87 protein-coding genes, 1 pseudogene and 1 other annotated feature (2 of these 89 running past the window's edge) are annotated in these 115343 nt (G+C 48.8%); of the genes and pseudogenes, 77 read left to right on the top strand and 11 right to left on the bottom strand.

Annotated features, from left to right (window positions below):
• On the top strand, positions 1-1335 hold the 3' portion of the coding sequence (locus ACFQI7_RS00885; RefSeq protein WP_218096524.1) for an aminotransferase-like domain-containing protein. Its footprint begins 114 nt before the window's first position; 1335 of the gene's 1449 nt are visible here — the last part of the coding sequence; the start codon falls outside the window, past its left edge; it ends in the stop codon at positions 1333-1335.
• Positions 1336-1375: 40 nt separating this feature from the next.
• Here the strand turns inward: ACFQI7_RS00885 and ACFQI7_RS00880 are convergent, their stop codons facing one another.
• Positions 1376-2566, bottom strand: coding sequence for an MFS transporter (locus ACFQI7_RS00880; RefSeq protein ID WP_218096523.1), 1191 nt, complete (start codon positions 2564-2566; stop codon positions 1376-1378).
• 100 nt (positions 2567-2666) lie between these two features.
• Here ACFQI7_RS00880 and ACFQI7_RS00875 point away from each other — a divergent pair, with 100 nt between their 5' ends.
• Entirely contained in the window at positions 2667-3614 is a 948-nt protein-coding gene (locus ACFQI7_RS00875; protein WP_218096522.1) for a helix-turn-helix transcriptional regulator, read from the top strand.
• 51 nt (positions 3615-3665) lie between these two features.
• Here the strand turns inward: ACFQI7_RS00875 and ACFQI7_RS00870 are convergent, their stop codons facing one another.
• Positions 3666-4547 (bottom strand): LysR family transcriptional regulator, encoded by an 882-nt coding sequence (locus tag ACFQI7_RS00870; RefSeq protein WP_218096521.1) that lies wholly within the window; start codon positions 4545-4547, stop codon positions 3666-3668.
• A 114-nt stretch (positions 4548-4661) separates the two neighbouring features.
• Between ACFQI7_RS00870 and ACFQI7_RS00865 the strand changes: the two genes are divergently transcribed.
• From ACFQI7_RS00865 to ACFQI7_RS00850, 4 genes are all read left to right on the top strand, one after another.
• A complete protein-coding gene (locus ACFQI7_RS00865; protein ID WP_230414571.1) occupies positions 4662-5924 on the top strand; it encodes a YbfB/YjiJ family MFS transporter in 1263 nt (420 codons plus the stop codon).
• 157 nt (positions 5925-6081) lie between these two features.
• On the top strand, positions 6082-6459 hold the full coding sequence (locus ACFQI7_RS00860; RefSeq protein WP_218096520.1) for a hypothetical protein: 378 nt from the start codon (positions 6082-6084) through the stop codon (positions 6457-6459).
• 200 nt (positions 6460-6659) lie between these two features.
• Positions 6660-8399, top strand: a complete 1740-nt coding sequence (locus ACFQI7_RS00855; RefSeq protein ID WP_218096519.1) for an RNA polymerase sigma factor — start codon at positions 6660-6662, stop codon at positions 8397-8399.
• A 215-nt stretch (positions 8400-8614) separates the two neighbouring features.
• Entirely contained in the window at positions 8615-10312 is a 1698-nt protein-coding gene (locus ACFQI7_RS00850) for an ATP-binding protein (protein WP_218096518.1), read from the top strand.
• Here the strand turns inward: ACFQI7_RS00850 and ACFQI7_RS00845 are convergent.
• The gene (locus ACFQI7_RS00845) at positions 10298-10867 is read right to left on the bottom strand and encodes a hypothetical protein (RefSeq protein WP_218096517.1); all 570 of its coding nucleotides are present in this window, start codon (positions 10865-10867) and stop codon (positions 10298-10300) included. The genes ACFQI7_RS00850 and ACFQI7_RS00845 overlap by 15 nt on opposite strands.
• Before the next feature lie 229 nt (positions 10868-11096).
• Between ACFQI7_RS00845 and ACFQI7_RS00840 the strand changes: the two genes are divergently transcribed.
• The 5 genes from ACFQI7_RS00840 to ACFQI7_RS00820 all read left to right on the top strand — a co-directional run bounded on the left by ACFQI7_RS00840 (position 11097) and on the right by ACFQI7_RS00820 (position 18283).
• Positions 11097-13268, top strand: coding sequence for a GAF domain-containing sensor histidine kinase (locus tag ACFQI7_RS00840; protein WP_218096516.1), 2172 nt, complete (start codon positions 11097-11099; stop codon positions 13266-13268).
• A 19-nt stretch (positions 13269-13287) separates the two neighbouring features.
• Positions 13288-13926, top strand: coding sequence for a response regulator transcription factor (locus ACFQI7_RS00835; protein WP_230414570.1), 639 nt, complete (start codon positions 13288-13290; stop codon positions 13924-13926).
• Positions 13927-14144: 218 nt separating this feature from the next.
• Positions 14145-14312, top strand: a complete 168-nt coding sequence (locus ACFQI7_RS00830; RefSeq protein WP_218096514.1) for a hypothetical protein — start codon at positions 14145-14147, stop codon at positions 14310-14312.
• A 42-nt stretch (positions 14313-14354) separates the two neighbouring features.
• Positions 14355-16133, top strand: a complete 1779-nt coding sequence (locus ACFQI7_RS00825) for a stalk domain-containing protein (RefSeq protein WP_230414569.1) — start codon at positions 14355-14357, stop codon at positions 16131-16133.
• A gap of 194 nt (positions 16134-16327) precedes the next feature.
• Positions 16328-18283 carry a sensor histidine kinase gene (locus ACFQI7_RS00820; protein ID WP_218096513.1) on the top strand — a complete coding sequence of 652 codons (1956 nt, stop codon included), beginning with the start codon at positions 16328-16330 and terminating at the stop codon, positions 18281-18283.
• 16 nt (positions 18284-18299) lie between these two features.
• On the opposite strand, the gene ACFQI7_RS00815 is transcribed toward ACFQI7_RS00820, so the two are convergent.
• Positions 18300-18953: a response regulator transcription factor gene (locus ACFQI7_RS00815; RefSeq protein ID WP_218096512.1), complete on the bottom strand. Its 654-nt coding sequence runs from the start codon at positions 18951-18953 to the stop codon at positions 18300-18302.
• Between the two features lie 212 nt (positions 18954-19165).
• Here ACFQI7_RS00815 and ACFQI7_RS00810 point away from each other — a divergent pair, with 212 nt between their 5' ends.
• The 7 genes and pseudogenes from ACFQI7_RS00810 to ACFQI7_RS00780 all read left to right on the top strand — a co-directional run bounded on the left by ACFQI7_RS00810 (position 19166) and on the right by ACFQI7_RS00780 (position 26621).
• A complete protein-coding gene (locus tag ACFQI7_RS00810; protein WP_218096511.1) occupies positions 19166-20290 on the top strand; it encodes an acyltransferase family protein in 1125 nt (374 codons plus the stop codon).
• Between the two features lie 141 nt (positions 20291-20431).
• Entirely contained in the window at positions 20432-21040 is a 609-nt protein-coding gene (locus tag ACFQI7_RS00805; RefSeq protein ID WP_218096974.1) for a transglutaminase-like domain-containing protein, read from the top strand.
• Between the two features lie 279 nt (positions 21041-21319).
• Positions 21320-21925 (top strand): annotated as a pseudogene (locus ACFQI7_RS00800) (Vgb family protein); the annotation flags it as partial.
• A gap of 139 nt (positions 21926-22064) precedes the next feature.
• Positions 22065-23279: an enolase C-terminal domain-like protein gene (locus ACFQI7_RS00795; RefSeq protein WP_230414568.1), complete on the top strand. Its 1215-nt coding sequence runs from the start codon at positions 22065-22067 to the stop codon at positions 23277-23279.
• A 73-nt stretch (positions 23280-23352) separates the two neighbouring features.
• Complete coding sequence (locus ACFQI7_RS00790; protein ID WP_218096509.1) at positions 23353-24042, top strand: GntR family transcriptional regulator; 690 nt, start codon at positions 23353-23355, stop codon at positions 24040-24042.
• A gap of 52 nt (positions 24043-24094) precedes the next feature.
• The gene (locus ACFQI7_RS00785) at positions 24095-24862 is read left to right on the top strand and encodes an SDR family NAD(P)-dependent oxidoreductase (protein ID WP_218096508.1); all 768 of its coding nucleotides are present in this window, start codon (positions 24095-24097) and stop codon (positions 24860-24862) included.
• 280 nt (positions 24863-25142) lie between these two features.
• Positions 25143-26621: an Lsa family ABC-F type ribosomal protection protein gene (locus ACFQI7_RS00780; protein WP_218096507.1), complete on the top strand. Its 1479-nt coding sequence runs from the start codon at positions 25143-25145 to the stop codon at positions 26619-26621.
• A 54-nt stretch (positions 26622-26675) separates the two neighbouring features.
• Here the strand turns inward: ACFQI7_RS00780 and ACFQI7_RS00775 are convergent, their stop codons facing one another.
• Entirely contained in the window at positions 26676-27572 is an 897-nt protein-coding gene (locus ACFQI7_RS00775; protein WP_218096506.1) for an AraC family transcriptional regulator, read from the bottom strand.
• 206 nt (positions 27573-27778) lie between these two features.
• Between ACFQI7_RS00775 and ACFQI7_RS00770 the strand changes: the two genes are divergently transcribed.
• Both ACFQI7_RS00770 and ACFQI7_RS00765 read left to right on the top strand, forming a co-directional pair.
• Positions 27779-29983, top strand: a complete 2205-nt coding sequence (locus tag ACFQI7_RS00770) for a family 78 glycoside hydrolase catalytic domain (RefSeq protein ID WP_218096505.1) — start codon at positions 27779-27781, stop codon at positions 29981-29983.
• 120 nt (positions 29984-30103) lie between these two features.
• Positions 30104-31426, top strand: coding sequence for an ABC transporter substrate-binding protein (locus ACFQI7_RS00765; protein WP_218096504.1), 1323 nt, complete (start codon positions 30104-30106; stop codon positions 31424-31426).
• A 126-nt stretch (positions 31427-31552) separates the two neighbouring features.
• Here ACFQI7_RS00765 and blaOXA read toward each other — a convergent pair whose 3' ends face one another.
• Entirely contained in the window at positions 31553-32314 is a 762-nt protein-coding gene (blaOXA, locus tag ACFQI7_RS00760; protein WP_218096972.1) for a class D beta-lactamase, read from the bottom strand.
• A 250-nt stretch (positions 32315-32564) separates the two neighbouring features.
• Here blaOXA and ACFQI7_RS00755 point away from each other — a divergent pair, with 250 nt between their 5' ends.
• The 14 genes from ACFQI7_RS00755 (at position 32565) to ACFQI7_RS00690 (ending at position 53298) form a co-directional block, all read left to right on the top strand.
• Entirely contained in the window at positions 32565-33935 is a 1371-nt protein-coding gene (locus tag ACFQI7_RS00755; RefSeq protein WP_218096503.1) for an aminotransferase-like domain-containing protein, read from the top strand.
• A gap of 195 nt (positions 33936-34130) precedes the next feature.
• Positions 34131-34751 carry a hypothetical protein gene (locus ACFQI7_RS00750; RefSeq protein WP_218096502.1) on the top strand — a complete coding sequence of 207 codons (621 nt, stop codon included), beginning with the start codon at positions 34131-34133 and terminating at the stop codon, positions 34749-34751.
• Positions 34752-35079: 328 nt separating this feature from the next.
• Entirely contained in the window at positions 35080-35844 is a 765-nt protein-coding gene (locus tag ACFQI7_RS00745) for a DeoR/GlpR family DNA-binding transcription regulator (protein ID WP_218096501.1), read from the top strand.
• Positions 35845-35914: 70 nt separating this feature from the next.
• On the top strand, positions 35915-37237 hold the full coding sequence (locus ACFQI7_RS00740; RefSeq protein ID WP_218096500.1) for an ABC transporter substrate-binding protein: 1323 nt from the start codon (positions 35915-35917) through the stop codon (positions 37235-37237).
• Between the two features lie 364 nt (positions 37238-37601).
• Positions 37602-39008 carry a vWA domain-containing protein gene (locus ACFQI7_RS00735; RefSeq protein WP_218096499.1) on the top strand — a complete coding sequence of 469 codons (1407 nt, stop codon included), beginning with the start codon at positions 37602-37604 and terminating at the stop codon, positions 39006-39008.
• A gap of 549 nt (positions 39009-39557) precedes the next feature.
• A complete protein-coding gene (locus ACFQI7_RS00730) occupies positions 39558-41312 on the top strand; it encodes a sensor histidine kinase (RefSeq protein ID WP_218096498.1) in 1755 nt (584 codons plus the stop codon).
• Positions 41309-42403, top strand: a complete 1095-nt coding sequence (locus ACFQI7_RS00725; protein ID WP_218096497.1) for a response regulator transcription factor — start codon at positions 41309-41311, stop codon at positions 42401-42403. The genes ACFQI7_RS00730 and ACFQI7_RS00725 overlap by 4 nt, the downstream gene beginning before the upstream one ends.
• 23 nt (positions 42404-42426) lie before the next feature.
• Positions 42427-44127, top strand: coding sequence for a type 2 periplasmic-binding domain-containing protein (locus tag ACFQI7_RS00720; RefSeq protein ID WP_218096496.1), 1701 nt, complete (start codon positions 42427-42429; stop codon positions 44125-44127).
• A 307-nt stretch (positions 44128-44434) separates the two neighbouring features.
• Positions 44435-45718, top strand: coding sequence for an ABC transporter substrate-binding protein (locus ACFQI7_RS00715; RefSeq protein ID WP_218096495.1), 1284 nt, complete (start codon positions 44435-44437; stop codon positions 45716-45718).
• Positions 45719-45769: 51 nt separating this feature from the next.
• Positions 45770-47554, top strand: coding sequence for a NosD domain-containing protein (locus ACFQI7_RS00710; RefSeq protein WP_218096494.1), 1785 nt, complete (start codon positions 45770-45772; stop codon positions 47552-47554).
• A gap of 34 nt (positions 47555-47588) precedes the next feature.
• The gene (locus ACFQI7_RS00705; protein ID WP_218096493.1) at positions 47589-48464 is read left to right on the top strand and encodes an endonuclease/exonuclease/phosphatase family protein; all 876 of its coding nucleotides are present in this window, start codon (positions 47589-47591) and stop codon (positions 48462-48464) included.
• A gap of 261 nt (positions 48465-48725) precedes the next feature.
• Positions 48726-50159: a sulfatase family protein gene (locus ACFQI7_RS00700; protein ID WP_218096492.1), complete on the top strand. Its 1434-nt coding sequence runs from the start codon at positions 48726-48728 to the stop codon at positions 50157-50159.
• 139 nt (positions 50160-50298) lie between these two features.
• Positions 50299-51792, top strand: coding sequence for a sulfatase-like hydrolase/transferase (locus ACFQI7_RS00695; protein ID WP_218096491.1), 1494 nt, complete (start codon positions 50299-50301; stop codon positions 51790-51792).
• A gap of 18 nt (positions 51793-51810) precedes the next feature.
• Positions 51811-53298, top strand: coding sequence for a sulfatase family protein (locus ACFQI7_RS00690; protein WP_218096490.1), 1488 nt, complete (start codon positions 51811-51813; stop codon positions 53296-53298).
• Between the two features lie 11 nt (positions 53299-53309).
• On the opposite strand, the gene ACFQI7_RS00685 is transcribed toward ACFQI7_RS00690, so the two are convergent.
• Entirely contained in the window at positions 53310-54215 is a 906-nt protein-coding gene (locus tag ACFQI7_RS00685; RefSeq protein WP_218096489.1) for an AraC family transcriptional regulator, read from the bottom strand.
• Positions 54216-54385: 170 nt separating this feature from the next.
• On the opposite strand from ACFQI7_RS00685, the gene ACFQI7_RS00680 reads away from it, so the two are divergent.
• The 18 genes from ACFQI7_RS00680 to ACFQI7_RS00595 all read left to right on the top strand — a co-directional run bounded on the left by ACFQI7_RS00680 (position 54386) and on the right by ACFQI7_RS00595 (position 82448).
• The gene (locus ACFQI7_RS00680; RefSeq protein ID WP_218096488.1) at positions 54386-55717 is read left to right on the top strand and encodes an ABC transporter substrate-binding protein; all 1332 of its coding nucleotides are present in this window, start codon (positions 54386-54388) and stop codon (positions 55715-55717) included.
• 25 nt (positions 55718-55742) lie between these two features.
• Entirely contained in the window at positions 55743-57281 is a 1539-nt protein-coding gene (locus tag ACFQI7_RS00675; protein ID WP_218096487.1) for a sulfatase family protein, read from the top strand.
• Between the two features lie 102 nt (positions 57282-57383).
• Entirely contained in the window at positions 57384-58880 is a 1497-nt protein-coding gene (locus tag ACFQI7_RS00670; protein ID WP_218096486.1) for a sulfatase-like hydrolase/transferase, read from the top strand.
• Positions 58881-59031: 151 nt separating this feature from the next.
• Entirely contained in the window at positions 59032-60462 is a 1431-nt protein-coding gene (locus tag ACFQI7_RS00665) for a sulfatase family protein (protein WP_218096485.1), read from the top strand.
• An 85-nt stretch (positions 60463-60547) separates the two neighbouring features.
• The gene (locus ACFQI7_RS00660; protein WP_230414567.1) at positions 60548-61702 is read left to right on the top strand and encodes an enolase C-terminal domain-like protein; all 1155 of its coding nucleotides are present in this window, start codon (positions 60548-60550) and stop codon (positions 61700-61702) included.
• A gap of 31 nt (positions 61703-61733) precedes the next feature.
• The gene (locus ACFQI7_RS00655; protein WP_218096484.1) at positions 61734-63512 is read left to right on the top strand and encodes a glycoside hydrolase family 2 protein; all 1779 of its coding nucleotides are present in this window, start codon (positions 61734-61736) and stop codon (positions 63510-63512) included.
• A gap of 236 nt (positions 63513-63748) precedes the next feature.
• The gene (locus ACFQI7_RS00650; protein ID WP_218096483.1) at positions 63749-64696 is read left to right on the top strand and encodes an ABC transporter permease; all 948 of its coding nucleotides are present in this window, start codon (positions 63749-63751) and stop codon (positions 64694-64696) included.
• Between the two features lie 22 nt (positions 64697-64718).
• Positions 64719-65609 carry a carbohydrate ABC transporter permease gene (locus ACFQI7_RS00645; RefSeq protein WP_218096482.1) on the top strand — a complete coding sequence of 297 codons (891 nt, stop codon included), beginning with the start codon at positions 64719-64721 and terminating at the stop codon, positions 65607-65609.
• Positions 65610-65669: 60 nt separating this feature from the next.
• Positions 65670-67271: an extracellular solute-binding protein gene (locus ACFQI7_RS00640; RefSeq protein WP_218096481.1), complete on the top strand. Its 1602-nt coding sequence runs from the start codon at positions 65670-65672 to the stop codon at positions 67269-67271.
• 64 nt (positions 67272-67335) lie between these two features.
• Positions 67336-69591, top strand: coding sequence for a helix-turn-helix domain-containing protein (locus ACFQI7_RS00635; RefSeq protein WP_218096480.1), 2256 nt, complete (start codon positions 67336-67338; stop codon positions 69589-69591).
• Positions 69592-69626: 35 nt separating this feature from the next.
• Positions 69627-70097, top strand: coding sequence for a sulfatase-like hydrolase/transferase (locus ACFQI7_RS00630; protein ID WP_268966789.1), 471 nt, complete (start codon positions 69627-69629; stop codon positions 70095-70097).
• Positions 70098-70143: 46 nt separating this feature from the next.
• Complete coding sequence (locus ACFQI7_RS00625) at positions 70144-71208, top strand: sulfatase-like hydrolase/transferase (protein WP_268966797.1); 1065 nt, start codon at positions 70144-70146, stop codon at positions 71206-71208.
• Positions 71209-71676: 468 nt separating this feature from the next.
• Positions 71677-73941: a glycosyl hydrolase family 28-related protein gene (locus tag ACFQI7_RS00620; protein WP_218096479.1), complete on the top strand. Its 2265-nt coding sequence runs from the start codon at positions 71677-71679 to the stop codon at positions 73939-73941.
• Positions 73942-74113: 172 nt separating this feature from the next.
• Positions 74114-74346 (top strand) — a binding site (T-box leader).
• Positions 74347-74398: 52 nt separating this feature from the next.
• A complete protein-coding gene (gltX, locus tag ACFQI7_RS00615; RefSeq protein ID WP_218096478.1) occupies positions 74399-76072 on the top strand; it encodes a glutamate--tRNA ligase in 1674 nt (557 codons plus the stop codon).
• Positions 76073-76496: 424 nt separating this feature from the next.
• On the top strand, positions 76497-78104 hold the full coding sequence (locus tag ACFQI7_RS00610) for an extracellular solute-binding protein (RefSeq protein WP_218096477.1): 1608 nt from the start codon (positions 76497-76499) through the stop codon (positions 78102-78104).
• 167 nt (positions 78105-78271) lie between these two features.
• A complete protein-coding gene (locus tag ACFQI7_RS00605; RefSeq protein WP_230414608.1) occupies positions 78272-79165 on the top strand; it encodes an ABC transporter permease in 894 nt (297 codons plus the stop codon).
• Between the two features lie 18 nt (positions 79166-79183).
• On the top strand, positions 79184-80062 hold the full coding sequence (locus ACFQI7_RS00600) for a carbohydrate ABC transporter permease (RefSeq protein WP_218096476.1): 879 nt from the start codon (positions 79184-79186) through the stop codon (positions 80060-80062).
• A gap of 73 nt (positions 80063-80135) precedes the next feature.
• Complete coding sequence (locus ACFQI7_RS00595; RefSeq protein ID WP_218096475.1) at positions 80136-82448, top strand: helix-turn-helix domain-containing protein; 2313 nt, start codon at positions 80136-80138, stop codon at positions 82446-82448.
• 121 nt (positions 82449-82569) lie between these two features.
• On the opposite strand, the gene ACFQI7_RS00590 is transcribed toward ACFQI7_RS00595, so the two are convergent.
• A complete protein-coding gene (locus tag ACFQI7_RS00590) occupies positions 82570-83238 on the bottom strand; it encodes a phytanoyl-CoA dioxygenase family protein (protein WP_218096474.1) in 669 nt (222 codons plus the stop codon).
• Between the two features lie 337 nt (positions 83239-83575).
• On the opposite strand from ACFQI7_RS00590, the gene ACFQI7_RS00585 reads away from it, so the two are divergent.
• The 18 genes from ACFQI7_RS00585 to ACFQI7_RS00500 all read left to right on the top strand — a co-directional run bounded on the left by ACFQI7_RS00585 (position 83576) and on the right by ACFQI7_RS00500 (position 103119).
• The gene (locus ACFQI7_RS00585) at positions 83576-84487 is read left to right on the top strand and encodes a helix-turn-helix domain-containing protein (protein ID WP_218096473.1); all 912 of its coding nucleotides are present in this window, start codon (positions 83576-83578) and stop codon (positions 84485-84487) included.
• A gap of 158 nt (positions 84488-84645) precedes the next feature.
• The gene (locus ACFQI7_RS00580; RefSeq protein WP_377516536.1) at positions 84646-84801 is read left to right on the top strand and encodes a hypothetical protein; all 156 of its coding nucleotides are present in this window, start codon (positions 84646-84648) and stop codon (positions 84799-84801) included.
• A complete protein-coding gene (locus tag ACFQI7_RS00575) occupies positions 84798-85154 on the top strand; it encodes a type 2 periplasmic-binding domain-containing protein (RefSeq protein ID WP_218096471.1) in 357 nt (118 codons plus the stop codon). The genes ACFQI7_RS00580 and ACFQI7_RS00575 overlap by 4 nt, the downstream gene beginning before the upstream one ends.
• Positions 85155-85302: 148 nt before the next feature.
• Entirely contained in the window at positions 85303-86838 is a 1536-nt protein-coding gene (locus ACFQI7_RS00570; RefSeq protein ID WP_218096470.1) for a spore germination protein, read from the top strand.
• Complete coding sequence (locus tag ACFQI7_RS00565) at positions 86838-87932, top strand: GerAB/ArcD/ProY family transporter (protein ID WP_218096469.1); 1095 nt, start codon at positions 86838-86840, stop codon at positions 87930-87932. Before ACFQI7_RS00570 ends, ACFQI7_RS00565 begins: the two co-directional genes overlap by 1 nt.
• 1 nt (position 87933) lies before the next feature.
• Positions 87934-89052 (top strand): Ger(x)C family spore germination protein, encoded by a 1119-nt coding sequence (locus ACFQI7_RS00560; protein ID WP_218096468.1) that lies wholly within the window; start codon positions 87934-87936, stop codon positions 89050-89052.
• Between the two features lie 133 nt (positions 89053-89185).
• On the top strand, positions 89186-90706 hold the full coding sequence (locus ACFQI7_RS00555; protein ID WP_218096467.1) for a spore germination protein: 1521 nt from the start codon (positions 89186-89188) through the stop codon (positions 90704-90706).
• A gap of 46 nt (positions 90707-90752) precedes the next feature.
• Positions 90753-91892, top strand: a complete 1140-nt coding sequence (locus ACFQI7_RS00550; protein ID WP_218096466.1) for a Ger(x)C family spore germination protein — start codon at positions 90753-90755, stop codon at positions 91890-91892.
• Positions 91893-91916: 24 nt separating this feature from the next.
• Positions 91917-93023, top strand: coding sequence for a GerAB/ArcD/ProY family transporter (locus tag ACFQI7_RS00545; protein ID WP_218096465.1), 1107 nt, complete (start codon positions 91917-91919; stop codon positions 93021-93023).
• A gap of 309 nt (positions 93024-93332) precedes the next feature.
• Positions 93333-94094: a DeoR/GlpR family DNA-binding transcription regulator gene (locus tag ACFQI7_RS00540; protein WP_218096464.1), complete on the top strand. Its 762-nt coding sequence runs from the start codon at positions 93333-93335 to the stop codon at positions 94092-94094.
• Positions 94095-94521: 427 nt separating this feature from the next.
• The gene (gene rpe, locus ACFQI7_RS00535) at positions 94522-95214 is read left to right on the top strand and encodes a ribulose-phosphate 3-epimerase (RefSeq protein ID WP_218096463.1); all 693 of its coding nucleotides are present in this window, start codon (positions 94522-94524) and stop codon (positions 95212-95214) included.
• Between the two features lie 83 nt (positions 95215-95297).
• Entirely contained in the window at positions 95298-96062 is a 765-nt protein-coding gene (locus ACFQI7_RS00530) for a glycerophosphodiester phosphodiesterase family protein (RefSeq protein ID WP_218096462.1), read from the top strand.
• 5 nt (positions 96063-96067) lie between these two features.
• A complete protein-coding gene (locus ACFQI7_RS00525) occupies positions 96068-97114 on the top strand; it encodes a galactitol-1-phosphate 5-dehydrogenase (RefSeq protein WP_218096461.1) in 1047 nt (348 codons plus the stop codon).
• Positions 97115-97485: 371 nt separating this feature from the next.
• Entirely contained in the window at positions 97486-98067 is a 582-nt protein-coding gene (locus ACFQI7_RS00520; protein ID WP_218096460.1) for a TetR/AcrR family transcriptional regulator, read from the top strand.
• 212 nt (positions 98068-98279) lie between these two features.
• Positions 98280-99320: an NADH:flavin oxidoreductase gene (locus ACFQI7_RS00515; protein ID WP_218096459.1), complete on the top strand. Its 1041-nt coding sequence runs from the start codon at positions 98280-98282 to the stop codon at positions 99318-99320.
• A 276-nt stretch (positions 99321-99596) separates the two neighbouring features.
• Complete coding sequence (locus tag ACFQI7_RS00510) at positions 99597-101633, top strand: peptidoglycan D,D-transpeptidase FtsI family protein (RefSeq protein WP_218096458.1); 2037 nt, start codon at positions 99597-99599, stop codon at positions 101631-101633.
• A 300-nt stretch (positions 101634-101933) separates the two neighbouring features.
• The gene (locus ACFQI7_RS00505) at positions 101934-102203 is read left to right on the top strand and encodes a CD3324 family protein (protein WP_218096457.1); all 270 of its coding nucleotides are present in this window, start codon (positions 101934-101936) and stop codon (positions 102201-102203) included.
• A 184-nt stretch (positions 102204-102387) separates the two neighbouring features.
• Positions 102388-103119 (top strand): Stf0 family sulfotransferase, encoded by a 732-nt coding sequence (locus tag ACFQI7_RS00500; RefSeq protein WP_218096456.1) that lies wholly within the window; start codon positions 102388-102390, stop codon positions 103117-103119.
• 72 nt (positions 103120-103191) lie between these two features.
• On the opposite strand, the gene ACFQI7_RS00495 is transcribed toward ACFQI7_RS00500, so the two are convergent.
• Together ACFQI7_RS00495 and ACFQI7_RS00490 are read right to left on the bottom strand one after the other, a co-directional pair.
• Positions 103192-104028 (bottom strand): metallophosphoesterase, encoded by an 837-nt coding sequence (locus ACFQI7_RS00495; protein WP_218096455.1) that lies wholly within the window; start codon positions 104026-104028, stop codon positions 103192-103194.
• A 316-nt stretch (positions 104029-104344) separates the two neighbouring features.
• Positions 104345-105973: an ATP-binding protein gene (locus tag ACFQI7_RS00490; protein ID WP_218096454.1), complete on the bottom strand. Its 1629-nt coding sequence runs from the start codon at positions 105971-105973 to the stop codon at positions 104345-104347.
• 433 nt (positions 105974-106406) lie between these two features.
• Between ACFQI7_RS00490 and ACFQI7_RS00485 the strand changes: the two genes are divergently transcribed.
• Entirely contained in the window at positions 106407-107723 is a 1317-nt protein-coding gene (locus ACFQI7_RS00485; protein ID WP_218096453.1) for an ABC transporter substrate-binding protein, read from the top strand.
• A 308-nt stretch (positions 107724-108031) separates the two neighbouring features.
• Positions 108032-108859, top strand: coding sequence for a helix-turn-helix domain-containing protein (locus ACFQI7_RS00480; protein WP_218096452.1), 828 nt, complete (start codon positions 108032-108034; stop codon positions 108857-108859).
• Positions 108860-109505: 646 nt separating this feature from the next.
• On the opposite strand, the gene ACFQI7_RS00475 is transcribed toward ACFQI7_RS00480, so the two are convergent.
• Positions 109506-110711, bottom strand: a complete 1206-nt coding sequence (locus tag ACFQI7_RS00475; protein ID WP_268966796.1) for an endonuclease/exonuclease/phosphatase family protein — start codon at positions 110709-110711, stop codon at positions 109506-109508.
• A gap of 500 nt (positions 110712-111211) precedes the next feature.
• Between ACFQI7_RS00475 and ACFQI7_RS00470 the strand changes: the two genes are divergently transcribed.
• From ACFQI7_RS00470 to ACFQI7_RS00450, 5 genes are all read left to right on the top strand, one after another.
• Positions 111212-112297: a winged helix DNA-binding domain-containing protein gene (locus ACFQI7_RS00470; protein WP_218096449.1), complete on the top strand. Its 1086-nt coding sequence runs from the start codon at positions 111212-111214 to the stop codon at positions 112295-112297.
• 287 nt (positions 112298-112584) lie between these two features.
• Entirely contained in the window at positions 112585-113127 is a 543-nt protein-coding gene (locus ACFQI7_RS00465) for a DinB family protein (RefSeq protein WP_218096448.1), read from the top strand.
• Between the two features lie 116 nt (positions 113128-113243).
• Complete coding sequence (locus ACFQI7_RS00460; protein ID WP_218096447.1) at positions 113244-114158, top strand: hypothetical protein; 915 nt, start codon at positions 113244-113246, stop codon at positions 114156-114158.
• Positions 114159-114240: 82 nt separating this feature from the next.
• A complete protein-coding gene (locus ACFQI7_RS00455; protein WP_218096446.1) occupies positions 114241-114978 on the top strand; it encodes an ABC transporter ATP-binding protein in 738 nt (245 codons plus the stop codon).
• Positions 114971-115343 carry the 5' portion of an ABC transporter permease subunit gene (locus tag ACFQI7_RS00450; protein WP_218096445.1) on the top strand. Its footprint extends 371 nt past the window's final position, so only the first 373 of its 744 coding nucleotides appear in the window; it begins with the start codon at positions 114971-114973; the stop codon falls past the right edge of the window. The genes ACFQI7_RS00455 and ACFQI7_RS00450 overlap by 8 nt, the downstream gene beginning before the upstream one ends.

Genomic DNA, 115343 nt, shown 5'->3' with positions numbered 1-115343 from the left:
CCGTCCGTACGGGCGATGGCCGAACGGCTGAAGGTGCATCGCTTGACGGTTATGAAGGCGTATCAGAAGCTCGTGGACGACGGGATTGTCGAAGTAAAATACAAATCCGGGTGTTTCGTTCGCGGAGCGGCGGCCGGCGTGACACAGGTTGATTCTGGTGTTGACCAACCTTGGGATTATCAGGCCAGGAAAGTATATACGAACCGCAGCAGATTGGCGGATATTCATCGCCTGCCGGTTGATTACCAAATGTCGGAAGCGCTCATTGATCCCAACTTGCTTCCGAATATGTATATGTCGAATTACGTCAAACAAATATTTGACCTATATCCGAAGCTGCTCAGCACGTATTCTACCGTCATGGGCGATCTGGAATTAAGGGAGTCGATGGCCGTTTTTTTTATGCAAAAGCAGGGGATTACAGCTCACGCTGATGAGTTAATGATTACAACCGGCTCCCAGCAAGCGATCGACCTGGTGTCCAGGTCACTCGTCAAGCCAGGCGATAAAGTATTGATAGAGCGGCCGACCTACAGCCCGGCGATCGATGTGTTCGTGCAGCAAAACATTCGTCTTATCCCTATTTCGATTACGCCGGAAGGGTACGATCTTGAGCACTTGGAACAAGTGATGAAGCGCGAGAAGCCGCGGCTGTTTTATATGAATCCGACGTTTCACAACCCCACCGGCTTTACCGTACCGGCCGGTCAACGCAAGATGCTGGTTGAACTCGCGGAAAGGTATCAATGTATTTTGGTGGAGGATGACGTGTATCATGACATCTATTTCGGTGACCCGCCGCCACCCCCGCTATTTTATTATGATACCGAGGGATACGTCATTTATATCCGCAGCTTCAGCAAATACGTCGCTCCAGGACTGCGGATTTCGGTGCTGGCGGCACGGCCGTCGCTGATGAACGGCATCGCGCCGGTAAAAGCGCTCGCAGACAACGGAACGCCCTTGCTTAATCAAAAAATTTTCCAGCATTATTTCTTTTCCAGCCGGCTTCAAGAGCATGTAGCGAAGCTGAGAATCGCGCTTCAGCTCCGTAAAGAGAAGATGGAACAGCTTCTGGCTGGAACCGGCTGGCGGTGGACGAGTCCGAGCGGAGGGCTCAATTTATGGGTACAACTGCCGGACGGCTTTCCCGTAGAGAAATTGCTGGCCCGCTGCTTGGAGCTGTCGGTTGCTTTCGTTCCCGGCAGCATTTGCGATCCGCTCGGACAAATCGAACCATGGATCAGGCTCAGTTATTCCTATATCAACGAATTGCAAATGGAAGAAGGGATACGGAGGTTAATTGCTGCTGCAGGTGAATTGAGAAGTTGTTAACGTTAAAGATATTGAGAAAGCCGAAGCCGTGCGGGAAAACTTAGGTTGCAGATTCCGCTCGCGAGTCGGCTTTTTCCCTTTGTGTCGACAGAACGCCGCTCGAGATAAATACAAGCAGCGAGCATGCCAGGCAGATCCCCGTAAACAGGCCTACAGCGGAATAGCCGTGAAACAACGAGTAAAGCATGCCGGCCATCCAAGCTCCGAACGTCGTCGCTGCATTCATGGTCGATGTCGCCAGACTGGAAATCGTACCGCGGATGGTCGGATTCAAACTGTTCAGCAGACCAACCATGAGCGGGAACAATATTCCTAGAATAGCAAAAATGAGAAAGAACAACGCTTTGACTACATGAACCGACGACACATAAGGCAGTGCAATATAAGCTGCGATAACGACAAACATCCCAACCGTCATCGTCTGCAATTGACTTAACGCTTTGAACACATAAGGACCGCATAAGCTGCCGAGGAAGTTGCCGAGCCCTAAGAAGATGATGACATACCCGGTTTCGTCAACTGAAAGATGGAAGCTGTCAGTCATCCATTTCCCGAGAAAAGCAAAAGCAGCGCTGCTTCCCAGATGTACGAAGAAGTAGGCGAGGAAGGTGCCTCTTGCTGTGCCGCTTGTCAGCAGGGGAACGTATCTTTTGAAGATCGACGGCTTCGCTCCTTGCAGCCCTTGCGGTTTCATGCCAGGCACGGCATAATAGGCTGCAGCCGCAAGCAGCAGTGAGAAGATGCCGATGGTCCAGAAAGGTAGTGACCAATTACCGGACGCCAATAGGCTTCCGATGGGTACGCCGAGTGCTTGAGATACGGCAAGCCCTGCGTAGGCGACGCCCAGCACTTTGCTGATCTTGGCCGGAGGAAACAGCGTCGGGATCGATGCCCATACTTGCGGCGCTGTAAACGCTGCACTGACTCCTGCCAAAAAACGGAATAAGCACATCGTCCAAAAATCCGTGGCAAAACCGCACAAGAATGTTGAAACGGCGAAGCAGCTAAGGCCGGTCAGCAGCACTTTTTTCCGGTCCCATCCATCGGATAACGGACCGGCGATCAGGGCGAACGCCGCCGAACCGAGCGTATAAGCTCCCATCATCCAACCCGCTACCTCGGTTCGAACGCCAAACATCGTTTGCAGCGTCGGAATTAGGGGAGATATCAGAAACGTATCCGTACCGATCACGAACATGATAAGAAAAAACAACACGACAATTTTATTCATTCTGTTCACCATTTCCTTTTCGATTTGACCTCGAATCTTATTGTAGGGCATAATAGTGACAATAATTGTCACGAAATCAAAAATAATTGGAGCCGGGTTCATGCCAAAATCGAAACGTTTGCTGGAACTGATGATGACGGTTAACCGAAAACGAAAATTTACGGTGAAAGAGCTGGCCCAGGAGTTCGGCGTCTCGACAAGAACGATGCTAAGGGACTTGCAGGAATTGAGCGAGCTCGGTGTGCCGCTTTATTCGGAGGTCGGGCCGCACGGCGGTTACCAGGTGTTGAAGGAACGGATTTTGCCTCCCATCGCCTTTTCCGAAGAAGAGGCTGTCGCCATGTTTTTTGCTGTGTATGCGCTTCGTCATTATTCTTCGCTGCCCTTTGAGACGGAATCTGCTTCCGCATTGGACAAGTTTTACTTGCACATGTCCGGGGACGTTCGCGACCGCATCGATCAAATGAAAAATAGGGTGGACTTCGTGACACCGACGAGACAGCAGGAATCTCCTTTTTTATCGATCCTGCTCGAAGCGGCCGTTCAGCAAAAGGTGCTGCTCATCGAATACGAGTCGCGGGGCGACGAAGCATGCCGTCACATACAGCCAATCGGCATTTATGCCAATAACGGCTTGTGGTTTTGTCCAGCGTATTGCTTTCTTCGCAAAGATTTTCGAATCTTTCGCTGCGATCGGATTCATTCGGCGTCATTCGATACGGAAGGTACGGAACCAATGGATCTGCGGCATGTCCACCTTGGAAACAGAGAATCGTTTTTCCGTACGGAGAAGGCGATAACCGGGTTATATGCGGATTTGAGCCAAAAAGGCGTTCAAATGTGCGAGGCTGTGTTATGGCTCGGATCGCATCTGCATGTACGGGAAGACGGCACGGGATGGTTGGAAGGACCGATTCCTCAGAACGACCTCGCTTTTTATGCGAGATTTTTCATCGGACTTGGCAATGAGGCTACCGTAAAGCAGCCTGCGGAGCTGATCAGTTACATGAAGCGGCTGTTCGCCGAGATTATGTCCAAATATGATTAGCGCGAAAGGGATTCACCGGTTGAATAAGTGAATCCCTTTTGGTATTGGTGCTTATAATTTGCATGCGCTCTGGATGGCGTTCATGAGCATTAATGTTGCTTTGCCCAGACTGCTCTTATCTTTGTAGATCATCCCTATGGCTACGGTTGGATCAATATCGGAGAAGGGCTTGATCACGAGGGAGCTTCGCCATTCCAAACCGCTATACGTCGGAACGATCCCGACGCCAAGTCCGGATTGAACCATTTGCCCGATGGCTTGAAAACTCCCCACCTCGATCCCCGAATGAAAATGCATTCCTTTTTGAAATATCGTTTTCTCGGATAGCTCCCGATAGATGCAGGACTGTTCTTTTAGCAGGATGGTAAGTCCGGCAAGATCATGCGTTGCAATGCTGCTCCGACTGGCTAGAACATGGTCAGCCTTGAGCAGTACCCCGAGCGTTTCCTCGAATAGCGGCTCAAACGTCAGCATGAAGTTTGCCGGTGGCGCCGCGCATATGCCGAAATCCACATGCCCGGACCGAACCCGCTCCGCGATGGATCTGCTGCCGCTCACCTCCATCGTAAACTGCACTTGCGGCCGATCCTTACAAAAATTCGCTACGATCGACGCCAGCCTTTGACTGGCAGCCGGTTCAATAGCAGCCATGCGGATGGTTCCTGCATCCCCGACGCCAATGTCCGACACGGTTTGCCGCAAAGATGAGATTGATTGAAGCAGCACGGAAGCTTCCTGCGAAAGCCATCGGCCTGCTTCAGTAAGAATGACGCGCTTGCCTTCGCGTACGAACAAGGATACCCCAAGATCCGCCTCAAGACGCTGAATTTGAAGTGTAACCGTGGACGGAGCGAATTGCAGTTCTTCCGCAGCTTTTTGAAAATTACCAAGTCGGGCAATCGTTTCAAACGTTTTTAATATTCTTAGATCCATTCTCATCACCTGATTTAAGAAATTTGAATCAAACCTTCAAATAATTCAATTTTACAAACATTATATGGTGTCTTACACTGATGTCAATACTTATTTCCGGAAGGTGGCGAGATCTTGAGCGTCGTCGTACACAGTAATTATAAATCCGCGTTCAGTTGGATTACCCTATGGGCATCGCTTTTGTTTGCCGTCATCCTTGGTTTCTCGCGGCTTTCCTATGGCATGTTTTTACCGGGGATTCAAAGGGAAATGGGAGGGAGCTACGGTGAATTGGGTGTTTTGGGCACCGTGAATTTCATCGGTTATTTGGCAGGAACTTTATGTTTGCCGCTCATGCTCGCCCGGGCTCCATACGGAAAGCATTTCCTTAATAAACTCTCGTGCATCCTTTTGGGAATGACTATGATCGGTTCGGCTTTCAGTCATGACTTCCTCCAACTGGGGCTGTGGCGCTTCGTCATCGGTTTGTTATCGGCTTTCTCCACGGTGCTGGTATTATCTATTGCCTTGGATGCCGTTCATCCGATTCAGCGCGGCATTGCATCGGGAATCATATGGTTAGGCGGGTCGGCCGGAATCATGGTAACCGGTTTGCTGGCTCCTTATACGATTGATCCCTCGCATTTAAGCGGATGGCGGTTTGCTTGGGTAGCTATGGGGATTTTTGGCATCCTTTCATCGATCGGCTTTGAGGCGGTGATTCGAAGGAAGTTAGCCGCATCAGCAGAGTGGCACAAGGAATCTGGTCCGCAATTCAAGAAACGTGCGAATGTATACCAACTTTTATTTAACCCGAAGACATTATTGTTTTTAATTGTTTCCTATTTTTTCTTTGGCTGGGGATACATTATTTATTTCACCTATTTCATTCCTTATCTCGTCGCTCTAGGGATTCCGTCGCTATATGCCGGGTTGATCTGGTCCGGAATCGGATTCGCCGGTTTATTCAACGGCTGGCTAGGCGGCCGGGCGATTGACCGATGGCCGAGCGGCTATACGCTTGCAGCGGGATTAACGCTAGGGAGCATAGGAGTACTTGGCGTCATTACAGATAGTGTAGTGTTTACTGCACTAGGCGGCGTGCTCATTGGGCTCGTATCGTTTATTACTCCGCCGCTTATGACGACTGCGCTGCTTCGCCGTAACGTGCCTAATGACGCATACGCCGCTTGTCTAAGTATTGCTACCGCATTTTTTGCTTCCGGGCAAATTATCGGCCCCTTGTTCGGAGGCTGGATTGTTGATGGGTACGGTTTGCAAATCGGCGTGACGTCAAGCGCCGCTTTTATTGGAATCTCCGCCGCGTTGGCATGTATATACGGAGGCATCCAACAAAAGCTTGCTAAACGCCAACGGCTCGCTAATGAGAAAGTGTAAAGATTATTGTTACTTTGCATCATTTTTATTACACTAAGGAATAGATGACTGAAGATAGGGCTGCCACACGGCAGTCCTTTGGCTTTTAACGCGCAGTATCTCTCAGATTTCGGTCCTGAACTTGTAAAAATATGATTCCTGAATAGAGGTGAGATCAATGATAGAAGAGTCGCTAGCACAGATGAAGCACAAACATTCCAGAATGATCGACGGTAAAAGACATGTATGGGACGTAGAAAAACTATGGAAGATGTCCGAAAACTTGCCTGTTACAAAGGTCAACATCGATTCAATAAAAGAACTCGATCAGGATTGTTGGTTCGGTTTTGGGAGTACATCCGTTCCAACCATTCGAAATGTCGCGAGCCATTGCAAGCGAATTATTGAGGCGAAAATGGAGTATCCGATTTTATTCACGGCGGACGGGTGTTTAATCGACGGGGGACATCGAATCGCAAAAGCATTAATGAACGGACAACAAGAAATAGACGCCGTCTTCATCGAAACTTTGCCGCCTGCGGATCTCGTTTTATAACATCTTGACATTTCATGCTTGAATACCGAGAAGTGATTTGATGGTCGGAAGAACGATTCCAATGCAGCAATATGCGCTAGAATATTTTCATCCGTTTTGTCAGAAATCTCTTTTCTATTGCGTCAGTATATCGGTCGATAAATGGCGAGGTGTTTTTTATCCGGGACGAAGTAATGGGGACAAATTATACGGAGGTAACAATGGAGGATCCGGAGTTAGCATTAGTCGAGCAGGAAGACAGCGTGCTGGTGCAGCGATCGCAGGCTGGCGACAGGGAAGCGTTCGGGGAGTTGATTCGGCGGCACCGGCGGCAAGTTTATGGATATGCGCAGGCGATCACGCAGGAGTCTTTCTTGGCGGAAGATATCGTACAGGACGCGTTGTGCCGCGCTTTTTTGCATCTGGGAACGCTTGTTGACGTTGGCCGTTTCCTCCCTTGGCTTTACCGGATTGTCCGCAATCAAGCGTATTCTCAGCTGAGAAGCAAACAGGCGGTGAGAGAGCAGCCGTTCTCCGCTCTGCAGCGTTTCGAGAACGACAACGACAAGGCAGGTGGCGATTGGTCGAACTTGGACCGGATTCTTCACCGCCTTTCAAGATCGTTCGCCGAAAGCGGAAGATGCACCGCCAATCCGGAAGAGCATCTTATGCGCACGCAGCTGCATGAAATGCTCTCAAGCATGCTCAGCTGCTTAAACAAGCGAGAACGGCAAATATTCGAGTGGCATTTCTTCGATTATTTGTCACCGCAGGAAATCGCCAAGTTGTTCAGCTTATCTGCAGCCAACGTGTATCAAATCTTGTCCCGCTCCCGGAAAAAAGTCGCACAACAACGAATCCGCGTCGTCATCGACCAATACATGATGGATCGAAAGGATTTGGGATCATTGAAAACGAAATTGTTACCGAAATTAGCAGCTTCCCACGCCTCCGGCACTTGGACGTCGGTTGGCTGGGCGCTTCACCGCGTGCTGAGCTATACCGATCATAATTTGTCGTTACCCATGGTGATGGGACTTACCGGTCATGCATTTCGCATCACAATTTGCCACGACGATGTCCATATCGCGGGCCCCACAATGTACCCGTTCCGGGACATTTTGCCACGTGGCTTGCAAAACCTCGGATGGAGCTGCCGCATGGTGGAAACGCAAAACAAGCGTGACGTGTCCGGTGAGAATGCCAACTTGATCGACCCGACGATGCTTACAGCAGCTGCAAAAGATAAGAGAATGCTCCAGGAAGAATTGCCCGCCGCTCTGGATCTGATTCACCGTTCCATCGACAAAGGGTTTCCGGTCATGGCATGGGATTTGTTTATTCCCGAATTCGGAGTCATCTATGGATACGATGATGAGCAGCAGCAATTGACTGCAGCGGAGTGTATGAAGGAGGGCAAGCTCCCCTATGATCATCTCGGACGAGGAACGCTGGAGGATCTGTTCATACTGGCACTGGAGGAGCGGACGGAGAAAGACCTGCGATCGATGCTTCGAGATGCGCTCGCAACGATACTTGATCATTACAATGGCACTGAGGCTCCGACGGATCGCGGCGTACGAGGTTTGCGCGCCTATGACGTGTGGATCGAAGCTTTCCATGGTGGCGGCATCGAGCCTAACGGAAATGCTTACAACGTCGCCGTCGTACAGGATGCGCGCCGACTTGCAGCAGATTTCCTTCACGAGATCGGCACGGAATGGCAAGGTAACGATGAAACGACTGGACGAATCCGTGCGCTCAGTTCAGAAGCAGCACTGCTGTATCGCCACATAGCGGAACAATTGCACGAGCTGGCCGCGTTGTTTCCTTTCCCGTCAGGCGGGAATCCAAACACTAATGAAAACCGCGAACGTGCAATCAAAGTGCTGCGATCAATTAAGTCACTGGAAGAACAAGCCGTATCATTGCTTGAGCGGATGCACGCCGCAGTAATATAACGGAGAACGAAGGGAAGACAACAAAAAAACATCGCGCCAATGCGATGGTTTTTTTTATGCGGTCGGTAGCAAACCGGCTGTGATGCCGTGCGATGTACAGAAAAAATTTTGCTCCATTTATTGGATAACTACAGTTTTCTTTAAAGTTTAATGATACTATTAAACGGAGACAACTCGCTAATATATCATAGTCAGCGCTAATGAGGAGAATAGGCATGCAAGAGATACAACCTATCACGAAAATAACGAATCACACCAAACAAGATACCGGTGCTCATATTCTCTACATTTTTAATGAAATCAATAAATATATAGGCAATGCCGTTAGCTTTATCATGGAAGGGCTTGTAAAGAATGAAGTCGTCTTATTCGTCGATTCGGAACGATCGATCGCTAAAGTTAAGGATGAATTGAACTCCAAAGGCTTTCAGACGCATCATTTCCAACATCTGATCTTTGCAGATAGCTCGCAAACTTATCTTGTGGAAGATCAATTCGATGTCAATCGAGCCGGGATGTTAATTGAGATGCTTCAACCTTACTTTGATGAAAATTATAAAATACGTACGTGGGGACAAGTTCTAGTGCCGCAGCATGAATATATTTTAGAAAGGCTTCGAACGTTTGAATGTCATAGTGATCATTTCATTGGCCAAACCGGCTTGATTTCCGTCTGCGCTTATAATGGCTTGACCACACCTGCCTATATTCAGAACGAGCTAATGAAGACTCACAATTACTTCATGACGGATAGCGAATATAGTTTATCGCCTCTGTATAATAGGGACCATATCAAATTTCCATCCGGTGAGGAGTTGGAAAGATTACGGAGGCTGGAAAAGCAAAATAAAGAGCTGCAGGATCAAAACGATCATTTAACCTTAGAAAATAAGCTGATTGCGCAAAACGAGCAAAAGGTACGAACCATTATTGATCATATGCCTATTCCGGTCATCATCAGGAGGGATGCGGATATTCTTTTCCTGAATGGCGTAGCACAAAAAAAATTTTCCATTGGTAATCGGAATATCGCAGAAGAGAACCATTTGCATCAATTTTTTGAAAAGTATGATAGTGAATCTGCCGTCTCCGATGACAAGAAGGTGCATCAACATCAATTAAGCTTTAAGAATGGAAAGAAAACATACTACTTGGTAAAATCGATTGATATGATCTATGAAGGGGAGGCAGCCATTCTCCATTCCTTTGTAGATATTACGCATGAGAAAGAAACGGAAAAACGGTTCATCCGATCGGAGAAGTTGAATATTGCCGGCGAACTTGCCGCAGGCATTGCCCACGAATTACGAAATCCGCTTACTGCGATTAAAGGTTTCTTCAGTATGCTAAAGACAACGAATGAAAGAAAAGAAATGTATTATACCATTATTGAAGATGAGCTTTCCCGAATCGAGCAAATTTCAAGCGAGCTATTGACACTAGCCAAGCCTCATTCCGATAACCGTAAAATTCATAATATCGTTCAGCTCATCCATGAAGTTGTAATATTACTTACACCTCAAGCAAACATGGACAATATTGAAATCATATTACAATCGAATAGCAAGGAACTGTACATAAACTGTGAAGACACGAAAATAAAACAAGTTTTTATCAATTTGATTAAAAACGCAATGGACGCGATGAACGATGGTGGAAACATCACCCTTAAAATTAATGAAATGAAAGAACACATTCAGGTTCTGGTCATAGATCAAGGAAGTGGAATTCCGCAGGAGATATTGAACAAGATTGGCGAACCTTTTTATACGACGAAAGAAAAAGGGACAGGTATCGGCCTCATGGTTTGCTTTCAAATTATTGAAAGTCACGACGGTACGATCCAAGTGGATAGCACAGTCGACGTTGGCACTACGTTCACCATTACATTGCCTGCATTAAGGGAGGCGTGACTTGTGAGAAGTCGCGTATTGAGTGTAATTGCCCTTCCAAATGACATAGCCCATACTCACATAGGCTAATCCCCAGAAGAAAGCAAAATATTTGTTGTCTTCCACCGGCAGCACCATGGACACAAGCATCACAACCAGCAGTACGGTGATCCAGCGAGGAAAAACGTTCGCCCGGTACGTTAAAATCGCAAAAACGAGCGTACCGCCCGTGAATCCGATAAGCGTAAATGTGCGCATAATGAGGAATGGCAGACTGTCCGGATTCACGGCCGGCTTGATTGGCTCAAAAGATGACCACAGCATGCAGGTCGTCGCGATATTGCCAAGAATGATCGCAAGCACCGTAATAAATCCGATCACTCCCGTTTGCCTCGATTGCACCATATACGTGGACAGGGTCCCAATGGTCATCAAAATACTTGCGATGAATCCGAAGGTAAGCTCCGGTGCGCTATCTGTTCCCCAGATCAGCGAGCTTGGCGTCATCCCCATGCGGGCAATGCCTGCCAGTAAACAAATCATGCCCAACCATCGAATCACTTGCTTTTCGTTCATTGTTGTTGCCGCCTCCTGTTTACATGGATCAAATCGTTGATGAGCTCCATTATAGGTAGCGGAACATCACGCGGTACAGAGTATGCCGGTCACAATGTTTGGGGAAGCGGGGCTGGGACATTTTCGGGAAAACAGGAAGACGGCCGGGAAATTGCGGACTCTCCATATTCAAACATCGGGTGGATCGTTATAATAAATGTAGATTTTACTAGTAAAGCGAGGGGGATACATGCCGCAAATGCAAGATCGGATCGCGGATCAAACCGCAGCACCTGCAAACCGGTTACACAGGAAGGGGATCCAACGCGGCTTGCAGCTTCTAGCGGCCGCATTCTGCCTGTTTACCGTAGTGTTATACACGACAGGGATTCCTGAGTACTATCACGAGCTGGTCTCCACGTGCATTATTAACGGCTGCGGTACCTGGGTGCCGGCCATGCCCCTTGACAACGGAGGAGCGGTCCGTCTGTCACTGGAGACGTATGCCGTTATCTTCGTGTGCATCGACGTCGTTTTTACGTTTGTTTATTATGTTGCGGCACTGCTCATTTTCTGGAAAGGGTTTCGCGAACCGATGGCCATACTGGCCGCTTTGGCAATGGTTTCGTTCGGTACTTCGTTCCCATCGCTGACCTCGGTCGCTTTTCAAGGGACCGTCCTGCAGGAGTGGTGGTTTACGCTGGTCGCTACTCTCGGCTGGATCGGATTATCGTTGTTGTTTTTCCTCTTTCCGAACGGCTCGTTTGTGCCGAGATGGACTTTTGCTGCCTTTCTCTTTATAACCGCAGTCGATGTCAGCAGCTTTTTCAACCATGGAAGTATATGGAACGAATTTAACATTTCGGCATACCTTCAGCTTATGTGGTACACTTCCTCGACACTGATTCTTATTTATTCGCAAATATACCGGTTTCGGAAGGTGTCTTCGCCGGCGCAGCGCCAGCAAACCAAATGGGTTGTATATGGGCTTGCCATCGGCATGACAGGGTTCGTCGGAATGAGCATTTTGTTCGATCCGCATATGAATGACGGAAGTGCCTTAACCTATGTGTACCTCAATGCGCTTCTTCATTTAAGTTTACTCGCGATTCCGTTCACGCTGACGATGGCTGTACTGCGGCATCGGTTGTGGGACATCGACCCGATCGTCAACAGAACGCTCGTATACGGCGCTTTGTCCCTTAGTGTAGCTGCGATATATATTTTCTCGGTCTATTACTTAAGCCGATTGTTCATGACGAAGGATAATCTTGTGATTTCACTGGTGGCTACAGCCGTCGTGGCGGTGGCTTTCGCTCCTCTCAAAGAAAAGCAGCAGATGCTTGTTAACCGGATGATGAAAGGCCGTCATGACGATCCGTATGCGGTTTTGCTGAAGCTCGGGAGCCGGCTCGTTCAGCCGTTGGCGCCGGAAGCGATGCTCGAGGCTCTGGCATCTACCGTGAAGGAATCGCTTCGCTTACCTTATGCCGGCATTACGATTGGGGTGGGGGGACAGGATACGCTCATCGCTTCTGCAGGAGAGCCGCTCCATGAGCTGCTGCCTTTTCCTATCATTCACCGCGGAGAACAGTTCGGCATACTCATCCTCTCCTGCCGATCGCCGGGCGAAGCGTTCTCGTCCGATGACAAGAAGTTTCTGGATGTACTGCTGCACCAAGCAGGGCCGATCGTCGAAAATGTGAACATGACGCTTGGCATGAAGCTGCTTGCGAAGGATTTGCAGGAATCGCGGGAAAAGCTGGTGCTCGCTCGTGAGGAAGAACGCCGGCAAATTCGCAAAAACTTGCACGACGACTTGGCTCCCCGGCTTGCGGCTCTGGCGCTCAACGCGGCTACGGCCGAGAAATATGTCGTCAAGCAGCCCGAAATCGCAATCGAGATGCTGGCAAGCCTGCGGCAGGTTATTCGCGCGACGGTCGATGAAATTCGCACGCTGGTCCATGATTTACGGCCGCCAACCCTGGATGAGCTCGGATTGATCAGTGCGATCCGGGAGAGAATCAGCGAGCTCAATAAGCCGGCCCGGCTGCTCGCGGACGAGCAAGGAACCGTGCCGATCCACATCCGCCTGCTCGAACCGCCGCTGCTTCCGGATTTACCTGCAGCGGTGGAGGTGGCTGCTTACCGCATTGTCACCGAGTCGCTGGTTAATGTGATCAAACACAGCCAGGCGACGGTTTGTACCGTCAAGCTTCACGTATCATCATCGAAGCAGTTGGTGGTTGAAGTGACGGATAACGGTACGGGTCTGCATCCTTCCTACGCGCGAAGGCTTTCCGGCACGGGCGGCATCGGACTCGTCTCTATACGGGAGAGGGCTGCGGAATTGGGAGGGCAATGTTCGATCGAACGGCTGGAGCATGGGGGCACCATGGTGCTGGCTGTACTGCCGATTTGAAAAAAGGAGGAGAAAACCGATGAGAATCGTTATTGCAGAGGACCATCCGCTATTTCGCAGCGGTGTACGCAATTTGCTGCGGACCACGGATGATCTTGAAGTCGTAGGCGAGGCGGCTTCCGGGGAAGAGGCGTTGGAACTTGTGAAGCAGCTGCAGCCCGATCTCGTGCTTATGGACATCCGAATGCCCGGCATTAACGGCATTGAGGCTACACGTTTGATCAAGGAGAAGCATCCGGCGATCGAAGTTTTGATTTTGACGATGTTCAGAGACGATCAGTCGGTATTTACCGCTATGCGTGTCGGCGCGAAAGGGTACGTGCTGAAAGATTCGGACGAGGACGAGCTGCTTCAATCCATACGGGTGGTGGGCAGCGGCGGAGCGGTGTTCAGCTCCGATATCGCGGGGCGGATGATGCATTACTTTTCCCAGGGACCAACGGTTCCGGCGGAGGATCCCGCGTTCGCGGAGCTGACCAAGCGCGAGCTGGAAATTTTGGAGAGGATCGCGGAAGGAGACAGCAACGCCCAGATCGCCGCACACCTGCATATCAGCAATAAAACGGTGGCGAACTATGTGTCGAACATTTTAAACAAACTGCAGGTTACGGACCGGAACGCGGCCAAACGGCTGGTTCAGAAGTCACGCGAGGATTAGCTGATCCAATCGGCCGCTTTACATTAAACACCTACCAGATCGTTTCTAACGAATCGGGAGGTGTTTTTTTGTTCGAGCAACAGCGGCCTTTCCCGGATTGTTCCCGATCGCATCCTGCAATCTTCCCTCCTTAATTCCCGGTGATGTCTCATGAAACCGGAACGCTCCCGCTGTAAGATCAATAAAGTAAGCAAATTCATTTTATGGAGGTTTGAACGATGAATAAAACGAACAAAGGTTTGAAATGGCTGTTGGCGGCTGCATTGATTGCAGCAATCGCGGTTCCAACAACAGTGAGCGCAAAGCCGGAAGCGAAGCCGGAGGTGGCTTTCACGGGGAAAGCGATGTTTGCTGGCAAGCCGGAGGCAAAACCGGAAGCGGCTTAATCGGCACGAAGCATTATACAGAAGAGGAGAACGGAGAGAATCATGTTACCATTCAGCAAACGAAAGCAATCTTCGGTACTGTCCATTCTGCTGGCGGGCTGCCTGACGTTTGGCAGTATCGCGAGCGCCTTTGGGGAAACGCCGCCCGCAGGCGTACAGATCAAAGAGTTCAGTCTGCTTGATACGGCGTCCGACGTCGTAGGTTCGGCGGAATTCACGCCGGAAGGCAAGAAGGACGGCCACTTCAAGCTGCTGCTTAGCCTTGCGCAGAAGACGGTCATCCAATCCGTCGTACTGCGTTCGACGGATGAATACGGCAAAGATAATTATCAGGGGGTGTGGCGAACAAACCGCGTGACTACCGGGTGGCTGCTCGGCATAGTGCAGGACAAAACCGTGACAACGGCAGACGGCGCAAACAAGCATGAAAGTATCATTATTAATCCGGGTTTTCGAAAGGATGTCAAAGAACCGGTTGGTGAATTCGAAGGGGAGCTTACGTTCGACTTGTATGCAAGCGATAACGGAACGATCAAGGAAACGCAGCATTATGTGCTCGAAATGGGGACGCCGCAAGGTACGGTTGTGTCCAAACCGATTAAATATAAGAAGCCGATGACATCGGGCGGGACTTCAACCACGCCGGCACCGACACCAACGCCTTCGCCAACACCGAATCCGACACCGACACCAACGCCAGCGCCAACACCGACACCGACACCAACACCAACGCCGTCGGATGGCCCTGCGATCCATGTGTTATTCAAAGGGAAAGAGCTTCAGTTTGAAGGCGCCAGGCCGATTTTGAAGGATGGTTCGACGCTCGTCCCGTTCCGTAAACTATTTGAAACCCTCGGGTTTACGGTAAAATGGGTCGAGACCGGAGCGGTACAACAGGCACTTGGAACGAAGGACGGCCTCACCATAGAATTAACGATCAATAGTACCACCGCCAAAGCAAACGGCAAACAAGTGAGCCTCGATATACCTGCTCAGATTATTAATGGAAATACGTTAGTTCCGCTGCGCTTTGTGGCGGAGAACAGCGGTTACCAAGTGTCGTTCGTCAGTGAAGGCGGTGTCGCGACGGTTCGGATCGAAGAGGGCGGTTCGACTACGGAGCCTGAACCTGCTCCGACGCCAACCCCCGAACCTTCCAAGGAGGAGGCGGAGCCGTATGTTGTAAAAGGATACGTGCGCGACGCAAAAGGTCATCCGCTGCCTGGAGTTACCGTTTTTGCGGATAATACGTTGCTCTACGACAGCAACATTCTTGGAGTTACCGACGATTCCGGTCATTACCGGATCGAATTGCCCCAAATTACCACATCGTGGCGGATGGGTGCAGACCTAAGCAAGTCGTTTAACGGCAAAAAATTCACTTTCCATTTAAGCGCTGACGCAGATCTTCCGCTAGCGGGAAGCGCAGGGGCGGTTCGTGACTTCACATGGACCAAATTCGATGGACAAATTTATATATATCCGAACTTTTCATCATTTGACAGCAACCTGCCGGAGTTTCAAATGAGCGATCTGGAAGTAACTCTGACGCCGATCGGCCCGCTGCTTGACGGCAATGCAGGCCAAACGCTTACGAAACGCGCAGGCCCCATCCAGGGCGGCGCCGGTGTTGATGAAATACCAATCGGCAGGTACAAGGCTACGGCCAGATGGGTGCCGGAAGGGCACGCGCCTATGCCCATGCAGGTCAGGGTCAGCTATATAGGCCAATATGCTGAGTCTACCGAATTCGATTTTGCACCGCCGCGAGGAGTATCTACCAGCAACTACCTCAGTGAGCTGGAAGTCAAGCTGCCTTAGCGCATGATATGAACCCGATCCCGTTGCTCCAGAAGGACCTATGCCGGTTGAATCAGCCGGTGTAGGTCCTTTTTGAGGTGGTAGGATGACCGGGAAATTTATATAATGAGCTTCAGAATCAAATTATTATAGCCATTGTTATTGCGCGTCGAAAAAGGCAGGCAGTACTAGGCTACCAAAGGATGAAGAGACAAATGACCATGTTGAAGACGTTAGCGAAAGTATTCATCGCTTCATTCATTGTTTTCGCGATCAACGGTTCGATCAATTTTGCTTTGATGAAGCCGCTCAACGACGGTGCGCACGCATTCAACCTATTCCGCCGCCATTTGGATGATGGTCTGTTCATATTGCTATTTGCTTTTGTAGCGGTCGTCTTCTGGGCGATGTTTGCCGTTCTCCCCCAGGAGCGCGGGTATTTTTATCTTGGCGTAATTTCGTTGTTGACGTCGCTCCAACTGTTGTGGGACTGGGACGACAAAGTGCTGCTGTTCGGACCTTTTCCGGACAATCCATACGGGTCGTTGGCTATCAAATATGGAATCGTTGTCCTCATCTTCTCGTTTATCGCTTACCTGCTGAAAACCGGCAAAAGAACGGTAACCCGCGTGTCCCTTTGGGCAGGCATCGCACTTTGGGCTGCGACTGCGGTAGCATTGCTGCTGTCGGCTGGCGAATCATCGTTTATTGTCCTCAACAGGCTGTTCCTGGTTTTCGTTTTCTTCAATATGGCACTGTGCATATTGCAATTTTTAACGCTGCTGCGTCATAAAGAACATCATGCCGAACTGCGATGGATTGCAGCCGGATTCGTCTTGTTTGCTCTCATTCTATTGCCCGATCCCGCGAAAGATATGTTGGAAGAAATCCGGGGGCGCAGACTCGGCTACCGTATGGTGTACTGGGAGCAATGTCTGGAAGATACGTTCCCTTGGGCGTTGCTCACGCTGCTGACAATGTTCGGCGTGCTGTTCTTCCGCCGGTTCGTCCAGACGCTTAAGGAGAACAGGGACGCGGCCGAAGAGATCCGGACGAAGAACGCTGCACTCGAACAGGAAGTAAATACCCGGCAGCGGCTGGATCAATTGCTGTCCGCGATGCTGCGGACTTATCGGGTCGCCGATTGGGAGCAATGCGTCGTCCGGGAAGGGCGGCGACTTTTCCATCCGCACCCGTTTGTTCTGGTGAAGCATCATGAAGCAGACGGTTCAGTCGCTTATGAAGGTACCGATGGCCCTTCGGCTCTTGAGCGAGGCATTGGCGAGACGCTGCGGTCCAGCCGGAATCCGCTGGCACCAGGGGTAATAACGATTACCCCTTCTGCGGTACTGGGATCGGCAGGGGGGACAGGGGAGTTAAGGCTTTTTTTGGCGGTATATTCCGAAGATGGCAGTCCGATGAAAGTGGAAGAACGGGATAAGTTCGCATTATCGCTCATGTCCAAATATGTATCCATCTTTTATGAATATTTTCAACTGCTTGAGAGCCGATTAAAGGAATTGGAGCAAAGGCAAATTGACCGGGCGCCCTGGTTGTCCAAGCTGTTCATGCAGATGGCGGAAAAAGAGCGGAAACGGTTGGCCTCCGATCTTCACGACGAGGTGCTGCAAGAATTGCTCCATATTCGCCGCGTGTTGGATCGAACGCCACCCGGCCAATGGGAGCGTGAAGACAAGGAACAGGTACGGCTTGGGCTCGATAACGCCGAGTTTATGATCCGGGAGACATGCCGGGAACTGATGCCGTCTTTTTTATCCGATCAAGGCGTATTGAATGCGGTTTCCAAGCTGGTGGAGAAAACTCGACTGCGCGCGGACTTTCAGTTGGATTTTCTCGCCATGCCCCTCACTGCTTCTCTCAGCGATGAGCAAACAACGACAATCTACAGGGTCGCACAAGAGCTTATCAACAACGCGATGAAGCATTCGGAAGCAAGTACCGTGACACTTGAGATCGGGCAGCAGCAAAGAATATTGCATATCCGGTATGAGGATGACGGTAAAGGGATGGAAACCGGTATCGATTTTTCAACTACAAACCGCTTCGGTTTAAGCGGCATTACGGAACGGATTCGCATGGTCGGAGGAGAAATATCGCTGCAATCTTCGCCCGGTCATGGGGTCAAGATTTACTGCTCACTGCCGGTGTAACGTGACGCATCACAGGCTACGCGTCTACATTGAGCCACTTCAACTCGATCCCCTTCATGACCGCTTGCTGCCGGGAGGACACACCCAATTTCTCGAACAAATGAGAGATCAAATATTCGACATTGCGCTGGCTCATGAAAAGCCGGTCGGCAATGTCTTTATTTTTGTGCCCTTGAGCGATCAGCTTCAAGACGGCCACTTCTTTGTCGGTTAGCATCCGGTTTATGCTGCCGCCGCTATCTGCATTCGGGGCATAGGGTAGGTTTTCTTTCGTTCTGAGCCGCTTCGCAAGATGAAGAGGGAGAACCGTTAATTGCTGCAAAGCTAAGCGAAGGCAGTAAATCAATTCCAGTTCGCCGAGAGATTTCTCCATAATGCCGGTTACCCCCATATCGATCAGGCGGTCGTAATGCTCCGATATGTCCTCCCCGGTCAAAATGACGATCGTTGCCTCCGGACGGCGCTGCAAAGTTGCTTCCGTCAATTCGAAGCCGTTCATCCGGGGCAGCTTCAGATCAAATACGAACAAATCGAAATCCGATTGTTCCATCCGTTCCAGCGCTTCCGCTCCGCTTGACGCGGTCGTCACGCGGAAGCCGTGTTTTTCAAGGATGATGGCGCTTCCGGCCAAAAACGTCCGGTGATCGTCAACCAATAGAATATGTTTCATAACGGATTCCTCCACTCACGATGCTGCGTTGAGAATGATTTTAGTATATCATGCTGATTGCTCCAAGACACCGCAATGGTTGCCAAAGACACCGAAAGGAACACCCTTCGGTACCGAAATGCAATTTGCGCGGTTTGTCTTCTTTTTTTCGGTGAGTCCCCTGCGAACGCGTGTTACCGTAGAGGTATGAAAAGCGAAAAGGGGATGCGAATATGGAAAAAAGGTTAATGTATCTGGATCGGTTGAAAGTATTCATGACAGTGCTGGTGGTTCTTCACCATACGGCGATCGTTTATGGAGGCTCGGGAAGCTGGCCTTATTACGAGCATCAGGACAGCACCTTGGCGAACGTGCTGCTCACGATGTTTACGGCTGTCAACCAATCGTTTTTTATGGGCTTGTTTTTTTTCATTTCCGGTTATGTGACGCCTGCTTCTTATGATCGCCAAGGAGGAGGCAATTTCCTGAAAGCGCGGTTGTTTCGGTATGGAATTCCGCTGTTGTTCTACATGCTGGCCATCGTCCCGCTCCTGCGGTATGCCGTCTCCGGATATATTGGATCTTTGGGAGCCTTTCTGCGAGAAGAGTTATTTCTTCATCCGCTTCGCGGCGTGATTGAATTTGAAGTCGGGCCGTTGTGGTATTTGGAGGCGCTGCTGCTGTTCTTCGCTTGGTATGCTGTCTTTCGTCAGGTGACTGCAGGCAAACCGTGCAGCAAGCCTATTGCCTTAACTGGGCGCTTGATCGCCGGTTATGTCATCGTCGTCGCGGCAGCGAACGTATTGGTACGGTTGGTTTACCCCGTCGGAACTGAAGTGTTGAATTTGCAGTTGGCCTATTTTCCTGCCTATATCGGCCTGTTTATGGGGGGCGTCGCAGCGTATCGCGGGCAATGGCTGCAAATGCTCACCAAAGAAGCGGGAAGGAGGTGGGCGGGGGCGGCCATATTGCTGATCGTCTGCATGGCAGCGGGAATGGCGCTCGGAGGAGCAGTGGAAGGCGATGTCTCCGCGTTCATAGGAGGTTTAAACTGGCAAGCGGCTTTCTATGCAACGATCGATCCGCTGATGGGCTTAGGAATTTCCTACGTACTGTTAGTATGGTTCCGCGAGCGCTGGAATGGCACGGCAACCAAATGTACCGGATGGCTGACGGCCAACGCATTTTTTGTTTATATTGTTCATGCGCTGTCCGTTACCTACGTTGCCATAGCATTTCGTTCTCTGTCTTGGCATCCGATCCTGAAATTCGTTGTTGTCGGTTGTATCGCGGTTATTCTCTCTTATACGGCCGCAACGATCATCCGGCGGATCCCCGGGGTCAAAAAGGTGATTTGATGGATTTGTATTGCCGTACCGCATTCTTTAAGTTTATAACTTGTATATTCATGCGATATAATGCATAATTATGCCAATAAACAGGTATGGATTTCACATGCGTCGCGAGTATGCAAATTAGATGTTTGGAGGAAGAGACCTATGCACTTACAATGTGAATCACATTCATTAGAAGATTATTTGACAGAAACCGAAGAAGTGGACTTTAGTCATCTTTCCATTATCGAAAAAGCAAACGAACTATTCGCAGCATCGTCAACCGAAGTGGAATTCGTAAAGAAAGCGTACGAGTTTGTTCGCGATGAAATATCGCACTCGTGGGATCTTCAAAGCTCCAGAATCACATGCAGAGCTTCGGAAGTTCTCTACTTTAAAGAAGGCATCTGCTACGCCAAATCTAATTTATTGTGCGCATTATTAAGGAGCAAAGCAATTCCTGCCGGCTTTTGTTATCAGCGGCTGACAATAGGCGATACGCCGGATACCGGATACTGCCTCCATGCGCTTAACGCCGTCTTTTTATCCGATTTTAAGCGGTGGATTCGTTTGGACGCTCGGGGAAATAACGCCAACGTCAAAGCCGAATTTTCTTTGGACCATGAAAAACTCGCTTTTCCGATAAGGGAAGCGTACGACGAAGTGGATTTTGATACCATATTCAAGGCGCCTAACGCAAAGACCATTCATGCCTTAAAGCATAATGATAATTGTATAAATATGTATCTTCAAGGTTTGCCGAGCGAATTGTAGTTTAGCCGACTGATTGAATCGATGCACGGAATATGATCATGTTACCCGTATCTACTGTGAAAGGGTGACCCAGAGCCAATGATCTACTAAGCCTATCCACCAAACAAAATCTAATATTAGGTTTTCGGATAGGATTAGTGCGGGCTTTTTATATATGCATGAAGTGCGGCTGCTTCTCTGTATGCAGTACGTCTTTTTGTTCGTATGCACGCCTCCTGTCCGTTTCCGGATATGGAGGTTTTTTTGCGTGGATCAGTCGGGAAATTGAAACGGAAACGGTATACGGAAATGAATAGCAGCCGGATCGGCATAATTTCAAGAACAGGGGAAATCACGGAGTTTGCGCTGCCGGATCGTAAAGCATTTCCTTCCTTTATCACTTTGGGATCGGATGGAGCGTTATGGTTTAGCGAGAATCAGAGCAATAAGATCGGACGAATGACGAAGAGTGGAGAAGTTACGGAGTATTCGATTCCCACTCCCAATGCGAGCCCTGTCGGTATTACGAGTGGTCCCGATGACGCACTGTGGTACTTTCAGATCAACGCTAATAAAATCGGGAAAGTGACGACATCGGGCGAAATGAGCGAATTCGCAATACCGACCCCGAACGCTCGTCCTCATGCAATAGCATCCGGGAACAATGGAGATCTCTGGTTCACGGAATGGGGAGCCAATCAAATCGGCCGAATTACAACGCAAGGTGCGATCACGGAGTACGAGATTCCTATAAAGCAGGCAGAGCCTCATGACATTGCGGTTTGTCCTGAGGGTCATGTGTGGTTCGCGGAAGAATGCAACCAAATCGCTCGTTTGATGATCGTTTCGAAATCATTGAAATTTCAGCTCAAAAAGTTGTTGATTTATACCAAAAAACGAGTATAAAATGTATTTAAATAATACTAGTATGATCAGTATTATCAAATTAACAATTCGCCTATTCGCATTCATCGAGATTGACCAGCGGATTCTAGCGGCAACAGGTTTCCACCATTCAAGTAAATCTTGCAGAGGTGAAGCTATTATGAAAATTACCGATATTCGAGCGACAACCGTCAGCGTTCCGCTAGAAGCGCCGTTGCGCCACAGCAACGGGACGCATTGGGGACGTTTTGTCCGCACCATCGTCGAGGTGGAAACGGACGAGGGCATCGTCGGTTTCGGAGAAATGGGCGGCGGTGGCGAGAGCGCGGAGATGGCTATCCGTGGTTTGAAACCGTATTTGGTCGGCCACGATCCCACGGAGTTCGAGGCGATGCGTTACAAAATTTGCAATCCTACCGCAAGTTTGTACAACAACCGAACACAACTGCACGCCAGCATCGAATTCGCCTGTCTCGATATCGTTGGCCAGAAGCTCGGTGTCCCCGTTTACAAGCTGCTTGGCGGAAAGCTGCGGGACGAGGTCCAATTTGCCAGCTACTTGTTCTTCCGTTATCCGAATGAAGCAACGGGAGAAGGGGAAGTGAGGACGCCCGAGCAGCTCGTCGAGCATACTCGCGACCTCAAGGAACGCTTCGGCTTTACGACGCACAAGCTGAAGGGAGGCGTGTTCGATCCGCAATATGAGCTGGACTGTTACTTGGCGTTGGCAGAAGCATTCCCGCTTGACCGTTACCGCTTTGACCCGAACAGCGTCTACAGCGTCGAGCAAAGCATTGAGTTTGCCAAGGCGATCCGGCATATCAACAACGACTACTTCGAAGATCCGACCTGGGGTTTGAACGGGATGCGGAAAGTTCGCGAGAAAATCGACATCCCGTTATCGACGAATACGGTCGTCGTAAATTTCGAGCAGCTTGCACAAAATATTTTGAATCCGGCCGTCGACGTCATATTGCTCGATACTACGTTCTGGGGCGGGGTTCGCGCCTGCCATAAAGCCGCGGTCGTTTGCGAGACGTTCCAGTACAGCGTAGCGGTCCATTCGTCAGGCGAGCTCGGCATTCAGCTAGCAACCATGCTGCATCTCGGCTCAACGATCGCCAATATGCCGTTTGCCATCGACGCCCACTACCATCAACTGACCGATGATATATTGGTCGGCGGCAAGATGGCTTACAAGAACGGAGCGATTGCGGTTCCGGATAAGCCTGGACTCGGCATCGAGGTCGACCGCGAGAAGGTGCGGTACTACGCCGAGGAATTCCGAAGATTGGGCGGGTATGCCTACGACCGCGATCCGATGAGGCCGGATTGGTATCCGATTGTGCCGAATGACCGTTGGGCGAATCCGTAAAGCGCAGCGTCCTTGTACATCCGTATTCCTGCTGCTATGCTAGATGAACAGGTATACTCAGGGAGGAATCGGCATGTCTTTGCAAATCGATGGAGTACGGGATTCGAAAGGTTCGGTCCGGGACTACGTGCACGATACATTGAAGAAAAACATAATGGAATTAAGGCTCGAGCCCGGGCGGTTCATCTCGGAGAAAGAAGCGGTGGAGCTGCTTCAAGTGAGCCGTACGCCGATCCGCGAAGCGTTCGTGAAGCTGTCGCAGGAAGAGTTGATCGAGACGTTCCCGCAGAAAGGATCGTTCATCTCACTGATCGACATGAGACATGTGGAAGAGTCGAAGTTTGTCAGAACCGAGCTTGAGACGGCCATCGTACGCCAAGCTTGCGAGCTGCTCAGCAACGAGCAGATCCTGCATCTGAACAATCTCGTCTCGCTGCAGCGCCTGTGCATCGAAGAAAACAACAATCACCGTCTGTTCGAGCTCGACGAAGAGTTCCACGGAATGATCATGGCGGGCTGCGGCAAAATGCGTACGTGGGCGATGCTGCAGCAAATGAATACGCATTACAACCGAATGCGTTACTTGCATCTGCTTACGGACAAATTCGATTGGGAACATCTCATCTCGCAGCACAGCGATATCGTTTCGGCCATTCGGGAGCGGAATGCGGACGAAGCCGAACGGGTCATGCTGGAACATATGAATAGGATCGAGCTGGAAAAAGCGGAGCTGAGAATGAAGTATCCGTCCTATTTCAAATAAGATGCGCCCGGCCCCAGCGATTCCCGGCCGAGCGGACAGAGGAGTGGGAAGCATGCTGCTAAAAGGGAAAGTGGCAATTGTGACGGGCAGCGGTCGAGGCATCGGCGGCGCCATTGCTCGAGGATTTGCATCTGAAGGAGCATCCGTCGTGTTGGTCAGCCGCACGTTGGAACAGCTGGCGGAACAGGAAAGGCAAATACGCAGCTTGTATGGCGCGCCGGTACTAAAAGTCGTTTGCGACGTCAGCAGCGAGGAGCAGGTGGAGTCGCTTGCAGCGGCAGCCATTGCAGAGTTTGGACGCATCGATATATTAGCCAACTGCGCCGGCATTACGATGGTAGCCCCATCCGAAGAGCTGCCGCTTGAGAACTGGCATAAATGCTTGTCCATCAACCTGGACGGCACGTTCCTCTGCTGCCAGAAGGTAGGCAAACATATGATCGAACGAGGCGGAGGCGGCAAAATCATCAATATTACCTCGATCGTCGCCCATGCCGCCATTCCTAAGCGTGCGGCTTATGCAGCCAGCAAAGGCGGCGTGATGCAGCTGACGCAAAATTTGGCCGTGGAATGGGCGAAGCACGACATTCAAGTGAACGCGATCAGTCCGGGCTTCATCCGTACCGAAATCGTGCAGGATTTGATCGACAAAGGGATCCACAAGCCGCAGCTGATGGAAGCGAGAATCCCTGCGGGACGCTTGGGGGAAGTGGACGACATGGTGGGTCCGGCCGTCTTCCTGGCCTCCTCGATGTCGGCATACGTGACCGGCGTGATTTTGAAGGCGGATGGCGGTTGGCTCGCCAATGGTTATGTATAGCAATGGTTGAAATCAATAAATGGGCATGATATGATACATATAACTTAGTGACGGGAGTTGAAAAGGATAATGTAATTTTTCTTGCTGATAATAAAACAGAAAAGCGATTATTTTTCGCATGTTTTATTGTTCGTATGCAAGAAAGTTACGTTCTTCTTTTCACTCAAACGATATATCTTGATCCAGCTCCGTTCATGGTGCGGGTTCGTTATATTTATTTGAGCTACAAGAAAAGTAACTTTCTTGTAGCTTTTATATTTTTTAGCGGGAGGAACAAGATATGTCAGTAATCCAGGTTTCAAACTTGACGTTTGCCTACGAGGGCAGTTACGATAACATTTTTGAAGATGTAAGCTTCCAAATCGATACCGATTGGAAATTGGGATTTACGGGAAGAAACGGGAGAGGGAAGACGACCTTTCTTAACTTGCTGCTCGGCAAATATGAATACAGCGGAAAAATTTCCGCTAATGTCCAATTTGAATATTTCCCATTCCAGGTCGAAAATAAGGATAATAATACGCTTGATATTATCAGCGACATTTTTCCGGACTATGTTCATTGGGAGCTCATGCGCGAACTATCGCTGCTGAAGGTTTCCGAGGATGTGCTGTATCGCCCCTTTGAGTCGCTGTCCAACGGAGAACAAACGAAAGTGATGCTGGCGGCCTTATTTCTGAAGGAGAATCGGTTTCTGTTAATCGATGAACCGACGAACCATCTTGACATGAATGCCAGGGAAATCGTCAGCGAGTATCTCAATACGAAGAGCGGATTCATACTGGTATCTCACGACAGATCGTTTCTGGATCATTGTGTAGATCACATTTTATCCATCAATAAAACAAACATCGAAATTCAACAAGGCAATTTCTCCGATTGGTGGGAAAATAAACAGCGGCAAGACGAGTATGAGCTTGCTGAGAACGAAAAATTGAAAAAAGACATTCATCGCTTGTCGGACGCCGCGAAACGAACGAGCAGCTGGTCGCACGAGGTGGAAAAGACGAAAAACGGTACAAGAAATTCCGGATCCAAGGTCGATAAAGGGTATGTCGGCCACAAGGCCGCTAAAATGATGAAACGGTCGAAGTCCATCGAGCAAAGACAGCAATCCGCGATCGATGAAAAATCGAGGCTCCTCCAAAATGTCGAAAGCTCGGAAAACTTAAAGCTTACACAGCTTGCGTATCATAAAAGCCGGCTTGCCGAACTCGATCATGTTTCCATTTATTACGGTGATAAGATGGTTTGCCAGGACGTCAGTTTTCCGATTGACCAGGGGGAGCGGATCGCCCTTTCAGGTAAAAACGGCTCGGGAAAATCCAGCATCATCAGACTCATTTGCGGCGAGGATTTGAGCTATACCGGTACGTTCAGAATCGGAAGTCAGCTTAAAATATCGTACGTATCGCAGGATACGTCGCATTTGCAGGGCAATTTGACGGACTTCGCCAGAAGCAGCGGAATCGATGAAAGCCTGTTTAAATCGATCTTAAGAAAGCTGGATTTTGCGAGAGTTCAATTTGAAAAGGACATTTCCACGTTCAGCGGCGGTCAAAAGAAGAAAGTGCTCATTGCGAAAAGCCTTTGCGAGCAAGCTCATTTGTACATTTGGGATGAACCGCTCAATTTTATCGACGTGATTTCCCGCATGCAAATCGAAGAACTGCTGCTTGAATATTCGCCAACCATTCTGTTTGTCGAGCATGACAAGGAGTTTTGCCACCATGTTGCTACAAAAACCGTCGAACTTTAACGCGCGCACAGCGCGTTTTTTTTATTCAATTCATTACCCGCGATTCGACCGAACTCACTTGCTTAACGGAATACGATATTTCACGCGATACTCCCGCGGCGTAAGTCCAAGATAATGCTTAAACAGTTTGTTGTAATAGCTCAAGTCTTGTATTCCTACGCGTTCCGCCACATGAATGATTTTATCGTCGGTTTCGCGAAGCCATTTAAGCGAGGCATGGATTCTGATTTCGTTGCGGTATTCGATAAATGTTTTGCCTACCGTCTGTTTAAACTTGGCCGTAAAGCTCGTCTGACTCATCCCGCACATACGGCATACTTGCTCCAGATTGATTTGCTGGTCATAGTGCTGATCCAAATATTCGCACAGCTGCCAGATCGCTTTCGATTCGCTGGCATGGAACATTGGTTCAACGGATCTTTCCTCGTAGCAGCGGCTCAGCCATACAAGCAATTCGATTAACAAAGCTTTAATAGAAATGCGGTAACCTAGCGCTTTTTGGTTGAACTCGGTGGCAATCCGGTCCAAGCGGCGCTTCACCTCTTGTCCTTCCAGCGGAGTTAATTTCATGTGCGATTGAAAATCCGCGTTTTGCCGCAAGAACGGTTCTACATAAAAAAAGTTGACAAACGGCGTCACGCTTGACAGCGTTTGCAATTCGGAAGTTAGTAGAGAGGGGAGAAACAAGACATTGTAAATATCAAGAGGTTTGGACCCTGTTACACGATAATCGTGCTCCAGAAAAGGCGGAATGACAAAAATATCCCCGGCAGAAATCGGATAAGCACGCCCTTTGTATACATGTTCCCCGCAACCGTTAACGACGTATACCAGCTCGATAAAGTCATGGGTATGCGGCTTGGAAGGTCGATCGGGCATATTGGAGAACGGCAAGACGGAGAAGGGAAATTCTTCGCTTTCCAGATAATAGCTTTTCGTATACAATTCCATATTTGCATTCCACCTCTTTCCGCACATTCCAGATGAAAGCCAAAGATCTATTCCTCATTGTAGTGGAGTGAAATGGGATTGGCAATGAGTGGAAAAGGCAAATCGTCCAAATCGTCCGGCAATCCCGCCAAGAAAATCGGTCGCATCGATGGTAGGGTGAATAGGAGAAGGGAAAATCGATTCGTCAGCAGGTGAGGAGAGCAGATATGGATAAACAGTGGGAAGCGAAATGGATCATGGATGCAACGTTTGGCGAGCTGCGTCCTGTCGACGTGTTCCAAAAAGAATTGGAGTCGGTCAAGCATGCGGAGCCGAAGCGGGAGCTGCAAAATCGTCACATGCTGGCGAGAAAGGAATTTACTTTGGAAGGCGGTATTCGCTCGGCCATTTTGGACATTACGGCGGACGACTATTACAAATTGTATGTGAACGGCAGGTTCGTCGGGCAAGGCCCCGCGCAAGCGAACTATTTTCATTACTATTACAATCAGTTCGATCTCGCTTCTTACTTGGTGGAGGGGAGCAATGTCATCGCCGTCCATGTGTATTATCACGGGCTTATTAGCCGGTCCTATAACAGCGGCGATAACCGTCAGGGACTTATAGCCGAATTGACGGTGAACGGCAAAGTGGCCGAACGGACGGACCGCACTTGGAAATACCGGTTGTCCGAGGAATATCGCAGTGGCGGGACGACCGGTTACAATACGCAGTTTCTGGAAAATATCGATCAACGGCTGAAGATCAACGGATGGCGGGATCGCGAATTTGACGATACGGATTGGAATCCGGCTTGGGAACATTGGGCCGACGATCACAGGTTATTTTTGCAGCCGACACCGCCTTTGTCCGTCTATGAAGTGAAACCCGAACGGATTCATGCGCTGACGGATGAAGGCTATTTGATCGATTTCGGTCACGAAATTACCGGTCAGTTTCGCATGAAGGCCAAGGGGAAACCCGGGCAAGTCATTGAAATCCGATGCGGCGAAGAATTGTGGGAGAACGGCCGCGTTCGGGAAGAGATGCGATGCAATTGCGTGTACCGCGAGCATTGGACATTATCGGGACTAGACGACGAGTTCGAGCTGTTTGATTATAAGGCGTTCCGGTATGTCGAGGTGCTTGCCGTACAAGAAATCTTTATCGATACCGGCAGCTTCTCCGCGACCGTCCGCCATTATCCGCTGGATGAACAAGCGTGTCTGTTCGACTCATCCGACCCGATGCTTAATGCGATTTGGTCGATTTGCAAGAACGGGGTGAAATACGGCTCGCAAGAAAATTATGTGGATTGCCCCTCCAGGGAAAAGGGCCAATATTTGGGCGACAATACGATCATTACGCACGCACATGCTTACTTGTCGGGAGATTTGAGACTATTCCGCAAATCGCTGCTGGATTTTGCATTGCTTTCTTCCCGGGTTTGTCCGGGGATGGTGGCGGTCGCTCCGGGGCATCACATGCAGGAAATCGCCGATTTTTCTTTCCAGTGGCCGATGCAGCTTCTGCAGTATTATATGCAAAGCGGAGACAAAGCTTTTTTGGAAGAGATGTATCCGGTCGCCGAGCGAATGATGCGTTACTTCGATAAGTACCGGCGCGAAGACGGTCTTCTTGCAAACGTAGCCGATAAATGGAACCTCGTCGATTGGCCGGAAGGGATGAGGGACGGCTACGATTTTCCGCTGAAGCGCGTTCCGGGAGAAGGCTGCCATAATGTGATCAACGCGTTTTACTATGGAGCTATGCTTGCCGTCGCGGAAATCCGCAGGCACCTGCACCTTCCGGAATCCGGCGATTTGGCAAGTTTCCGGGAAGCCTTCTGTCGGACGTTCTATCGTAGCGATACGAAGCTCTTTGCCGATGCGGAGCACTCTTCGCACGCGTCGCTTCATGCCAACGCGCTGCCGCTGCTGTTCGGTTTGGTGCCGGACGAAGCAAGGAAATCGGTGGTCGAGTTGATTCGCGCCAAGCGTCTTTCCTGCGGGGTGTATATGGCGTACTTCGTCTTAAACGCGCTCGCCGCGGCGGACGAACATGATCTCGCGTACGAGCTGCTAAGCTCGGAAGATTTGCACTCCTGGGGGAATATGGTTAAGGAAGGGGCGACGACATGCTTTGAAGCGTGGTCCAAATCGTTGAAATGGAATACGAGCTTGTGTCACCCTTGGGCGAGCGCACCGATCCCGTATATGATCGAACATGTGATCGGATTAAAGCCTGCGGCTCCCGGGTGGACGAAAGTGAACTTTTCACCTCGTCTGCCTGCATCGCTTCAAAGCGTCAAGCTTTCGTTTCGGGTCGCTGCAGGGAACATTACATTTTCATATCAGGATGGACGAATGCAGTTGACCTTGCCGGAAGGCGTTCATGTTGTCGAAGATGGTGCGGAGCACGGATCGCTGTAATATTACCCTAATTGTGTGAAGAATCTTCCAAGAAATTCGGAAGAGGCTGTCTTAAGATGGTCGTAGAAAAATGAAAACGGATACACAAGCCTTCAAATCACATAAAAAGGGGATAGAACGATGAGGAAACATTGGACTATCGTTACCGGATTGCTTGTCATTGGATCGGTATGGCTTACGGCTTGCAGCGATGGGAAAAGCGGTCAATCGTCCGTCGACAGCGACAAACCGGCCGAGCAAGCCAAATCGTATGCGAACGAACCGGCGGAGCTCGTTATATACGGCGCTCCCGGCGATCCTCCAGAAGTGTGGAACGAACGGTTCGGTGATCAGCTGCAGAAGAAGTTTCCCAACTATAAATTTACCTATATTCAAAGAAGCGGTACAAACACGATCGAGAATATGATCGCGTCGGGTGCCCAGGTGGATCTCATCTACGATTCCGTCGGAAATGCAGTGAATTCCGTCGTGGCCACAGGATCGCAGCTCGACCTCAGCGAGCTCGTCAAAAAACATAATGTCGACATGAGCCGCTTTGAACCGGCAACGGTCGAAGCGGTCAAGCAATTCGGCGGGTTGTACGGCTTTCCGGTGCACAGCGGCGGTCTAGTGCTATACTACAACAAAGCGATATTCGATAAATTCGGCGTCGGTTATCCGAAGGACGGCATGACATGGGATGAAGCTATCGAGCTGGGCAACAAGTTGACCCGAAACGACAACGGCACGCAATACATCGGACTCGGCCAATCCTATATACACGTTCTCAGCATGAATGCCTACTCTCTGCCGTTTGTGGATAAAGCAACGGAGAAAGCCGCTATCAACAGCGATAAATATAAAAAGATCGTCGATACGCTCATCATGGCTCCGGCGAAAGCGATCGGTTACAAGGAGCAGATCGCGACGTTAAAAAGATTGTTCAATAACAACGATTTTATGAAAGAGCGGAACATCGCCATGTATGTCATGAACTTCGGACTGCAGGGGCAAAAAGATTTTGAGAGCCTTGACTGGGATATGGCCGCCTTGCCAGTGTTTAAAGACAATCCGGGCATGGGGACGCAGCCTTATCCGAATTTCCTGTTCATTTCGAACGCAAGCAAGTACAAGGATCAGGCGATGGAGGTTTTGAAATATGTAACCTCGGACGAGACTCAGCTGGCATTGTCCAAAAAAGGATACATTCCCGTCTTAAAAAACGAAAGCATCAAGAACGCTTTCGCGCAGGATTCGAATGTGAAAAATAAAAACGTGGTGAAAGCGGTGTTCACCAACAAATTTGCTTCGCCCATCGCTAGAACCAAGTATGACGGGAAATTAAACAGTCCGCTGCAAACCAATCTCATTAAAGCGATTCTTGGCGAAATCGACCTCAACACGGCGCTGCGGCAGACCGAGGAAGAAGTGAATAAGGCAATTGAGGCTGAGAAGAAAAAATGACAAGCGTCATTGAGATTGCAAAATAAAATTAAATATATTAAATATTAATAAAGCTAAATATTAGTCGCATGGCGAAAATCGCCCCGACAGCTCTTTTGTAGTGGGGCGATTTTGTGATTTTGCAGCTTACTTCGTACTTACCGTATCCGGTCGATTGATAATGTTCAGCTTCTCCAAACAATCTCTCGTTATATTCCTCGCAGTCGTTCCGCTGCTGTCCACATTGGTGGCAAAAACCCAAGTATTCCGTTTGGTCTCTACGTAACCTACATACCAGCCGAGTCCCATATCGGACAGTCGCGTCCCCGTTTTCCCGTGGATCGTGTAGTTGTCCTGCTCATCGTCAATCATAATCCGCTTGACGGTTTTCATATTTTGTTTTCCATAGGGTAAGGTTTCATTTACGAGCTTTTCCATGAAATCAACCTGCTCTTGGGCCGTGATGCGGAGGCTGCTGTCCAGCCAAAACGTATCGATGCCGCCGGAAATATCGCGATTTCCGTACCCTATCCGGTCCAGATTGCGCTGCATCTTGTCGCGGCCGATATCGCGCGCCATCGCCTGATAGTACCAGATAGCCGAGGTTCGCATGGCGGAAGCCAGCGAATGATCCCGGTTCCATACGTCGAATTGGCGGATGACGCCGTCCCAGCGCTTGACATCGTACTCATCGGCAACTGCTTTTTCCTCAAGTCCGATCAGGGCATTGGCCACTTTAAAAGAAGACTCCGGCGTATACTTCTGAACGCTTCTTTGTTCGTTATACACCAATTGTTGACCGGTTTTCAGGTTTTTAATGATCATCGTACCCGGCGTTCCCTGGAATAACGAGTCGATCTTCAGTTCATGCGTGTGTGTCGTTTCCGCCTGAACCTGAGGCGAGGTCATCCCGGTAACGAGCAGAACGATGGTGAATAACAGCAGTGCGATCCTTCCCAATTTCCATACGGCTGCAGAAGTTAGTTTCTTCATTGCTTTAATCTCCTTTCGGTTGAACACTCGGATTTGCAGTGAATCCCAATTTTGTCCTCCTTTCGCCTTTATTTTGGCGGGGCTTTCCCAGTATAATCTAGCTTGTCTGCAACTTGCTGGAACTTATTCGCGTCCTGTAACCATACAGCGAGAGGAGTGACGCTAAATGAAAAAATATATGGAAGTGATTGCACGCATCAAACAAGACATGGAAGGCGGTGTGCTGCAAAGAGGGGACCAACTGCCGTCTATACGGTCATTGTCGCTCGAGTTAAACTGCAGTCTAAATACCGTTATTAAGGCTTATCAGCAGTTGGAACTTGAGCATCTCGTTTATACGGTCCCTCGGAGCGGTTATTTCGTTGTCGATCATGAGCGCTCTAACAAAGTAGAACCGGGCGAAGGAAATGTTATTGACTTCGCTTCTGCCGGTCCGGACCCCGAGGCAATGCCGTACCGGGATTTCCAGCATTCGATGAATCAGGCGATCGAGCGATACCGGCAAGATCTATTTACGTATTCGGAAATTCAGGGGCTGTATTCTTTAAGAGTGCAACTGGCGCGGCAACTGAGGGATGTTCAAGTGTTTACGGTGCCGGAGCATATCTTTGTCGTTACCGGCTCGCAACAAGCGCTTCATCTGCTCATTTCCCTTCCTTTTCCAAACGGAAAAAGCAACATTGCGGTAGAGCAACCTACTCACAGTTCCATGCTTGCATCCATTAGGCAGCAGGGGGTACATGCTTATGGTGTAGATATTACACTAGACGGGGTGAATTTAGAGCAACTGGAACGTTTATTTCAAACCGGAGACATCAAGCTGTTCTATACCGTATCGAGATTCCATAATCCAACCGGTTATAGTTACACCAACGAACAGAAGAAAAAGATCGTTGAGCTGGCGCAGAAATACGATGTCTATATCATCGAGGATGACTACCTGGGGGATCTTGATCACAATAACAAGCAAGATCCGATGTTTGCCTACGATCCTTCGGGAAGAGTTATTTATACGAAAAGTTTCTCGAAAGTCATGCTTCCCGGATTGCGTCTGGGGCTCGCCGTGATTCCTCCGGAGCTGCACGAGTCTTTTCTTCACGCCAAATATGCCGCCGATGTACACACCCCGGTGTTAATGCAGGGAGCACTGGAAATTTATTTGGAAAATGGGATGTTTGAAACCCATTTGTACAAAATGCGGACGATCTACCGCAGCAAAGCCGAGAAGCTGAAAGAAGCTTGCAAACGGTATTTGCCGGCAGGCACCGTCTATTCCGAGCCGAGATCCGGTTTTTACGCGATCCTTGAGCTGCCATCGCCGCTAACGGGAGAACAGCTGAGAAATCATTTGGGGAGGAGAGGGGTCTTACTGACCGAGGCGTCCAACATGTATTTACCGCAATTTCAGAAGGACAACGTGATCCGTCTCAGCGTCTCACAAGCTGCGGAAGAGAAAATCGACAGGGGGATCATGCTCATTGCTGAAGGGATTAAGGAACTGTTAGTCTCGAGCAGGAAATGCATTCAATTCATCTGACAAGAGCCGCTGAATTGCAGTCGAAAATGAGGGAGTTTATGGTGCTTTCTCAGCTTACTCGAATTTATCTCCAGTGATGTATTTGGACAGAGAGAACTGAATAAATATTGAAACATTTAAATTCCATTCAACGTCTTCATTGTGAAAAGGAGGCGAGAAACTAATTTCAAGTTTTGATAAAAAAAGGGTGAGCAGATGGGAAGAAGAAAAAAAATTTTGTTTTCTATAATTGTACTGTTCTTTGTATCGGGTGTTTATTTCACAAGATATTACAGTGAGGAACAGACATTAAACAAAATTATTAAAGAACAAGGATATCATTTATACGTTCAAGATAAAGGGATATCATTTGAATTTTCTGTAGAAGAAGAATGGATTCCGGAGCATGAAAGTGAAAATGTAGTGAATCTATTAGTTAAGGAACAATATCAAACGAAAATCATCCTAAGAAAAGTAATTTTAAGCGGTAGTTCCATAATTTTCGATTTCGAAGCAAGAACGAGTACTGCAGCGAATAGGAGAACCGGTGAGTTTCTGTATCTTGATGAAATAGTAAATAGCGGTTCGTTTAAATCCTATGATTCAATAGAAAAATGGAAATTTACAGATATTAATGGGGTGGACCTTATATACGACAACCATGTAATAGATGGCTATGGTTCAGGCCAAGGACCGGGAAATCAATTTAGCGTCAGCCTTGACCAGAAGTATAGAAATCAAATCAAAGAAGGATTAATCGTAAAGTTCTCCGGTTTTATATTATACAAATACTCAAAAAGCAGCAGCTCTTGGCCGCTGCTTTTTTCCGTTGTGTAACATATTCTGATGATATCTCTGTTGGAATTGATGCGCTAGCTCTTCGTTTTGTTTTGTGGGAATAATTTCAAATCGGTATTGACATGTCGATCAAATTGATTGTAAGATAAACGTGCATTAACAAACATAATAGAACATATATGATCATGGTTAAAACAGCAATGCGAAAGGCAGGTGTGTTGTCGCACAAATTTCAGCCATTAATAATTCGATAAGAGTTGCCTATTGCGGCTTTTACTTTCCAACCAGATTCGTTTCGTGATCGAATTATACAAATTCAATCATTTGCGAACAATTGAGCGTTATTCATTGGGAGGGGCATTCCGAAATGCTAGCAGCAGAAAGAAAAATTCGCATCGTAGAATTCGTGAAAGAGAAACGAGCTGCCAGTGTTGCTCTGCTATCCAAGCATTTTGGAGTTCATGAGGTAACCATTCGGAGAGATCTGGCAGAAATCGAGCAGGAAGGTCTCCTGCGCAGAACGCATGGAGGCGTGATCGTGGAGCATGGCGCGAGCATCGAGCCCCCGTTTGTAGAACGATCCAACAACGAGGTAGACCAGAAAAGGCGCATTGCCAAAAGAGCGGCTGAAATGATCGAGGACGGGGACTGCATCATTCTCGACTCCGGAACGACGACGGTCCATATCATCCCGCATATATTGAACCGCTCCAACTTGACGGTGGTCACGAACGATATTAATATTGCCGCCGACCTGCGCAGCCCCGATATCAAAGTGATCGTTACGGGCGGCGAGCTTTACCATGAAGGCTTCGTGCTCAATGGGATTTACGCGGAAAAAATGCTCGGTACGATGCGTCTGCAAAAAGCTTTTATCGGGACGTGGGCGATTCATCCGTCATACGGACTAACCTATCAAGATTCACTCGTCGTGCCGACCAAGCAGGCGATGATCCGGGCCGCACAGCAAATCGTCGTATTGGCTGACGATACGAAGATCGGCAAGGTTGCGCTTCACGCGCTTGCTTCGATACATGAAATACATACGTTTATCACCGGAGTTGAAGCCGCAGAAGCCGAATCGTACCTCGAACAATTCAGGGACAACGGCATCCATGTAATTACGGCGTAATTTTTTCGTGTGACAAACTTTTTTACCGTAAAATGAAAGCGCTATTACAGACGAGTAGGGGGAATTTTGGATGGTTAAAATGGCGAAGGTTACTTTAATGATGCTGCTCGCTGTTGCAGTGACGGGGTGCAGTACGTCAAAAAGCGAAGCTCCGGGAGGAGCTGCGGCAGGAGACGCCGGTACGGCGGCGGTAAACCAGGAGCCGGTTACGTTAAAATTTTTCTTAAAGTCATCGTTAAGCGACGTTGATTTGTACGTAAATAACTATGTGAAGAAAAAATTTCCGAACGTTACGCTTGAGGTCATGAAAACGGGGAAAGGGCAAACGATTCAAGATTTGATCGCAACAGGGAACATGCCCGATATTATTTGGGAAGGGTTATCGAATATCCAGCAAATTACGCAGTATGATGTGCCGATGGATTTGACGGAGCTTATCAAAAAGCACAAGCTGGATCTCAATATATTCTCCCCGAACGTGGTGAATGCGATAAAAGCGTATGCACCGAAAGACGAAATTTACTTCGTGCCATATAATGAATTTATACTCGCTCTGCATTACAACCCGGACATTTTCGATAAGTTTGGAGTGCCTTATCCGAAGAACAATCCCACCTGGGAGGAAGTTATAGAGATCGGCAGGAAGCTGACCCGCACAGAAGGAACGACCCACTATCGGGGGTTGAAGCTGCCGATCATCAACCGGTTTACGTCCCAGATGAATTTGTCTTATATCAATCCGGCGACGGGCAAGTCCAACTTCCAGAGCGATTCGTGGCGAAAGTTTTTCGAGTTTTATAAAGCAGCCCAGGACGTACCGAATCAGGAGCCGATCAAATCGGCGAGCGGTGCAAAAGACGAGTTTATGACGAAACGGACGTTAGCGATGTTCCCGGACCATATTCAGCTGCAAAATACGGATATGGAAGCGATGGAGGCGCAAGGGCTGAAATGGGATGTCGTGACCTATCCGATGTTCAAAGACAAGCCGAACTTTGGGCCGGCGGGATTCTCGGACGGATTCGTCATTCCGAAAGGAACGAAGAATGCGGATATCGCTTTCCAAGTGATCCAGTATTTGAGCTCGAATCCGGAAGTGCAGTTGGAAGCGACCAAAAACGGCCGGATTACCGCATTGAAGGATAAAAACATTCGCAAACATGCGTTCGAGAATAACCCTGCAGCCAAAGGCAAAAACCTGGCTAACGTCGTGATGGATTACGGAGCTGAAATTCCGAGCAAGTTTACGTTCTTTGATAAAGAAGGCTACGATATCGCCTCGAAGAAAGTGGTTGAGTATACGGTGGGCAAATCGGATTTGAATACCATCCTCAGGCAGGCGGAGGAAGAACATAACAAAGCGATTGAGGAAGTGAAGGCGGGGCTGAGGTAAAAACAAGTAAGGACAAAACAAAATATTCATGACCTTAACGGGTCACAGGCTATGATGTATATTACATCATAGTCTTTTCTCTTTTTAGCGGTAAGCTACCAGTAAGAGTTGACCCTGCTGCTGCCTGTTCGGATGGGGGCGGTAACAAATTCAACCGTTCTATCGTGCTTCATCGCGCTCATTTCCTCCCACAGGAACTATTGAACTTCTAATCTCTTGCGCTCCTTTCGACATAATCCATCAAGAATTGAGACCAACGCCTTTAGCCACATTGCATCAGTATGTCTATAATAACTAGTATTGTGCCTGCGTATAACAGGTTTGATACACGTTGCAGACATTAGCAAGTAATCGGAGGTGAACGATGATTCGAAGCTCTATCTTACTATTTCTAATGTTATTCGTATTCCTTGCAGGTTGTGGAGATAAACCTGAAATGAATGCCTCAAAAATTCAGGATTCATCGGATTCAAATCAAAGCAAATCAGCCGTTGAAATTCAGACCCCGTCAGATTCAGTTAAAAGAGGTGAACCCGGCGGAGAGGTTCAGAGCCCATTGGACACAAATCAAAATGAACCTCGGACGTCCTTAACAGATGAACAATTATTAATGAAACCTCCGGGACGTTTTGCTGGCTCCAACTATAATGAACAGAAAGTTCAGGACGCTCTGGATCAATTAACAAGTAATTCGACAGCTGATCAATATATGGAAGAACTATTCCTCCTATTGGCTGAAGACTACCGCCCTTATGTGTCCACATTCATTAATTTTGAAACCGAAGTTAAGGTGGATAATCAACGACCTGATGATAAGATGAGATTACCCACAAGTAAGAAGTTACACATTTCAATCTTACTTGATGCCAGCGGCAGCATGAAAGCGCAGATCAGCGGAAAATCAAAAATGGATTCGGCAAAAGAAGCGATTCAGAGCTTTGCAGATAAATTACCCAAAAATGCAGAGGTATCTTTGCGGGTATATGGACATAAAGGAACAGGAGATCAGAAAGATAAACAATTATCATGTAACAGTACAGAAGAAATCTTTCATGGTCAAGGTGAGCAGACAAATCAAATAAAAGAGGCACTTAATGGCTTAGATCCGGCCGGATGGACACCCATTGCAAATGCTCTGGAATCTGTAAAACAAGATATTAATCCTGAGACAACCGATTCGATTGTATATGTGGTAAGTGATGGAATTGAAACATGCGATGGTAATCCAGTGCAAATTGCAAAAGATCTCAATCAATCAAAAGTGAAGACAGTTGTGAATATCATTGGTTTCGATGTGGATAATGAAGGACAAAAACTGCTCCGACAAGTGGCTACATCCGGTGGAGGAGAATTTACTTCCGTTGATAACGACGAAGCATTAAAAAATTATTTGAATAAAACGTATGATAAATTACGAGGCGAGTGGACGATATGGAAAGAAAAAGGAGCAGGGGAAGCAAATATACAAAAAGAAACGAAACAGGGAACAATCAATAAAACACAAGAAACGATGCAAATTCTAGTGAACAAAGAAAATTCTAATCTACTAGCAGCCCTCAAGTATCTAGAAACTAAAAACGGCAAAGCTTTTCCTAGGAGCGAGCTCTTTAAAAAGATTACTGAACGTAAAAATTTTGCATGGAAATATGCTCGCGATATGGGGAAACGCTTATATGACGAAGTTTCTAAAAGTGGAAATAAGGTTTATGACGATATCGTGGATGAAGGTAATAAGAATGTCGATGATTTGACTAATAAGAAAAATAATTAGCAGCTGAGCGGGACGGACTAGTGCTAAAATATCCGCGTTCTGGAAGAAGGCGAGAACCTATATTATTTGTAGCCCGCGCCCGGCGCGGGTTTTTTATTGTAAAGTTGTAAGTACCCGGTTGCGAATAGCTTCAAAAGCGGATTCGATCCCTGCATACTGACACTATATCTCATCTCATCCGAGCGAAGAAATAGAAGGGTCTGAAGGTACATCACAAGCACCGCAAAGGTTGGAAGCGACAGCAGTCGGGCTGAAGGATCGTCCCGTCACCGACTGCAGCACCATCGTTAGGATCTCCGCAGCCGCACAGCCGGGTACCGTCCGGACTCGCAGCCTGTAGCTGGTACGTGACTAAGCGATGTGATGTCTCGATGTATGATGAATGTTCATCCCAAGTGTGAAAAAAGCCGAGGACTGCGATAATTTTCTACCCTATGACAAACATCATTGACTCCCGGGTCTTGAACAGAAATGGTACAATAAACCCGGGCAGGAATTGCCTCTGATCCATGAACATCATTCTGCGCATACGGACTATAGGTGAAGTCTATGAACATTTTGTCAGACGAATCGGTTTATGATAAGCCGCGTTCCTTGAAAAGAAGCTTGTTCGTCGGTCTACTCGTGAGCACCATCGTCCCGATCCTGCTGATGGGCGTGTCATCCTATTACATGATTTATACCGTATTGGACAGCAAGACGGTCAACGGCATTAACAGCAGTCTTCAGCAGGTGAAATCCAATATCGAAATGTCGTTTCGGAACTTGAACTACGTGTCCCAACAAATGACGAATCGTGATCTGAAGCTACTGTTCAAGGCCGAAAAGCCCATCGATAAATACATATTAAGCCAGAACGTATTTGCCCACTTGAATCTTGTTGCCTACACGAATCCCGATGTCGGCTTGTTTTATATTTCCAATCGAACGACGAAAGACTTCCTGTTTCAGAATTATCCCGTCAAGGTGGACGATCGCGAAGCACCGCTCCCGGTGCTTGCCATCGATAATGGAGTGATATACCAGGCACCCCACCGTACCGTCGGCAGCGGAGAGGAGCTTGTTTTTTCCATATCGCGGCCGACCGATCTGCTGGCTGCGTCAAATTACGATATTTATGTGGAGAGCGGCCCGGACGTTTTCGATCAATTGCTGAATAAATACCAGTACGGGATGGAGGCCGTTCAGGTACTGACCGATAAGAACGGAATCGTCGTTTTCAGCCAAGACGAGATCTTGTTCCCTCCGGGTGCGGTCATGCCGGATCATATTGCCGGGCAGCGGTATCAGGTCCTTGGCAGCCACTACTACTTTCGAGCCCAAAGCCAGAAGATGGACTGGTTCGTCTATTCGATTATCGACAAGCGGCTGTACAATAATGAAGTGAACCGGTGGGCAATCTACTGGCTGTCTATTTCCGCTGTTAGCCTGCTGGGCAGCGCTGCCATCGGATGGTGGATCTGGCGCATGCTCGTTACGCCATTCAAGAAGCTGCACGGTGAAATTAATCAATTGAGCGGCGATCTCGCCTCCGCGTCGCAACGCCCCGCCTCACCTTCAAGAACGAAGATTCTCGAATTCGACGAGGTGATGGACAGGTTTCAGGATATGAGAATCAACCTAAGCATGCTGATGATGGAGCTGAAGCGAAACGAGGAGGATAAGCGCTACTTAGAAGTGGAGAAGTTGGTTCACCAAATGAACCCGCATTTTTTGTATAATACGTTAAATACGATTCAGTGGCTGGCCAAAACGAAAGGGCAGGACGAGATCGTCAGCCTGGTTACCGTGTTTATTCGGTTGCTGCGCTATAATTTGGGAAGAGACGGGGATCTCGTTGAACTAAAACATGAAATTAACGCTTTGAACGATTATGTGACACTGCAGCAAATTCGTTACAACTACGAGTTTAGCGTACAAATCCAAGCGCATCCGTTGGTGTTAGGCGTCAGAGTCCCGCGATTTCTGCTGCAGCCTTTGATCGAGAACGCATTGTACCACGGCTTGGCGGACGTTGGAAGCCTAATACAACTGACCGTATCTCTGGAGCAGGATGGCTCTATGCTCATCGAGGTAAAGGATAACGGAAAAGGGATGAGCGAAGAAGAAATACGCAAGCTGCTGCATCATGATATCCCTGCTCGTGAGAAAGTGGGCATGGGGATCGGCTTGAATTATGTGGATACGATGCTCAGGGTGCATTTTGGGGAGCATGCTCGTCTGCAGGCGTTCAGTTCGCCGAATGAAGGAACAACGATGTACTTCCGCATACCGGTTCAATCGGAGAAAGGAGAGTCCCTATGATCCGTGCGATGATCGTCGACGATGAATACTTCGTACGCAAAGGACTGATCACGACATTACCTTGGGAATCGTTCGGCATCCGGATCGTCGCAGAGGCAAATAACGGGAAGAAGGCACTGGAGCTGCTGGCCGAGCAACCGGTGGACCTGGTCTTCACCGATTTGACGATGCCGGTCATGAACGGCTTCGATCTGATGCGCTGCATCCGCCAGCAGTATCCGCAGATGGATGTCGTCATCCTGACATGCCATCAGGATTTTAACTACATTCAGGATACGCTCCGGCTGGGCGCGCTTGATTATATCGTCAAGACGGAGCTGGAAGCGGGCAATCTGGAGGAGTCGCTTCAGCGGATTACCGATCATATACGAGGAGCGGCAGGCGAGCGGCGTGAAGCGCCGGAGCCGGTCACACGCTGGCTCGACTCCGACGAAACGATGCTGCAATCGCATATGGATGAATGGCTGAAGCTGTATTGGGTCATCAAGGACGACGAATTCGATCAGATGTGTTCGCGTCTGGAAACGATTCGACCGCCGATTCCGAAGCTTCATAAGGTGATGCATTATTTAATTGTGGAGATGAACCGGTTGATCGGGCTGGGCGATCTGCACGAGTGGCTGAATCGGTCGGAGAGTGTGTGCAGCTGGGACGATTGGCGAAGATTTATTACCCATTTCCGCAGCGTCATCGGCCATAAGCTGCGCTGCTCCTCATACCCGGAATATGTGCTGCTGCTCATGCTGGATATGGTGGAATATATGAAAACAAACATGGATTCCAAGGTCACGCAGAGCGCGATGGCGGCCAAAGCCCGAATGAGCCGGAGCTATTTCAGCAAAAGCTTCAAGGACATCGTAGGGAAGCCCTTCCCCGATTACTTAAAGGAGCTGCGCATTAACCGGGCGAAGCTGCTGTTGATTCAAACCAGCCGCCAGATTGCGGATATTGCCATCGATTGCGGCTTTCAGGATTATCGCTATTTCAGCAGGCAGTTTCGGGAGGAAACCGGGTTCCTTCCTTCGGAATTTCGAATTTCTGCAAGCGGAAACACAGCTCTGACCGACGACCGATCGGAATTTGGGCATTGAATGATCTCTGGGGAGGCAGTTCGATGAAAGGAAAGAACGCGTTGTACTTGGCCGCGCTTGGCGCTGCACTGATCTCCGTCATCATTTGTATGGAGCTCAGGGCCGACGCCCCGCCTTCCTTGTCACCTCCAGAGGAGGTGAATCAGGCCGATTCGAACGGCAAATACTTGCAGCCCGTTACACTTCGCATTGGCTATTACACGACCCTGGAAAGCAAATGGCCCGAAGGCTCAAGCGATACGTTCTCCGACAACCGTTACACAAGAAGAATCGAGAATATGCTGAATATCCGGTTTGTCCATGCCTTTGAATATCCGAGCTCGGACTATACCCAGAAGGTAAATCTGCTCATTTCCAGCAAAAATATTCCGGACTTCCTGCTCGTAACGGAGGCGCAGTTCAAACGGCTGGCGGAGGCCGGGATGGTGGAGGATATGACGGAACTGTATGAGCAGCATGCTTCGCCGCTGCTCAAGAACGTCATTCAAGGCTTCGGTCCCAGGCTGATGAGACGCGTGACGTATAACGGCAGGCTGCTCGGCATCCCATCAACCATTCCGGCGCACGATGCGGACGGGGTCGTATGGATTCGTCAGGATTGGCTGAGGAAGATCGGTATGCAGCTTCCCGAAGCCATAACGATTGCCGATCTCGAACGAGTGGCGAAGGCATTCATCGAGGATGATCCTGATGGCAACGGAATACACGATACGCACGGCATCCAGAGCACCTCCAGCTTTTTGACAGGCACTATCGGCTTTAATACGCTCGATCCGTACTTCGGTGCGTTCAAAGCGTTTCCAAGAATATGGATCAAGAGCGAGGACGGCAATATTGTGTACGGCTCGATAACCGCGAACACGAAGCAGGCGCTCGGCAAGCTGCACGATCTGTATGAAGCCGGGCTGATCGACCAAGATTTCGGCACCGTCAAGCCCGACCAGTTCGCCAAAGATATTAGCATCGGCAAAGCCGGCATTGGAACCGGTTACACGTCCGCGCCGATGAAACTGCTCGCTGGCAGCGTGAAGAACAATCCGGCCGCGGAATGGGACGCTCACTATATTGTCGCGCCCGACGGCAAGTACTATACGAGGCAGCCCGACCCGCTTGGGCGGATCATGGTGGTGAAGAAGGGGGCGAAATATCCGGAGGCGATTGTAAAAGCCATTAATGTGGTCGCGGATTTGGACAATAATGCGCCCGGCGTCCCTCATGTGTACATGGACAGCCCTGGAACGAACTGGAGCGTGAGGCCGATCCAGGCGACGTTCCGGAAGGAACAAACGGTCGTCAACCGCTTTAAGCGCTTCAAGGATGCAGCCGATGGAAAGCTGCCCCGTGAACAACTGCTCGAGCCCGACCGCAAAATATTTGATGACTACCTGAAGGGCTTTGGCCAGCTTGTGGCATCGCCCCAGGACTGGGCTTATGTGCTGTATCAATACCACGGCGGCAGCGCCGTGCTCAGCTCGGTCAATATCCCGGTGTACAGCGAGTTTTATGGCATGACAAGCACGATGGAGAACCAGTGGGAAAACCTGCTTAACCTTGAGAATGAGTCCTTCGTGCGCATCATCGTGGGCGACAAGCCTCTCGATTATTTCGATACGTTCGTAGCCGAGTGGAGAGAGCATGGTGGAGATGTAATTACGCAAGAGGTCGAGGAGGCCATCGCCGCAATAAAGCGGCCGGCCTATGTTGATAAGCGGTCTGATGAATAGCGTCGGACCGTTTTTTTTTTTTTCAAAAAAGAGGTATTACAAGTATTTAGGGTCCCGCCAAGCAGCGAGTCGGCTTTTGAAGCTGTATGGAACGGCTTCGCTTCATACAGCCACAAGTGTGACGGTTGCTGACCTCATTGTAGAAAATGTCTCGATCGTTATTTTCATATTTCCACATTAGCAAGGTCAGCGCTGCCTACCTGACGTAACGCTCCTTCCCGTACAATCAATAATGTAAGGGGCATTCACAAAAAGCCCGAAACAGGAACAGCATCTTATAACAATCCAAGGGGTGGAGCATGTGGGCATGTTACGAACAACGGCGGTGGTATCCATTGTCACAGTACTTTCGGTGGGCTGCAGTCAGGGACAAGCGAGGGACCCCGGTCCTGCAGCGGCCAAAGCCGAGAAGCCGCCGGAGCCGGTCACGCTGAAATTGTACGACGTGCAGGTGGTGAGCGATGAAGACCTTGAAATTTTGTACAACGGGCCGATCAAGAAAAAGTATCCGCACATTACCGTGGAGAAAATAGACCGGACCAAGGTGTCGTTGCAAGATGTCATTTCTACGAATCAGCAGTTCGATCTATTCACCATAGGAAATTCCGAAATCGCCAAATTCGAGGATCTCGGTTTCTTTGAAGATATGACGCCACTGCTGGACAAAAACAAAATGGATCTCAGCCGGTTCGACCCGCGAGCCATCGAGTCCACGAAAAGCGTCTCGCATGGCGGACTATACGGCGTGCCGTTCGCCGTGCTGACCTGCGCTTTATTTTACAACAAAGACATCTTCGATAAATTTGGCGTCAGCTATCCGAAGGACGGGATGACGTGGGATCAAGTGATCGAGATAGCGAAAGCGCTGACCCGTCAGGAAAGCGGCGTTCAGTATATGGGAATTCATCCGGAAGCATTGGTAAGGGTCGGCAAGCCTCTCGCACTGAACCCGGTCGATCCGGTGACCCATAAGGCCAGCGTAACCGGCGAGCCGTACAAGCGAGCGTTCGAGTTGGGCAAGCTGCTCAATGACGTGTCCGCCAACGCGCAAAAAACGACATACTGGAACCCGTTCTTCCGGGATAAAACGATAGGCATGGTCGCGACCTACAATATATTGACGTCTCCGTTCTTCAGGGAAACGGAGGGGAAGCTGAATTGGGATATGGTGCAGTACCCGAGCTTCAGCGATATGCCGAACAACGCAGGGCCGTATTCGTTCCACCTGTATGGCATAAGCAAGACGAGCAAGCAGAAGGAAGCCGCCACTAAAGTGATCGAGCTGCTGTCCTCCGATGAGGTGCATATGTCCATGGTTCGCTCGACCGGACGCGTCAGTGCGCTCAAGGACCCTAAGTTCCAGCAGGCTTACGGAGCGGACAATCCGATCTTGAAAGGGAAAAACATTCAAGCGATGTTCAAAAGCACATACAGTCCGGGATTGCAGTTTTCCAAGTATTCCGGGAATGCATCGACAATTATGGAGGCGGAGTACAAAAACTTCCTGAATAACAAATATGATGTCAACACGGCGCTTCGGACGGCGGAAGAAAAAATCAATCAAAATATTGCTCAGGAACTAAAGAAATAAGGATGACCGCCCGCAGCATCGCTGCTGCGAATCTTACTGAGGAGGAGCCTTATGAAATCAAACGATGAGCAACTTGCGGATAACCGGATGACCCGAAGATCCATGTTAGCCTCCATCGGGCTGGCGGGAACCGCTATGGTCGCCGGCGCTTCCGTCTGGAACTCGCTCGCTGCGGAAACGAAGGCCGCGGGAGGCACAGCGACGGTGCCGATATACAATGTGAAAGACTACGGAGCCGTGGGGGACGGAACAACGAATGATACGGCGGCGATCCAAAGCGCGTTAAACGATGCGCAAACGGCAAGCTTCTCGCATGTTGTCATTCCGCGGGGCACGTACAAAACGACGGCGGCGCTGCGCATCTTCGGCAACACCCGGCTCACGCTCGAGAAGGGAGCAACCGTTCTGCGCTGCCATAACTCGACGATTCTGATCAACGGCTTGAACAACGTGAACTTCTCAGGCTACAATGGGCATGGCAATATCATCATCGAGGGAGGGGTATGGGATTGCAACGTATTGCAATATCCCGATCCCGGCAACTGCTTCGGTCTGGCTCGCGGAAGAAATATCGTCATTCGGAATCTTGAGGTGCGCGACGTCCCGAACTGCCACGCCATTGACATGAACGGCTGCGATAACGTGCTGGTGGACAACTGCCGGTTCATCGGCTATCTGGACCCTCAGACGGACCAATCCAGCGGTTTGCGTGAGGCGATTCAGATCAGCCCGCATCTTCAAGTCGGCTTTCCTTACTTCGGTGCGTTCGATGGGATGCCCTGCCGGAATGTGATTGTCCAAAACTGCTATTTCGGAGCCAGCGGGACAGCGGGCACACAGGCGTGGCCGACCGGCGTGGGCAACCACTCCTCCGTTCATAACGTGTACAATTCCAACATCAAAGTATACGGCAACACGTTCGAAGGGATGACCTACGGAGGTGTGCGCAGTCTGAAATTTACTGAAATGGGCGTAATGAATAACCGTTTTATCGATTGCAAAATGGGCGTGATGCTATCCAATACGCAAGCGAACACCGAAGGATCCAAGGATGCGGACGGCGTCCAGTCCGGCCTGCCGCAATCCGGCAAAAATTACATCATTCAAGGCAATACGTTCACCGGAACGGTTACGACCAATATTTACTGCGTAGGCAGCGCCAAAGATGTTGCGACGTACGCGAAAGTGGAGTCGGTCCTCATCGCTGACAACGTATTTGAGCAAGGGCCTGCGGCGAACAATTGCATGACGATCCGTTGGACAAACGATGTGACGATTAGCGGCAACGTGCTCCGCAACCAGTACCGCGGCATTTTCCTGTCGTATGTCAGCAATTGCAACATTCATGACAATACATTCGTCGATATGGCGACCGAAGCGGTATACACCGAAGAACCGGATGCCGCCTATCGGTATAACGGATTAACCGCCAACCTGATCGTCCATGACAACTTAATTCAGCGCTGCGGGAGGACGGGCATTTTCATTCAAAGCCTCGACGGTTTTCAGGTGGAAAGCAACATGATCGAGTCTCCTGCCACGGAGACCGACAACACGCGAAGCGGCATATTGGCGGCCAATATGGCCAAAAATGGCCGGATCGCCGGAAACCGGGTGAAGAAAGCCGCTTCCGGCAACCAGAATCAATACGGAATTAACGTCACCGATACGTGCAGCGATGTACAGGTGACGAACAATTACGCTGAAGGCAAGACCGGCAGGATTCATGTCGCTGGAGCGGCTAACTTTGAAGGCATCTGGTTTCACAGCACCGACGGCACGCGCTTCATAATGACAGTCGATAATAACGGTTCGCCGGTATTTACGGCCGGTTGATCCGCGAAACGATCAAGAACGGGGAGAAACGCTTATGGAAGCTCAACTTAGCGGAACCGGAGAAACCGCGAAATTTCGTATCATGACCTCCAATATTTGGGGGAATTGCGGCGATATGGCCATCGCTAACCGGGACGATAACCTGGCCGTAGTGTTTAAGCAGTACATGCCGGACGTTCTCGGGCTGCAGGAGGTGTCGCCAAAAGCCCGACGGGAACCGGTCCCCTTGTTTGAATTGCTAGGCTCGTACTATGCGGAAGTTGACGTAGAGATCAGCCCGTTAAGCAACAATTACACCCCGCTGCTATATGCCAAACAGCGGCTAACGGTACTGGACAGCGGCTTTCATCGTTTCAGCGGCTTAAACGATTCGAATTCCAAATCCGTCACATGGGCGGTGTTCGAATGCAAACGGTCCGGACGACGATTCGCCGTATGCAATGTCCACTTTTACTGGAAATCGGACGAGGCGGGTGAGGAGGCGAGAAGGAGCAACAGCAGAGAGCTGATCGGCGTTGCGGAAGCGTTACAGCAGCAGTGGCCCGTGCCGGTTTGGTGCATAGGGGATTTCAACTGCCGGTCATCGAGCGCACCGGTTCAGCTGTTGTTCGACAACGGCTTCGCCGATGCCCAAAGTACGGCGCTCGTTCATGCGTCGGACTCGAATGCCCACCATCCGTACCCGGAATGGGATGAAGCGCTGCAGGTCTTCGTCAACGGGCCGGCGCCGACAGGCGTATACGCCCAGGCGATAGACCATATATTCTATCGGGGCAGCGAGATAACTGTTTTAGTATATGAAACGATTGTTTGTCAGGAAGCGCTAGACGCATCCGATCATTGCCCGATCTATGCAGACGTATCGTTTGTCATCGGCGACAGTCGAATGATCATTAATCTCTCAAAGTAATACAAATAAGCAGGCCTTGCAAACTGGCACCGACACATGCCAGTTTTTTTGTCGTATAAGAACCCCTCCGGTTCAACCTGGGGGATCATAACACAGTCGAAATAGCCAAGTTATTAATCGTTTATGGCGTAGGAACAAACTAGGCGAATTGTTATAATATTTGTGAAAATCACTCTTGGAGTAATCAAAAACCCATTACAGCGGAGTGCTCACATCGTACATGTAAAGGAAAACAGACGAAACGAAAGCGAGGAATCAATCATGTCCGCACAACAACCGCACATTTTGCTGATTACGGCCGATGAGCTGCGCAAGGATGCGCTTAGCTGTTACGGGAACGAGACCATCCAAACAACTCATCTCGACAAGTTTGCGGAGATGTCGGTCCAGTTCTCACGGGCATACTCGACCAGTCCGTGGTGCCTGCCGTCGCGCTGCGCGATGCTTACCGGCAAACTTCCTCACAACAGCGGAGCCTACAGTAATTTCCGCAAATGCGAGCTGAGTACGGGCATTCCGAATATGTTCCAGGTGCTTAAGCAGGGAGGCTATACGACATCGGTTCACGGCAAATGTCATTTTTCCCCGGTTCCCTACGGGGAGACCCGGCGCGGCGCGACTTTGCCTTATGAAGAATTCCGCAGTTATTACATGTCTTTGGGCATTGATCACCTCGATTTGCAGGATGACAAGCAGGTGTCGGTCTGGTTTTATGACGATTACGCCAAGGAGCTAGACGAGGCCGGTTATTTGACCGCATACCGGGATGACACCTGGGACCGCAGCAAGGCGAAGGTGTTTCCTTTTCCTGGGCCTGAAGAATGGCACCCGGATAGCTGGGTCGGCCGCAAGGCAGTTCAGTTTATCGAAAATCATGACGAACAACAGCCCTTGTTCTGCTGGGTGTCATTCAGCGGACCGCACTATCCTTTCGATCCGCCGGCATCGTACTTCGAGCGTGTAGATATGAGCAAAGACAAACCGCGTGCGCTTAAGGAAGGGGAGTTTGACGACCCGTCCCGCATACATCACCGGAGCTACCACGGCGACGGGCGGGGCATTTGTGACGGCAGCGGACCGGCGCCAGGCCACGCGCAAAAAAATTACACGGAGGATTACTGGCATCATTTGCGCAAAAGCTATTATGCCAACGTCGCGCAGATCGACGACCAGATCGGGCGCATATTGGAGACGGCGCGGCGGAAATGGGGCGATAATGTGCTCATTATATTTACGGCGGATCACGGGGAAATGCTCGGCAATCACGGCATCTGGGGCAAGGGCGATTGCGGCTACGAAGATGTGCTGAACGTCCCTTTAATTGTCCAATATCCCAGGGAAACGGCAGGACAGAAGACCGATGCCAAGGTAATGCTGACCGATATTATGGCTACCTGTATGAAAGCCGCAAACGCTCCAGAAGTACCGACGGACGGCAGGGATTTCAAAGAATTGATCGAAAGCGGAGGCTATACATACGTGTTCAGCGAGGGAGAAGGATTTTTCACCGTTAGCGACGGACGGATGAAATATATTCATGTCGTCAAAGGCGGACGCGAGCATTACGAGCTGTTCGATATGGAACAAGATCCTTTCGAGTTCGACAACGTGATCGACCATGAACAATATGCACCGGTACTGGCGGAGCTGCGGAACGCGGCGAACAATGTATTTCTTAAGAAGCTGCTGGCCTAAGCATTGCGGGTCCGCCGATTACCGAACAGCCGGTTCTTTCCGGCATTAAGCAGCGTTGACTCAGGCGGATATAGAGTAACCGGAATGTCCAATTCCATACTGTTTTCCCCGACGCAGATCTTAGGAGGTTGGTTGAATCGTGCAAAATAAAATGAATATCGTATGGTTGGTGCAGGATCATGTTACGTGGAAGCATTACAAGGACACCGCGGGCCCGAAGCCGACACTAGTCACATACGACAAAATAGCAGCGGAAGGAACCGTGTTTAACCGCGCCTATACGGTTACGCCGCTGTGTTCTCCGGCGAGAGCAAGTATGGCTACCGGCGTTTACGCCCATAAGCATGGTATTACAAGAAATGATGAAAAAAGCTTAAGCAAACAATTTTTGCCGGGAATCAAACCGTTTAATCAATATTTGCAGCAACACGGTTACCGGACGGGGTATTTCGGAAAATGGCATGCCGGTATGCCCGGACCGATGAAATTGGGGTTTGAAGGTTTTTCCCTGCCCGGTTACGGCAACCCTTACGGTTCGCCGGAATATGCGGACTATTTGAAACGCTTCAATCTTCCTGATCCGGTAGTCGATGTGGAATGGACTTTGGGGGAAAAGTTGGAGAATTTCAATTTGACACGTCTTACCCGATTTGCCGGGGGGGATCCGAGCGGGTTCAAGGGAGCGTCGACCGCAGTCGTCAAATCCCCTAAGGAAACGATGGAAGCTTACTTTATTTCGCAGCTTGCCTGCGATTGGCTGGAGCAGAGAGCACAGGATGGAGAGCCTTTCGTCATGCGCGTTGACGTATGGGGGCCGCATCAGCCTTATATCGTCGCCGAACCTTTCAAGGATACGATCGATCCGAAGCAAATTCCCGAATATCCGAATTTCAGAAATACGTTCGAGGACCGTCCGAGGTATCATCAAAAAGATAGAAATAAGTGGAGAACCACGACAGGCTATACCGATTGGGAACAATGGCAGCCTATCGTGGCGAGAGCGTATGAAACGTTCGCTCAGACGGACGCAGCGCTCGGTAAAGTATTGGACGCTCTAGAACGAACGGGGCTGTTGGAAAACACAATCGTCATTTATACGGCCGATCACGGCGATATTCTCGGCTCGAACGGAGGGCTGTTCGACAAAGATTCGATGTTGACGGAAGAAACGATGTGCATTCCGCTTGCCGTTAGAATGCCGGGTGCATCGGAGAAAGGCGTGAAGCTCGACGCGCTCGTTTCAAACATGGACATTGTACCAACAGTGCTGGAAATGGCGGACGTCCCAGTACCTTCCCACATGGATGGAAAAAGCATTGTACCGCTGCTCAACAACCCGGCGTCGCCTTGGAGGGAAGATTTAATGGCGATGCACTTCGGACATATTAACCACGATGACATTCAGCGGGTGCTGTATCATGGATCCTATAAATATGCGGCCCATTTGGATGATAGCGATGAGCTTTACGATTTGTCCGCTGACCCGTTCGAGCTCAAAAATTTGATTCACGAGCCGGATATGAGGGATGTTTTGCAAGATATGAGAGCCCGGCTGCATAAAAATATGGTTGCATGTGCGGATTTGGCTGAAGATTCCGCAAGACTGATCGAACAAAAAACGATGCTGCCGTAAACGAACAGGAGGCGGAGCATGAATACACCGAATATCGTTCTCATTACAACCGATTCTCAGCGTTGGGATACTTTGCGCTGTATGGGGAGTCCTTTCGCAATATCGCCTCATCTGGACAAATTGGCATCGGAAGGTGTCCTGTTCGAGCAGGCGCATACGTCGTCGCCGGTCTGCTCCCCTGCACGCTGCAGTCTGATGACCGGTCTCCATACGCCGATTCACGGGTGTATCGAGAACGGTATTCGGCGCAAGCATCCGCTGCCGATGTTTCCCGATTTGCTGAAGGAGCAGGGCTACACGAATCTGATGATCGGCAAAACCCACTTCGGCTCTGTCCCTGATTCATTCGATATAATCCACGAAGTGACGGAAAAATCGAACGATGGGGACGATGCGTATGCCAAACATATTCGCAGTCACGGCTACCCGCGCAAAAGCAGCGGAGTGCCCAATCCGGTGCCGGAGTCGTTGTTCATGGACGCGTTCCTTGTCGATACGGCTATAAGCGAAATCGAACGTGCGGTTGCCGAAGGCCAAGGTCCGTTTTTCGCATTTTGCTCCCTTGTTAGCCCACACGAGCCGTTCGATCCTCCGGGCCGGTTTGCAGAGTTGTATGACTCGACCGTGCTTCCGCCCATTCGTTATGAGGAAGGAGAAATATCCGCTTTCCCGCTTCATCTGAAGAAGCTGCTCGGCTTAATGGCAGACGATACGGGAGAGAGGCCGGTACGCAATGGACTGAAGCATCTCCACGAGCAATCCGGGAGGTCTGACCGTGATGAACGGTTGAAAGAAGTCGATCGGATTCGCAAGCTGTACTACGGTTCGGCGGCTTATTGTGACGAGCAGATCGGAAGGCTGATCGCCTACTTGGACCGGAGCGGCTTACGGGAAAACACGCTTATCCTGTTCACTTCGGATCACGGCCTGCAGATGTTCGATCACGGCTTTAATGATAAGCATAACTATTACGACGCTTCTTGGCGCATCCCGTTTATCATGAGCATGCCGGGAACGCTGCCCGCCGGCGAGAAGCGGGATTTTGCCATATGGAACGACATCCCGGCCACCTTGCTCGCCGCGGCAGGTACGTCGTCGCCGTATATCCAGGGGTTCGATTTATTCACCCCGCTAGCACAAGGGCTGCCGTCCCCGAGAAGATGCGCCGTGGCGACGCTGTACAAATCGGCGGCCATTGCGACCGAGCGGTGGAAGCTGGAATACTACTTCGAAGAGCGAAAGGGGAGGCTGTTCGACAGGCTTGCCGATCCTACGGAGCACAGCGATTTGTATGAGCGGCCCGAATACGGTGAAATCCGCAACTTGCTCGTTCAGACGCTGCTTAGTTGGCGTTCCGATCTTGTCGATGTGAACGAGCTGATCCGTTCTACAAGTGGCGGCGGGCCGGTCGCACGGCGAATTGCCCCTCACACTAAGGCGATGAGAGGAGTCGATTCCGAAATAAGGCTGAATGAAGCGATAGAGGAAATAGCAAACAAAGGATGAAGGAACATGGCCTAACCCTGTACGCCACCATAATAGCGTTTCCGGTAATTGCTGGCCGATATAGCCTCGTAACTGCTAAACATTCTGCTGAATTGGTTCAGTGTGTCGAAGCCCGTCATTTCCGCAACCTCTTTCAGCGTGTACGCCGTATTGACTAACAGCTCCTTCGCACGCTGAAGGCGCAGCTGCCGGAAATACGCCATGGGCGCAACGCCAACCGTTTTACGAAAAAGAAGCCTTAAATGGCTTTCGCTCAAAAATACGAATTTCGCCAAATCGGACAGCGTCAGCTTCCTGCCGATATTTTGCTGCATATATGCGCATAGCTCGCTAATCCGAGGATCGATATCCCGAGGCTCGGCTGGCAAATAGGGCTGCATCAACCCGATGAATCGAGCGAACCATAGCTGGAACGTAGCGCTCAGAGCAAGCAGTGCGGCCGATTCCTCGGTATTGACTCTGCTGATGATCCGTTTCGGCTGATTCAACGCATGGAGCATATTGATTACACTTATCGCTTCCGTTGACAGCTGTGCGGACAGGCGGGACATTTCCCGGAATGCTGCCGCATCCTCTATGCTCGTAATCACGGGCATTTTGTAAAGCTGGACAAAATGCAGAGAACCGACCTTGAGGTCGCAGCCGATGGAATAGTAGCGAATCGGATCGGAAGCCGGATCGCCTTTCAATACGGTACGGGGCGTTTGCGGAGGAATGACGACGATATCCCCCGCCTGCACCTCATATAAAATACCATTAACTTCAATGGTTCGTTTACCGTCCACGACGACCCATATGATCGTTTTTGCATAACTTGCTCTTGGAAATTCAACATGGGCTTCCACGTGATTGTCGTTGACCCACGCCATACGCAATAAGAAGTCCTCGACAAATTTGATTCTGCTTAATATGGCCATTCGCGTATCCCCCCCTATAAATGTATTTTAAAATATTCGAAATTGAATAATCCTAAACCGGTACATTTATATCGCGAGCCATGGCCAAATGCTACTTTTTTAATTGTAACATATTCCTTAACCGTTTGTGTGGCAGCGATTACATGAAGCGTAAAGGGAGGTAGGAAGCATTGAAAAAGAGAAATCGGTGGAAGGTTGTTACCTTAGCTTCGCTTGCATTGGCGATGGCCGGATGCAGCCCAGGGGGTTCCGGAGAAGCGGCAGAAGACAGGAAAAACGAAATATCGGTGGGGTCAATAGATGTAGTCGATAAGCCAGTGACATTAAAAATATATTTTCCATACCCCGACGATGTGTATGCCAGATTCGTTCAGGAACCTGTCGCGAAAAAATTTCCCAATGTCACCTTAGAGCGGCTCGTGCCGAGCAAAGGCGGTCCGGAAGGAATGGGAGAGTTGCTTTCCGCCGGGAACGTGCCCGATCTTTTCTACGCAGTCCCCGGTTGGTACGGGAAGCTGCAGCTCCTTCATGTATTCGAAGATTTATCTCCGCTGATCAAAAAATATAACTTCGATATGGGCAGGCTGCACCCGTCCATTCTCGAAACGGTCAAAAGCTATTCCTCCGGCGGCAAAATCGAAATCATGCCGGAAAGCATGGCGACTTTGTTGCTCGTCTACAACAAGGCGATCTTCGATAAGTTCGGAGTACCCTACCCGAAGGACGGCATGACATGGGATCAAATATTGACGGTCGCGCGAGGGGTTAGCAAGACGGATAACGGCACCGAATACCGCGGACTTGATTTTGACCGGTTTTTCCCTATCAATAACAGCCAATTGTCACTGCCTTTTGTCGATACGAAAACGAATAAAGCGATTACGACCTCTGACGGTTGGCAAAAATTAATTTCCACGTTGAAAGCGGTATATGACGTATCCGGCAATAAGCCTTCGAAAGCGATTGGAAACGGTGCGCTATTTTTCAAAGATAAGACGCTCGCTATGTTCATCGGGCATATTAATTTTTTGAACAACCTGATGGCCATACCCGATTCCGAGCTTCAATGGGACATGGTAACGATGCCGACCTTCAGCGAATTGCCTGGAACGGGCACCCAGGTGAATACGCCTTTTTACTCGATTACACCGTCATCCGCTCATAAGGACGAAGCTTTCAAAGTGATTGCCTATTTGATGTCGGATGATATGCAAACATTCTATAACAAAGAAGGCCGCTTGACCGTCTTGAAAGATAATGCGATCCGCGATCAATACGGGGCGAATTTGAAGCAGTTGTCCGGCAAAAATGTGAAAGCCGTTACGTCGCTGCAGCCCGCGCGGCCAAGACCGTTTACATTATACGACGATTATGTCGTTACACAGCTTTCTACCGCACTGCAAAGAGCGACTTTGGACAACGTCGACATCAACACCGCTTTGAGAGAAGCCGGGGAATTGGCCAATAAAGACATCGAGAACCATATCAATTCGATGAAATAGCTGCATATATAAAGGAGTGGAGACCATGTCCAGTTCAAAACCTAACATTGTATTGATCGAAACGGATCAGCAAACAGCGGAAACGCTGAGCTTGTATGGCAATCCGGTGCTGAAAACCCCTGCACTGGAACGTCTGGCCGAACAAGGGGTCGTCTTTGATCTTGCGTTTTGTAATTATCCGGCTTGCTCGCCGTCGCGTTCTTCCATGTTTACCGGCCGGTACGCTTCGACGATCGGGGTGCACGCCAATCATATGCTGATCAACCCGAACGAGACGACGCTTCCACAGGTGTTGAAGGAACACGGGTACCAGACCGCGATCATCGGAAAAAATCACGCCTTTATGAATGATGCGACAAAATCGTATTATCCGGGAGCTGTAGCGGAAAAATCAAGTCTGCTGCGAGAGGTGTTCGACCATGTCCGACTGGCCGAGCATGGCCATATGGTCGACGGATACCGGAACGATCCGGAGGTGAAAGCCGCTCACGAATGGGCGCAGCGTAACTGCTGGTCGAGCCCTTTGGGGCATGGAACGAACCCGGCCCGGCCCGAGAAATGCGGTACGTACCTTATCGGACAATCGATGATCGATTATTTGGAGGAAGTGAGGGACCCGGAGAAGCCCTTTTTAACCTGGCTCTCGTTCCCGGATCCGCATACGCCGTACCAAGTTCCGGAGCCGTATGCCAGCCTGATTAACCCGGCCGACGTGCCGCTGCCTCCCAAGGACAATCTCGACGGTAAGCCGGAGCGACAGAAGGTAATGCACATCATGGATGCGATGGATTGCGCCGATGACGACCTGATCCGCAAGGTGCGTGCCATTCACTACGGAATGATCAGATTTATTGACGACACACTCGCGAAAATTTTTGCGAAGATGGAATCACTTGGACTGATGGAAAATACGGTTATCGTATTCACTTCCGATCACGGGGATTCCATGGGGGCGCATGGACTCATTCAGAAGCATAACGCGTTCTACGATTCGTTCACCCATGTGCCGTTTATCGTATATGCGCCGGGGTACAACGGACCGAAACGAACCGATCATATGGTCGAGCTGATCGACGTTATGCCAACGATCCTCGACTTGGCCGGCGTGCCCGTACCGTACGGCTGCCAAGGCCGTAGTCTGGCGCCGTTTCTTCAGGGAAAGCCGTACGCTCCGAGAGAGTATGTCGTGATCGAAAGCGGTGAAGAGGGGGAGCCGATCAAGCTATCGGATATTACCGTCCGGCCGGAGCACCCGTTCGACGAGCGTTACTTTGTATGGTGCGCCTACCGTGACGCATGGATGGGCAAAGGGAAAAGCATTCGTACCCATGACTGGAAGCTGAATGTATATGCAAGCGGGGAAGGCGAGTTGTACGATTTGAACAACGATCCGGACGAGCTAACGAACTTGTTCGGCAACCCTGCTCAAGATCGGATTCGAAACGAACTGGAGCGGAAGCTGCTCATGTGGTCGATTGCGAAAGAGGACCGCCTTCCGATGAACCGTACCGTCAATCTGAATTACGAACAAAAGAAGAAAGAAGCTGTGAAACCGGAACATTGAAAAATTCTTTTCGATTCGAACGAAATGTCCCAATTGCACACCGGTGTTCCATATTTGGTTTTAATAAGATAGAGCATGAACGTTAGAAAGGGGCTTGCGCCTGTGAAACGAAAAAACGTGGTCATCATCATGAGCGACGAACAAAGCTGGGATACGTTGGGCTGCCACGCCAACCCGGCATCCGTTACGCCAAATATCGACGCCCTCGCTGGCGAAGGGATTTCTATGGATCGCTGCTATACGGCATATCCGTTGTGCTGTCCCGCCAGGGCCAGCCTGTGGAGCGGCTTGATGCCGCATGCTCACCATGTGACGGGCAATTGGCGCAGCATCCGCGAGGATCTGCGCGACGAAGGGCTGGTAAAAAACTTCAAGCACGCAGGATACCACTTGATTTATACGGGAAAATGGCATGTGCCGGGCACTACGCCGGCCAGACAGCATTATGACGATATATCGGCAATCCCGGCTGTTATCGATGGGAGAGACCGCGGACGTTTTATCGAAGAATATCGGGAGTATGCAGCCGCTCAAGGCTATGATCTGCATCCGACGCATATCGAAAACTTGACGCACGAAGATATACGCAAGCTGAGAGAGAAGGATAAGGCACCCTGCGGCACTTCGGAAGTTAGACTTGAGCATTTTTTGGAGACGTGGCAAACCGGAAAGTTTCTCGAAGCGCTGGACCGCAGGCCGGAGCATACACCGTTTTTCGCTGTTTGTTCGTACAATGCACCTCACTTTCCTTTAATCGTGCCGGCCCCTTACGATCGGCTGATCAAGCCGGAGGACATTCAATTGCCAGAAAATTTCTTGGCCGGTCTTGTTCATAAGCCCCAGGAAGTGCTTCAATCCAAGTTTTACAAGGAAATGAAAGGGCTGGACGAGAAGGAATGGAGACGATTTATTGCCCATTATCTGGGTCTCGTCGCATTGATCGATCATCAGGTCGGCGAAATCGTCCGTTATTTGAAACAAAACGGGCTTTACGAGGATACCGTCATCGTCTTTCTCTCTGATCATGGAGATATGATGGGAGCGCACGGCTTGGTGAAGAAAGGGTTCCCGCTTCACTATGAGGAAGCGCTGCGCGTACCTCTCATTATTGCAAACGCCGGAGAATCGGCCCAAAGGACTAGCAATGCTCTCGTGTCTCTAATCGACGTTGTTCCGACTTTAGCGGAATTAAACGGTGTTCCCATCAAGCAGCCGATCGACGGCCGTTCCTTCGCAGATGTGCTCCAGGGCACATCCTCGGAACACCGCGAATTCATCTTAGCGGAAACTTTTAAGTTAGGCGGCGACGAAAGCGCGGGGGTTGGCGGAGAAACTATGACTCCTGATCAGTTGAATCCGGAGACGGACAGTTTTAACATTTCTGTACGGAATCACCGTCATAAATATGTATTCCGATATAAAGATATCGAGGAGTTATACGACCTCGATACCGATCCGTTCGAGAACGTAAACATCGCATTCGATCCGACTCGCGCGGCGGAGCTGCAGCAAATGCGCGAAACTTTGCTGAACGAGTTGCGTGCGTCAAGTCCGTTTCTCGGACGGTTGGTTGAACATAAGCTGCTGAATCATCCCTAAATCCAACGGGTATGTCCCTTTTACACACCAATTTTTCCTTTTCTTCTATTCTTAAAGGTGACCGAGCGGATTAAGATGAAATTATAGCCGGACGTATTCGTTCCAATGAAGGAATAAAGTGCGGAAACTTCATCAACAGGAGTGATTCGAAATGAGACCCAATTTGGTATATGTATTTGCCGATCAACTGCGCCTGTCATCCTGCGGTTTCGCTGGCGACAGCAAGGCATTAACGCCTAATATTGACAGACTGGCGACGGAAAGCCTGAGTTTTTCGAACGCCGTTTCGGGTCATCCGGTTTGCGCCCCATACCGGGCCTCCCTATTTACCGGCAAGTATACGACGAGCACGGGCATGGTCATCAACGAAATCCGCATGAACCCGAGCCATCGCAGCTTCGCCCATGTCCTTCATGAACAGGGCTATGATACGGCCTACATCGGCAAATGGCATTTGTGGGCCAATGAGCTCGGCAATCATTACGAGCCGCGAAATTCTTTCGTGCCTCCTGGGGAGCACCGTCTTGGCTTTGACGGCTTCTGGGCGGCATATAATTTTCACCATGAATACTATAATATGTACTACCACACCGATACGGCGGACAAGATTCCGATGGAAGGTTATGAACCCGACGGGCAGACTAGCTTGGCCATCGAGCAGCTCAAGAAAAAGGCGGCCGAGCAAAAGCCTTTCGCTATGTTTTTATCGCTGGGCACGCCGCATGATCCGTGGGATGTAGACAACGTTCCACCGGAATATTACGAAAAGTTTAAAGATGTCGAGTTTTCGCTTCCGCCGAATTACCTGGAACATAACGACCAGTATGCAGACAATTGGGCGAAGATCCGTCCTGAGGGTAGGGCGCAGATTACCGACTGGCTTAAGGTGTATTACGCTATGACGGCCAATCTGGATTGGAATGTGGGCAGATTAATGCAGGCGGTTGACGAGCTGGGGCTAAGCGATAACACAATCTTCATCTTTACCTCCGATCATGGAGAGCTGTTCGGAGCCCATGGCAGACGAGGGAAAAATATTTTTTACGAGGAAGCAGTTCGCGTTCCTTTCTTACTCCGCTGGCCGGGAAGCGTCCCGCAGGGCGTCGAGTCGGACGTATGCCTGAACACCTGCGACATCATGCCGACGCTGCTTTCTATGTTGAAGCTGCCGATTCCGGCAGAAGTCGAGGGAATGGATTTAAGTCCGTTCGCGTTCGGGGAGAAGGGGGAGGAGCCGGAGGCGGCATTCTTGCAAGGCACCGGGGCGACGGCGGCTTGGTCGGACGGTCATGAGTGGAGGGCACTCCGAAACAAGCAGTTCACTTATGCCGTTTACCGGGCAGACCGGAAGGAACTGTTGTTCGACAATACGGCGGATCCGTTCCAAATGACGAATTTGGCGGAGCATCCGAACTTTGAACCGGTCGTGCGCCGATTTAGAACGATGCTGGAAAAGAAAATGAACGAAATCGGGGATACATTTGAAAGCTGCAGCTGGTACCGAGATCACTGGACCGAGAACCGGATCATTTTGAGAACCGCCACGCTTAACCCAAGTAACGATAGCTCAGTTAATAATTAATAAGTTACGATCAGCATGATGGCTTACCTATGTACGATAAAAGCAATGAATAAAGCTATGCTTCGCTGAGAGGAGTCTAGGAAAAGTGAATCACTTTACGGACTTAAACGAAAATTGGCGTATTGAGAAAATCGAGCAAGTGATGATGAAGGGAGAACGCAGGAGGCGGGCTGGCTGCAATGCGAGACTTGGCGAACACGGAAAAAATGTCAGCTTTCCTTTGGTCCGTATAACCATGGGTGGCATGACGGGCTATAGTTGGTCTCGCGTCACCCGAGCGGATGCCGATGCTATGATCGGGGCTTCAGTAAGCGAAATTTTTTGTGAGGAGCAGTGGATACGCGACCGGTTCCTAAGCATTCAATTCCCGTTGTTCGATTGGCTTGCCAAAGTAAGAGAAATTCCGGTGTATGAACTATTGAGTGGTAAAAAGTGCACATCTCCGTTGGAAGTTCCTTGCTACGATACTTCCTTGTATTTTGACGATTTGCACCTGAGCTCGGATGCGGATGCAGTTGCACTTCTGCAGGAAGAAGCCATGCAAGGATATAATGAAGGATTCCGCGGTTTCAAAATAAAGGTAGGCCGTGGCGCCATGCATATGGATTTATGGGAAGGCACCAAACGGGATATCGCTATCGTCAACGGGATCCGAGAAGTCGTCGGCCCACAATGTAACATTTCCATAGATGCGAACAACGGGTACAATCTGAACCTGACCAAGCATGTGCTGAAAGAAACGGCCCAGTCCAACCTGTTGTGGATTGAAGAGGCCTTCCATGAAGATGACAGGCTTTACCGCAATCTGAAAGAATGGTTGGCCGCGGAGAGGCTGAATGTGCTAATCACAGACGGTGAGGGGTTGGCTGCCAAACCGATAGTGGAATGGGCCGAGCAGGGCTTGATCGATGCGATCCAATATGATTTGAAGGACTACGGCATTGTGAATTGGCTGAAGTTGGGAAAAAGACTTGCTAAATCCGGGGTGAAAGCAGCGCCGCACAATTACGGCGGTTTTTACGGTAACTATGCTTCCGCTCAAGTGTATCCGGCTATCGAAGGGTTTATGTACGTCGAGTGGGATGAGGCACAAATCCCAGGCATCGATACTTCAGGCTATCTCATTAAGGATGGTAAAGTTTCCGTGCCCCCAACTCCAGGCTTTGGCTTACATATTGACGATGCGTATTACCAAAACAAAGTAAGTGAAAGCGGCTGGGTGGCGGAACACACCGTTTGAAAGCATCTGAACAACGAAAGGAAATGAAGACATGACGAACTTACCAAGAAACGATTATCCAAGACCGCAATTCGTACGGGGGAGCTGGGTCAGCCTTAACGGCGCATGGGAATTCGCCTTCGACGACAGCCGGGCAGGCCGCAAGGAGAAGTGGCACCTTGGAGGAACGGCATTATCCGGTCAAATTCAAGTACCCTTCACGTTCGAAAGCAAACTGAGCGGCATCGGCGAACCCGGTTTCCACGATACGGTGTGGTACCGCAGAGCGTTCGATGTACCGGAAGATTGGTCAGGCAAGCGCGTTCTTCTTCATTTCGGTGCCGTCGATTATTTGGCGAGCGTTTGGGTGAACGGTGAGCTTGTAGCGACGCATGAGGGCGGGCATACTCCCTTTTCTGCCGACATTACGGAAGCGCTGCAGTCGGAAGGCGACAATGTACTTGTCGTCAGAGCGGAGGATTTCAGCCTGAACCTGTCGCTGCCCAGAGGCAAGCAATTCTGGCAGCCGAAATCCCGAGGCATTTTTTATACTCGTACGACCGGAATTTGGCAGTCCGTCTGGATGGAGGCGGTCGAAGAAACGCATCTGGCTAAGGTAAGAATGACTCCGAATATCGACAAGGGTGAACTAGAAATCCACGCTTGCGTGAATGGGCTTAGCAAGGACGACAGCCTTGCGCTGAAGGTGGAGGTCTCGTTCAAAGGGACGCCAGTTACGGAAGATGTATACGGACTCAAGGCTCAGGAGGAAGTGCGGACCGTCCTGCTGCAGCATTACAACGGATTTCGCCGCTGCCACCTGTGGTCGCCGGAAACCCCCAATCTATATGATGTCAAGTTCACCTTGACGAAGAACGGTCAAATCGTCGATGAAGTGACCAGTTATTTCGGCATGCGTAAAATTTCCGTAGAAAACGGCAGGCTGATGCTGAACAACCGGTTTTATTATATGCGTCTGGTGCTGGATCAAGGCTATTTCCCGGACGGCAACTTGACGCCACCTTCGGATGATGCGATCAAAAAAGACGTTGAGCTGATGAAGGAGATGGGCTTCAACGGAGCCCGTAAGCATCAGAAGCTGGAAGATCCGCGTTACCATTACTGGTGCGACAAGCTCGGCTTGCTGGTCTGGAGCGAAGCGGCGAACGCTTATCAGTATTCATTCGAGTATGTGCGGCGTTTCACGAAAGAATGGCAGGAATCGATCGACCGGGACTACAACCATCCCTGTATCGTCGCCTGGGTTCCGCTGAACGAGAGCTGGGGTGTCTGGGACATTAAAGAAAACGAATACCAGCAGCAGCATGCGCTCGCCATGTACCATCTGACCCGTTCGCTGGACAAATCCCGTCTCGTCGTTTCCAACGACGGCTGGGAGCATATGCGTACCGATTTGTTGACGATTCACGATTACGAGGCATCGCAGGAAGTACTGGAGGAACGTTATCGTACGGCCGAGAGCTCGATTCATTCGCTTAAGCCGCATACAAAGCTGAGCTTCGCAGCTGGCATGCAATACGAGGGACAGCCGATCCTGGTCAGCGAATTCGGCGGCATTTCATTCAAAAAGAGCGAGTGGGAAGGCTGGGGGTATTCCGGCGCCGAGAATGATGAGGACTTTCTGGCGAAGCTGAAGGCGGTAGTCGATCCTATGCTCACGTCACCGGTCATTCAAGGCTTTTGTTATACTCAGCTGACCGATGTTGAGCAGGAAATTAACGGTCTGGTTACGTACGACCGGACTCCGAAGGTGCCGCTAGAGCAAATCCGCAGCATCGTTGCGGGAAAAATCGCTCCAAAGTCGATTTAATCCGTTCGTTTATACCGCATTTAGTCCACAAACTGCTTTCACATTGATAAGGAGCATGCTTCCGCAGGCTCCTTTGTCATTCTCCGGTTTATTACCGCATACATCCATGTATTTCGCCCAGGCTCAGGCATTGTGCAAGAAAGGCATATCGATAAAAAATAGCAAATTGATAAAAAGGGAAGTCGATCCTACAATAAGCCTAACGCAAGAACGAGTGACACAATGGAGGCGATCCCATGAAGCTGGCCGCGGCAAGAGCCACCGCAAACAAAGCGAGTTATGCAAGCAGACTTCGCAAGGATTTACGGATGAATAAATACGTGTACATGATGGCGTTTCCCGTCATCGCCTTTTACATCATCTTTCACTATGTACCGATGGGTGGCGTGATCATTGCCTTTCAAGACTTCAATGCGTTTAAGGGGATGTTCGGGAGCCCTTGGGTTGGGCTCAAGCACTTCAACGATTTCCTGACCAGCCCCTATGCGTTCCGGGTGATCAAAAACACGCTGTTGATCAACGTATACCAAATCCTATTCGGTTTCCCCGCGCCTATCCTGCTCGCGCTCTTAATCAACGAAATCCGCAGCCATTCCTTCAAGCGCTCGATCCAGACGGTCAGCTATATGCCGCATTTTATATCTCTTGTTGTCATTTGCGGGATGCTCGTCGATTTCACCGCCAGCACCGGGGTTATTAACGACATCATTCACTTGTTTGGCGGTGAACGCTCGAATTTGCTCATGCAGAAGGATCTTTACCGGCTGTTATATATTTCAAGCGGCATATGGCAGGAAGTAGGTTGGGGCAGCATTATTTATTTGGCAACGCTTTCGGCGGTCGACCCGAGCTTGTACGAAGCGGCTTCCATTGATGGAGCAGGCAGGTTCAATAAGCTGCTTCATATTACGGTTCCGTCATTAATTCCGACCATCGTCATCTTGCTTATCATGAGGCTTGGCCACATCATGAGCGAGGGCTTCGAAAAGGTCATCCTCCTCTATAATCCGCTTACCTACGAAACCGCCGATGTGATTTCATCCTATGTATACCGGCGCGGCCTACAAGAGGCCAATTACAGCTTCGGCGCGGCAGTGGGACTGTTTAATTCGTCGATCAATTTCATCATCTTGGTTGCGGCCAATTCCATTAGCCGCAAGTTCGCTAAGGAGAGTCTGTGGTAGAACTGACGAGGGAGGTATCCTCATGATAACCAGAAGATCGTTCGGCGAAGTCATATTTGATTCGTTCAATCATTTGCTTCTTTTGATATTCGGATTGATTTGTTTGTACCCGATGCTGCACGTACTGTTTGCCTCGTTCAGCGATCCGGCGAAATTTGCGATGCATTCGGGAATCTTGTTTAAGCCGCTGGGCTTTTCGCTGGTCGCTTATGAAATCGTTGTCAAAAACCCAAATATCCTGATCGGCTACATGAATACCATTTTTTACGTTACGGTTGGCACGATCTTCAATGTGCTATTGACCGCGATGGGAGCTTATGTACTGTCCCGCAAAAATTTAATGCTCAAAAAGCCGCTGATGATTATGGTTGTGTTCACCATGTATTTCGGTGGAGGGCTGATCCCGAATTTCCTGCTCGTCAAAAATATCGGGCTCTACGACTCGAGGCTGGCCCTTATTATACCGGGCTTGATCGCGACTTGGAATATGATCGTTATGAAGACAGCCTTCAGCGCGGTGCCCGATAGTTTGGAGGAGTCGGCGAAAATCGACGGGGCGAACGACTTTACGATTTTATTCCGGGTCATTTTGCCGGTCACAAAAGCGACCGTTGCGGTGATGGTGCTCTTCTATGCAGTCGGCCATTGGAATGCTTGGTTTAACGCGATGATTTATTTGCGGGACCGGAGCTTATATCCGCTGCAGCTGCTGCTGCGGGAAATATTGATCGCCAACTCGGCGAGCGGCAACTCACTGGAGAGTGCTGCCGTGATGGAGGACGATAAGGCGCTCGTCTACACCATCATTAAATACTGCACCATTATGGTAGCAACCGTTCCCATATTGTTCATATATCCGTTCTGTCAAAAGTATTTCATGAAAGGCGTCATGCTCGGCTCGATCAAAGGGTAATCGCTGAATTACTTGGGGTAATGCTTGCTTTATATCACATATGAGAGGGGATTACTGCAAATGGTGAGGACATGGACGAGAACTACGGCAGCGATCAGCATGTCTGTTATGCTGCTGGCAACAAGCCTCGTAGCGTGCAACAATGAGGATAAACCGCCGAACAACGCGATTGAAGCACCAAGCGCCAACATGAATGAAACCGGATTGCCGATCGTAAAAACGCCGATTACCTTGAAAGTATGGACGCCGTTACAAGCACCCGCTAGCCAATTCATAAGCAGCTACTCGCAAAACGAGGTATACCAAGAGTTGGAGAAGCGCACCGGCATCAAGATCGAATTTATTCATCCGCCACAGGGTCAAGAAAAAGAGGCGTTCAATCTTATGATTGCTTCAGGAGATTTTCCGGACATCATCACGGGTGCCGGACGCTACATCGGCGGGGAAGATAAAGGGGTCAGAGACGGTGTGTTCGTCGATTTGACGCCTTACATGGAGAAATATGCTCCCGACTATTACAAGCTGGTCACTTCGGATGCCGAAACGAAACGGGAAACAACGAACGACGCGGGGAAATTTCCGGCTTTCTATATGATCAAGCCAAAGCAGGATGCCCCGTTTAGACGAATCATGCTGAAGGAAGAGCTGCTCAAGTCCGTGAACATGGACATCCCAATAACGATTGCGGATTACGAAAAAATGTTCAAAGCGATAAAAGAGGCCAAAGGTATCGCGCCATACATTCTAAGGGATAACGGTATGGAGGAGCAATTCATAGGTCCTTACGGCATTCTGGACGGCTTCTACCTGAAGGATGGCAAGAACGTAGCTTTCGGTCAAATTCAGCCTCAATTCAAGGAATATTTGACGCTGATGAACAAATGGTTCAAGGATGGCTATATCAATAAAGACTTTGCCGGTCTAAAAAGTCAGCAGGCACAAGCATTGTTTGACAGCGGGAAGGCAGCCATGCTTGTTGACGCCGTCGTTGCCACGTTCAACAGGGGGATTCAATTAAAACAAAGCAACGTTCCCGCTCCTTACCCAAGATTGAAGGCAGGCGACAAAGTCCACTACCAGCCTGCGGATTGGCCGGTCCCCGGTCAAGGTCAGGAAACGGTCATATCGACTGCCTCCAAATATAAAGCCGAAGCGGTTCGTTGGCTCAATTACGCCTATTCGAAGGAAGGCGCCATGCTGTATAACTATGGGATCGAAGGGAAAACGTACAATATGGTAAACGGCGTTCCCAAATACACCGATTACATCTTAAACCACCCGAAATACGGCACGGATAATGCGAATTATATACTTAGAGTACACTTCGCGCCGAAGCTGATGTATACGGACGTCGAGGCGAATCCGAATCTGGCCAAGAGCCCCGCTTCTGCCGAAGTACGCCAGAAATGGTCGGATGACAAAGACGTAGACAGCGCATTGCGTCTTCCGCCAATACGTATGACCAGCGAGGAAACCGATAGGCGGGCCAAAATTATGAATGAAGTGAACACCTACAGCGACGAGATGGTACTGAAATTTATTTTGGGTGCGGAGCCGATCAGCAAATTCGACGAATACGTTAACCAGCTGAAGAAGCTCGGCATCGAAGAAGCCATAACCATTACCCAGACCGCGTACACCCGGTACACATCTAAGAAGTAATCGGCGGATCATTTGAGCTCGCTGACGGCACAAGGAGAGATGGCTACAAAAGGGGGCATGACTCTTGGTAAACCGAAGAAAGAGTATGTTTTACAAGCTGTTCGTCTCCTATGTCATCATTTTCGCAACGCCTTTGCTCGTATTGGGAGGCATCATTTATTACCTAAACGTGGTCAATTACCAAAGTGAAGTATCGGAAGCGAATTTGACCAAGCTGACCCAGGTCCGTAATCAAATCGATCTGGAGCTAAAGTCGTTAAGAGAGATTGTTTATCATCTATCTAGCGAACTCGACACGAATAACGCCGGCTCGGCGGAGGACAACAAAGCGAGACTGAGCATGATTGTCCCGCAGTTGGAAGCATATAAGGAGCACTATCCGTTCATCGACGAAATCATATATTATCAACGTGGAGACACGACGGTGTATATGACAGCCGGAGCGTACGAGTACTCCCTATTTGAGACGGGAATCAAGAAGGATTACGATTGGACCCAAGCAAGCTTTTTCAAAGAGTTGAATTCCGTAAGCGCTCCCACAACAAAACGGATCCTGGAGAAGGAATCCTCGCTTTCCAAGACCGGCAACGTCCTTGCCTTTATGTTCCCCGTACCGTTGCTTAAGACGATTCCTCAAGGCACGGTGCTATTTACGATCAAAGAATCGGAATTCATGAACAAATTTCAGAACATATTCGGCAACCTGGAAGCAACCATTTTCATATACGATCAATATTACAGTTCCTTGGTTTCCCTGCACAGCAATATCGATTATCCGGACGCAGCGATGCTGGAAGAGCAGCTAAGATTGATCAAAGGAACGGGAGTATCGAACATGAAGGCAGGCAATACGAGCCTGACGGTGACTCGCATGGTTTCAGAGGAAACGGAATGGAGCTATATTGTTGCGATGCCGGGATCATTTTTCTATAAGCGGGTCAATACCATGAGAACGTTTATTATCGGTATTATGTTCATTCTTATTATGATCGGATTTATCGCAGCACTTGTCTTATCTAAGAGAAATTACCGGCCTATAAAAGCGCTGTCAGCTTATTTCAAAAGTGAGGAGCACTACCTCGAAGGGAACAACGAGCTCGACATGATTCGTTTCACTTTTGAAAGCGCGATTCGGAAAAATCAAGAAATGCTCGTTCAAATGAATGCTCAGAGACCGTTTATCAAGGATCAATGTCTGTTGACGCTGCTAAAAGGAAAATCGATTGAGCTTAGCGAACGCGACTATTTGATCAAATGTTCCAATCTGATGTTGAACGGAGACGCTTACTACTGCATGGCACTATCGGTACATGCAAGTCAAGCAGGAGGTTATGACCTTGGTCATTTGATAGCGTTAATTGAAAATATATACTTCGCTCACGACCGCTGCTACGGAGTCGAAATCGTCGGCGAGCATTACATCGCGGTTATTGCCGTACTTCATAAATATCCTGAAGATGGGAGAAGCAGACAGACGGTTATTGCCGAAGAGTTGGTCCGGCTTGCGAAGGACAACTTAGGCATGCAGACGACGATCGGCATCGGCAAAATTTATCGGTCCCTGGAGCATGTCGCTGCTTCTTATTTGGAAGCTTCGGCGGTGCTGCTCGACAATCAGGTTAACGCAAAGAGTTCGGTTCATTTTTTCGACGATATCGATGCCCAGCTGCAGCAGGTTCATTGGTTTCCAATTAAGGAACAGGTGTTGCTTATGCAAAGTTTGAAGCAAGGCGACGAAACGGTCGCTCTTGAGACGCTGAAGGTGTTGATCGGGCAAATTACTAGGGGGACAGCTTCATACCTTATGATTAGATGCTTGTGCTTCGATATCGTCAATCAAATATTGAAGTTGATCAACCAGATGAACCTGCAAAATCTCGCTTTCGATATGAAGGGGCTGCTGCGTTTCAACTCCCTGGAGGAGTTTCAAACCAGTATGGAAACCTTTGTGGTTTACTTCTGTATGCAGGTAAGCCACTATCAGGCTAAGAAGAAGTCGGACCTGAAAAACGGCATTATAACGTACATCAACGATCATTATAAGGACAGCGATGTTTCTCTGGAACAAATCGCCGATAGGTTCAACCTTTCGGTTTCGTACTTGAGCCGATTTGTCAAGGAAGAAACCGGCGTTAACTTTGTCGAGTACTTGACAGGACTTCGCATCAAGGAGGTTAAGCTGCAGCTGCAGCATACCGATAAGCTGATTCAGGATATTGTGACCGATGTCGGTTACCTGAACATCCCAAGCTTTGTTCGTAAGTTTAAGTCCCTGGAGGGCGTGACACCGGGGCAATACAGACAATTAGTCGGTAGGTAATATTGAAATCAACATAACTCATTGAGGTGATTATTATGAGCAAACAACCCAATATCATATTAATTCTTGTAGATGATATGGGATTTTCCGACATTGGGTCCTATGGCTCGGAAATTCATACGCCTAACTTAGACAAACTTGCCAATGAAGGGATCCGCTTTTCACAATTTTATAACACGCCCAGATGCTGCCCTACTAGAGCGTCAATCATGACCGGACTGTATCCTCATCAAGCGGGTTTAGGATTTATGGAAGAGGACATCGGCAATCCGGCATATTCGGGAACCTTGCATAAACAATGTGTAACCATAGCTGAAGCCTTGGGGGACCAGTATCATTCCTTAATGGTAGGGAAGTGGCATCTAGGCAAGAAACCGTCACAAAGACCCTTTGAGAGAGGCTTTGCGAACTATACGGGTTTGTTGGATGGTGCCAGCAACTATTTCAAGCCTGAGCCCGACAAAGCGTTAATCCGGCGTAACGTTCCGTTTCAGGCCCCCCGATGATAACTTTTATACAACGGATTGGTTCAGCGACAGCGCAGTCGAATATATCGAAGAATATGGGAATCAGGAGAAGCCCTTCTTCCTGTATCTAGCTTATACGGCTCCGCATTGGCCGTTGCAGGCTCCTGAAGAGGATATTGAGAAATATGTGGGCACCTACATGAAGGGCTGGGATAAACTTCGGAAAGAAAGATATCGGCGGTTGTTACAAGAGGGCATTCTGGATGAAAAAAGCAGCCCGTTAACGGAGCGCGACTGCGGTGCACCGGCCTGGGAGGATGTTGAGGATAAAGAGGCTTGGGATCTTAAGATGGCCGTATATGCAGCTATGATTCACCGCATGGACCAAGGTGTTGGAAAAGTTATGTCAAAGCTTAAGGAGCTGCAAATAGAGGAACATACGCTGGTAATGTTCTTATCCGATAACGGAGCCTGCGCGGAAGGCATCGGGTTAAAAAGCGATAAGCCTCCCGGTGCTGCGGATTCGTTCGTAGCGTATCATCTCCCGTGGGCTAATGTAAGCACAACCCCATTCCGTCTTTACAAGCACATGGTTAACGAAGGCGGCATTTCTACACCGTTTATTGCCAGATGGCCTGAGAAAATAAAATCAAACGGCACAATTACGCATCAAGTCGGACATTTGATGGATATCATGGCAACATGCCTTGACGCGGCAGGAATTCAATATCCTGAAACGTACATGGGCAACAAGATTATTCCGCTCGAAGGAAAAAGCTTGCTGCCGATATTTGAAGGGAACCAGCGAGAAGGGTACGAGTGTGTTTTCTGGGAGCATGAAGGAAATCGAGCTGTTCGCCAAGGCAAATGGAAATTACTTTCGCGCTGCAGGATGGACTGGCAATTTACGGCGTCTTGGGGCTTTCGGGGCAATAGAGGGCCGCATGATGAAAAGTGGGAGTTATACAATATAGAAGAAGACCGAGTAGAGTTAAACGATCTTGCCGAACAATACCCCGAAATGGTTCGGGAGCTTGCAGACCAATATGAGAAGTGGGCCATACGAACAGGCGTCATTCCATGGAATGACTATATGAAAGTGACAAAGACGGGATATTTATTAAAAACTCAAGAAATATCTATGAATTGATCGTTCGGCGCCTTTCCGGACACGATTGGCATTGTGACCATAGGTATACATTTCGATGGAGTTACCTATAGTTATTCGTCCGGAGTAAGCGAATGACTTGAGGAGTAAAGCCAGATGATTGTCGATATCGATGGCGCCAGCAAAGCTTTTGAAATTGCTGATCCTGAAGAAATTATGATTAATATGATTAAATATTAATCAAGTGTATAATCGATCCTTTATTGACGATTCTTATCTTTCTAATAAACGAACCGATTCAAGAGGTTATTAAATAATGAGTAGCGGGCTGCCGGTCCGACTGTGCAAAATTACCGAATCAATGTGCAAAGATCAATGCAAAAAGAGCGATGAATTCTACAAAGCTTTCTCCTGTGCTCCACGATATGATAGCGGTAAGAAAGCGGAATGGATACGCTTCTCGCCAATTACAGCAGCCCGCTTACGAATCATAATCGAGGAGGGCAGGTAATGAGTGAACAGATGGGCAACGGGATGATAAGCCGGAGGAAGCTGCTGAAGTCGATGGGGGCTGCCGGGGCGGCGGCGGTTATGTTCGGCACGATGGTGAACGTTACAAACGGCAAGGACGATACATCCGTGACGGATTCGGTATACGGCAAGGACGGGAAAAAAAAGCCGTTGAATGTCGCGGACCTCGCCTGCGTCGTCTCCACGACGATCGAGGAACTACGGGCGTTGACCGATCTGAATGCAGACAGTGCCTATTTGGTGACGAACGCAGGGCAAGAAGGTCACTACGTCTACGATCCGGCAGATACAACCTCGACCGATAATATCGGCCTCATTGTCGTTTCGACGGGTGGAGCGCGGTTTAAGCGTCTGTTGGAGACGCCATACCTGAATGTGAAGTGGTTCGGCGCGAAGGGCGACGGCGTTACGGACGATATGGCCGCAATCCAGCGGACCCTTGATGCCGCTTCGGCCAGAGGCGGCGGAACCGTATTCATTCCGAATGGGACGTACATCGTATCGCCTTCCGGTCAGAACCGGCTCTTTTTGCGCAACAACGTCAATTTGCTGGGAGAAGGCACCAGCACTGTGATCAAAGTGAAAGACAACGCCGGAGACTACGGCATGATCTTCGGCGCCAACTCCTCGACGCCTCTCCGCGACGTCCGCATCTCCCATTTGCGCGTCGACCAGAACCCGCAAAACAATCTGACTTGCAACATCGATTCCTCGAGGACGGACTCGTATTATTGGCAGTTCGCAATCGCCCTGTACAATTATGAGAACATCGTCATCGATAACGTTACGTTCGACCCCACCTGCGGCAAAAACACCATCACACTAAACAAAATTACAGCAAAGAACGCCATCATCACAAACTGCCGCTTTAATTTTGTCCGGGCAAAAGGCGATCCCGATTACGACAACTCGGCTATCTACCTGAACGGGCGAAGCCACACCGTATCGAATTGCCTGTTTTATTCCGACCCGAGTCAAAAGGCGAGAGGCGCGATTGAAACGCATGCAGGCACAAGCGTCATCTCCAATAATATCAGCGACGGCTATTATACAGGCATCAATCTGCAATCGAGCGAATCCAGCGGCGAGCATTGCGATATGACGGTCACGAACAATACGATCAGCAACGCAAACCAAGGCATCCAGTTCGGTCCCCGACTGCAGCATGGAATTAAAAATGTTGTGATCTCGAACAATACGATCCATCTGATCAATACCGTGCACCTGCGTACGCTTACGACCGGCATCTCGACCGCTGGCAGCTCGGAAGACGTAGGCCCCCACGAAAATATTACGATTACCGGTAATACGATCGTTTTCGAAGAGGAGTTCACCCGCCGCTCGTCATTAAACGAAGGGGCATACGGCATCAGCTTGTACCGGAATTGTAATTATACGAATGTCGTCATCAGCGACAACCTCATCCGCAATGCGCCGGTGACCGGAATACGGGTTGGCAGCACCGCTAAGGTAGGGGTGTCGACGAATATCAAGATTAGCGGCAACATGATCGTCAATGCGGGCCATTATCCAGCAACCTCAGAGCTGTACCGAGCGGGAATTCTGCTGCGGTCAACGGTGAACGGGGCGGACATCTCCGGTAATTACATCTCCGATACATACGATGAGGCGAAGGGGTTGTTCTCGATCCGGGTCAACGATTTCGACGGCACATTCACGAACGTTTCGGTAAAAAACAACTTGATCACCACGAAGCAAGGCGGCCTCTGGTTTAGCGTAAGCCCGTCGGTCCAGATGGACGCTCCGCCGGCCAAAACCGTCACGACGTTCCCGCCGACTTCCGGTACGTATATACAAGGCGAGATCGTGCTCGTCACGGGACTGAGCGTCGATGCCGGCAAAACCCCGGCCGGCTTCAAAGTCACGTCGACAGGGAGCGCTGGAACGCTGACCAGCGTGACTGGGACGGGTACCAGCGGCACGCCATACCTTGTTGTGAACGACGTATCCCAACTGCAGCCGGAGCAGTGGATCCGCATCGAGCAGGGCAATCAGCTTCGGCGGATCGTGCGGATCTCGGGCAATCAGCTGCGGTTGAACGCGAACTTGACGGCAGCCGCGACTTCGAGTCCCGTTGCTTTCGCCGCCCCGGGCTATCTGGCCTTCGGCAGCATAGGCAAACTGCCTGCCGTTCCCGATACAAGCGGTTCCAATCTGGAACAACTGGAGTTGGAAGTGAACCAGTTAAAGCAAAGGATGCGCGACTACGGCATGATCTTCTGAGCCGCGAGTAGCGTTTCCATAATTATCATGTGGCCGATCTCGTATTCATAAAATATGATGAATTAGGAGGAAACGAGGGAGGCGCCAAAATGATGATTTATCATTAGGGATCAGCCCCTTGACTCCGTTTCTCCAATATGATAATGTTTCAATAATTTACTATTGAATATTGGATACTGCGTTGAAGAGGAACAGTAATTAAGTACTTGGATTACAGAGAGCCCATGATGCTGGGAAATGGGTATCCGAGCTTAATGAAAGAAGCCTTGGAGCAACGGGCCGAAAGAAGGAGTACGCCCGGCGGGTCTTCCCGTTACAGAAGCAGCGTTAGAAGTTTGACGTGATGAAGTGGGTTGAATAACCAAACCAGGTGGTACCGCGGAAGCAGAGCCTTTCGTCCTTGTGAAGAGGACGGGAGGCTTTTTGAGTTTCATAATACCCGAAAGGATGATGCAGGATGAGAACCGATACTGAATTTGTTGCAAACTTACTATTTCCCGAAGTAGAGCTTCCCCCCGAGGATATTTTTCGCAGGTTCCCGCAAAGAAAGAGGACCGCATCTGCAAAAGTTACAAGGTTCGCTCCGAGTCCTACCGGGTTACTTACGATTGGCGGGTTGTATGCGACATTTATTTCGGAAAGAATGGCGCATCAGTCTGAAGGCATATTTTATGTACGGATTGAAGATACGGACAAAAAACGCGAAGTAGCAGGCAGCGTCGAAGAAATTTTGCGATCCTTGGAATATGTTGGCCTTCGCATAGATGAAGGCATGATCGGCATAGGTGCCGAAACGGGCGCTTACGGACCGTACAATCAAAGTTCCAGAACTGCGATTTATAACGTATTCATTAAACATTTGCTCAAACAAGGCCTTGCTTATCCGTGTTTCTGCGACGAGAATGAATTGCATACCATCAGAGAAGCGCAACGATCCGTCAACGCAACGACCGGTTATTACGGAAAATGGGCTGTACACCGATCGTTTACGCTTCCGCAAATCAAGCAAGAGCTGGACAAAGGAAAACCATATGTTATTCGGTTAAAATCTCCGGGTTCGGCTGATCGAAGAATCACATATCGGGATCTCATTAAAGGCGAAATTGAACTGCCTGAGAATGATCAGGACGTTGTCATCATGAAATCCGACGGCATTCCGACTTATCATTTTGCCCATGCGGTAGACGATTGCCTGATGGGTACGACTCACGTGATTCGTGGAGATGAATGGATCGCGTCCGTCCCAATCCACTTGCAGCTGTTTGATGTTCTTGGTTTCACTCCGCCGGAATATGGGCATTTGGCTCCGATTATGAAAATGGAAGGCAGCACGAAACGCAAATTCAGCAAGCGTAAAGATCCGGATGCAGCGGTACGGTTTTACCGGGAGCAGGGGTATCCGGGACTGGCGATATCGGAATATTTCATGACGCTCATCAATTCGAATTATGAAGAGTGGAGAATGAGCAATCGAGCGGCGTCGTATACCGGCTATACGATCGACATGAACAAAATGAATGCGAGCGGGGCCTTATTCGATTTTAATAAGCTGAATGATATTGCGAAAAATACGATTGCCGGACTTTCTTCGCAGGAAGTCTACAGGCAGGCCTGCCATTGGGCTGAACGATATGATCGCGAGCTGCACGTGCGACTCATCACGCATCCCGATTATTCCATGCAAATTTTCAACATAGGCAGGAATTCGGATAAGCCAAGGAAAGATTTGGCAAAATGGTCGGATGTCCCATCGATGATCGATTACTTTTTTGACGATAGCTATGCCCGAGTGATGCGCGTTGCATGGGAAACGCTGCTTGCAACCTGGAATGCTGAAGAAGCCAATCTAATTCTCGAGCGCTACGAAGCTGTATTCTGTGTCGACGATGACAAAGACGCCTGGTTCGCCAAACTGAGAACGGTAGCGGAGAACCACGGATTCGCGAGTAATGCCAAGAGCTATAAGAACAATCCATCCCGATACAAAGGACATGTGGGGGATGTCGCGATGCTCCTTAGAATCGCTTTGACCGGCAGGACCCATACACCGGATTTGTATGAAATTATGCTGGTGATGGGGGAAGACCGGGTTCGTGGCCGACTGAAATCATTCGCCGCAATGACGATTTGAAGGGGGCACCCATTTTCTGTAGAAAGGGAAATCTTTGTGCAGACGCGGCTATTCAAGGACCTCTTCCAGAATCGATCTGGGGGAGGTCTTTTTGTGAAACATCCGTACCGGCGATTTCCAGACGGTTGATCTTAAAAATCAGGGCATCGCCCGGGCTGTCAGGTGATATCTTAATTTCGGATAGCCCATCTTAAAAACGGATTACGGCAAAAGTTAACCACGGCTTATGAAGTTAAAATCGAATTATTTCGCTCGCGCTACAACTTGTGTTAAATAGAAAGTAGCGAAATCGACCCGCGCTCCCTCTAATATGCCACACTTTCACCAACAAGCTAAGCAGCTTCGCTCCGGCCGTTCTGAATCGTTTCGCCGGAGCCGGGCATTTCGCTAAGCAGAGTTTCATTTAAAGGAGGAAAAAAGGGGTATGAACCATGAAAAGCGGAAACGATGGTTAGCCGCAGGGACGACGGCGCTGCTGTCGGTCTCGATCATTACAGGGTGCAATTCGAGTACGGGGAAACAGACGACAGATAAGCAGCAAACCGGAGAGCCCCCGAAATTGCAAACGCTTACGTATTGGGTGGGCCTCGCCAGTAATGTTGCGGCTACGCTGAAAAGCTTTGGGGAAATGACGGTTTATCAGGAGCTGCAGAAACGAACCGGAACGAATGTACAGTTCCAGCATCCGCCGGTAGGGCAGGAGAAGGATCAATTCAATCTGATGATTACCGGGAACAAGCTGCCGGATGTTATCGAATATGGCTGGACGGGGTATCCGGGCGGTCCGGAGAAAGCGATCAAAGACGGAAAGATCATTAAACTCAACGATATAATCGCTAAGAATGCGCCGAATTTAAAGAAAATACTGGATTCGAACCCGGATTGGAAAAAGCAGATCGTCACCGACGAAGGCAGTATTTACGGATTCCCGTTCCTGCGCGGCGACGATTATTTGCTGGTCAGCAACGGGATCGCTCTCCGTAAAGACTGGCTTGATAAACTGAACATGAAAATGCCGGAAACGCTTGACGATTGGCATACCGTGCTGACGGCGATCAAGAAGAGCGACCTTAACGGGAACGGCAAACCGGATGAAATTCCGCTTCTGATCGGCAAAGGCGATATGGGGGGAGCGATTCCGTTTCTCGGATCGTTCGGCGTGAATTACGATTTTTATCAAGTGAACGGAAAAGTGAGCTTCGGACCGACACAGCCGGAGTACAAGCAATTTCTCATGCTGATGAACGGATGGTACAAGGAAGGACTGCTCGATCCGGACTTCGCCGTTACGGATAGCAAGCTCAAGGACGCCAAGGTGACGGGAAATCAGCTGTTCGCCACCGTTATGAGCACAGGCTCCGGCATCGGGAATTATACTTCGCTCGTGAATAATAAAATACCCGGCTTCAAGCTTGTGGCCGCTCCGTTCCCTGTAGTCAAACAGGGCGACAAAAAGATGTGGAGCGCGAAGTCGTACAACTTCTCCGGCGGGATCGCCGCTGCGATTACTACATCCAACACCAATCCGGAAGCAACGGCCAAATGGCTGGACTACGCCTATAGCGATGAAGGCAAGATGATGTTTAATTTCGGCGTTGAAGGCACCTCTTACAAAATGGAAAACGGATACCCGGTTTACTTGGACAGCATCATGAACCCGAAAGATACGTCCATGGCGTATGCGATGGCCCGCCATGTGCGCGCCAACTTCAACGGTCCTTTCGTGCAAGACAAGCGATATATGGAGCAATATGCCGCTCTGCCCGAGCAGAAGGATTCGATCCGGATCTGGTCGGAGCCGACCAACGAAAGGAAGCTTCCTCAAGTTACGCCGACCGCGAGCGAGAGCAGTAAGTTCGCTTCGATCATGAACGACGTGAACACGTTCAAAGACGAAATGTTCAACAAGTTTATTATGGGGGCAGAGCCGCTCGATAACTTCGATAAGTATGTCAAGACGATCGAAGGCATGGGAATCCAGGAAGCGATAAAAATTCAACAAGCCGCTCTGGAACGCTACAACAAACGATAATGCGTTGACAAACGATTGTCAGGGAGACTCCACATTTCAGGGAGATGATCCGTTCATCTCCCTGATCCATTTCAAAGCGATGGAGGGATCGCCGTTTGAACACAACCAAAACCGCCGCAAGGACACCCGCGAAACCGGCCGGTTCCGCGCAAAGTTTATGGGTAACGATAGGCCGCGATTTAAGGCGCAATAAGCTTTTGTACTTGATGGTGCTGCCGGTCATCGTTTATTATGTCATTTTCGATTACGGTCCGATGTACGGTCTGCAAATCGCATTTAAAGATTACAGTCCCGGCTCCGGCATTTGGGGCAGCCCCTGGGTCGGATTTGAACATTTCATCCAGTTTTTCGACAGCTATTATTTTTGGAGAATTATCCGCAACACCTTACTGATCAACGTGTACGAACTGATATTCGGCTTCCCCGCGCCGATCGTCCTCGCGCTGCTGCTCAACGAATTGCGCCGGCAGGCGTTCAAGAGAATCGTCCAGACGATCACCTATTTGCCGCATTTTATATCGATCGTCGTCGTGGTCGGGATGCTGGTCGATTTTCTGGCTAGAGACGGCGTTGTGAACCAACTGCTGTCTACGCTCGGCATCCCGTCCAAGTCGTACTTGTCCGAGCCGGAATGGTTCCGATTTATTTACGTTTCCTCCGGCGTTTGGCAGCAAGTCGGATGGGGTTCCATTATATATCTCGCCGCGCTGTCCACGATCGATCCTTCATTGTATGAAGCGGCCAGAGTCGACGGGGCGGGCCGCTGGAAGCAGATGGTCCATGTTACTATTCCGGGGATTATGCCCACGGTCATTATTTTGTTGATTTTAAAAATGGGATCGATGATGTCCGTTGGCAGCGAGAAAATATTGCTCATGTATAATTCGCTGACCTACGATACGGCGGACGTCATCTCTACGTTCGTGTACCGCAAAGGGATATTGGAAGCCAGCTACAGTTACACGACGGCCGTAGGATTGTTTAACGCTGTCATTGCCTTTTCCCTGCTCATTATCTCCAACAGCATAAGCAAGCGGGTAAGCGAAACCAAACTATGGTGACGGGGGAGGAGAAGCACGATGGATAAACCGACTTTAGGCGAAAAAACATTTAGCGTTGTGAATGTGTTATTGATGATCGTTCTTTGTTTCGTCACATTGTATCCGTTCTTGTACGTCATCTTATCATCCATAAGCGATCCGGGGTTACTCGCGCAGCATCGCGGCTTGTTATGGAAGCCTTACGGCTTTAGTCTGAATGCGTACAAAGCCGTTTTTGCCAATCCGAACATTTTGAACGGGTACGGCAATACGTTGTTTTATGTGGTTGCCGGTACCTTCATCAATCTCATTATGACTTCGCTCGGAGCGTATTTTCTTTCCCGGAGAAACGTATATTTTAAAAACGCGGTCATGTTTATGATCGTCGTCACGATGTTTTTTCAGGGCGGGCTGATTCCGACTTATCTTCTCGTCAGCAATCTGGGGCTCGTAGATACGGTGTGGGCGATGATTATTCCCGGCGCGATCAATACGTGGAACCTGATCATCATGCGAACTTCGTTCCAGGCTGTGCCGGTCAGTCTGGAAGAATCGGCGAAAATGGACGGCGCGAGCGAGTGGACTATCTTGTGGCGGATCATCATTCCTTTATCAATACCGGTCATGGCGGTTATGGTTCTGTTTTATGCCGTAGCGCATTGGAATTCCTGGTTTAACGCCATGATCTATTTGCGCGATCGCAATTTGTATCCGCTGCAGCTCATTTTGCGGGAAATACTCATTACGAACAGCACGGACAGCATGACGACGGACGCCGCCGGCGTGGATAAAATGCCGATCGGCGAAACGATCAAGTACGCCACGATTATGGTCGCGACGCTTCCGATTCTTATCCTATACCCATTCCTGCAAAAGTATTTTGTTAAAGGAGTCATGATCGGGGCGTTGAAAGAATAATGAGGAATAGCAGGAAAAGGGCGGATAATTCAGAATAAGATAGTATCAAGACAAATGTGAAGAGGTGATCCAGGTGCGATTAAGCAGCACTTTACGTGGTAGCGCTTTCATCACTCTCTTATTGTCTTATTTGGCCGTCTTCCTGCTACCTCTTGCCCTCGGATCCATATTGTACACGAAGACAAGCAACATTATGGTCGAAAATGCGAACCGGGCGAACCTTGCGATGTTGGAGCAGCTCCGCCAAGTGATGGACATCAAGCTCAAGGACGTGGAGCAAATATCCCAGCAAATCGCATTCAATTCCAGGCTGCAGTGGCTGATGAGCAACGCGGACACCGCCGAAAGTTCGGACGCCTACAAATTTGTGGAGTTTGTGTCGGAACATATGTCGCGCTATCAGAATGCAAGCGACTATATCCGCGATTATTACGTTTACCTTGGAGCGAACGATACGGTTTTATTACCTTCCTCCAAAACGACGGCAGACACGCTGTTTCACCGTTTATATCGTCCCATCGGCTCCGACTTCAATACATGGCGCAGCGGGCTCATCGATCATCCCCACTATCAGGACTATATTCCCGTTACTTATGAGACGCCTAATAGCAAACTGGATACGATTACGTTTGTTCAGACGCTGCCTTTGGGGGAACTAAGCGCTCTTCGCGGAGCGCTTGTCTTCCTGCTCGATATGAATAAAGTTCGCAGCATGCTGACACCGATTGAATTCGCCTACCAAAGCTCCGTCTTCATTCTCGATCGCGAGAACCGGCTTCTCGTCGGGAATAAGGACGATGCGCTTCTCTGGAATCAACACCAGCTTGCCTCGCTGAAGAGCGGAGTGCCCTACGAATATGAAGATCAAGGCGTCGATAAGATGCTGCTGCATACCGTATCCGAACGCAACGGATGGAACTATGTATTGGTCATGCCTAAGGATGTGTACTTGGAAAAGGTCCACACGCTGAAAAACTGGATGATGACCCTCCTCCTGATCTGCCTGGCCGGCGGGGGAGCGGCGATCGTTTTTTGGCTGCACCGTAATTATACTCCGCTGCGGGACGTCGTACGCGTACTGCAGAAGGAGAAGCCTGGGAGGGCGGCGCTGCCCGCCAACGAATACGAATTCATCCGCGAAACGATCCGGATGACCATTCATGAAGAGCGGGAGCTTCGGCATATATTGTCCCGTCAGACTCCGGTCATTCAGGCAAGCTTTCTATCCCGCTTCGTCCGCGGGCATGTGGATGTGTCCCGGATGACCGATGAGTCGCTTCGTTTCATGGATATTCGCCTCATCTCCGAATCCTTTGCCGTAATCTTGATCGATATCGCCGATTTCAGCGGCTTCAGCAACGATCAATCGGAGCGGCAGTGGGCGCTCGTTCGATTTATTATTTCCAACGTCGGCAACGATCTGATTCGTGAGCGGGCATGGGGGTATTCGGTGGAACTGGATCAGAACCGCGTCGCGCTGCTTATCAACTTTTACAAGGAAAGATGCGCTGAAGCCTCGCTGGTGCTGGACGGCATCGCCGACGGGCTCATGCAGGTGATTGAACAGAGGTTCAAAACGTATATTACGATTGCGATCGGGGACATGCACGAAGGCATGGAAAGGGTCGGCGAGTCGTACTTCGAAGCGCTTAGTGCGCTGGATTACAAAATGTATCGAGACCATAGCGCGATCATTCGCTACAGGGAAATTGCGGCAGCCGACCGGCATTACTATTATCCGATCGAAACGGAAATGCAATTGATCAATTTCACCAAAAGCGGCGATGTAGAGAATGTAGATAAACTGATCGGCAATCTGTTTCATGCGCATTTCACCCAGCGGCGGATCACGCCCGAAATGGGAAGAAGCCTGTTCAATAACATGGTCAGCACGCTCTGGAAAATCATTAACCCGATGGACCCGTTCTACAGCGAAGTGTTCGGGGAGCAATTCGAACCGTTGAAAGATCTGTCAGCCTGCTCGACCGTCGATGAGATGAAGGTCAAAATCCGGGAGTGGTTCCTCGCCCTATGCCATTATTTGAACGTGAGCCGCACCCGCAACAGCCGGCAGCTGTCCGAACGGATTGCTCAATACATCGAGCAGCATTACGGCGATGAAATGCTCAGCCTGACGATCATCGCCGAACAGTTTGAATTAACTCCGCAGTATTTGTCCGCACTGTTCAAGAAACAGATGGGTTTGAACTTGACGGATTATGTAACGAGAGTCCGTATCGATGAAGCCAAGAAGCTGATGAAAGATAAGAAGCTGACCTTCATGCAAATTGCGAATAAAGTCGGTTACGCGAGCGATATCGGGTTTATTCGGGTATTTAAAAAATACGAAGGAACGACGCCTGGCAAGTACCGCGAATCACTTTAAGGATTAGAACTTCAAACGACCTAAAGTAGGAGAGAGGCCTAGCGGCCCCCCCTCCCCAAAAAGCTTCTTGTGACGCTTAGTGACCTTCCGATTCGATCAGCAGGGGCTAAGAAGTTTCAAGCTACACTCGGAAAACGGCTTTTGCCCATGGATACTCCGGGTCTTCTTGTGTACCGTCTTTATACGTCGAGATCAACGCCCACCTGTCCTGACCGGAAATGTTCGGATAGGAAGCATGGTATAACAAGTCATGAAAAATAATGGCGTCGCCTCGCGAGGCCAGTAAATCGACAATCGGCTGACCGTCAAGATCCTGCTCTTCCAACCGATTTTTGAAGCCGAGGCCGTCCGAGGCATCGCCGCCATGACGCGCTGCCCCTTTGAGGTGGGATCCGGGCACGACTCTCAGGCAGCCATTGTCGGGTGTGGCATCGTCCAAGGCAATCCACACGGAAACTTTATGACTTCCTTTCCAATACGGATAATCTTGATGCCATGGCGATCCGAAATCGGTTGATGCATTTTTGAAAACAAGCTTATCGCTTAAAAAAACGACATCGTCTCCGATGATTTCTTTTAATGCATTGACCAGAACAGGATGTGCCGCTGCTTCCTTAAAAACGGCGCTAGCCACGGACATGCCTAAATAAACGCCTTCCTTTCCTACCCCGTATTGTTCCAGCACTTTTTGCGCTTCTTCCTTATACAGCTTGACTTGTTCCTCAGAAAATGTTTGTTTCAGTACGGTATAACCGGTTCGCTCATATTCGAGCTTCGCATGGGTTGTCATAGGATGACGCCTCCTTTTATTCCTTGCACGATCTAGCTTAGCGCAGCTTGGCATGAATGAATATGCACAAATCCCGATACTTTGTGTCTGAATCAAGCATGAGAATCTTTCGGTAGCCTCTGATCAAATCCGTGCACAAAATCGCTTTTCCCCTGCATTGAGGCAGTGGCGCAAATCCGTCATACTGTAACCATGTTCGAACCATGAATGCTCTCTCCGGTAGACCTTATAGGAGCCGCAGCTAAAGGTCGCTTTGCGCAGGAATTATAGACGCATGTTTTTCGTTACCGGTATAGCACAATATAGTACAATGAGCAGAAGAAAGGGGCGTTGTGCTATGCCTTTAGAGTTGATTCACTCCACCTTCGATTTTGAACGGATTCGACTGATCGTGGCCGGTGATTTTATCGTGAAGCCAGGCTGGATATACGGTCCGGTTTGTTACCATAATCATCAGATCGTTTATTTTCCAGTCGGCACCGAAACCAAGTACGTATGTTCTAATAAAACCATTGTTCTGAACAAGCCGTGCATCATTATTACGCCTCCGGGAGAGACGTATTCCTATGAGTTCGACAAATCCCAGCCGGTAAGACATTTGTTTATTACTTTTTACTGGGAAGCAGGTACCGATAATCATCTTACGCAACCGCCAAACGAATCCGTCTGCCTGCATTCCGTGGAAGAGACGTTCGTTCCGCTGCTCATAAAGCAAATCTTGTATTTGTCGAATAAAAAGGTTTATTTATGGGAAGAGCGCTGCAAGCTGCTGCTCGCTTCGGCACTGGCGGAGCTGGAGGGATTGAAGGGGATGCCTTCATCCAAGTTCGCGCCGATCTCCGATACGAAGCATTCCCTGCCCGTATTGAAAGCTTTAGATTATATCGACCGCCATTTGACGGAGCCGATCACCGTCGACCGGCTCGCCCAAGAGGCAGGCTGGAGCCACGAGCATTTTACCCGGAAGTTCGTCCAGTATACGGGGATGACACCGCAAAAAGCGATCATCAAACGCCGAATCGAACGAGCGTGCCAGTTGCTGGTGCAAGAGAAGTGGAACATTTCCGAAATCGCGTATGCCGTCGGTTTTCAAAACGTCCATTATTTTTACAGGACATTTATGAATATGAAGGGGATGACCGCCTCCCAATACCGGCAAAAATATTCTTCCCCTCAACTTAAACACCTGTCTCCCGTCAATGAATTGGAAGAGTCTTACCCGCTAAACCATTATTATTACTATTCGTGAAAAGGAAGTGAGCGGAAGCAGCAAGGAAACATTGATCCGTACATAGGGGGAGGGCCGGAAATGAGCAATCCATGGGTGATCCTGCTAAATGCCGTTGTCTTGTTTGGGGGTTAGCCGGCTGCAGCGGGGACCAGAAACAGGGGGAAAGCGGCGGTGACGTGAAAATGCCGGTAATTTACCAACCAGCAACCGTCTCAATCGGTATCGTGAGAAGCTATTTGACGGATGCCGAAATTAAGCGCAATTTGGCCATGATTGCCGGAATGAACTGGCTTGGCGATTTGGCCGATGTACGCAAATCGACATTCACATGATGATGATGTCGGCAGTCAGCAAAAACAAAGACGATGCGTTACGGATAGTGGAAGTGATGACCTCCGATGAAGTGCAGCTTGATATGGCACGGTATGGAAAAGTATCGGTACTGAGAGATAAAAAGTTTGAACAAGAGTTTGCCAAAGATATGGATTTTTTGAAAGGGAAAAACATTCAGGCCGTGTTTAAGACAAGACCGCAGCAATCTTTCCCTCCGACTGAGTACGGTTCCATAGCCTTTAACGAAATTACGAATCTGATGAAAACAATTGTAGCGGATAAGATCGACACGAATACCGCGCTGCGCAATTATGATGAGCTGATGAATAAGAAGCTCGCGGAAATGAAATAGCTCGGACTGACAATGGGGATGTGACGGAGGCGCGGATTTGTGAGAATCCGCGTTTTTTTGTGCAACGAATCACGCAACGAATAAAAATACCATTATTGTACAACATAAGTTGGAACGCATAATGATTATGATTTTAGGGGACGGATGGATGGGATATCTTCGTAACTGGCTCAGAAGCAAAAAGCACTATCCCGTGGGACATCAAGCAAGCGAGCCCTCCCTTTTACAGCTTAGCGAAAGATTACATGACAACATTTCCGTTTTGCAAAATCTGCTCACACTAACCCCTGACTTGATTATTCGCCGCTTTCACATCAAATCCACCGGCGCGCTGGGGGCACTCGTATATATTGGTGAGCTTACGGACCGAAAAGCGGTAAATGATAATTTATTGCGGCCGCTAATGCACGAATCGGCCGAGGACCTCGAAACCGATAGCATCATTACGATTGGCGATGTACGGCATACCTGCGATATGTTTCAGGTAGAGCAAGCTATACTGCAAGGGAGAAGCGTACTGTTTATAGAAGGCAGCCGAAAAGCGCAGCTTTTTGACACGCAAGGTTGGCCGCAAAGAGCGATTGAAGATCCTCAGCTCGAAGCTTCCATTAAAGGATCGCACCAAGGGTTTGTAGAGACGGCCGGCCAAAATATAGCCATGATTCGCAGATTCATCCCTAACCGTGAATTGAAAATAAAAGAATATACGGTGGGTGAGAGGGGAGTAACGAACGTCAGCATTTTGTACTTAGCGGACGTTGCGAATCCGGAAGTTCTTCAAGAGCTGGAAGACCGAATTCAAAAGATTGATGTGGATGCCATACTCAATACGGGAGAGCTGGAGGAATTCATTGAGGACAACCCATACTCTCCATTTCCGCAGTTTTCCTCCACGGAACGTCCCGACTCGGTTGCCTCGCAAATTTTGCAAGGCAGACTTGCCGTCGTTGTCGATCGAACACCTGGTGTTCTGATCGGACCCGTCTCTTTTGTTACGTTTTTTCAGAGCGTCGATGATTACAGTATACGCTGGCAAGTTTCATCCTTCCTGCGAACCATCCGCTTCATGGCATTTTTTGTTACCATTTTACTGCCGGCGATCTATATTGCGGTCATTTCCTTTAATTTCGAAGTGATTCCACTGCAATTGTTGTTGTCCGTAGGAACATCCAGAGCCGCCGTTCCGTTTCCTCCTCTCGTAGAAGCTTTCATTATGGAGCTTACTTTGGAGATGTTAAAGGAAGCGGGAATTCGGCTGCCGGCACCGATCGGGCAAACGGTAGGGATTGTAGGCGCCATAGTCATCGGGCAGGCAACGGTACAGGCGGGTGTTGTCAGCAACATCATGGTTATCGTTGTTTCCTTGACCGCGCTCGCTTCTTTCATTATTCCAAATCACGATATGTCCGCAGCCATTCGATTGATCCGTTTCCCGATGATGCTCATCGCCACGTTTTTCGGACTCGTAGGGGTTGCCATCGGTTTGATGGTGTTGATCGGACACCTCATCGCGCTGGAATCGTTAGGAATGCCTTATTTCAGCCCGATCAGCCCGATGAAATTCGCTGATTGGAAAGATACGTTCATTCGGTTGCCATTATGGAAAATGAACAAACGCCCTTTAAGTGCAAACCCTATACAAGAAATACGGCAAAGATCGAATCATCGGAAAGGTGACGATTAATGAAAATAGATGCGCGGAACGAAATTTCAGTTTTACAGTTCGCGTTTATGATTCATGGGGCACAGCTCGGGGTCGGACTGTTATCCTTACCTAAGGAATTAGCGAAAACGGCCGGAACCGACGGGTGGATTTCTTTGCTCATCGGATGGGTAATTGCCGTCATATGCAGTCTCGTCATCATTCAAGTGATGGCAAAGCATCCTGGAACGACCGTATTCGATTTGTTATACCGGTATTTCGGAAAAGCTCTCGGGATGCTACTGGGGGCTCTTCTTTCCTTATATTTCTATTTTACATTTTTCACAAGCTTCTTTGCTTCCGTCCATGTTTATAATGAAGAGTTGCTGCCCAGAACACCTACTTACCTGATCGTTCTATTGTTTGCCTTTCCGGTGTATACGATAGCGCGGCATAAACTCCGGGTATTGGGACGCTATGCGGAATTGTTATTTTGGGGATTTTTATGGCTCGTTCTGTTGTATCTTTATCCGCTCCGAGATGCGGAATGGAAAAACCTTCTGCCTGTGCTTAAGGAAGGATGGTTCCCTGTATTCGGCGCGGTGAAAACGACGGTGTTTTCGTTTCTCGGGTTTGAAACCGCGTTCATCCTGTATCCGCTTTTGAGCAATAAAAAGGCGGCCGTAAAAGGCGTTCTGCTTGGCAATACCTTGACGATGATCGTATACATGATCGTTATCATGGTCTGCTCTACTTTTTTTTCGCCAGACGATATTACTTCGTATAACCTGCCCACACTGAAGGTTATCAAAATCATCGAGTTTCGTTTTTTGGAACGCATTGAAATTATTGTTTTGATCGGATATCTATACATGCTTTCAAGAGTTTGGATATTTTATTTGTACAGTGCCGTGTACAGCACAAGCCGGCTGTTTGGAATGGATGATCACCGTCCCTTTTTGCGCGTATTTCTAGCCTGTATTATCGTTTTCTCATTATTCTACGCTCCTACATTAGAACGGGTAGACCATCTTAAAAAGTTGTTGAACGAGTTGGGGATTTATATCTCGTTTGCTTTCCCCGTATGCTTATTGGCCTATACGAAACTTGTGGGTGTGATCCGAAGGGGGAATTAGGATGAAGCGCGTTTGTATGTTCATCTTCGTAGGGATGAGCATCCTGATTTCCGGGTGCTATGATCAAACGAATCTGGAGGAAGTCTCGTTTACCCTGATGCTTGGATTGGATGTGGACGAAGACAACAACATGATTGTATATTCTTCAAGTCCGGTCTTTAATAAAGAAGCAAAGGAGAAAGTCGAGGTTCAATCGGTGAAAGCTCGAACGATACGGGAAGCTCGCAACAAGATCGACTCGACAGTGACGGGAATTACGATTGCCGGTAAAAACCAGTCGCTGCTTCTCAGCATGCGGTTCATCCGTCAGAAGAAAAATTGGATTGAAATGTTGGATCTTCTTTACCGTGAGCCGAAGCAGAGCGCCTCCCCGCGGGTCATTCTGGTTGATGGACCGTTAAGTGAAATCTTCAACTTCACGCCGGAAAATAAGCCCCGGCTGCCCATTCATATGCGAAAACTAATCGATACGGCCAATCGCAGAAACATCACCGTATTAACGAATGTGCAGGAATTTCGCCGGCAAATAAAAGAAAAGGGAATCTCGCCCGTCATTACGGAAATAAGAAAGGACACGAGAGATATCAAAGTGACCGGAACAAGTTTATTGACGAGTGAAGGCAAGTATGTTGATTCCCTGAGTTTATTCGAATCTACGCTTTTGTTAATTTTGCAAGATAAAATCGATGGCGATGCTTCCCTATCGATTCCAGTTAAAAGTTCGTCGAATGCAGACGATAACAGCCGCGATTACGTCGCGATCAATATAGGCAAAGTGAAAAGAAAAATGAAGACCGCCTATGCCGCGGGTACGTTCCAATTCGATGTAACTTTGAATCTCATGATTACGCTGTATTCCCGAGACTTTGAATACAATGTTGTAAAGAACAAGGATGAATTGGAAGCCGCGATTAGCAAACAATTACAGAAAGAATTGACGGCATTGATTGCGAAATGCCAGTCCAACCGTGTCGATCCTTTCGGCTTCGGTCTTTATGCTCGGGCTTATCAATATCCCTCCTGGAAAGTGGTCCAAGATCATTGGGAAACTACATTTGCAAAAGCAAAAATACAGATCAAAACGAAAGTTGAATTCCAATCGGAAGGCGTCACGGAGTAAACGGATCGTTGAGCCGCGAAAACCAATACCCATTACAATACATATATAGATATAAATGGAACATATGGAGAATATTTCTCGTGCGACCGGAGCATAACATAACTAACTAGATGTCATCAAAGGGGAGTTTAGCATGCACAAACCGTTTCCGGAAGATCCATCCATAGACAAGGAATTATCCGGTGCTATGGTATCGTCGGATCTGGCCGGAAACGTCAGCCATTTGAAAAAGCTGTTTACGGACTGTTCCGATGTGGTCTTTCAACCTGTTCAATTACATCATAAGTTGGCGGCTACCGTGATGTATATCCGCGGCATGATCAATATGGAACTGCTTGACGGCTACGTACTCACCCCTCTCAAAAAAATCGATTCCGATCCGCCCGAGACCATTTCTAAAATCTGTGAGCAAATCACGATTTCAGACCATAAAGAACTTCAAACTATCGGCGACATCGTTAACGACGTATTGGACGGCAGGGCGGTGCTGATAATGGACAAGCTTGCAGGCGCACTGTCGCTCGGATTAACGAGCTTTGAAAAACGGTCCATCGAAGAACCGTTAGCAGAGGCCGTGGTACGAGGGCCCCGCGAAGGGTTCATTGAATCGCTAGGCGTAAATACTTCTTTAATTCGCAGAAGACTCAAGACGCCAGCATTAAAATTTGTATCTTTCACCGTAGGCCGGTATTCCAAGACGGAACTGAATGTAGCCTATATTAAGGGCATTGCCAAGCCGGAAGTGGTAGATCAGGTGATGAACCGGATCTCTCAAATCGATATGGACGGCGTCATGGAGAGCGGGCTCATCGAGGAACTACTGGAGGGAGACAATTATTCGCCGTTTTCCCAATTGCAGATAACGGAACGCCCCGACGTAGCGGCATCATGTCTTTTGGAGGGCCGCGTCATTATCATTACGGATAATACGCCTATGGTTCTTATTGCCCCGACGACCTTCTGGTCCATGCTGCAATCTCCCGAGGACTATTACCAGCGCTTTATTATAGGCACCCTTATCCGTTGGCTGCGATACCTGTTTTTACTGGTCGCAATGCTTGCTCCGGCCGTGTATGTGGCGGTGTTAACTTTTCATCAGGAAATGGTACCAACGACGCTGCTGCTTCGCGTTGCCAAATCAAGGGAGGAAATTCCGTTCCCGGCGCTGTTGGAGGCACTAATCATGGAAGTAACGTTCGAAGCATTGCGTGAAGCCGGAGTTCGGCTGCCAAGACAGGTGGGATCCGCCGTCAGTATTGTAGGTGCGCTTGTGATCGGCCAAGCCGCCATCCAAGCCGGACTGGTTTCGGCGCCGATGGTTATGGTTGTTGCCATTACCGGGATATCCTCATTTATGATGCCACAATACCCGACCAGTATCGCTTTGAGAATTCTTCGTTTTCCCATTATGATTTTATCCGGCATCCTCGGATTGTTCGGGCTTATCTTAGCGATGCTGTTTATTATTAGCCACTTGTGCATTCTCCGGTCCTTCGGCGTGCCTTACCTCGCTCCGTTATCGCCTATTTATCCGAATGCCTTGAAGGATGTACTGATTCGCGCTCCACGAAGCAAGATGAGATGGCGTCCAGCATTTTATACGAGGAAGAGAAATCTGATAAGACAGAGCGGTAAGCCCGATGAGCAACAATAAGCGCAAAGGCCGCATCGGAAGGAGTCGGGAAATGAGATTATACGTATTGTTTCCGCTGCTCTTGCTTGTAGCTCTGCTGGCCGGCTGCTGGGACAAGATTGAAGTGAATGATATGGCCATGATCGTATCTGCGGGCATTGACAAAATCGATGACGATCAGATTGAGCTCACGGTACAAGTATTTATCCCGAATCCTACCGCTACGTCAGATGGGGCGGGGAATGGAGGCGCCGGTGGGGAAGGCAATGTTTATACTTTTTCAACGAAAGGCAGCTCTATGGCAGAAGCTTTAACGGATCTGCAAAAGAGGCTACCTCGTTATTTCACGTGGAGCCATACCAAAGCTTATGTGTTTGGCGAGGCGCTGGCCCGGCAAGGAATGCATGATGAATTCGATTTCTTGTTCCGAGATATTCAGCCCAGGGAACAAGCCAATTTTTTTATATGCAAAGGGACGGCCAAAAAGTTACTCAACTCCCAAATTGATCCGAATACGTATGAAACATTAATCAAGCTTTCCCAGAAGCCAACCACTCGCTCCTCTACAATGCATGAGGTCGAAGCGTTGATTAGCGGCGAATCCGGTGCATTCTTGTTGCCTACCGCAGACTTAACGACCATGCTCACAAACGGGGCCGAAAAAAGGATCCTTTCCATCAGCGGACTGGCGGTTATACATAAGAAGAAATTGGTCGGTTTTTTAGACAATGAGTGCACAACGGGACTACGATTATTACAACATGCTGTGCTTGGTCGCAATATTACGTTAACCAGAAAAGAAGAAGAGGGAAGCATCATTATTCGGGTGATGCATAGTGACATGAAGCTATACCCGTCCATTAACAACGGAAAGTGGAAAATGCGGGTCAAAGTGAAGCTGGATGCGGATGTCGTGCAAAACTCGACCAAACTAGTAATCGCCAACGGTTCGGACAATTTGCGAAAAATCGAAGGCGCGTTTAATGAAGAGATCAAACAAACGCTAATTCACACCATGGAACAGCTGCAAAAAAAACTGAAAACGGATGTGGTCGGCTTTGCTCGAGCTTTTCATAAAAAATATCCTCATGAATGGAGCAGAGTAAGAGAGGATTGGACGCCAGTCTTTCAATCCATTGATGTGGAACTTGAAACGAATACACGAATCCATCGTCCTGGAATAACCAATGTTCGGGTAACGCAATGACCAATGAAGAGGAGAAGATAGGGTATGGATGATATGACGTTAACCAACCGTCAGTTGTTTTGGATGATGGTGAGCATGCAGGTCATCATGACGATTTTGCTGACCACTTCCCCTGCCATTCAATCCGCCCAGCAGGATGCATGGTTATCCAGTATTTTAGCGACAGGAATCGGTAGCGGAATAGCCTATATAAGCGTAAAGCTCGGCACTTTTTTTCCTGGACAATCTTTAGTTAGCTATAGCCGCCTTCTGCTCGGAAAATGGTTGGGCAGGATGGTTTCGAGCCTTTATCTCATTTTCTGGATTATCACTTTAGCCGTGATATTAAAGCAGTTTAGTCTGTTTATTACCGGTACCATTATGCCCAAGACGCCGGTACCCATCATTATCATATTGATGCTTATCGTTGTACTGTATCCTACCATGCACGGCGTAGCGGTCATTGCGCGTATCTGCGAATTGACGGGGCCGATTATTTTGATCGGCGTAGTAGGACCGATGTTTTTAGCTGTGAACGAGATGAAAGCAGACCGATTGCTGCCGGTTTTATCGGATAACGGGTATCTGAGCATTATGAAAGGTTCGCTCCCGACAGCCACTTTTTTGGGCGATTGTATTATGACGCTTGTTCTTGTCTCTTTCATCATCCACCACAAACATACAGTCCGTCATGTCGTGTCCGGCGTAATGGTTTCGGGTATCCTTGTTTTCCTTTCCATTCTTGTAAGTATCCTAATATTTGGCCCTCATGTAGCTGCCGGTTACCCATATCCGATGCTAATGATCGTAAGATCGATTTCACTAGGCGGCATTGTTGAAAACCTTGACGCCATTGTGATCACCATCTGGATCATGAGCATTTTTACGAAATTGTCGTTATATTTGTTTGTTGCCGGTTACGGAACTGCACAGTTATTCGGTTTGAAGGATTGGAGAAAGCCGATGTGGATCATTGCACCGGTATGTATGATCTTGGCTTTAATTCCATTCAACTTTGAGGAAATTTCGGTCATATTTCCAACAGTAGTAGCCGTTCGATATTTATTTCCCATATGTATGGTAGGAGGTCCGTTATTACTGTTTCTTGTGGCGCTGATCAGGCGAAGCAAGATAAAGGGTGTTCATGGTTGAATCAGACATGCCAACGTACATGCAAATGTCTACGCATACGATACTCTGCCGCGGCCGTGATGCCGCTTTTTGCACATCCAGCCTTTCAATTCGTCCGTTCAAGGTCATCCGGTCATAAACTATGCGAACGGTTTCAATGTCAGAAATGATTCTTGGCAGTTGTAGGATCATCGAGAATAAGCTATAGTAAATTTTGTAGTCCGCATTGGTTTTCAAAGATTTTACATATGACGCTTGCATAGTTCTCAGATTATTGCGGAAATAAAGTTTGGTTTCAAAGAAAGTAGGCCATCAGGAAGGTGAAGTCGTGTGGCGGTAGATAGGAGAAAAGAAATCATTAATTTGCTTGAACAAAGCGGAACGGTCCGTGTAGGAGATTTGAGCCAGCGGTTCGGGGTAACGGATGAAACGATTCGGCGCGATTTGGAACGTCTGGAATCCGAGGGTCTCATTGTCCGCACGCATGGTGGCGCCGTATTGAGCCATCGGGACAAAGGCTTTGAACCTCCTGTACTGCAAAGGGAATCGATTCGTCAGGAGCAAAAGCAAGCAATCGGCAAATATGCGGCATCGCTTGTGGAAGAAGGCGAAATCATCGCACTGGACGCGAGCACGACATGTCTGCAAATCGTCAAGCACTTGCCCGATATGCCGCTTACCGTCTTGACCTATTCGCTTGCCATCGCTAATGAATTAGTCAAAAAACGTAATATATCGATGATATTGATCGGCGGCAACTTCGACAGTGACTCCATGGCCATAACGGGGATGTCCGCAGAAACTATGGTGGAAGGGTATCATGTCGATAAGTTTTTCTTTTCATGTCAGGGCTTCGACCGGCTGCGGGGAGTGAGCGAACCATATGAATCTCATGCGCGTCTGAAAAAAAAGATATTGAACATATCGGATCAACTGATTTTGGTCGCTGACAGCAGCAAGTTCCAGCGAAAATCGCTAATCCGGTTGCTTAGTTTGGAGGACGTGCACATGTTAATAACCGATAAGGGATTGCTGGAGGAAGAGACCGGGATTCTGGAAATCAAAGATCTTAAAGTGGTTTATGCGGAATAAATAACCGACAACAGGCACGATTCGGCTTGCTCTGTACATAACAGTAAACCCCTACGCTGAGTGGGGGTTCTTTGTCATGCCGTCTTCGAGTCAGTTCAACTTTGATCAGCCCACAATGCATCGTCGGGCAATGTACATTCATCCTAACTTTTAGTTTGTCACAAATGTGGTTTATGCAAAATACATGTGAGGGAATAAGACATTTGTCCGGATAAACATATTAATAACCACGTAATAACAACATTTATCTTAAAAAAATATTTGAAACAAATAAATAATTGTTGATACCGGAATATCGCTGTTGTAATATTAACATGTAGGATAATGGTTGGTTCCGGAACCATCGGTCTTATTGCCGGGTCTATTCGACCGTATTTTTGGATGAGTGTTATGTGCTCATTGCAAATGAAAGGAGGGATGTCCACATATGACTTTAATCGGACCTTCTTTGATGTGCGCAGACTGGGGTAAATTGAAGGATAGTGTAGACATGCTGGAACGCGGCGGGGTGAATTACTTTCATTTTGATATTATGGACGGCAGCTTTGTGCCGAATTTTACGATGGGGCCGGATTTGCTGAAGGCGTTGCGAAGCTATACGAACAAGCCGTTCGATATCCACTTGATGGTTCAAGAGCCGGAACGGTATATCGAAATGTTTGCCGAAGCAGGAGCGGATTGGATATCGATTCATGCGGAATCCAAAGTACACTTGCAGAGAGCTTTGCACAAGATCCGGGAGCTGAATCTGAGAGCCGGTGTTGCTCTAAACCCGTCGACGCCGCTGTCTGTAATGGATTATGTATGGGACGATGCGGATTACGTTTGCCTGATGACGGTCAATCCCGGATTTGCAGGGCAATCGTTTATTCCCAGTATGTACAAGAAAATCGCAGATCTTGACCAATTGATCGCGGAGAACGGCTCGCGGATTGATATACAAGTCGATGGCAATATCAGCTATGAAACCATTCCTAAAGTGATGAAGCTTGGGGCAACGATGCTTGTATGCGGCACCTCTAGTTTGTTTAATTCCAATGATTTGGAGCAAAAGGCTGCGCAATTGACAGCATATGTTAACGAGCAATACAATCAGCTATCGCAAAGAAGGAATGCCTAAGTACATGACCCGGTCGTTCCTTTAATGTTACCAGACGTGTAGTCATGTTCTGAGTCGTTAATCCCAGAAAGGGAGATGCAGATATGATAGATAGTCTTCGAAACGAGCAATCCATCCTTCTCGTTGGGCATAGAGGTTATAAATCGGCGTATCCGGAAAACACGCTGCTGGCCTTCGCCAAGTCGCTGGAAATGGGGATCGACGTGCTTGAATTCGATCTCAGAATGACCAAAGATAAAGTCGTCGCGGTAATCCACGATGAAACGGTGGACCGGACGACAAACGGAACCGGCAAGGTGAACGAATATACGATAGCCGAGCTCAAGCGGCTGGACGCCGGAGGCTGGTTTGACCATATCTTCGCAGGTCTCAAGATTCCGACCCTGGAAGAACTATGCAAGCTGCTGCAAGCGTTCCCGAACGTTTTGTTAAATGTAGAAATTAAACGGGATGTAAAGGCCAAAGAAACCGCGGATTTGACGATCGCGATGCTTGCCGAATACGGATATCTTTCGCGCTGCGTATTCACTAGCTTTGATGCGGACATCGTCGCCTATATTCACGATGATTATCAATTAAAAACACAAGGTTTTCCCGAGGAGCTGATGTCCAATTTCGACCCCGGGATGGATGGGACCTATTCCAAGATGTGGTCGGTCGGAATCAGCATGAAGCTGCTGACCGCCCAGCGGGTTCAGCGGTTCCGAGAGATGGGCATGGTGATCGGATGCTACTGCACAGACACGGAAGAGCAGGTGAACGATGCGCTGCGATGCGGAGTAACCTTGCTCACGTGTAATGATCCGCTACCGGCCATGAGAATCCGTGAGAACATACAAAAAGGATGATTGCAATGATGAAAGCTTGGCCGCTGCACGCTGTCGGCGATATTCGAATGGAAATCAGGCCGAAGCCGGTGCCCGGCCCGGGTGAGGTTCTGCTTCGTGTAAGGGCGTGCGGAATATGTGGTTCGGACATTCCACGCGTATTTTCGAAGGGGACGTATTCGTTTCCGACGGTACCCGGCCATGAGTTTGCGGGCAGCATAGAGGCGGTCGGAGAAAGTGTCGACGAGTCGCTGATCGGCCGGGGCGCTGCCGTATTTCCGCTGTTGCCTTGCCGTGCATGCAGTGCTTGCGAAATCGGGCAGTTCGCATTATGCGAAAACTATGATTATATAGGATCGCGGCGGGACGGCGCGTTTGCCGAATACATTGCCGTCCCTGTGTGGAACCTGCTTCTGCTGCCGGACGGTGTTTCATACGAAGAAGCGGCCATGGTTGAACCGGCAGCCGTGGCGGTCCATGCCCTCCGGCAAGCCGGTGTGGGCATCGGCGATACCGTACTGATCTATGGAGCCGGACCGATCGGATTGATGATCGCTCAGTGGGCCGAGGCGTGGGGCGCCGGGCGAGTGCTGCTCATCGATATAGAGGACGAGAAGCTGGCCTTTGCTCAAAGTCGCGGTTTCGCACACACGTGCAACGCGGCCACAGACGATGTGCCGGCGTGGGTCCGCGGGCTTACGAACGGACGCAGAGCCGACGTGACGATTGAAGGTGCGGGCAGCTCGGCAGCACTGGAGAACGCCATGCATACGACACGCCCATTCGGGAAAGTGGTGCTCATGGGCAATCCGTCGGGCGATATGAAACTGACGAAAGACGGGTACTGGAACATTTTGCGTAAAAATCTGACGGTTGTCGGCAGTTGGAATTCGTATTATGCGAACGTACCGGTTAACGAATGGCGGCTTACGCTTGATTTTATCGCATCGGGCAAGCTGCGTTTGGAGCCGCTGATCACGCATCGGGTACCGATTGAAGGGATCGGCAGCGCTTTGCAGATGATGCGTGACCGCAGCTCGTTCTCCGTCAAAGTAATGTATTGCGCCCATTGAAAGGGTAATTCAATACAAAAATAACAACAAGAACGAGGCTGCCGCGGCAGCCTCAATTCACCGTCAGTTCATGATAATCCCATTAAACAAGTGTTCATTCCCAAGCATTAGGTTAATGATGAAGTAAAATAATGGAGAACTGAGAAGTATGACAAATATTATGCTCAACGTGACTAATCCGTCAAACGGTTTCGGTTGCGTTCTTTTTGCTGTTTCCATACGTTTAATACCCCATTTCATTTGCTTATTACAACCGAATTATATTCCATGCTGTCGCCCTTGTAAGTGATATAAATCACAGGCATCATCATCAGCGGGGGCATCGCCGCGGCATTCTTGACTTCGTAGTCAATAATTGATATCATGCTCCCATGAGCAGACCAAGAGAATTTGATATCGATCGTGTATTGCACCAGTCCATGGAAGTGTTTTGGACGAAAGGCTATAAGTCAACGTCGTATGAGGATTTAACGCGGACGACGCAGGTTAAGAAGCAAAGTTTGTATTGTGCATTTGAAGACAAGCGAGCCTTGTTTTTGAAGGCGTTGGCGCGGTATCGCGAACAGTGTATAGCGGGTTTGGAAGAACTCATTTCCCAGGATATGCATCCCTTGCAGAAGCTGGAGGCCATACGCGGCGCAACGCTTTGCCAGTGCAACGAAACTATGGGCAGGGGATGCCTTATGGTTAATTCCTCGCTTGAATTCGGATGCAACGACGAGGAGGTAAACCGGGAAGTAAAGATGATGTTCGTGGAAGTGGAGCAAATTCTAGAGAAAGTAATCCGCAGCGGGCAAGCGCAACAGTTGATTACAACCCGCCATACCAGTAAGGAGCTCGCTGCGTATTTGAATAACGCTCTTCTAGGTGCGAAAATTATGGAGAAGTCCGGTGCACCACGGGAACAGATCGATGCGGTCTTACGCACGTCTTTTGCGTTAGTCGCGCCTTGATCCTTTTTTTTGCAAATTTCTTGACAGCGTAGTCAAAATCAATACATCACATAATCGATGATAAAAATGTAATGAAGGAGGTGGTGGCAGGGGGAGTATCTATCCACGTTTTTGGGTAAAATCATAAATTAGGATGCTCATGGCAATGCTTTTTACGTAACGCTAGTCGGGTTGCGGTTAATATATTCACAAAATTTCATTTGGAGGTCATTATGAATTATTCTCAATCGGTTCAAACCTTGTTCAAACCATTCAATGAGGGAAAGCTGACTCTGCCTAATCGGATCGTGATGGCACCGATGACTCGGCAATTTTCTCCGGAAGGCGTGCCGGGTTCCGATGTGGTCGCTTATTACCGTCGCAGGGCCGAAAACGGGGTCGGACTTATCGTTACAGAAGGTACGGTAATCGACCATCCGGATGCTTCGAATTCAGCCAACGTACCGCACATGTATGGTGAAGCTGCATTGAACGGCTGGGCCAACGTTGTGGCTGCGGTACACGACGTTGGCGGCCGGATTATCCCGCAAATATGGCATATGGGAGCGAGAGGCCATGTCAACGATTATTCGGAATCGGACATCGCCGCGCTGGTCGATGCTTTCGCACAAGCGGCTTTGGAAGCGAAGCAGCTTGGCTTCGACGGCATCGAGCTCCACGGTGCGCATGGATACTTGATCGACCAATTTTTCTGGGAGAATACCAATCAGCGTACGGACAAATATGGCGGCGACATGGTTAAACGAACGCGCTTTGCCGTGGAAGTCATCGAAGCTTGCCGCCGCGCCGTTGGGCCGGATTTTCCGATCGTGCTGCGTTTCTCGCAATGGAAGGCGAGTGACTACAACGCGAAGTTGGCTCAAACGCCGACGCTGCTGGACCAATTTTTAGCGCCTCTTGTCAAGGCGGGCGTAGATATTTTCCATTGCTCGACGCGACGTTTTTGGGAGCCGGAATTCGAAGGATCGGATCTCAATCTTGCCGGCTGGACCAAAAAACTGACGGGGCTTCCAACGATAACGGTCGGATCGGTCGGTCTCGATAGCGATTTTATGAGTTTCTTTACCGAAGGAAGGGGAGCCGGTAATGATAAAATCGACGGGTTGATCGAGAGAATTGATCGCGAAGAATTTGATCTCGTATCCGTGGGCAGAGCTCTATTGGTCGATCCGGCGTGGGCAAACAAAATACGCGAAAACCGGACAGACGAATTGATTCCATTTACATCTGAAGCGCTGAAAACACTTTATTAAGCTTCCGGTCGCCACAAAAAAACAGCGGGGGGCTAAGACGTGAAAATCATGTCTTAGCCCCCCGTTTCATTACATTATTAAACTGAATTGCAACACCTTTTATATTCCCATTTTATTTGGAAGTAACGGTCAAAGTACTGCAACTTGCTCGATCTTGTATACGTCTACTTTAATGGAATGATTTGTTACATAGATCACCATATAAGAAAATAAATATGTATTGTAACCATCACGGTGTGGGTAGCTCAAAACGGAATAAACAAAGGAGCGGTTCCCATGAAACAGTTAATCGTCATGGAAGACCCACGAAAGCAAGAGTCGATCAAAAAACGCAAGTTTGCGTTTAGAATAAACCTTTTCTTCTTTTTCACGTTTATTTTGTTTTCCGTGCTGATCGTACGGCTTGCCACGCTGCAATTTGTTGACGGGAAAGAGCTGAAGGCAGAGGAAGCGGCCGTTAACAAGGCCGATACGCCCATTCCACCCATCCGCGGGAATATATACGACCGCCAAAGCGCTCCGCTCGCCTACACGATATCGACCCAATCCCTGTATTTCAGAGTCGAACAAAACCAACCAAAAGATAAAGTGGTAGAACTTGCCTACAAACTGGAAGAAATATTCGGTCTATACGGAAAGACTGCGCCAAATCAAATTAAAGCGCCTGATATTATCAAAGCTATGGACGTAGGCTACGATTTGGAGAAGAATAAAACCGCCAAAGAACCAAGCTACAATGCAGTGCCGCGGCGGATCAAATCGGATTTGTCGGAGCAGGAAATGGCGTTTATATACGAACATAGGGATGAACTGAAATGGATTGAAATTACCGAGGAAAGTATCCGTACCTATGAGAAAGAAACGACGCCGGCTGCGCAGTTAATAGGTTACATGCGGCCGTTCTCCCAAGCGAGAGAGCCGAAGAACGGGCTCCCGTTTTATCGCGACAAAAAAGCGGAAGGTTACCTGGATACGGAGGATGTCGGATATGACGGAATCGAGCTCATGTATCAGGAGGAGCTACGCGGCAAAAACGGAAGCAAAACGTACCCGGTCAACGCCCTGCAAAAAATCGTTGGAAAAGTGGAGATCACGAAGCCGGTGAAAGGGAACAACCTTTTTCTGTCGATAGATAAAAACGTACAGCTCCTGACAGAGCAGGCGATTACGGATCATCTTGCTTGGCTCAAAGGTCCGGAAGCGCGCAATTATCCCGCAAACAAAGGGCGGAATGCCGTGGCCGGTTATGCCGTCGCAATGGAGGTGGAGACAGGTAAAGTTGTGGCGATGGCGAGTATGCCCGATTACGATCCAAGCGTCTGGTTCGGCGGCATTTCACAAGACGATTATAACCGGATCCAGCCGTTCATCAATAACGGTACGATCACAACCGCTTATCCGGATTATCCCAGGGAGGATCTTTCCAAACATCCGACTTCCATCGTGTATGTCGGTTCAACCATCAAGCCGCTTTCAGTGCTCATTGGGCTGAATGAAGGATTATTCGGAGTGAATTCGATCTATCACGATGTCGGCGTATTTTATTACGGCAAAGACAATTCCAAGCTTTCCAACTCGGACGGTACGGCCTTCGGATCGATCAACCCCACACAGGCCATCCGTGTCTCGTCGAACACGTTTATGTCTGCGAAGGTCGGAATCCCGATGTACCAGAAATATTTGAAATCGGCGCCGGATAAATGGAAAGAATATTTAGGCCAATTTGGATTAGGGCTGACGACAGGGAGTAACCTTCCCCGAGAATATGAAGGACTAAGCGAGTTTCAAAGCAATACGAAGGAATCCGAACAATCCCGTATGGTGTTTGCGTCCTGGGGACAAAACGAGAAGTATACGACGCTGCAGCTGGCCCAATATGTCACAACGTTGGCCAACAGGGGGAAGCGGCTGAGACCGATTCTTGTCGACAGAATTGAAACGTATGATGGAGAGCTGGTCAAAACGTTTGATCAGGCTGAGGTCTTAAACGAAGTCCATTTTTCAAAACAGCATTGGGATGCGGTCATTAACGGAATGGAAAGCAATGTGCAAGGCTTTGCCAATTTCCCTTATCAATTGGTTAGAAAAACGGGAACCTCCACGCAGAAAGTAGGCGGGGGCAAAGAAGTGGACAATGCCGTGTTTATAGGGTTCGCTCCGAAAAATAATCCGAAGCTGGCGGTTGCCGTCGTTGTACCGGAAGGCGGATTCGGTTCATTCGGAGCCGCGCCGATCGCGCGCAAAATTTTTGACGCATACGATCAATACTATGGGCTTGACGGTAACGGGCCGAAGGGCAATGCCGTACCGTAAAGCTTGTCTGACAGCAGCAGCTATTTTCCTCAAGAAGGACATCGTGGGTAAATTGGAATTGAAAGGGTTTTACTTCGAACAAGATCATGCTACACTAAGACGGTTGCTATAAGGACGGAGGTGAGAACATAATGTTTGATGACAAAGAGAATAAGCTCTATGCAAAGTCTACACTATAAACAACGGCGGTTGTTTGTATAGAGCTGGTCCGATAGACCGCCTGCATCCTTGAATGGTGAAATCGTTTATAATGAGACTTTGCTGCCTTGAAATGATTATATTTTAAGGAGTAGAGTAATCATGAAATATGTGAGCGCAGACATTTTGCCGGAGGAATTGCTAAAGGAAGTACAAAAATATATTCACGGTGCCATGATTTATGTACCTAAACCTGAAGGCGTACGTCGCAAGGGATGGGGAGAGAAATCAGGCAGCCGAAAATATATGATCCAAAGAAACAATGACATTCGCCTGCAATTTTCGAAAGGCGCTACGATAGAACAGCTTTCGGAACAATTTTTTCTATCGTGTGATAGCATTAAGAAAATTGTTTATTCAAAAATAAAATAGGTCTTCATACTTTGTCACATTGGATTAAGATCTGATGTGACTCTTTTGCGTATAGAACAATTCCTAAGTATTTATGGCATATCAACCAACTTTTCAAGCGGTTAGAATATGGTTTGCAGCATGCTTCTTACAACTTGTTTTATCATTACAACATTGAGGCAAATTAGGAAAGAGAGGAAGCTAAATGACACGGCCTACACTAAGTTATACGATTTGGTTCTCGCAGCGGACGGGGAGCACGTTGCTGAATTATGCGCTGGCTTCGACAGGAGTGGCAGGGGATCCCAGCGAATGGCTCCATTTTCAGCACAAAGACCCCGCCACATTCAAGCGCGAGGACATGGAAAAGATTTGGAAATACGGAACGACGCCAAACGGTGTGTTCGGGATAAAAATCGGTTTTGAACAGAGATGGATCGACGCATTCCGCGCCATGTTCGAGCTCCCGGTGGATGCTTCGCGGGCGGAGGTATGGAGTACCGCCTTTCCCAATTGCTCCAAACATATTTATATGACGCGCCGGAACAAAGTCAGATTGGCCGTCTCGTGGTGGCGTGCGATCGTCTCCGGGGAATGGCACCGCAACTTCGGGGAGAAGCCGCAGCTGCTTGATATTGCAGATAAATATAACTACGAAGCAATTCAGAACCAGCTGTTCCAAAGTACGATGTGCGAAGCGGCCATTGAGGACTTCTTCTCAGAGTCCAGCATCGAACCGCTGACGATTGTGTACGAAGATTTTATTCAAGACTATGAAGGAACGGTCAAGCGTGTGTTGGCGTTTTTAGGTATTCCGGCGGATCACATCACCGTAGCTCCTCCGGCGTTAGATAAGCTGGCAGATGATGTTGCGGAGCAGTGGGTGCAGCGTTTTCGTGAAGAAAGCCAGAAGGGATGGAAGCATATCCGATGGTAATCATTTTGTGTGATGCTCGTGTGCGGATCGGCTTCAATGAATGGTTCTATGATTCCACATAGAACCGTTCGTTCAAACTTTCACAGCATTGGCTCTAACCGTAAATTGATTATTTTGTATGGTTAGGGTGGCATCGTAATAACCGCGTCCGCCTTGAGGCTTGCATTTATAAGCCCCGGAACATCCGCATACAAAAAATTTCGTTTTCGTAAAACCCGGATAAATATTGGTGTATTTCTGGTAAAATTTATGCGCATGGTGAGAGAAAATAGCCAACACTCGATCCCGTAAAGTGGAGGGAATGGCGTTAAAAAATTTTTTGGTTTCTGCCAGACTTAGAACATGCGAGGGATCGACGGAAGCTGTAATTCCTTTTACATTCAATGGCCAATGAAAATCTATAATATAGTAATGCTTGTTATCCATTTTTTTCAATAAATTGATACTCGTTGTACTGAAGCTTCCAGGGGCGTTATCTAGCCAAACATACTTTACCTTCCCCTGTGTCCCTGGAAAATTCATTTGTCCTGCGACGCTTCCTAACGTTTTTTTGAATAAACCTCGGGTGGTGGTTTCCCAATTTCCTATAGACGCTTTATATGGTATTTTCTTCGGACCTAGAATGGTTGTTACCGTATTTTTAAAGTCCATGTAACGCGTTTGGGCGAATTTTCCATGATCGGCTCCCGCTTGCGTATTGTCCCCGCCAAAAATAACAAACCTTTTATTCCCGCTGCCCACCACTTTAGGCAATATATTTTTAAAGATGGTTGAGCTATTTCCATAGCCTACATGACTATCGCCAACGACCGCGAAGTTGATAACCTGTTGAATCGAGGCGCGTGTTCGTTTCTTTTGAGAGGTAGATGAAGGGCTTGTTTTCCGTATTGGCCCATTATGTTTTCTCATACGCTCACCCTTATCATTTTTTGAAAGCATGTAGTAACATCTATATTCAACACGTATGGTTACGTACCGCATAAACCGCCAATATTTGTGTAGTAATTCCAGGGAAATAGTCCTGATCGAATGTCAACGACAACTGTCAGAAAATGCAGGCATATCACGTACATGCGTTAGCGATAGCGATAGACACAACAAAGAACGACTAGGACGTCGTTTTTGATCCTAGTCGTTCGTAGTTTTGGCACCTCAAACGGCATGCAGAAATAAAGTGGGAGGATACGCCTGCTTTGTTCCTGCATGTTTCCATATGTATACTGGCCTACTCGGAAACGGGGAGATGTACCGAAACCATCGTACCTTTTCCTACCGTACTTTGTATATGCATCGATCCATTGTGATTGGTAATAATACGTTTGCTAAGAAGAAATCCAAGCCCAGTACCTTTACTTTTAGTAGTGAAGAAAGGCTCACCTATTTTTTGAACAATGTCTTCCGGAATGCCCACCCCGGTATCGATGAAGTCAATTTGGACATGGCCTTGATGCAGACCTAAGCCGATACATAGAATCCCTCCTTGCGGCATAGCCTCAAATGCATTTTTAACTACATTCAGAAACACCTGCTTTAATTGATTTTCATCCCCCATAACGGTTGGAGTCAATTGGTTATCAAAAAATGTGATCTCGATATTTTGCATATTCGCTTGTGCGGACAGCAGCTTAATTACATGTTCCAAGGTTTCTTTCAAATCTACCGATTGAACCGATAGCGCCTGCGGTTTGGCAAGGACAAGCATTTCGCTGACGATGGATTCGATTCTCGTTAATTCGTCCTTCATGATCTCGAAATATTCTTGATCTTTTTTTGCAGTAGTCTCGGATTTAGAAAGTATTTGGAGAAATCCTTTTAGTGTCGTTAATGGATTTCTGATTTCATGTGCGACACCCGCGGCTAACTGCCCGATAACGGAAAGCTTTTCTGAGTTTCTTAAATGTTCTTGTGAACGTTTCGACTCGGTGATGTCATTAATCATTCCGAAAACCCCTACTATATGATCACCTTCAACAATCGGAACGACCGTAAACCGAACGGCGATTTTATCGCCATGCTTATGCCGCAGCGTAGCCTCCATATCTTTCAAAATTTCACCTTGCGACACATGGGCCATAATCTTCCCAGCATAATCATGCCCATCATCAAACCACATTTGAAGCCTTGATTGCCCCAACAACTCGCTCTCTTTGTAGCCGGTGATCTTTTCATACGCCGCATTGGCTTTAATGAATCGGTTATTAAGGTCGAAAGCGCAAATGCCAAGCGGATTGTATTCGATCAACGATTCCTGCCTGTTTCGGATACGACCGATTTCAATCGTATTTTCTATTAAAAAGAAGGCCAATACCATCATAGTTAGCTGGATCACACATGCTATACCCAAAAATCCATAATATTGTATAAGTAACCCTGCATGGCCAAACCGAATTGAAAAACACACAAACAAAAACAACAATTCAACAATGATTGTGACCACTGACAACAATAAAGCAACGATAAATCGCTTCCGGCGTTCAAATTTTTCAAACCGGTTACAGAACAATAGGGGGATTGCGGAGTACACAAGGATCCCCGCTATACTGAAAGCGACATCCTGTTTCATCGTAAGAAGTTGAAATGCCGTTAGAAGCCCTATGGAAACGATGCCTGCCTTGCGTTTTCCATATAATATGGACAAAATTACTGGAACGCACTGAAAATTTTCCGTTTGCCCCATAATATGAACGGGCATTAACTGACAAAGAATCGCAGATCCCCCTCCGTAGACACCCATTAGCCAACCCCTTATAGGAAGCTGATTAAACGATTTTCCAATTGTCCACAGCTGGTAAACAGAAATAGGGAAAAATATAATCCCGAACTGAACAAAATATTGTTTCAATATGTCTAGCATGCAGTCGGCTCCTCGTAACTAAATGGCGTAGGTTAATTTTTCGACACATTCTGTATCAGCACCTTTTTTTTACTGGAAATTTTGGATAAATAGATTTACAAAAAAGTGCATGGTCAACGGGAGGCGCTTTATTTACGATAAGGATATCGCAGAAATAATAGATAGAACGGATTGGGTATCAGGTAGACCTAATCCGGGTTGAAATGAGGGAAGGGAGGCTGCGGAGATTTGCAGCTCATCGCAGGCGGCCATCTTGCAAATTTCGTTCACGACGGGAAAAAATGACAATGCACGAAATTAGCAGCTATGGCATGCGCTCTAAGGAAAATGCCATGTTGCCGTCAAAGTTGAGAACGCTTACAACAAGCCGGTTCATGCCATACGAGTTGGCAATTGCTTGTGAGTTTCAACCAACATCAAAGGGGGCTTGACGATGCGTAACAAAAAGATCATGCCGGCGATTGCGCTGGCAGTAACGGTTGCGGCGACGTCCGCATGCGGCGCGGGAGGCGGCGATCAGAAGCGGGAGCAGGGGGAAGCAGCCAAGAAGGAAGCACCGCCCGAGCCGGTGACGATCACGCTTTTGGCCGGCTGGAAAATTACGGATGAGGACTACGAGGAAGTGTTTTTCAAGCCGCTTGCCGCCAAATATCCGCACATCAAGCTGAATGTCATTACTTCGACGACGACAAACAATATTACGACGATGGTCGCTGCAGGCGAAGTCCCCGACATGCTCATTATGGGCACCGGCAACATGCAGCAGATGATCGACCTCAACACGGCGCTCGATCTGAACGAGCAGATCAAGCAGCAGAAATTCGATCTGAACCGTCTCGATCCGATTATCGTGCAGACGATCAAAGCGTTCGGCAAAAAAGGCGAAATCTTCGCGTTGCCGTATGGTATGAATTATGACGCCCTGTATTACAATAAAGCACTGTTCGATCGTTTTGGCGTCGCTTATCCGGCCGACGGAATGACTTGGGAAGCCGTTATCGATCTGGGCAAAAAGGTGACGGGCATCGAGGGCGGCGTGCAGTACCGCGGCCTTGGTTCGAGCAATATGGTCCGCATCGCTTCTCCGCTAGCTTTGAACCGGTTCGATCCAGCGACGGGAAAAGCGAAAATCAATACGGAGGAGTGGAAGCGGGCGTACCAGGTATATCAATCCATCGTTTCTATCCCCGGCAACACGAACGATAAGAAAGGCGGGGACGAACTTAACGCCTTCTTGTACGACAAAACGATCGCCATGTATCCTTTTATCGGCTTGTTTCATCGGATGGCGGATGCCGCTAAAGGCGGTTTGGACTGGGATCTGGCTACCTATCCGCAGTTTACGGAAAAGCCCGGCAAATACGGCGAAGCGGATGCCTACTACTTGTTCGTCACACCGCAGAGCAAGCATCAGAAGGAGGCGTTCCAGGTCATTTCCGCCATATTGTCGGACGATGCACAGCTTTCTTCCTCCAAGCAGGGAAGAATTGTCTCACCTCTGATAAACAAGGAGATCAGGGACAAATTCGGAACGGAATCGGAAGTATTGAAAGGGAAAAATGTGCAAGCGATTTTTAAGCATCGTCCCGTCCCGATTCACAATAATCCTACGAAATTCGATGCCACGGCGGACGCCCAGCTCAATTCCGGCGCACTGCAGCTTTTCGGAAATACGAAAGACATCAATACGATTATTCGAGAAACGGAGGAAAAGACGAATCAAAAGGTTGAAGAACTGGGAACCAAATAAATCCGCTAAGCTTATAAAGCCCTTCACGCTAATTTTTGAAGGGCTTTTTGGTTCCCACAAAAATACATATTTTTCAAAAAAAATATATGTGTAAGCATCAGCCTCCATTTCAGATCGAAGCGTGCCATGATATCATAGTAATAAACGCTTACCTAATATTCGTGTAATACCAGCAGCAAAAATGCGGTTTTTGGAGCAAAGCGCAATGAAGGAATGGCGGAGCATTAATGATGGACAATGTGACTTAGCACGTGAGGTGGCTGAAATTTGTCGCGCCAAACGAGTGAAGGTGAGATGGAGGCGTGTTGATGCTTAAGCCGTTGTTATCCGGCTTTATGCCGCAAGTGGAGTTAGCGATATATTGGGAAAAGAAACCAAGATTTCTGTTTTACGAGGATATTTATAAGGTATGGGTCATGTTTGCTGTCGAATCCGGCTCGTTTTACTATGAAATCGGGGACAAGAAAGGCTCGGCGACGTTCGGCGATCTTGTGCTATGCCCTCCGAATACGCCGTTTCGCAGAGTGATCAATGCGCCGCTTACTTTTTATTTTTTTGAATTGAACTGGGTGGATACGGAGCAATCGTCCTCGCATAGAGTAGAAGAGATGATTCCTGCCGGTAAAGTCAGCTTGCTCGATACGATGCGGCTCACACAAAATTACGCGATGATGAAAAAATGGCGCTCCTGGCCGCTATCGGTCCGGCTGCCGCGATATAACCATTATTGCCAAGATATTTGGCTGCTTTATTGCGATGGATTGGAAGAGGGCATGCTGCCCACCGAGGCCGAATTGACCCGGGATCCCGACCGCGATCCGCTGATGCAGGAAGCGCAGAGACGCATTCAGCAGCAAGCATTTTCGGCGTTGAACTTGAAACAGATCGCTTCTGACCTTGGTATTACTCAAGTGCATCTTTCCAAAAAATTTAGCGCTTCGTTCGGGGTAACGCCGCTTCGTTACTTGACCTCGCTTCGTCTCAACAAAGCCAAAATGCTGCTGCTCGAAACGAATATGACGATCGAGCAAATTTCCGAATGTTGCGGCTATCAGAACGGATTTTATTTGAACCGGGTATTTGTCAAATATGAGCATACGACACCGTCCCGTTACCGCCATACCCATCGCATGTAGGAGGCCGTACAAAAGCAACACGGTCTCTTGTCTGTCTCAAAATTTTGATCCGTTTCGAGAAGGAAACGCAAGGAGGACCGGATTTGAGAAATATACTCAACTTGCTGATTACATTTTTTGTATTTTGGGTTGGGAATCAGTACTTTCATGAATATATATCGATAACGGATACTAAAACCATAATACTTGCAACTGTTCTAATGTTTGTGATTAGTTTTCTTTATAGCTTTTTATTAACCGTCTCGTTTATTTCCATTGTAGTCGGGGTTGGCTGTTTAACAACGCCATTATTAATCGCGGGCTCCGTTGTATTGACACCAATGAAACTATGGTTACTTGATAAATATTTAACAGGTTTCGAAATTCATGGGTTTTGGACCTATGTGATTCTTACAGTAATATTGAGCATTGTTACCGTGAAAGTAAATGATAGAAAGGACTGAAATATTCAGCAAAAACAAACAAGCTGGTATCATAATATGAATTAATGCAAAAATCGCTTGGATGTTTGTCCAAGTGATTTTTGCATTAAACAATTACATTAGACACTTATATAAGTTGCTGATATAAGGTAACACAAGCTGCAATCACACAGCTGCTCACGCGGGGCTCGAGCACGATGGGATGGTAGAACGCCGGCCGGATCCTAGCGATTCCCCCAGGTGAATTTCTCCCAAGTTGCAATCGAATCGATTCTTGTCTCCAAGGGGCTGTTCGTTTCGCTAGAACGTGCCGATACGTATTTGTTGTTTGCAATGGATCTGAAAGACACGGTTCCATCTCCATTGCTAACCCATATCCATTTTTCCCAAGAACCGATCGTGCTGGATTTGGCTTGAAGAGGCACATCCGCAGTGGTGATTCTCGCACTGACATACAAGTTGTTTGCTTTCGCAATCAATGAAACAAACCCGTTTCCTGCATCAACTATCTGATGATTTTCCCATGTATTTGCAGCGGTTGCCGATGCCCAGAGAGGGCTGTCCGTTGTATTGGCTCTGGTACTTACATAATTGCCGTTGGCGGAAGCTTTGAGCCAGATCGTTTGACCTATGGGGCGGGCTGTCGTATCCGTTGTCAAGGGAATGGTCACATTTAAATTTACCGGAAAATGGTCCGAAGGATAATAGCCGTTTTCATGATAGCGATTGATTTCAATCGAATTGATGGCAGATGCATTTTTTTCGAAGATCCAGTCGATATGGGCCCGGTCTGTTTCCCCGGTAAAAGCATGATAAGTCCCATCGTTTGCGAAGGATTTGCCGGCTTTCCTCCATGTATCGTCAAGGTCCGAATTTTGAAATATGGAATATACAGGCGACACTTCCGTTCGATTCAAGTCTCCTCCAATTAATACAGGCGTATCGGGTGATTTCACTTGCTCCGCTACCTTGTTCAAGATCAGATTAGCCCCTTGCTCCGCGGCTTCAAGTACTAGTGAAAAATGAGTATTGAAGTAGTAAAATATCGCGTTTGCATTATCCTTCGCTTGAAGCTTCACCCAGGTGCTCATCCGTGGATATTCCGAATCAAAAGAGCTCTTGGATCCCGGTACATTCGGAGTCTCGCTAAGCCAAAATTCCCCCCAGTCCAATAATATGAATTTATCCGACCTGTACATGATGTTGCTAAATTCGCCCATTGTCGTGCTTCCTTCACGTGAGGTTCCTATCGATTGGTATGCAGCGCTGCAATTCGCAATAAAGTAGTCGATTTGGACTTTATCCGCCTCCTGCAATCCCAGGACATCAGGTCCAAAATTGTTGATGGCATGGACGGCGATGTTTTTTCGATTATTCCAGGAATTCGGAGTGCCATCGTCTGCGGTCATTTTCCTGACATTAAAAGTCATAAGCTTCAAGTTATAGCTCCCGGGTAGTACCTCTGCGTTTGCAATAGGCACATTGAAAGCTCCAAAATTGAACACGGTCAACATCATTGCTGCAACAATGAATACGAATACGGTACACTTTTTCATTAGAGTGCACGACCTTCCCGTCATTTTTACATCAACACGCGGACAAAGAAAATGCGAGCATAATAGTCCATAACCCGAGTGAAACAACCTGTCGCGACGAAAGGATCCCGCCTTGTACTAGCACCAATTAAAATTGCTGATAACGATTTCATTTTAACTCGATCTGTATTTCGGGAACATCAACGATAACATCAAAACGATACACAATCCTGCTATTACATTTTCTGGAATGTGCTGCGAAGGCTGCGTTCCAAGGTTCAGTATGAAGAAGATTGAAATAAGACTAAAATATGTTGCGCTATCGGAACATTAAGGCAATAATGTAAACTATTAAACTTCCCGACGGAGACTAGCACAGGATTGGAGATGAATACATGGCAAATATGATCATTGCTTATCGTCGACTTCTTAACCAACGCATTGCCTGGGCGAAACAGAAAGAGCCTGACGAAGTTTTACGAGGATTGGGCGGTGTGCAGGCACAGGATTACGCGCAAGCCTTATGGGCGATCGGGCTGCGAATGCAGGACGCAACAGCTGCAGACATCGAAAGGGCCATAGTCAATAAAAAGATTGTACTCACTTGGGCGATACGCGGTACGCTCCATTTTGTGCCCGCGGAAGATGTGAAATGGATGATTAAGCTTTTGACGCCGCGCATTCTAGCTCAAGATAAACGCAGGTTGGAGCAGTTGGAAATTGATCCACAACTCATCGCGCAATGCGAAGCGCTCATCCGTGATGCGTTGGAAGACAAGAGTCGGATTCTTCGTCCGAACCTGATGAAATTGCTGGAGGACGCAGGTATCGACACCAAAAATCAACGCGGTTATCATTTGCTGTGGTACTTGGCACAAATAGGCCTCATATGTTTGGGGCCGATGGAAGGGAAGCAGCAAACTTTCGTGCTGTTGGACGAATGGGTGCAGCATGACAAGAAACTGTCCGTGGAGGAATCGCTGCAACAACTTGCGAAGCGCTATTTTACCGGTCATGGGCCCGCAACGCTTCATGACTTCGCTTGGTGGTCGGGACTCACGGTCGCGGAGGCCAGACAAGGGATTGAGGCTGCGCAAAAGGCGCTCCACTCGGAAAAGATTGACGGACATGAATACTGGATGGGCAAAGATAGCGCCGTGGAAACCAAGGAACAATCCTTCGTCTGTTTGCTGCCGGGATACGACGAATATTTGCTTGGCTACAAAGACAGGGGGGCCGTACTTGCTGCAGAGCATGCCCCCTTGATCGTTCCTGGTAAAAACGGCGTTTTTGCGCCGATGCTCATTGTCGATGGTCAAATTTCGGGGGTATGGAAAAGAACGATCAAGAAGGACGGAGTCGACCTTGTGATTCATCCGTTTACGGAATTAACATGCACGGAAGATCGCATAATTGAGGCAGCCCGGCGGTACAGCGAATTTATCGGGTTGCGGTTATACCAGGTGGCTATTCATCGGTAGCTAAGTTTCAATCTAACCGGTGGCCGCAAGAACAGCAGCACTCTAAACATTAGTTTCAGAGAGCTGCTGTTTTATTTTTTTTTCCGCCTACGCAGTATTTTCATAGGAAAATGGCAGAGGAGGATGTGCGTTATCGCAGGCGCAGAGGCTGCCGATGAAGCTATCGGTTAGCTGAACCACATTTATGTTGTCAATCAATAGATATTATAATAATATGTTAGTTAATTAACAAACAATATATATACATGTTTGTTATTATTAAATCATGCAATCGGAGGGAAGAGAATATGAACGATAAAAACATTCAAAACATACCAGGCAGCATCCGGAATACGCTGCATTTCCAGTTTCAAATTTCATGGAAGCTTCTTGAGATACATCTCACCGACCTTAATGACGAGGAGTATCACTGGCGACCTGCTTCAAAGGGGCTTCATGTTTCAAATGCATCAGGCGTCTGGCGTGCAGATTGGCCGGAATCGGAAGCGTACGATATTGGACCGGCTAGTATAGCTTGGTTGACATGGCATATTACGTTTTGGTGGTCAATGGTTCTTGACCATTCTTTTGGAAATGGAACGTTAACGCGTGAGGAGGTTCATTGTCCTGGCAATATAAAAGATACGACTGCAACCATATTCCACTTTCGTGACAAATGGCAAGCTGCGGTGGCTGAGTTGTCGGATGATGAACTGCTTTCTAGCGAACGAACCCGATGGCCTTTCAACGACAAGTCTTTTCATGAGCTTGCAGCATGGTTAAACCTTGAACTTATGAAGAATGCTTCTGAAATCGGCTACTGTCGGTTCCTATATGCTTCTCAGAAATAAAAAACGCATTTTTTTTTCAATTTTAGACTTTTTTTATACTTGTTTTACAAGTGTTTTATTTTTGCGGTGTAACATAGTCAGTGCAAGTTATTTTACCCAGTCGGAGGAGGAGCAAGATGAAAAAGAAGAAATGGTTCATGCTTGGAAGCGTAGCAGGCATCAGTGCCGTGGTGATGCTTGCCACCGGATTTTCCGCAATGGCCGGCACATCCGGGTACGACGCGTATAAATCCGCTCTGAAAAACACGAAAACCGCACACAATGTAAGCGTCAAGACGCAGATGGCATTGCAGGACAACGGGAACGCCTTCGCGAATGCGAACGGCAGCTTTAAAGTCAGCCCGGAAAACCGAACGGCCAGTGGAACGGTCACGGTGATTAGCGGAGGGACGGATCAGTCGGTCAGCTTTTTCAAGCAAAGCAGTGGTACCGTATTGAAATCGGGCGCCAGCGACATCTACTACGTGAAGCCGGAGCATACAGACAAAAAGTATGCCGTCAAGAAAATGGACCGGGAAATGCCGCAGCAGGTGGAAACCGTCATAGACGCGCTTGTAGGCAACTTGAAAGATTATGTGACGGTGGAAAGCAATACCGATGGTTCGAAGGACGTTTCCGTAGAGCTGACGAATGCGCAAATTCCTGCGGTCGTTAGTGCCATTGCGCCGATTGCGATCAAGCATGCGACAAGCGGTCACAGGCACGAGTTTCAGAATAAGAACGGAACCGACAAACCGGAGTTTCCGTTCGACGGTCATGCGCTGCTGTCCGGTGTGCCGCAATTGAGCCAAGACATTAAAATCGAGAAGGTTGCCGTGAAGGCGAATATAAATGCATCGAATTATATTCAGCACCAGGAAGCCGACATTACCGTTTCCGGTAAAGACGCCGGAGGCGCCGCGCATCAGGTAACGCTGCATTTGGCCGCAGATCTTTCCGGATTCAACGGCACGACGCCGGATACGGTTGATTTGACGGGCAAACAAGTGCAGCAAATGAAGCAGGAGCGTAATTTTCATAACGCCAAATAATAGCGATACCAACCGCAGCGGATAAGGCTGAAGCTAGTGCTTTATCTGTTGCCGTTGTCTTTTATAAAGGGGGGGAATATGGATGAGCGTCATATTGTCCGTTCGGCAGCTGACCAAATTGTACGGCAATCAGCGGGGGATCCGCGACATTGACCTTGAAATCGGCTCCGGAGACATTTACGGTCTGCTCGGGCCGAACGGAGCGGGCAAAACGACGATTTTGAAGCTGATTACCGGGCTGATCCGCGCGGATCGGGGGATGGTCTCTTTGTTCGGCAGCGACATCACGGAACAGTTCGAGCAGGGGATGCGCCGTGTCGGCTGCATGATCGAATCCGCCGATTTCCACGACTTTCTGAACGCTTCCCAATATTTACGGTTCATCGCCCGGTTTTATCCCGAAGTGACGGACAAACGAATGGATGAAATACTGGAAAGGGTAGGATTGTTCGCGGTCCGCAAAGATAAAATAAATAACTATTCGACCGGCATGAAGCAAAAGCTGGCGCTGGCCGCGGCGATGTTGCCCAATCCGGAGCTTGTCATCCTGGATGAGCCGACGAACGGCCTCGATATCGAAGGAACGGTCATGTTTCGCGAGCTGGTACGCAGTTACTCGGAGGAAAATGGAACCTCTTTCCTGATCTCAAGTCATATGATTCATGAGCTTGAGCAGCTGTGCAACCGGGTAGGCGTCATATTCCAAGGAAAGCTGCATACGGAAGGTCACGTATCCGAGCTGCTTGTACACAATCAGTCGCTGGAGCAGTTTTATATTCGCGAGCTGCAAAAAGCAAGGGAGGGGAATCCCGTTGCATAGTTTCAAGGCAGGCCTTAGAAATGAGCTCGATTTGCTGTTCTACCGGAGAAAAACGGTCGTCTTCTTCCTGTTCTCCGCGATCCTTCCGGCGCTTCTGGCCGCTTCGCTTCATTCGCTGCAGCCGTTCTTCGGATTGATCGCCGTCAGCCGGTCGTTTCCGATCGATATGCTCGGGTGGTATACGATGCTGTGGATCCCGCTATTTATCTTTTTGACCGCAGCCGATCAGTTCCCCGGCGAGGTTTCGTCCCGAACGCTAAAGCTGTCTTTGCTTCGGCCGATGACGCGGCTTCAAGTGTACTTGTCGAAGGCGGCTGCGCTTGTCGTCGGGGTCGCGGCTTTGCTGGTCATTCTTGGATTGGTTA

Source organism: Paenibacillus allorhizosphaerae (genome assembly GCF_042659105.1).
In the GTDB taxonomy this organism is placed as follows: domain Bacteria; phylum Bacillota; class Bacilli; order Paenibacillales; family NBRC-103111; genus Paenibacillus_G; species Paenibacillus_G allorhizosphaerae.
This window is presented reverse-complemented; position numbering and strand designations above follow the sequence as displayed.

Bases quoted from the DNA above. Each gene is read 5' to 3' on its own strand.
- ACFQI7_RS00880 (WP_218096523.1), bottom strand. From the start codon at position 2,566: ATGAATAAAATTGTCGTGTTGTTTTTTCTTATCATGTTCGTGATCGGT.
- ACFQI7_RS00875 (WP_218096522.1), top strand. From the start codon at position 2,667: ATGCCAAAATCGAAACGTTTGCTGGAACTGATGATGACGGTTAACCGA.
- ACFQI7_RS00870 (WP_218096521.1), bottom strand. From the start codon at position 4,547: ATGGATCTAAGAATATTAAAAACGTTTGAAACGATTGCCCGACTTGGT.
- ACFQI7_RS00860 (WP_218096520.1), top strand. From the start codon at position 6,082: ATGATAGAAGAGTCGCTAGCACAGATGAAGCACAAACATTCCAGAATG.
- ACFQI7_RS00855 (WP_218096519.1), top strand. From the start codon at position 6,660: ATGGAGGATCCGGAGTTAGCATTAGTCGAGCAGGAAGACAGCGTGCTG.
- ACFQI7_RS00850 (WP_218096518.1), top strand. From the start codon at position 8,615: ATGCAAGAGATACAACCTATCACGAAAATAACGAATCACACCAAACAA.
- ACFQI7_RS00845 (WP_218096517.1), bottom strand. From the start codon at position 10,867: ATGAACGAAAAGCAAGTGATTCGATGGTTGGGCATGATTTGTTTACTG.
- ACFQI7_RS00840 (WP_218096516.1), top strand. From the start codon at position 11,097: ATGCCGCAAATGCAAGATCGGATCGCGGATCAAACCGCAGCACCTGCA.
- ACFQI7_RS00835 (WP_230414570.1), top strand. From the start codon at position 13,288: ATGAGAATCGTTATTGCAGAGGACCATCCGCTATTTCGCAGCGGTGTA.
- ACFQI7_RS00830 (WP_218096514.1), top strand. From the start codon at position 14,145: ATGAATAAAACGAACAAAGGTTTGAAATGGCTGTTGGCGGCTGCATTG.
- ACFQI7_RS00825 (WP_230414569.1), top strand. From the start codon at position 14,355: ATGTTACCATTCAGCAAACGAAAGCAATCTTCGGTACTGTCCATTCTG.
- ACFQI7_RS00820 (WP_218096513.1), top strand. From the start codon at position 16,328: ATGACCATGTTGAAGACGTTAGCGAAAGTATTCATCGCTTCATTCATT.
- ACFQI7_RS00815 (WP_218096512.1), bottom strand. From the start codon at position 18,953: ATGAAACATATTCTATTGGTTGACGATCACCGGACGTTTTTGGCCGGA.
- ACFQI7_RS00810 (WP_218096511.1), top strand. From the start codon at position 19,166: ATGGAAAAAAGGTTAATGTATCTGGATCGGTTGAAAGTATTCATGACA.
- ACFQI7_RS00805 (WP_218096974.1), top strand. From the start codon at position 20,432: ATGCACTTACAATGTGAATCACATTCATTAGAAGATTATTTGACAGAA.
- ACFQI7_RS00795 (WP_230414568.1), top strand. From the start codon at position 22,065: ATGAAAATTACCGATATTCGAGCGACAACCGTCAGCGTTCCGCTAGAA.
- ACFQI7_RS00790 (WP_218096509.1), top strand. From the start codon at position 23,353: ATGTCTTTGCAAATCGATGGAGTACGGGATTCGAAAGGTTCGGTCCGG.
- ACFQI7_RS00785 (WP_218096508.1), top strand. From the start codon at position 24,095: ATGCTGCTAAAAGGGAAAGTGGCAATTGTGACGGGCAGCGGTCGAGGC.
- ACFQI7_RS00780 (WP_218096507.1), top strand. From the start codon at position 25,143: ATGTCAGTAATCCAGGTTTCAAACTTGACGTTTGCCTACGAGGGCAGT.
- ACFQI7_RS00775 (WP_218096506.1), bottom strand. From the start codon at position 27,572: ATGGAATTGTATACGAAAAGCTATTATCTGGAAAGCGAAGAATTTCCC.
- ACFQI7_RS00770 (WP_218096505.1), top strand. From the start codon at position 27,779: ATGGATAAACAGTGGGAAGCGAAATGGATCATGGATGCAACGTTTGGC.
- ACFQI7_RS00765 (WP_218096504.1), top strand. From the start codon at position 30,104: ATGAGGAAACATTGGACTATCGTTACCGGATTGCTTGTCATTGGATCG.
- blaOXA (WP_218096972.1), bottom strand. From the start codon at position 32,314: ATGACCTCGCCTCAGGTTCAGGCGGAAACGACACACACGCATGAACTG.
- ACFQI7_RS00755 (WP_218096503.1), top strand. From the start codon at position 32,565: ATGAAAAAATATATGGAAGTGATTGCACGCATCAAACAAGACATGGAA.
- ACFQI7_RS00750 (WP_218096502.1), top strand. From the start codon at position 34,131: ATGGGAAGAAGAAAAAAAATTTTGTTTTCTATAATTGTACTGTTCTTT.
- ACFQI7_RS00745 (WP_218096501.1), top strand. From the start codon at position 35,080: ATGCTAGCAGCAGAAAGAAAAATTCGCATCGTAGAATTCGTGAAAGAG.
- ACFQI7_RS00740 (WP_218096500.1), top strand. From the start codon at position 35,915: ATGGTTAAAATGGCGAAGGTTACTTTAATGATGCTGCTCGCTGTTGCA.
- ACFQI7_RS00735 (WP_218096499.1), top strand. From the start codon at position 37,602: ATGATTCGAAGCTCTATCTTACTATTTCTAATGTTATTCGTATTCCTT.
- ACFQI7_RS00730 (WP_218096498.1), top strand. From the start codon at position 39,558: ATGAACATTTTGTCAGACGAATCGGTTTATGATAAGCCGCGTTCCTTG.
- ACFQI7_RS00725 (WP_218096497.1), top strand. From the start codon at position 41,309: ATGATCCGTGCGATGATCGTCGACGATGAATACTTCGTACGCAAAGGA.
- ACFQI7_RS00720 (WP_218096496.1), top strand. From the start codon at position 42,427: ATGAAAGGAAAGAACGCGTTGTACTTGGCCGCGCTTGGCGCTGCACTG.
- ACFQI7_RS00715 (WP_218096495.1), top strand. From the start codon at position 44,435: ATGTTACGAACAACGGCGGTGGTATCCATTGTCACAGTACTTTCGGTG.
- ACFQI7_RS00710 (WP_218096494.1), top strand. From the start codon at position 45,770: ATGAAATCAAACGATGAGCAACTTGCGGATAACCGGATGACCCGAAGA.
- ACFQI7_RS00705 (WP_218096493.1), top strand. From the start codon at position 47,589: ATGGAAGCTCAACTTAGCGGAACCGGAGAAACCGCGAAATTTCGTATC.
- ACFQI7_RS00700 (WP_218096492.1), top strand. From the start codon at position 48,726: ATGTCCGCACAACAACCGCACATTTTGCTGATTACGGCCGATGAGCTG.
- ACFQI7_RS00690 (WP_218096490.1), top strand. From the start codon at position 51,811: ATGAATACACCGAATATCGTTCTCATTACAACCGATTCTCAGCGTTGG.
- ACFQI7_RS00685 (WP_218096489.1), bottom strand. From the start codon at position 54,215: ATGGCCATATTAAGCAGAATCAAATTTGTCGAGGACTTCTTATTGCGT.
- ACFQI7_RS00675 (WP_218096487.1), top strand. From the start codon at position 55,743: ATGTCCAGTTCAAAACCTAACATTGTATTGATCGAAACGGATCAGCAA.
- ACFQI7_RS00665 (WP_218096485.1), top strand. From the start codon at position 59,032: ATGAGACCCAATTTGGTATATGTATTTGCCGATCAACTGCGCCTGTCA.
- ACFQI7_RS00655 (WP_218096484.1), top strand. From the start codon at position 61,734: ATGACGAACTTACCAAGAAACGATTATCCAAGACCGCAATTCGTACGG.
- ACFQI7_RS00650 (WP_218096483.1), top strand. From the start codon at position 63,749: ATGAAGCTGGCCGCGGCAAGAGCCACCGCAAACAAAGCGAGTTATGCA.
- ACFQI7_RS00645 (WP_218096482.1), top strand. From the start codon at position 64,719: ATGATAACCAGAAGATCGTTCGGCGAAGTCATATTTGATTCGTTCAAT.
- ACFQI7_RS00640 (WP_218096481.1), top strand. From the start codon at position 65,670: ATGGTGAGGACATGGACGAGAACTACGGCAGCGATCAGCATGTCTGTT.
- ACFQI7_RS00630 (WP_268966789.1), top strand. From the start codon at position 69,627: ATGAGCAAACAACCCAATATCATATTAATTCTTGTAGATGATATGGGA.
- ACFQI7_RS00620 (WP_218096479.1), top strand. From the start codon at position 71,677: ATGAGTGAACAGATGGGCAACGGGATGATAAGCCGGAGGAAGCTGCTG.
- gltX (WP_218096478.1), top strand. From the start codon at position 74,399: ATGAGAACCGATACTGAATTTGTTGCAAACTTACTATTTCCCGAAGTA.
- ACFQI7_RS00610 (WP_218096477.1), top strand. From the start codon at position 76,497: ATGAACCATGAAAAGCGGAAACGATGGTTAGCCGCAGGGACGACGGCG.
- ACFQI7_RS00600 (WP_218096476.1), top strand. From the start codon at position 79,184: ATGGATAAACCGACTTTAGGCGAAAAAACATTTAGCGTTGTGAATGTG.
- ACFQI7_RS00590 (WP_218096474.1), bottom strand. From the start codon at position 83,238: ATGACAACCCATGCGAAGCTCGAATATGAGCGAACCGGTTATACCGTA.
- ACFQI7_RS00585 (WP_218096473.1), top strand. From the start codon at position 83,576: ATGCCTTTAGAGTTGATTCACTCCACCTTCGATTTTGAACGGATTCGA.
- ACFQI7_RS00575 (WP_218096471.1), top strand. From the start codon at position 84,798: ATGATGATGATGTCGGCAGTCAGCAAAAACAAAGACGATGCGTTACGG.
- ACFQI7_RS00570 (WP_218096470.1), top strand. From the start codon at position 85,303: ATGGGATATCTTCGTAACTGGCTCAGAAGCAAAAAGCACTATCCCGTG.
- ACFQI7_RS00565 (WP_218096469.1), top strand. From the start codon at position 86,838: ATGAAAATAGATGCGCGGAACGAAATTTCAGTTTTACAGTTCGCGTTT.
- ACFQI7_RS00560 (WP_218096468.1), top strand. From the start codon at position 87,934: ATGAAGCGCGTTTGTATGTTCATCTTCGTAGGGATGAGCATCCTGATT.
- ACFQI7_RS00555 (WP_218096467.1), top strand. From the start codon at position 89,186: ATGCACAAACCGTTTCCGGAAGATCCATCCATAGACAAGGAATTATCC.
- ACFQI7_RS00545 (WP_218096465.1), top strand. From the start codon at position 91,917: ATGGATGATATGACGTTAACCAACCGTCAGTTGTTTTGGATGATGGTG.
- rpe (WP_218096463.1), top strand. From the start codon at position 94,522: ATGACTTTAATCGGACCTTCTTTGATGTGCGCAGACTGGGGTAAATTG.
- ACFQI7_RS00530 (WP_218096462.1), top strand. From the start codon at position 95,298: ATGATAGATAGTCTTCGAAACGAGCAATCCATCCTTCTCGTTGGGCAT.
- ACFQI7_RS00525 (WP_218096461.1), top strand. From the start codon at position 96,068: ATGATGAAAGCTTGGCCGCTGCACGCTGTCGGCGATATTCGAATGGAA.
- ACFQI7_RS00520 (WP_218096460.1), top strand. From the start codon at position 97,486: ATGAGCAGACCAAGAGAATTTGATATCGATCGTGTATTGCACCAGTCC.
- ACFQI7_RS00515 (WP_218096459.1), top strand. From the start codon at position 98,280: ATGAATTATTCTCAATCGGTTCAAACCTTGTTCAAACCATTCAATGAG.
- ACFQI7_RS00510 (WP_218096458.1), top strand. From the start codon at position 99,597: ATGAAACAGTTAATCGTCATGGAAGACCCACGAAAGCAAGAGTCGATC.
- ACFQI7_RS00505 (WP_218096457.1), top strand. From the start codon at position 101,934: ATGAAATATGTGAGCGCAGACATTTTGCCGGAGGAATTGCTAAAGGAA.
- ACFQI7_RS00500 (WP_218096456.1), top strand. From the start codon at position 102,388: ATGACACGGCCTACACTAAGTTATACGATTTGGTTCTCGCAGCGGACG.
- ACFQI7_RS00495 (WP_218096455.1), bottom strand. From the start codon at position 104,028: ATGAGAAAACATAATGGGCCAATACGGAAAACAAGCCCTTCATCTACC.
- ACFQI7_RS00490 (WP_218096454.1), bottom strand. From the start codon at position 105,973: ATGCTAGACATATTGAAACAATATTTTGTTCAGTTCGGGATTATATTT.
- ACFQI7_RS00485 (WP_218096453.1), top strand. From the start codon at position 106,407: ATGCGTAACAAAAAGATCATGCCGGCGATTGCGCTGGCAGTAACGGTT.
- ACFQI7_RS00480 (WP_218096452.1), top strand. From the start codon at position 108,032: ATGCTTAAGCCGTTGTTATCCGGCTTTATGCCGCAAGTGGAGTTAGCG.
- ACFQI7_RS00475 (WP_268966796.1), bottom strand. From the start codon at position 110,711: ATGACTTTTAATGTCAGGAAAATGACCGCAGACGATGGCACTCCGAAT.
- ACFQI7_RS00470 (WP_218096449.1), top strand. From the start codon at position 111,212: ATGGCAAATATGATCATTGCTTATCGTCGACTTCTTAACCAACGCATT.
- ACFQI7_RS00465 (WP_218096448.1), top strand. From the start codon at position 112,585: ATGAACGATAAAAACATTCAAAACATACCAGGCAGCATCCGGAATACG.
- ACFQI7_RS00460 (WP_218096447.1), top strand. From the start codon at position 113,244: ATGAAAAAGAAGAAATGGTTCATGCTTGGAAGCGTAGCAGGCATCAGT.
- ACFQI7_RS00455 (WP_218096446.1), top strand. From the start codon at position 114,241: ATGAGCGTCATATTGTCCGTTCGGCAGCTGACCAAATTGTACGGCAAT.